The following is a 115,343-nucleotide window of genomic DNA, read 5'->3' on the forward strand; positions in this document are numbered from 1 at the left end:
GTGAATATAGGTCAAAAAATTTTAGAATTACTAAAAAAAGAGATAACTGAAGTTGAATATAATAGATATATAAAACATTTGACATATGATACAAGAAAATCTAGCAGTGATTTAGCTATATTTTATGTTCCTAATACTTTAGTTTTAAATTGGATAAAAAATAAATATACTTCTAAAATTGAGCATCTTTTTGAATTAAATAACAAAGCAAAAGTAACTGTTAAAATAACACTTAAAAATTTTGAAACTAAAACAACAATTAAAAATGAAATTGAAAAAAAACCTACTCAACATTCACTTTTAAACCCTTCTCATACATTTGATAACTTTATGGTTGGTGGTTCTAATCAGTTTGCTTATGCTGCCGTTAAAAGTGTTAGTGAAAAAGCTGGTGAAGTTTATAATCCACTATTTATATATGGTGGTGTAGGTCTTGGCAAAACTCATCTTATGCAAGCTGCTGGAAATGTTTTTCAAAATCAAGGAAAAGTTGTTATCTATACAACAGTTGAACAGTTTTTAAACGATTTTATTAGACATTTAAGAAATAAATCAATGCCTTTATTTCAAGAAAAGTATCGTAACTGTGATGTACTTCTTATTGATGATATTCAATTTTTAAGTAATAAAGACAGTATTCAAGAGGAATTTTTTCACACATTTGAAGCACTTAAAGGTGCTGGAAAACAAATAATTCTTACAGCAGATAAACATCCTAAAAAAATTGGCGGTTTAGAAGAGAGACTTCAAAGTAGGTTTGAATGGGGCCTAGTTGCTGATATACAACCACCTGAATTAGAAACTAAAATAGCCATAATTAAAAGTAAATGTGAAATAAATAAAGTTGTTCTTACTAATGATATTATAAATTATATTGCTACTGTAATAGAGAGTAATGTTCGTGAAATAGAGGGTATTCTCTCAAAGTTACATGCTTATTCACAACTTATACATGTAGATATAAATTTAGAATTTACAAAAAATGTATTAAAAGACCAACTTCAAGAAAATCTTGCAAATTTAACACTAGATACTATTACAAAAAGTGTATCAAAAGATTTAAATATAAAACCAAGTGAAATTCGTTCAAAAGGCAGAAGTAAAAATTTAGTTTATGCTAGAAGAATAGCTATATATCTTTGTCGCGAGCTAACTCAAAATACTATGCCTCAACTAGCTAAGTATTTTGGCATGAAAGATCATACTGCTATTAGTCATACTCTTAAAAAAATAAATGAACTACTTGAAAATGATGAAGATTTTAAAGTAAAAATAGAAGAATTAACTAATAAAATTACTTCATCTTATTAAAAACTAAAAATTAGTAAAAAAAAGATATAATCTTATATGTGAACAGTTGTGAAAAAAGTTATATAGTTTAGCAACTTCTAAACTGCTCTTAAAATAGGGGTTTAATAGTGATATTCACTTATTCACTTACCACTACTACTAATACTATAATTTTATAATATAAATAGGAATTCGTATGAAAATAATAATACAAAAATCTATAATAGAAAATATCTTGGTTCATACACAACCATTTTTAGAAAAAAAAGATACTTCTCAAATAACCTCACATATTTTTATGGATGTATCTAACTCAAAGTTAACTGTTAAAGCAACAGACTATGAGATTGGATTAACAGTATCTACTGATAATATAAATATAATTGGAAATGGCTGCACTACTGCAAACGGAAAAAAATTTTTAGATATTGTCAGAATTTTAAAAGATGGTGAGATTAATCTAGAAGTTAAAAATGACATGTTATATATTTCGCAATCACACTCTAATTTTAAACTTCCAACATTTTCATATAATGAGTTTCCAGAATTTCCTAATTATGAGGGTAAACCTCGTATCTCAATAGATTCACAATCTTTAGTAGAATCTTTAAAAAAAATAACACCATCAATTGACACTAATAATCCTAAGTTTGAATTAAATGGTGCTCTAATAGATATTAAACAAGATACTATAAACTTTGCATCTACAGACACAAGAAGATTAGCAGTTGTTAATATAACAAATAATGGCAGTAGTGAATTATCTATAATTCTTCCTAAAAAAGCAATAATAGAAATTCAAAAACTTTTCTTTGATAATATTGAAATTTATTATGATGAAACTAATTTGATAATTCACTCTAACCAATATACATTCTTTACAAAACTAATAAACGGTAAATTTCCTGAATATTCTAGAATAATTCCTAAAGAAATAGCAAATACTATAATATTGCCAAAAGCTATTATGATAGAGTCTATAAAACAAATAACTACTATATCTTCAGATGTTAAAATAACTTTTTTAAATAATTTAATAACATTTGAATCACTAAGTGACGATAATATAGAAGCAAAAACAGATATAGTTTTTGAGACAGGCTTTACCTCTCCTTTTACAATTGCAATAAATAGTAAATACCTTTTAGATTTTTTAAATACAATTAATAGTTCTGAATTCAGTATAGGTTTAAATGAAGGTAATTTACCTTTTATTTTAAGTGATAATAACTTCAGAACTGTTGTTATGCCAATAGTGATATAATTCTTATATAAATTAAAAATTATTTCATATTAATGAAATAATTTTTTTATCCTTTTGTAAATAATCAGCAAAAAACTTATTTTTAGTAAATATTAGATAAAATATCCTCAATTATACGATATTTTAATAGTAGGAATTATTTTATGGAACAAAATTACGGTGCTAGTAATATTAAAGTCCTTAAGGGCTTAGAAGCTGTTCGTAAAAGACCAGGTATGTATATTGGTGATACGGGACATCGTGGTCTTCATCATTTAGTTTATGAAGTTATTGATAATTCTATTGATGAAGCAATGGCTGGTCACTGTGATACAATAAATGTAGTTTTAACAAAAGAAGGAACTTGTAGAGTTTCTGATAATGGTCGTGGTATTCCAACAGATATGCATCCAACTGAAGGTATGTCTGCAGCTACAGTTGTTTTAACAGTATTACATGCTGGTGGTAAGTTTGATAAAGATACTTATAAAGTTTCTGGTGGTCTTCATGGTGTTGGTGTTTCTGTTGTAAATGCACTTTCTAGTGATTTAAAAATGACAATTTATAGAGATGGAGAGATACACGAACAAGAATTTAAAGAAGGTATACCTCAAAAAGCATTAGAAGTAATTGGTAAGAGCCGTAAGCACGGAACAACTATAGAATTTTCTCCTGATGCTAGTATATTTACAGAAACAACAACTTTTGAATATGAATTTTTATCTCGTAGATTTAAAGAGTTAGCATATTTAAATCCATTTATAACTATTATTTTTTACGATGAAAGAACAAATGTTAAAGAAGAATATCATTTTGAGGGTGGTATAGCCCAATATGTAACTGATATTAATAAAAAAGAGATAGTTGCTCAAGTTTATTCTTTTACTGCAAAAATAGAAGATATTGAGTTTGATATAGCACTTATGTATAATGATTCATATGAAGAAAAACTTTCATCTTTTGTTAATAATATTCGTACTCCAAACGGTGGTACACATGAAGCTGGATTTAGAGCTGGACTTACTCGTGTTATTTCTAATTACAATTCTCAAAATGGTGCTGCAAAAGAGAAAGATACAAAAATTTCAGGTGAAGATGTTAGTGAAGGTCTTATTGCTATTGTTTCTGCTCGTGTTCCAGAACCACAGTTTGAAGGACAGACAAAAGGTAAATTAGGTAATACTTATGTAAGACCATTGGTCCAAAAATCAACATATGAAATTCTTTCTAAATACTTTGAAGAAAATCCTTTAGAAGCAAAAGCAATAGTTTCTAAGTCTCTTATGGCAGCTCGTGGCCGTGAAGCTGCTAAAAAAGCTCGTGAACTTACACGTAGAAAAGATTCTATGAGTGTCGGAACTCTTCCTGGTAAACTTGCTGATTGTCAAAGTAAAGATGCATCTATTTGTGAACTTTATCTGGTGGAAGGGGATTCTGCAGGCGGTTCAGCTAAAATGGGGCGTGATAGAGTTTTTCAAGCTATTTTACCACTTAAGGGTAAAATTTTAAATGTTGAAAAAGCTAGAATTGATAAAGTTTTAAAATCTGAAGAAATTACAAATATGATTACAGCTATGGGTTGTGGTATTGGTGAGGAATATAAAGAAGAAAAACTTCGTTATCATAAAATTATTATTATGACCGATGCGGATGTTGATGGTTCACATATTCAGACATTATTACTTACTTTTTTCTTTAGACATTTCCGTGATGTAGTTGAAAAAGGTTATTTATATTTAGCTCAGCCACCTCTTTATAGATATAAAAAAGGTAAAAAAGAGATTTATTTTAAAGATGATCGTGCAATGAATGATTACCTTATTGAAAATGGAATAGAATCTTTAGAAATTAATGGTGTTGGTAATAATGATTTAATTTCATACTTTAGAATGGTTGATCATTATAGAGGATCACTAGTAGCTTTAGAGAGAAGATATGCTCTAGTTGATTTAATTCGTCATTTTATAGAAAATCCTGATTTAATAGGTCTTGATATAAATATAATGTATGAAAAAGTTGAGAAATTTTTAACAGATAATGATAATAATATTTTAACTAAAAGTATTACAGATAATTCTATTCATATTTTTGTTCAAACTAAAGGTGGTATGGAAGAGTTACTAATAAATGATGATTTATTTGGAGCTCCACACTTTAATGAAGCTAGTTTTGTTTTTAAAAAGATACAAGAGTGGGATATTGATTTTGATAAAGATATTATTGAAGTTTTAGAAGATATTAATGAATATGCTAAAAAAGGTGCATATATCCAACGTTATAAAGGTCTTGGTGAAATGAATCCTGATCAACTTTGGGAAACAACAATGACACCGGAAAACCGTGTTTTACTTCAAGTAAAAATAGAAGATGGTGAATTAGCATCTGATACATTTACTCTATTTATGGGTGATGAAGTTGAACCACGTCGTAATTATATAGAGACTCATGCTAAAGATGTTAAACATTTAGACGTTTAGAAATATAATGTTACTTCCACAAACAAAAGAGAGAGAATACCGTTTTAAGTTAGCACTTAGAATGGTACTTCCTATTTTTACTCTAGTTATTGCTCTTATTTTTCATACATTTATAACAAGTAGTGAAAGTTTAAATAGCTCTTTTTATATTGAATCAATTTTAGTTTTAGTATTTAGTATTTACTTTATTTTTTATCTTATATATAAAGGTTTTGATACTAAAATAACTGATAGTGTATCAAAGGTATTTACAAGAGAATATTTATATAAATATTTAAAAAAAGAACTTAAAGATAATAAAAACTATACGCTTGTACTTATAAGTATAGACAACTTAAATGAGATAAACAGCCGTTATGGTATAAAAAATGGTGATAAAGTACTTTTTGAAGTTGCAAAATGGATAGGCGAATATTTTAAAACTAAAGAGATAATAAATTTTCCACTTGGACATATAAAAGGTGGTGATTTTATAATTGGGCTTAAGGGCAATAAAGCAAACTATAAAACAAGATTAGAGCTTATGTTTTTAAAGGCTGATGAACTTAAGGTAGATGATATTGAAGTTCAAATATCAGGAGCTATAAATGATAATAGTCTATCTAGTGATATTTATTATCTTATAGAAAATCTTTTTGAATTACAAAATCATAATCAAAATTATAAACTTGTAGCAAATTTAGATGATGAGATGAACCCGAGTGAGTTAGAATCACATGTTATAAATGCAATAAAAAAAAGAGATTTTGAACTAATGACTCAAGATGTATTTGAAAAAGATTCTGTAATAATAAATGAGTGCTTTATAAAGTTAAAAACTCAAAACTCAAAACTTATTCATCCAAAAAAATATATGAAAGTTTTGGATAAACTTAGACTTATGGTTGATTATGATTTGATGATTTTAGAAGAAAATATAAAAAATTGTAAAGCATCTAATAGAGATATATTTGCTATACCAATATCACCAACTTCTATTAGAAACCAATTTTTTTTAACTAGAGTAAAAGAGCTTATTAATGGTAATTCTAATGCCAAGAATAGAATAATATTTTTACTTAGTGAAAAAGAATATTATTCTAGAATTGAAAAATATAATATGATTTTACAATCATTAAGAAAAATAGGGATAAAAATAGCAATTGATAGACTTGGATCTATTCACACAAGTTTTTTATATCTTAGAGATTTAGATATTGATATGGTTAGATTTGATAGTTATTATACTAAAGATATAAATGAAAATAAAAATAAAAGTGTAATAAATGGTTTTAATATAATGGCACATCAAAAAGGTGTTAAAACTTGGATTAAAATGGTTGAAAATGAAGATGAATATAACTTGTCAAAAGAGTTAGATATTGATTATATGCAAGGTAAATACATTGCATCTTTAAAAAAATTATAAATTAAGGACTAAAATGAAATATGGCGAAAAAATAGTTAATGAGTTTGATGTAGATAAAGATTTGGAAATTTGGCCAAATGAACACAAGAGGAATTATTTAATAAAAATGACACTTCCAGAGTTTTCTTGCCTTTGCCCAAGAAGTGGATATCCTGATTATGCTACTATTTATCTTGAATATACACCAAATGAGTGGGTTATAGAGTTAAAAGCTATAAAATTATATATTAATTCATTTAGAGATAAACATGTATCGCATGAAAATAGTGCAAATGAAATTTATGAACTGCTTGATAGAAAATTAAAACCAAAATATATGAAAGTTATTGCCGATTATAACCCTCGTGGTAATGTTCATACTGTTATAGAAATTGATAGTTCTAAACTTTAATTTCTTTAGAAAGTTTTAAATACTTTTTTAACCAAACTATAGCTCCATTACGAGTAGTAAACTCACAACTCATTTGAGCTTCATATGCATCATCTAAAATTTTTGAAAATTCTGGAGACGGTTTAATTTTAAAATTCAAAATATCCTTCCCTTTTAAAAGAGGAGGGAGTTTTTCTTTTAATATATTTAACTCTTTAGCCCTTTTATAAATAGCATCACCAGCTTCATATATATTAGAACTATTTTTAGTAAAATATATTGCACTGCTTAAAATCAAAAGCTCTTCAATTTTCACTTCTGTAGCTAATTTATATAGTTTATAATTATCTATATTAGAATTAAATATTTCATTAATTTTATTATGATTTTTTATAAGAGGTAAAACTCTATTAAGTAATTCTTTTTCATTTGTAAGATTTTGTATAAAATATGTCGCTTGTTTATCATTATAATCAAAACACAAAGCGGCTAACATCAATACAGTGTTAGTTGCTGAATTAGTTGTTAGTTGTTTTGATATTTCATCTAATATATAAATATTACTTGTATAAATATTAGTACCGAATTTTTTTAAAAGTTCAAAGCCGATAGAAGGTCTATTAGATTTTAGAACAAGTTTTTTAATTTCCTCAAAAATTCTCTCTTTTGGTAATTCATTTAGAAGTTGATTACTAACCATATCTTTGCAAAGTTCAAATAGTTTTTTATCTATGCTAAGTTCAAATCTTCCGCAAAACTGTGCTGCTCTTAGAACCCTAAGTGGATCTTCGATAAAACTATCTTCATTTACAACCCTTAATATTTTATTTTTTAAATCTACTAAACCATTAAATGGATCAAGCAATATTTTGTTTTTTACATCATAACCAATAGCATTTATTGTAAAATCTCTTCTGCTTGCTGCAGTTTTAAAATCTAAATTTGGGTTAATTTCTATTTGAAATCCGCGATGTCCAATATTATTTTTATTATCAACTCTTGGAAATGAAAAGTCTAAATCATACCCTTCATAATGTAGTTTACATACTCCAAAACTCTTACCAACACTATTAACGCTTCCGAACTCTTCCAATAACTCTTCTAATTTTGAAAATGATGATATGCCATATATCTCTATATCAATATCTTTGGAATTTAAACCTAATATTTTATCTCTAATAAATCCACCAACCAGTATAGGTAAAGCGTTATAATTATAAAGTTTATCAAATATAAAATCTAATTTTTTTGGATAATTTATCATTAATATCTTTTTCATTAGTTTGACAAAAGTATATCATGTATTTTACTTCCTTATAACATTTATTTGGGTATAATCGCGAAAAATTTTCCCATATTTAATAAAGTGTTTATTGCTTATCGATAAAATTTGGGAATTATACATGGAGAAAAATTAATGCAAAAGATTAGAAATATTGCGGTTATCGCTCACGTTGACCACGGTAAAACAACACTAGTTGACGGATTGTTAGAACAATCAGGTACATATGGTGCTCATGAAGCACACGCTGAGAGAGCAATGGATAGTAATGATTTAGAAAAAGAGCGTGGAATCACGATTCTTTCTAAAAATACTGCTATTCGTTACAAAGATTTCAAGATTAACATTATTGACACTCCGGGTCACGCTGACTTCGGTGGAGAAGTTGAACGTGTTCTTAAGATGGTTGATGGTGTTTTAGTTCTTGTTGATGCCTATGAGGGTGTTATGCCTCAAACTAAGTTTGTTGTAAAGAAAATGTTAGCACTTGGTAAAAAACCAATTGTTGTTATTAATAAAATCGATAAGCCTTCTGCTGATCCAGAGCGTGTTGTTGATGAGATGTTTGACCTATTTGCTGCAATGGATGCAACGGATGATCAACAAGATTTTCCAATTATTTATGCTGCTGCCCGTGATGGTATGGCTAAAATTGATATGAGTGATCCAGATGGTGATTTCCAATGTATTTTCGATGCAATTTTAGAGCATGTTCCTGAGCCTATTGGAGACAGAGAGAATCATACTCAAGCACAGGTATTTACACTTGATTATGATAATTATGTTGGTAAGATAGGTATTTCTCGTATCTTCAACGGTGTTGTAAGAAAAGGTGATAACATTATGCTTGCAAAAGCTGATGGTGAGTTAGTTAAAGGTAAGATTTCTAAGCTTATTGGTTTCCTTGGTCTTAATCGTATGGAAATTCAAGAAGCTGAAGCTGGTGATATTGTTGCTTTTGCAGGAATGGAAACTGTTGATGTTGGAGATACTATTTGTGATCCAGCTAACCCAATGCCACTTGACCCAATGCACATCGAAGAGCCGACACTAACGGTTGTTTTTGCAGTAAATGATTCTCCACTTGCTGGTCAAGAGGGAAAACACGTTACTTCAAACAAACTTCGTGAGAGACTTGAATTTGAAATGAATACAAATGTTGCAATGAAGCTTGAAGTTGTAGGAGAAGGTAAATTTAAAGTTTCAGGTCGTGGTGAGCTTCAGATTACTGTACTTGCTGAAAATATGCGTCGTGAAAATTTTGAGTTTAGTATCTCTCGTCCAGAAGTTATCGTTAAAGAGATAGAGGGTGTTAAATGTGAACCATTTGAGCACCTAGTTATCGATGTTCCTGAAGAATTATCTGGTGGGGTTATTGAGCGTCTTGGTAAAAGAAAAGCTGAGATGAAATCAATGCTTCCAATGGGTCAGGGCTTCCAAAGAATTGAGTTTGAAATTCCTGCTCGTGCACTTATCGGTTTCCGTGGTCAATTCTTAACAGATACTAAGGGTGAGGGTATTATGAATCACTCTTTCTTAGAGTTTCGCCCTTATTCTGGAACTGTTGAATCAAGAACTTATGGTGCATTAATCTCTATGACTCCAGGTTCTACTTTAGCATTCTCTCTATTTGGTATTCAAGACCGTGGTGTTCTTTTCATCGGTGTCCAAACTGAAGTTTATGAAGGTATGATTATTGGTGAACACTCACGTTCAAATGATTTAGTTGTTAACCCTATCAAAGGTAAGGCACAATCAAATGTACGTTCATCAGGTGCTGATGAAGCTATTAAGCTTATTCCACCTCGTGACATGTCTCTAGAGCGTGCACTAGAGTGGATTGAAGATGATGAACTTCTTGAAATAACTCCTAAATCTGTTCGTATTCGTAAAAAATTCTTAACTGAAGCAGAGAGAAAAAGACACTCTCGCAAATAATAGTAGTTTTTACGCTCCCTACTCAATAAATTAATATTTTCACATATGCAATATTTAGCATATGTGAAAACTTATCATTTAATAAACTTTCATAAATTTTAATTATTATAAATATGATATACTTTTATAAAATAGTTAAAAGGATGAATAGTGGATGATTTAATATACCCAGCTTCTTTATTTGCAATTGCTATAACTGCCTTTAGTTTCTATCAGAGTGGCAATACTAAATTTGCTTTCTTTATATTAGCCATTGGTGTTTATATTATATACTCTCATGAAACAGGGAATACAGCAACAGATTTCAAAAATGATATGGTTATTTCCATAGATAACAAAGCCGCAGATTTTAGTAAATCTAGCGGCACTGGCAAATACGATGCTAGTGAGGCGGTAAAGTTTTTAGATAAAGAGAAGAAATAATTAATTATTATTTCTTCTTCTAAAACCTTTTTCTATAACCATGGCAATATGGTTTAGTCCCTTTTTTGTTGTAATAATTTTGATGATCTTCTTCAGCCTTATAAAACTCTTGCTTGTCTAATATCTTTGTAGCAATATTAAAACCATTCTTCTCAAGTTGAGAAATAAGCTCTCTTATTGTATTTTTTTCATTTTCATTATTCACAAAAACTGCCGAGAGGTACTGCTCTCCTATATCTGGTCCCTGGCCATTAGCTTGAGTCGGATCGTGAATTTCAAAAAAAGTTTTTGCAATCATTTTATAAGATATTTTAGAACTGTCATATATTACTTCAACAGCCTCAAGATGACCTGTATTAGAGCGAACTACCTCATAATAGCTTGGGTTTTTTACATGTCCACCCATAAAACCAGAATGAACCTCTTTTACACCATCTAGTTTTTCCAAGTAGTATTCAACTCCCCAGAAGCAACCACCAGCAAAATAAGCTTTTGATAGATTGTCTACTTTAGCATCCTGCTTTTTATTAAACTCCAATGAGATTGAATTTACACAGTGCCTAGTGTTTTTATCAGTATAGCCCTCACCTTCAAAAACATGTCCTAAGTGTCCTCCACATTTTGCACAAACTATTTCAACGCGTCTTCCATCAGCATCGGGAACTCTTTTCACAGAGCCGGGAATTGCGTCATCGAAACTTGGCCATCCACAATTGGATTTAAATTTATCATCAGATTTGTAAAGTGGTGTCTCGCATATCTTACATGAATAAACACCACTTTCTGTTATATCAGTATATTTTCCAACAAAAGGTCTTTGCGTCCCTTTATTTAAAAGTACATATTTTTCTTCATCACTAAGCTGTTCTATCTTGCCCTTCCAGGGTTTTAAATCCATTGCATTCATTGTTGTAATTAAAAGTATGAAAGATATAAAAAGTTTCATACGTTATCCTTTATAATAATTTATGGGACAATTATAAGAGAATATTGTTTTATTAAAGTATGGTTTTCAAATTTGTCACAAATATGTAAAGTTAAATTTATATAGAGATGGCTATAATCGTACACTAAAATTTAAGGGTGTGAGATGAATAGAAAAAAAATATATAATCCCGAATCAAAAGAAAATGTAAATGATAGAAAAATATTTGGCGGAGATCCTACAGGGATATTTGAGCTAAATAATATAAAATATCAGTGGGCATATAATCTTTGGGAAGTGATGTTAAACAACACTTGGTTTCCAAAGGAAGTTGATATGACTCGTGATGTAATTGACTATAAAAATATCACACAAGCAGAAAAAGATGCTTATGATAAAGCTCTTTCGCAGCTGATTTTTATGGATTCTCTTCAAACAAATAATATAATGGATAATATAAACCCTTACGTAACATCTCCAGAAGTTAACCTTATACTTGTTAGACAATCATTTGAAGAGGCACTTCATTCACAAAGCTATGCCGTTATGGTTGATAGCATCTCTACAAACTCTGAAGAAATTTATGACCTTTGGCGTCGAGATATGATGCTTAAGACAAAAAATGATGCTATTGCTAGTATTTATGAGGACCTCTCTTCTAACCCGACTGAACATAACTTAGTGAAAGCTTGTTTTGCAAATCAAATTTTAGAGGGAATTTATTTTTATAGTGGTTTTGCTTATATTTACACATTGGCAAGAAGCGGTAAAATGTTGGGTTCTGCACAGATGATTAGATTTATTCAAAGAGATGAAGTTACCCACTTGGTTCTTTTTCAAAACCTTATAAATACACTTAGAAAAGAGAGACCAGACCTTTTTACGGATCAGTTAAAAGAAGAAGTTATAGCAATGTTTAAACAGGCTGTACAACTTGAAACAGATTGGGGCAGATATATAACACAAGGACAAATCTTGGGGTTGACAGATGAAATTATTGAGCAGTATATTCAATACCTAGCTGATGACAGATTAACATCTGTTGGTTTTGAGAAGCTTTATAATGTAACAAATCCTATAAAGTGGGTTGATGACTTTTCAAAATTTAACGACCAAAAAACAAACTTCTTTGAGGGAACAGTTGCAAACTACTCAAAAGGAAGTCTTAGTTTTGATGATGATTTTTAGAAATCTCATCCTTAAGTGCTTTAAATAGTACCTTATAAGTATAACGACTAAAGAGATACTCTTTAGCATTAAAAAGAGTCTCAAACATAATTTTCCATAGTGTTGAAAAGTTTTCATCACTACGAATACTACAAAGCTGAGTTTGCATCTCATATTCTATTTGTGCTAGTGATTTAGCATGATGAACATAGTTTTTTATTAAAGTATAATCTACACCTGTCTCTTTAATATCCTCAATCAACCTAACAATAGAAGCCTCTTTTTCAGTAAAATCATCATCTGTTAGAGGTACTAGTACGCCATCATCTAGTAGTTGTTCTAAAAGTTTAATATCAAAGTCATAATGCTCTATAAACTGCTCTTTGTTGTAATGTTTAGCACCTGCTGGAATAGCACTAAGAGTTTGCATAAGTGGGGCTAACATAGAAAATGAACTTGAAAGAGATTGGTTTTTATGTTGCAGGGCAGTTTTTATCTGCTCATTTGAGCTTCCTAGCTCTTGTTTCATGTATTTTATATACTTTATCAGTTCTACATGTTCTTCGCTATATCTGTGAACATTGGATTTAAATTTTTTTGCTTCAGGTAGTAAACCTTCTCTTATATAGTAAAGAATCGTTGATTTTGGTACATCTGTTTGTGCGACTATCTCTGATATTTTATATTCCATCTATTAGCCTATTAATATTGATATAAGAATTATACCCTATAATTTTAACGTTAAGTACTACTTAACGTTTTTCAAACAAAGGATTAAATAATGCCTCGTTCAATACCTTGGTGGGTTGGTGGTATAGCCATGAGCTTGCTGTTTTTTATTAGTTTTTCAGTTTGGGGTGCAGATAGACCAATCGGCGCTTCTACTGGAATGAGTTATCTTGCAAACTTAATTTTTGGTCTTGATGCCGAGAATCATAAATATGCTGCAATGATACAAGAGAGTGGTGCCTGGGAAGGTGTAATGCTTATCGGTGTATTTTTTGGTGGACTGTTTATGTCTGTCTTTGTTACAAAAACGTTTCACATTAGCTATATACCTACACTTTGGAAGGAGCGTAAAAATAGCTCTGTTAAATCTCGAATGGTTTGGAGTTTTATAGCAGGTTTTATGCTGGTTTTTGGAGCACGCTTGGCTGGTGGATGTAATGCTGGACATATACTCTCAGGTGGTTCACAAATAGCAGTTAGCGGGATTATATTTGCTGTTGTTGCATTAGGTACAGGAATGATAACAGGTAGATTTTTTTATAAGAAAAAGAGGTGTAAAGAATGTTAGATCGTATTTCAAATATGTTTAGCCTTGTAGCAAATCAAGCACATGGTTCTGTATGGCTTGTACTTTTTATAGGTTTTTGTTTTGGTGCTATCATCCTTTACTCTCGTCTTGATAAGTTTGAAAAAATGGCCGGTTTTATGATTTTTGAGGATACTTTAGTTCCAAGAATGGCAATGACTACAGTTGCTTTATCAAGTATAGGTTTTTATTTTTTAGTTGATGCTGGGTATGCTAGTTATAGTATAAAGCCAACTATCTTAACTGGTTTAATTATTGGAGCTATCATTTTTGGAACTGGTTTGGTGATTTTGGGAAAATGTCCATCAGCATTTTTTGTTTCAGTTTCAGAAGGACGAGTAGATGCTCTTGTTGGTGTTGCTGGGGGTATGGTTGGTGGAGCAGTTTTCACGTTACTTTACCCTTGGATAGAACAAATTACGGGGCCTGATTTAGGTAAGATTAGATTAGCCGATGTGTTTGGAGGCTATGAACTTGCGATAGTTTTAGTTTTAAGTATAACGCTTTTGGTTGTTGCTTATTTATTACCGACTATTGAATATTATGATCCTGCAGATGATAGAGATAAGCATTAACTTTTGTATAAGTATTATGCTTTATAATAACAAAACAGTAACTATAACTTAACGTTTTAAAGGAAAAAAATGGCACACATAAAACTACCAGAATTTGAAAATATGAGTCCTGCTATTCAGGATAGAGCTCGTCCAATTTTAGAAAAAACAGGCAAATTAGGTGAAATATTTAAACTAATGGCACTTGACGATAAAATATATTTTGCAACTGACGGGATGATTCAAAAGTATCTGCTTGATGAGACTACACTCTCTTATGATATTAAAGAGTCGATAGCTCTTCTTATATCAGTAGAGAATGGGTGTAAAATGTGTGTAGATGTACACAAAGGTATAGCAAAGATGCTTGGTCTTTCAGATGAGAGAATTGAAGAGGTTCTAAAAGGTGTTGATGCTATCAATACAGATGATAAAGAAAAAGCTCTTTTAAACTTTTGTATCAGAGCCTCTCAAAAAGACAACTATAAAGTACTTAAAAGCGAAATTGATGCGCTTAAAGATATGGGTTATAGTGATGTTCAAATAGTTGAAGCGGTAGCAATAACAGGCTACTTCAATTATATAAACACTTTATCAAATGTTTTTGCTTTAGGTCAGTAAAAGATTATGAAGTATATATTTTTAGCACTTATAATATTCTCGGGTATAGCACAGGCAAAAGAGTACAAAGCAATTTTTGATTGCAGTTCAAAGAATAGTGGATACATAGTTAGTCGTATGTTTTTAGTTGAGAGAACTATGGATATGATAGAAAAAAATGGTGACACTGTGAAGTTTGCTCTTACAATTCACGGTAGCTGTGCACCAATAGTTTCAAAAAATATAGATGAAGTTATAATGGATGAAAACAATCTAGCAAATATGCAAAAAGCAAGAAAACAACTTGAGAGATTAGCGACTAAAAAGGGTATTGATGTAACTGTTTGCGCAATGAGCCTAAATGCCAATACAATAGATAAGGATGATGTCCTTCCTTTTGTTAAAATTTCAGAAAATAGTTTTATAGATACTATTGGCTATCAAAATGATGGCTATGCTCTAATGACGTTTAAATAAGGATTGGCTATATGGTAAGAGAGATTGTAACATACCCAACTACACCGAGTTTAGAGTTTGGTGCAAATGTTAGGTTTTTTAATGAAGAGCTTTTTTCAATTATTGAAGACTTAAAAGATACGCTTGAAGAAAATAAATTAAATGCATTATCAGCATTTCAAGTTGGTTCATCATTATCTGTAGTAGTTATAAAAAAAGATGCTTTTGGCTTAGATGATGACCAGGGTGAATATTTAGAGCTTGTTAATCCAAGGGTTTTAAAAAGAGAAGGAACTGTAACCCCTATCGAGACAACAGCTTACTTTCCTGGAATGAGTGCAAAGACTACAAGATATGAAAAAATCAAACTAATGTATGAGGACAGAGATGGTAATCAGCAGTTTTTAGAAGCTGATGGAGATTTGTCTACAACAATTCAAAGAAAGATTGATTATATGTTTGGCTCAAACTTTAGAGTAAGACTTGAAGAAGATGAGAGAAAACTTTTTGATTCAAAACTAGAGTTTGGTACAGATGCGATTACTCAAAATGACTGTCCGACAGTATTTAAAAGAGATAGAATATTACAAGCATTCAAACTTCTTTTTATTGTAGGAATTTTTGGAGTAATATCAAGTTTTTTTATTGCTGATGAAGCTATAACAACTTTGCAAATGGTAGAAAACTATATTTTATTATCTATGGCTGTGATAACTGTTGTGTATTTCTTTTATGCTCAGTATGAAGGAAAACAGTACAAACATTGTACCTCTTGTCAAATAGGAAATATAATAGGAACCTCGATATTTTTGATGATTAAATTAGTAGCTCTATCTATAGCTAGTTATTTTATAATTTAGAGGATATAATGCTAGTAAAAATTTACTAGAGAGTAATATTATCAAAGAAAATATATCTAACAAAAGTGAGTATAGTTTATGCTCACTTCTTTTTGACACTACAAACAACTATAACACTAACCTGCAAACACTTCTAAAATTAATTGAACAAACCCCTGAAAAATCACTAATAGTAGCACCTGAAGTTTGCCTCACAGGTTTTGACTATCATAACTTTGATGAAGCTATAGAGTTCTCACATGTAGCTAATGAAGCATTGAAAAAGGCTTCAAAAAATAGGATTATTATACTAACAATAATTGAAAAAAAAGATGGTGAAGTTTTTAATTTTGCTAAAGTTTTTCACAATAGCGAGATAGTTCACTCTCAAGCAAAGGCAAGGTTATTTCGTTTTGGTGGCGAACATAATCACTTTGCTCAGGGGGACGATGAAGATGTTAAAATCATTGAAATAGATGGTATAAAAATAGGAATACTAATCTGCTTTGAACTTCGGTTTAAAGCTTTATGGAAGAAGTTAGAAGGTTGTGATGTTATAGCAGTTCCATCTTGGTGGGGAGCCTTAAGAACTGAACATTTTAAAGTATTAACTCAAAGCTTAGCGATTATAAATCAGTGCTATGTTGTGGCCAGTGATTCTCTACATGTAGATTGTTCTAAGATGAGCGGAATTATAAAACCACAGGGACAAGTACAGAGAAATGGGAATAAGCCTTGCTTAGAAGTGTTATATGATAAAAAAGAAATTGCCACAATAAGGCGATATATGGATGTAGGTATTGGATAGAATTACAGCAACAAAGACAGCACGATTGGCAAATGAGTGCCACCAAATATTTTCACTTGACGATGATGTAAGAGAGGCTATTTCTAGTACTAACAGAGAAGAGTTTGTACCGGTCGGTTTTAAACATAATGCTTATAAATTAGATGCTCTCCCTTTGGGCTCAGCACAATGGATAAGTTCACCTCTAACTGTTGCTAAAATGACTCAGTATTTAGATACCAAGGGTGCTGATAGGGTTTTGGAAGTTGGCTGCGGAAGCGGTTATCAGGCTGCTGTTTTGTCACATCTGTTTCGCGGGGTATTTACTATTGAGAGAATAGAGCCTTTGATGATAGAGGCAAAACTGCGCTTTAGAAAACTTGGAATTAACAATATCCATACAAGAACAGACGATGGACAAAACGGTTGGATTCAGTATGCTCCGTATGATAGAATTCTTTTCTCTGCAACAGCAAAAGAGGTTCCGCAAAAACTTTTTGAACAATTGCGTGATGGCGGGATACTAGTAGCTCCAATGCAGGTCGGATTAAAGCAAATTATTACCCGTTTTAGAAAAACAGGAGACTCCGTGGAGAAAGAGGAGTTGGAAGAGTGTGACTTTGTACCTATTTTGGACGGGGTGCAGAAGTAAGATAAATGAAACTACTTTTTGCCGCAATTCTTTTATCTCTCTGCCTTGACGCTTCAACAAGCTTTGAGGATGCCCATGCAGTATATAAAGAGGGTGAGTACAAAAAATCATTTGAAATGTTTAAAAAGCTGGCTAAAGATGATTCAGATGCCGCATATATTCTGGCCTACATGTACGAACATGGTGAAGGGTGTGAAGCGGACAAAGAAGAGGCTTCAAAATGGTATAAAATTTCATCAGAGGGTTACTACAAACAAACTAAATACAACTACAGCAGAGAGATAGAAAAAGAGCAAAAAAAATTATACACCTCCTTAGACAGACTAGATCAAAATGAAACAGAAGATACAATGAGACAATACTCCCAATCTCTTTATAACTTCAAAGCTCATAATGCCAACTATTTTTTACCGATAAGTTACCGATATGAAGGCGACTATGCAAATACGAATGGACATGAAGCAAAAGAGATTGAGACAGAGTTTCAAATTAGCGTTAAGTTTGATATCGCAGCAAATATCCTTGGTCTAAACGAGATATATTCAATTGCTTATACCCAAAAATCATTTTGGCAGTTTTATTCAGACTCGGCTTTTTTTAGAGAAACAAACTATAACCCGGAGGCTTTTGTTATGTTTCCAACCTCTGAGTTAAGCGATGGAAGGCTTATCAAGTCTATACGTCTTGCAATTGCACATGAATCAAACGGAAGAGGCGGAGACGAAGAGCGCTCATGGAACTTTCTCAGCAGCAGTTTCTTGCTTCAGTATAAGACTTTGTTTGCAGAGCTGAAACTTTGGACAAGATTGCCTGACTCTTATGATTACAACCCTGATTTGATAGACTATATGGGGCACGGTCATATAAAGTTTATGGTGCCATACAAAAAGCATCTTATAGATATGAAGTTAAAATACAGCTATAACAACAAGGGTGCGGCAGAGATAAACTACAGTTATCCCGCTTTTGGAAGAGATGATCTTTTTTTGTATGTAAAACTATTCAATGGATACGGTGAGAGTCTTATTGATTATAACAATCGTATAAAAAAGTTTGCAATAGGGTTTAGTATATCTAGATAGTGGCTATTAATAAGCTTTTTATTGTAAAATGGCACTAATTAAAAGAGGATAATCTATGGAAGAGATGTATGGCATAAAATATTCAAAACCTGAAGTGGTCTTAATGCAAGAGACAGGTATTGGTGTGGCAGAAGCGGCAGCTAGAACTTGTTATGACTCATTTGAAAACAGCGAAAATGAAGCTATAAAGTATATTGAAAATCATATGCCTGATGATTCTACATGTAGAGAAATAAATGATATAGAGGATTCAAGTCTTTTAGATGATTTGGCTTGGACTTATTTTCACCACTCAATCTTAGAACACGCTAATCTTAGTTTTTTGATACGTGGAACTTCAAGGGGTGTTCTTCAAGAGCATGCTCGCCACCGCATTCAAGCTATAAGTGTAAGAAGTACTCGTTATACGATGAGTTCTATTATAAACGCATTCACTGCTTCTCAAACTTCTAATGGTAAAGATTTTTTTATAGATAAAGTTTTAAGCTTTGATATGTTTGTAACTAAAGATGAAGAGTACAATAAAATCGAAATAGGTTCTATTTACGATAAGCTAAAGTACCAATCAGCAAAAGTAGAAAATTTTGATGATATAGCAGTAGCAAAAAGCTCATTGCCATTTTTGCAAGAGTTTAAAGGCAATTCAGAGGCACTTTTTTCTGCTTTAGAGGCAGGGAAAAAGAAGCGTAATGTGGGGGATGCTTTTAAACATATTATTGGTGATAATGTAAAAGTTGATATGGTTGTCACATTTAACCTTAGAAGCCTAAAAAACTACCTTACACTTAGAGACAGCGGCGCAGCATTTTTTCAAATAAGATGGCTGGCACAAGAGATGATGCGAAAAACACCATCAAAATATTTAGATTTAATTATTAAAAGGAAGTAGTTTAGATGAAAAAATATATTTTTATATCTGGTTTTTTAATCACTGTTTTATTTGGCGGATGTTCATACTTTAAGTTCAATGCTGCAATGTGTGATCAGATTGCAAAAGAGCCTAACGCTGTTATACCACAAGAGTGCAGAAATTATAGTGAAGCAGATGCTCAAAAAGCATTTGATAAGAAAAAAGTAAAATCTTCTACTAATTTAAAAGATGAGCTAGAGTTTCATAAAGAGGAAAAGTAGATGGGCGTAGAAAAAGAGTTACAAAGTAGAAGTGGTGGCATATGTGAGCTGTGCGGAAGCAGCGAAGGGCTTGTCGCTTTAGAAGTCGCACCGTCTGATGGAAGCAGTGAAACATCTGTTTATATATGTTCTACATGTAACACTCAAATAGAGAACCCAGATAGTATGGATGAGAACCATTTTAACTGCTTAAATGATAGTATGTGGAGTGAAGTACCAGCGGTAAAAGTTTTAACTTTTAGACTTTTAAGCAAACTTACTCGTCAAGATTTAGTAGATATGATGTACCTTGAAGATAGTGAAAGAGCTTGGGCTGAATCAGGTATTAGCAGTTCGCCAGCAGTTGTTCACAAAGACTCTAATGGTGTTATTCTTCAAGCTGGAGACACAGTCGTAATTATAAAAGACTTAGAGGTTAAAGGTGCCGGTTTTACTGCAAAACGTGGTACTGCAGTTAGAAATATTTCATTGGTACATGATGACGCAGAACATATTGAAGGTCGTGTAAATGGTACAAAGATTTTTATTCTCACAAAGTTTCTTAAAAAATCATAATCTGATTTATTGACATTCACCAAGGTATAAATGAACCCTCTAAAATCTATAGCACTAAACATTTCAATTCCAATACTTATATCTTTGGTCTTTGCGTTGATTGTTTTTAATGAAACCAAAATACCAAATGCAATATTTAATCTAGTTCCATATTTATTTTACGCGATGAGCGCACTTATAATATGGGTCTCATGGCATTTTAACCGTAACAGATTTATATTTGTAATCGCACCTCTTATTTTTATACATGTTGGATTTGAGTATTTTAGTGCTGCAAAAGCAACAGATTTGTTTTTGTATGCTTCGCTTCTTTATCCTTTGCATATTCTTGTATTTTTATTACTAAGAGAGAGAGGACTATTCTCAATCTGGGGCATTTTCAAGATTGCTTTTTTTATTGTTGAGATAGCAATTGTTTTATACTTTATTTATTATCCACATGTAGAGTTATTGGAAATGTTGAAGATGAAAATATTTGCAATTTCTTTTTATCCACTGAAAGATTTATCTGTAGCTATTGGCATTTTTGTAGTGTTTATCATGAGTGCATTGGTAATATTTAATAGGCTGTTGATGTATAACAGCTCATTTTTAATTTTGACAATTACATTTTACGGCGGCCTATACTTTATAAAAACACCATATGTACATGAGCTTTCCCTATTGGCTATAAGTGTGATTATCTTTGCTCTGCTTATTAGAGAATCTTACCGTTTAGCTTTTTATGACGAACTTACATCTTTACCTGGTAGAAGAGCCTTGGTAGAAGATATGGCAAAACTTGGGATAAGATATTCACTTGCTATGATAGATATAGACCATTTTAAAAAGTTTAACGATACATACGGACATGATACTGGCGATGAGGTTTTGAAGATGGTTGCTTCAAAGCTGGGAAATGTGACTGGCGGTGGAAAAGCTTACAGATATGGCGGAGAAGAGTTTGTAGTGCTGTTTCCATCAAAAGATTCAGGTGAATCGTACACGCATACAGATATATTGAGAGATATAATTGCCAAGAGCCCGTTTAGAGTTAGAAATAAAGAGAGCTTTAAAGAGATATACATAAACATATCAGCTGGAGTTGTGCAAAAAGCTTCAAAAGATAGCAATCCATTTGCGGTTATGAAGAGAGCTGACAATGCTCTTTATAAGGCCAAAAAAGCTGGAAGAAACAAGGTAATAAAAGCATAAAATAGGCGGTATTGATATGGAAGCATTTAGTAGATTTTACAAAATAAACAAAGATTTTAGAAACCCTTATGCCAGAGATAGGGACAGGATTATTCACTGTGGAAGTTTTAGAAAACTTGAGTATAAGACACAAGTTTTTTTAAATCAAGATGGGGATTTTTTTCGTACACGTCTAACTCACTCTATTGAAGTTTCTCAAATTGCACGCTCAATTGCCTCCCATCTTGGACTTAATGAATCATTGGCAGAAGCAATTGCACTAGCTCACGATTTAGGGCATACCCCTTTTGGTCACATAGGTGGAGATACCCTTGATAAGTGCTTAATAGATGATGGCTTTGAAAATGGTTTTGAGCACAACTTTCAAAGTTTCAGAGTTGTATCATCTATTGAGAAGAGGTATAAAGAGTTTAATGGACTAAACCTCACATTTGCAACACTCGAAGGAATTTTAAAGCACTCATACCCATATAAAAAAAGCTTCCTACCTTCTATTATTGATGATCAGTTTAACTTAGAAACTCACCCATCGATAGAAGCAATGGTTGTTGACCGCGCTGATGAGATAGCGTATATCAGCCACGATATTGATGATGGAATAAACTCAGGGCTAATATGCTTTAATGATTTAAAAGAGAGTGAGCTAATAAGAGAAATTTTAGAAAAAGTAGAAGAAGAAGGGATATCTGAAGATGAAGACGAGATGTTCCGTTATCGTTTTAGCTCACATCTGATTAATCACTTAGTCTTCTCTCTTTTAGAAAATTCTAAAGATAGAGTTGACAATAGTAAGGTGTTTAGTGCTGTTTTGGATACAAAAATAGAGATTCCTATAGGTTTCACATCAGAGTTGGAGACTAAAATAAAAAAGCTTAAAAAGATACTTTTCAACAAACTGTATCAACATAAAAAGATAGTTATAAAAATGTATGCTGGCAAACAAGCTATTAAAGGGCTTTATAGTGGACTTGTGGAAGAGGAAAAAATGCTTCCAACATTTTATCGAGAACAGCTAAAGAGTAGAAAAAAACATAGAGTTATTGCAGACTACATTGCTTCAATGAGCGATAGACATGCGCTAAGTTTTTATAATGAGATGTATGGAAAATATAATTAGATAAGCTTTTGGGTTTTATGTGCCTTGATGGCTGTTGAAGTTGTTTTAAAAGTAAACACAGCCCGAAGGCTTATGTCTATAGGCGTGATTCGTAACGTCTCATCATATAAAGACGCTTAAGCATTTTCTTACGAGATGCTATTAAGAACTTCTTACGTTTTTCAGTTTTCGTTTCATGGAAACGACGAGCACGAGCTTCAGTAACGATTAAGTTACGGTCAGTCTGCTTTTTGAAACGACGATAAGATGCATCAAAATTGTCATCACTACGTAGTACTATACCAGGCATATCACATCACCCACTTTCCTTAAAAATTTTTGGAATGGAATTATATCATAATATTTTAGGTTTTAAATTTATCTTATCAGATATTAAGGCGCTTCCACAAGTTACTTTTTAGCCAAAGCCAAGATAACAGTAGGCAAACTCCCCATCCTATGACTTCTGCAAACCATATATAATTTAAAGATAGATTAGCGATTATAGCTACATAATACGTATAGCTAAGAATAATGAGAGAAACTATAATCTCTATGAATAAATTTATCATAGTATCCCCTGTTCCAGTAACTGCAGAGGCAATTATATTGGCAGGTACAGCGAGCATAGTGGCAAATGAAACTATCATAAGGGTTGTTATGATAGTTTGTGTGATATTTTCACTCTCTGAAAAGATAGCTAGTATATACTCTGGGAAAAAAATTGTAACTATTAAGGCTGGAAGAACTGTTAAGTAGCCTAAAGCAACTGTTTTAAGAACCAGCTGTGTCACCTTCTTTTCATCTTTTTGCCCAAGAAGATTGCTTACCATTGAGCAGATGGTCTCAGAAAATGCATCTATTGGAATCAGCAATATGGCATAACAGCTAAATATAATGGTAGTAGCTGCCAAAGCATCTTCGCCTAGTTGCTCAATGATTAGAAAAAATGTAAACCACCTGAGTGACTCTATTAGTGCTTCCATAGATACTGGAGCAGATAGCATCGTCAAAGTTTTGATAATGGTGAAATTTACTTTTTCAAATATAAACAGTCCATAAGTTTTAATATAGCGATGCCTAATGATGTCTGTTATGAGAAAAAGAGATACGGCTATCTCTGCAACCAAGGATGCTACGGCAGCACCCTCAATTCCCATTTCGCTAAAACCGTAATTTCCAAAGATTAGGAGATAGTCAAGAGAAATATTTGTAACCGCAAGTATTATAGTGGCTTTTATAAATACTCTGGTACGCGATATTCCAACATAAAAAGCACTCATCGCCAAATTAAAAGCATGAAAAAAAAGTCCATAAATTGCTATGGACAGATAGAGTTCAACAGACTCATAAATTTCATTTGACTGAAACAACTCTATAGTTATTAGCGGAATTACATGTAGCACAAGAAGAATCATTAGCGAGCTGATAACTGCAAGCAGATACAAACCCTGATTTAATACCTTACCAATATTTTTGTGCTGCTCTTCACCGGCTCTTCTGCCAATAGTAATCTGTATGCCATCTATAAATCCGAAAATCAAGAATAAAGAGATGACATAAATAGTATCTGCCAATCCCAGAGCTGCTAGTTCAGTCGTCCCATAATAAGATAAAAATATTGTATCTGTAATGCCTATTATAGTTTCACTAATACCGGCAACTATTAGAGGAAAGGACAATAGCCAGATATTTTTATATGTAGGTAAAAATTTTGTTAATCCGCTCATTGGGGTATCCATAATATTTTCAGGTAAGTTTTATATCGTAAGATTTTCGATTTAAATGCATTACCATACAAGAAAGCAAGGCTCCACTTTTTAAAAATTCACTCATATTGAAAAATGCAACTTCAAAGCCAAATCGAACCGCTATATCTTCGAGGGTTCGATTTTTTTGCAGCTCACTATTGTAATACTCATCGCTCCTTTTCATTTCATGTATGTTTGAAGCGTTCATTATTATATTTCCCATTCTAACAGAATTACATATACCAGAAAAAGCATCATCCTGGGATATATCTATAATATTGGTAACCGACTCTATCTGTTTAATCTCCTCTTTTGAATACATCGATGTACACATAAATGTGTTTTCTTTGGTTAGTGGAAAGAGTGTGCAATCTAGGTGGTAAAGGTATGGGTCACTCTCTTTAAGAGTGACTATTTTCATATCAAACTGCTCCTCCATCCACCTGTAGGCACGTTCATCTGATCTTATTCCATATCCGCCTACATATACATTGTCAAAAAGGTGCTTAAGCTCCGCTTCTCCTTCAAAATGAAATGGTGATGTCACTACGTTGTACCCCATATCTTGAAAAAACCTTTCTCCGACATTGCTTTCTGGGATACGGACCTTGGAGCTGAAGTTGGAGAGTATAACGCTGTTATGGTCTGGAATGTGATCTATTACTATTCCTAAGTTTGCTGTATAAACAAGATCTTGCAGTCCTTGAAGTCTTGGTGTTGGCAGAAGGTAAACTACAGATTCAGCAGCCATAAAATTGTAAAGTTGTAAGAACTGCTTGAGAGCTTTGCTTATATCTACATTTCGTTCATCTGGCTTTAGTTCCTGCATCCATATATTATTTGGAGTTTGAGCCTGCAGTGAAAATGGAACATTTAAAAGGTAAGCCGGACGATCCAGAGTTGTGGGGTTTAAATTTGGCAGTGCTACAGACTCCCCTGAAAGAATACTCTTTCTTGTATCATATGCTAACATATTTACTCCCTTTACTTATTTATTATTTTTACTATTGGATCAATACCGGCTTCTACATGTACGCCAGGTTCAAGAAGGATTGTATATTCAAAATTTTCAGAAATAGGGATAATCAAGTCAACTTGCGAACCGTAGCGAATTTGGGAAAATCTCTGATTTTGCGCAAAACTTTGATTCTGCTTTAATCTAAAAGGGGTAATGCAATCCACATCGTAATCTGCTATTTGCAGGATATAGTACTCATGTTTTAGATCCGCACTAAACACCATATTTAAAACACGTTGGTTGCTAAAAAGATACTCCGAATTTGTACTATCTATCTTAAGTGTATCAATAATATTTTTCTCAATATCAAGCATAGGAAGGTTATAACTGCTGATAGTTTCAAGCTCTTTATAGCAAAGGCGTCCACTGTATGGAATCCGATTTATATGGACATCATAAAAAGTCATAAAAATCCCTACAACAAGACTCTCTTTTTTATACTCTTTTTTGCGCATTGCGTCTTGAAGTGAATAAGGCTTCCCTTTTATATCAATAATAGACTCATCAGCTTTTACTACACTAGAGTATAAGATAATACCATCAGCCGGTGCAAAAAAATAGGAACTGTCGGAGTAAATAGCTCTACTTGGATCACGAAAAAAATACTCTTCACTCAGCCATCTCATTGGCTTATCATATACTTTAGCTACATCAGTATCAATCCATTCACGAAGTGTTTTAGCCATATATAACTCCCTGTTCTAAAATGTTTGTAAAAAATATATTAACACATTTTTTATTAATAGCTTCCATTCTATTTTAAAGCACTTAAGTGTATAATTATAACTATGATTACCCAAGACTCTATAGAAGCCTTAAAGGCACGCCTTGATGTTGTTGATGTTGTAGGCTCTTATGTAGAGCTGAAAAAGTCAGGTGCAAACTATAAAGCACCATGCCCTTTTCATGATGAAAAATCTGCCTCTTTTGTTGTAAGCCCGACAAAGCAGATATATCACTGTTTCGGCTGTGGGGCAGGCGGTGACAGTATTAAGTTTACTATGGAGTATGAAAAACTAAACTACCCTGAAGCCTTGGAAAAACTAGCATCAAATTATAACTTTTCACTTGGCTATACAGACAACAAGCAAAATAAGCCTCGCTCACAGCTGATGGACAAGTTAAGTGAGTGGTATCAAAGTTTGTTGACATCTAAACCGACAGCAACTGAATATATAAAAGAGCGTGGAATTTATGAGAGCAGTGTCGAAAAATTTGGTATCGGTTATGCGCCAGATAGTGATGGAACGATAAACTACATAAAATCTCATCATTTTCTTATGAGCGAAGCTGTAGAGATGGGAGTTGTCGGCTTTGATGGTGGAAGAAATTTTGCAAGATTTATAGAGAGAATCACTTTTCCTATCCACTCTGCTAATGGCTCTATAGTCGGTTTTGGTGGAAGAACTATAACTGGACATCAGGCTAAATATGTAAACTCTCCAGAGACTCCATTTTTTAATAAGTCTCGCCTTTTATATGCTTACCATCATGCAAAACAAGAGGTTCACAAAACAAAAGAGATAGTGATAACAGAAGGGTATCTTGATGTTGTTATGCTGCACCAAGCAGGGTTTACAAATGCAGTTGCTACTCTAGGAACAGCTCTAACTGCCGAGCATTTGCCACTATTGAGAAAGGGCGAGCCAAAGGTTATAATGGCTTATGATGGGGATAAACCAGGACGAGCAGCAGCACTTAAAGCATCAAGAATTCTAAGTGCTGGCGGTTTCAGCGGAGGTGTTGTTATTTTTTCAGATGGTCTTGATCCTGCAGATATGGTGAAAAATGGAGCTGTTGAAGAGTTAGCAACAATGTTTAGAACACCAAAACCATTTATAGAGTTTGTTTTACAAGAAATAATCTCAGGCTATAATCTACGTGATCCAAAAGCGAAAGAGGCTTGTATGCAAGATGGAATAGGGTATCTTAAAACTCTCTCTCCAATGCTTCAAGAGGAGTATAAATCTTATTTGGCATCTCGCCTAGGAGTAAGTCCATCTTTTGTTAGGCTAACAAATCAAACAAACACTAACAAAAATACAAATGTTATACAAACAAATAGCCATAGAGATATGTGGGAACTCAGTCTTATAAAAACTGTTTTGGAAAAGCCAGAGTTAATAAACCAAATTTTAGATGTTTTGGACCCCTCACTTTTACAGTTTCACTCTTTTGAATTAGCATTGGCTCTTAGCGGAAAGTTTGATGAGCCAAATCTTATGGCAATATTGGTAGATGACAAAATAAAATCACTCAAAGATGAAGAGGCATTAAAGGCTGAACTGATAGCTTTTTTAACAAAACATTATGAGAGAGAGTTAAAAAAAGTAAATATGCAGAGCGCTGTCTCTTTTGAAGAGAAAGCTTTTTATATTCGTAAATTTCGCGGAAAGATTGCAACACTAAAAAAAGGTGAACTTGTAGCTTTTAAAAGCTAAATATACTCTCTAATCTTCTGGCGTTTCTTTAGGTTTGAGAGCTTTTATATTTATTTTTCTTCCAACTTTTTTAGGTGCATCATACTTGTCTCTTTGAGTACCATCATGACGGTGGTTTCTGTCGCCACTTTTTCCTGAAAATATTGCTTTTCCATTTTCATCTTTACCTAAAAATTTATTTGGTTCTCTATCTTTCTTTTCCCATTTTTTAGCCTTATCATTTGAGCCATCTTCTCTTTTTGGTTTATCCCATTTTGGTTTGTCAAATGGCTTTTTGTCTGATTTAAAACCATCTCTTTTTGACTTATCGTATGTTGGTTTTTCTTCAGTTTCTGTTTTAAACGCATACTCTCTTTTTGGTTTATCAGGTGTCTTGTATGCTACTACCATCTTTTGGTCTTCTAGATATTCAAAACCTTCAATCATTTCTTGTTTAATTACTCTTTTTAAAACAGTTTCAATCGGGTATAGCTTTTTTTGCTCTTTAGCATCAAGTAAAATTAGTGCCATTTCTGTTGCACAAAATAGCCTATTAATATATAGAGTGGGAGTTGCTGGAAGATCATAACTAATTAAAAGTTCATAAGTCTTTGTTGAATTTTTTAACTCAGTATCATTTAAAATAGTTACGTTGTCTGCTGTAACAGCTTCTTTTATAACATCAAGAGAATTTGCTCTAACAACTAGAATTTCCATATTACTATTTTGATTTATAAGCAAATTAAGTAGTTCTATTTTTTTATCATCAGGACACGGATGAACGCGGTGTTTGTTGTGTTTTACAGTGATTGTGTTAGCTGACATAGTGAGTCCTAGTGAGGTTTTTATGAGTATTGCCATGATTATATCTCATATTACCATAAATTATGCTATTATGGATCAATATTAAGACTAGGAATTTTATGTCATTTACTACACTTGGTTTATCAGCTCCATTATTAAAAGCTATTAAAGAGCAAGGCTACACAGAGCCTACTCCTATTCAAAAGCAGGCTATTCCTGTTATATTAGAGAGAAAAGATATATTAGCGGGTGCTCAAACCGGAACTGGTAAAACAGCAGGTTTTACACTGCCGTTATTAGAGTTACTAATCAGAGCAAAACCTACAAAAGCAAAACACACTGTTAGAGCACTTATACTAACACCAACTAGAGAGTTAGCAGCGCAAGTTGGCGAGAGCGTTGAGCTTTATGGAAAACATCTTCCATTTAAATCAACTGTAATTTTTGGCGGGGTTAAAATCAATCCTCAAATTACAAAACTTCGTAAAGGTGTAGATATAATCATCGCAACACCAGGACGACTGCTAGATCACATGTCGCAAAGAACTGTAGATTTAAGACATATTGAGTTCCTTATACTTGATGAAGCTGACAGAATGTTAGATATGGGCTTCATAAACGATATTAGAAAAATATTGGAAGTGCTCCCTAAGCAAAAGCAGACACTTCTGTTTTCTGCTACTTACTCAGATGAGATTAAAAAACTGTCAGACCGTTTGTTAAACTCTCCGGCTCTTATAGAGGTTGCTCGTCGCAATACTGCTTCAGAGACTGTAAAACAAGCAGTTTATCATGTTGACCAAGTTCGCAAGAGAGAGTTGTTGACACACTTGATTAACGAGGGAAAATGGAAGCAGGTTCTTGTATTTACTAGAACAAAACACGGAGCAAACCGTCTTACAGGACAACTTGAAAAAGATGGCATCACGGCTGTAGCTATCCATGGAAACAAGAGCCAAAATGCAAGAACAAAAGCACTGGCAGATTTTAAAAAAGGTGAGGTTCGAGTTTTGGTTGCAACAGATATTGCCGCTCGCGGGATAGATATTGACCAGCTTCCACATGTAGTGAACTATGAACTTCCAAATGTCAGCGAAGATTATGTACACCGTATTGGAAGAACAGGACGTGCTGGAAATGAAGGTGAAGCAATCTCACTAGTGTGTGTTGATGAGCATGAATATCTAGAAAATATAGAAAAGTTGATTAAAAAAGATATCCCAAAAGTATGGCTAAAAGGTTTTAAGCCTGATCCATCAATTAAAGCAGAGCCTATAAAGCAAGGTGGCGGTAGAGGTGCTAGAGGCTCAAACTCTAGAACTAGACCTCAAAATAAGCCAAGTCAGCGTTCTCCAAGAAACTCTTCTGGCGCTAGAGGCAATAAATAGTATATAATTCTATAATTTAAATTATCAATTTAGTAAGGAAAAAGATGAAAGCAATCGCACTGTTTAGTGGTGGGTTAGACTCAACTTTAGCTATAAAGCTTATTATAGACCAAGGCATAGAGGTTTTGGCTGTAAATATTAATACAGGTTTTGGAAGCACAAAAGACAGACTTGAGCATATGCAAAATATGTGTGAGCAGGTTGGTGCAGAGTTGAAAATTATAGATATTCAGAGTGAGTATCTCCAAGATGTCCTATTTGATCCAAAACATGGTTACGGTAAAAACTTTAACCCTTGCATTGATTGTCATGCGAAGATGTTTACAGTTGCAAAACGGATTATGGAGGTGGAGGGTGCTTCATTTCTTATAAGTGGTGAGGTTATGGGTCAGCGTCCTATGAGCCAAAATAAAGATGCACTTCAGATAGTTCTAAATGAGAGTAATTGTGACGGATTACTTCTTCGTCCTATGTCTGCAAAAATGTTAGCCCCTACTATTGCTGAGACAAATGGCTGGGTAGATAGAGAAAAACTAGAGGGAATAACTGGCAGAAGTCGTGATAGACAAATGGAGATGGTAAGAGAGATAGGACTTGACAACTTTGAGAGCCCAGGCGGAGGGTGTCTTTTAACTGATGAGAATTTTGCTAAAAAAATGTTTGACTTTATTAAGTATGACAAGTTTGAAGTACGTGATATTCCACTTATGAAATATGGTCGCCATTTTCGTCTAAGTGATGGCGCCAAACTAGTAGTTGGAAGAAACAAAGATGAGAATGCTTACCTGCAGGATATAGACAATGCTAAGTACTACCATGTGAAAACAATCGGAATTCCTGGTCCACATGCTATGGTTAGTAAAAACGCAAGTGAGGCTGACAAAGAGTTAGCAACAAAAATAATTTTAACTTACTGCAAAACAAAAGAGAACAACAGCTATACGGTCTCATATGATGATATAGAAGCGTATGGCTCACCGTTCGCTTCTAGGGACGAAATAAAACCTTTTACAATAATGTAAAACTTTACACTTAAGTATTTTTTTCGATATACTTTGTGCAACTTAAAACAAGAGGTGTGATATGGCCGGTGTTCATTTCGGATTTGACAATTTTAAACAACTTTTAGAGTTAAACATAGGTATATCTGAGAGACTTGATGAGAGTCGTTCTGAGAGTTTTACTCTTTTATATTGTGACTTCTCTACTGTCTCACAAGAAGTAATAAAAAGTTCTCTAGAGAGTGTTCTTAGAACTTCTGATTCTATTGTAAACAGCGAGTCAGACTATTTTTTTGTTCTTCCCTATACAGATAAATATGGAGCAGAAATTGTTAAAAATATGTTTAGGGACTTTTTTGCCAGAGAGTTAGACTCATACATGGTTAGTTATCCAAAAGATGGAGAAAAACCGCGACAACTTCTTGAGGAGTTAAGAGATACAGTAAGCACAACTTATCAAAATGATTTAAGATGTTTGGATAAGTTTATTCAATACCGATAAAAGTGTAGTCTCTATTTTTTTTATAAAACAAAACAGCATCTGATATTTTCTGCTCTTTATATATTCTTTTGTCACACACATATCTACACCTGATTTGTGTGTTTTTAGATGTCCCCGCACCACCCATACTTCTTTTTGTATTATATACGGACGTATCAAAACTGTTTGGCTTTGGCGACTCAAATGGACTTAAGCCAAACAGCAATAAAGGCGCTAGTAAAATCAATATCTTAATCATGTGAGCTATATCGGTAGTTTTTCAATATTTTTTACTTTTTTGATATTGGAACTATTTATGCTTTATTATTAAAAACTATACTAAAGTTTAGGAATTAAAAAATTTCTAGCCAGCAGGCGAAGCTTTAGTGACCGAGTAATAATAGGAGCAAAAAATGATTTCACTAGATATGAAAAATGAAGCTAAAACTGCATCTTCACCTCTAAGTTTGTCAACTCCAAAGGATGAGCCAAAACAATCATTCTCAGAACTTTTAAAAGGTCAGAGCGAGAAAAAAGATGGTAAGCTTATTCAAAATGGCGCTTTGATACTATCCTTAGGTGAACAGGTAAAAGAGACAAATGGCTCAAAAGATGTATCAAAAGTAGATACGCTTATATCTCTCTTGAAAAATGAAGAGGGTTTAGATGAGAAGCTAGAAGAGTTAATGGAGCTAAATCCAAAACTAGTATCTTCTTTGAGTGAAAAAGATATTAAAACTTTAGTTTTAGGGGCAAAAGATTATCTTAAAACAATAATAGAGGGCAGTGATGACTATAAGAAGTCTCTGATAAAAGAGCTTCCACATACCCTCAAAGGGTTAACTGAAGTTGCTAAAAAATTTGGTATAGATATTAGTAAAATAACACTCGAAGATGTTAAAGTAAAAACTGACTCTAAAGTTAAAACTCCAGAAATAAAAGTTGATACTTCCCACATTAAAGATACAGAACAAAACAAAGAAGTAAAATCTAAGCCGTCACATATTAAAGAACTACTGCAAGAAAAAGAGGTAAAAGTTCAACCCTTACATGTAAAAGGTATATCGCAAGAGAAAGAGGCAAAAGTTCAACCCTTACATGTAAAAGAGATATCACAAGAAAAAGAGGTAAAAGTTCAACCATTACATGTAAAAGAGATATCGCAAGAAAAAGAGGCAAAAGTTCAACCCTTACATGTAAAAGATATATCAGAAGATAAAGATATAAAAGTAATCACTCCACATGTTAAAAAAACTGCAAAAACTGTAGATACCGCTGCGAATGAACTTCCAAAAGAGCAGCAATACAAAGAACAATTAACTGATGAAAAGCTTTCACAAATTTCAAAAGAGGTAAAAACAACTCCACTTTTTAAAGCACAAATGGTTGTTGAGCATACGACTACTGAGCAGATTGCTCAGGTTAAAGCGAACAGTTCATTAAGCGTAGAGCAAAAAACACCAAAAGAGAGAGCAGACGAGACACTTAAGCTTCTTTTACGTGGAGAGAAACCAGCTATGAATAATTCAGTATTGACAGCAGACTTTTCAGTTGCAACTGCAAAAGTCATAGCCCCTAGCGCAGCTTCAGATGCAACAAAATCGCTAGAGAAACTTTTACATGGTGAATCTTCACCATCTGAACAAACAACTGTAAAGACAGATGGATTAACGGCACACAAGGCTGATAGTTTTGAAGTTAAACTTAACGAAGCAAAGCAGATGATTAAATATCTTTCAACGGATATGAAAACTGCTATCGAAGATTATAAATCTCCATTTACAAGAGTAAAGGTTCAGCTAAATCCACAAAGATTGGGTGAGGTTGATTTGACAATAGTGCAAAGAGGCAAAAACCTACATGTAAATATAAGCTCAAATAACACTGCCGTAAACACATTGGCGATGAATGCTAATGAGTTAAGAGTACAGTTGAGCAATAGTGGAATAAATAATGCTACATTAAACTTTAGTAACAACTCACAAAATAGTGACTCAAATGCCGGTGGACAGCATCAGCAAAGACAAAATGAGCAACAAGCTCATGAAGAGTATAACTATTTTGATAGTGATGAGTCGGTAAATGAAGAGGTTTTAAGCTCTTTAGAGATTATCGTTCCTCACTATGGCTAAGTAGTTAAGTTATTCTAAGAATCTGCCTTTTATAAAAGGGACTTGTTCTTTTTATGAACTAACAATAAAGGATATATTATGGCTATCAATTCATTAGGGCAAAATGCAGCACTATATGCTGAACCAAAGGTCTCTACAGAGGTTAAAGACAAAACTGCTTTAGGAAAAGATGATTTTATGACTCTTCTTTTAGTTGAACTTCAACATCAAGATCCAACTGAACCTATGGACAGTGAGAAAATTTTAACTCAGACTTCGCAACTGGCAGGTTTAGAATCATCAGAAAACACTAATAAAGCTTTAGAAGAATTAGCTGCAACTCTTGGTGGTACGCAGCAGTTTTCAACCATAGCAGCAATAGGTAAAACAGCAGATTTGGGAAGCAATGCTATTACATATGATGAAGGTTCTTCCAGCTCATTCGAAGTCTACTTTCCATCAGATATTCAGCAGGGGTCTATTCAAGTGGTTGATAGCTCTGGTAGTTTAATTAAAACCTTAGATGTTGGAACGAATAAGTCTGGTGTATATCAGTTTGATTGGGACGGAAAAGATAACAATGGAAATGAAGCAGATAGCGGAATTTATTATGTTAATGCAAGCTACACAGACCCTGATGGAAATAATTTAGAGACAAGACTTGGAGCTTACCCGATAGAATCAGTTAGATTTGACGGTGGACAAACACTTGTAAAAGTTGGTTCAAATTATGTTCCATTAGAGAATATAAAAGAAGTATATTAAAAAGACACTTGTGTCTTAAAAAATTAAGGAGCATGTCATGATGACTCAAGCTTTTTATACAGGACTTAGCGGACTGAGATCACAACAGCAGGCTATAGATGTTGTTTCAAATAATTTGGCGAATACTAGTACTATTGGATTTCGTGGGTACTCTACAGAATTTTCATCTATGTTTGAAGATATGATTAATACTTCTGCATCTGCATCAAGTGTAAACAGCAGTGTCGGCGTAGGGACAAATGTAAATGCTACTGTAATGGACGAGGCACTAGGAGTATTTCAGTTGACTGGCAATAGCACTGATTTAGCTATCTTAGGCGATGGATGGTTTGGTGTTCAAGGTGAAGACAAACCACTTTATACTCGTGATGGAAGTTTTACTTTTGATGCAAACCGAGACTTGGTAACACATGATGGTTACTACGTCTTAGGAACTCTTGGCAATAATATTAATGGTGAGGTATTAACACAACAGTTAGCACAAATTCCACTAAGCGATGTATCTTCTCAAGAAAAGCTTCGCTTGCCGAAAGATTTATCTTTTCCGGCGCAAGCAACAACTAACGCAACATTTGATGGAAATTTAAGCTTAGATGACACGGTAGCTACCATAAGTGCTGGGGTTATTAACTCACAAGGGGTAAGAAATGATCTAAGATTAGAGTTTACAAAAGCTATTCCGCAAGTACTGCCTGGTAGTCAGTGGGATGTCGTTGCCACAACTGGAAGTTTAGATGGCCAAACTATCTATTCAACACAGAATGGTACTGTAAGTTTTGATGAAAGAGGTGCCTTGGTATCAAACACCCTCTCATCAATAGACAATGAAGGGACATCTGTTAATATAGATTTAGGCACAAATTATGATGGGGTTATTGTTACAGCTAACGCTTCTCTGTTCTCAAGCTCTTCAGATGGAATAGTAGCTGGAGACCTTCTAGGTTATGATATAAATAAAAATGCAGAGGTAATAGCTACTTTTTCTAACGGTCAGCAAAGTAATATTGCAACAATAGCTGTTTTTCATTTTGCCAATGATAGAGGACTAGAGGGAGTTAATGGAGCTAGATTCAGTGAGAGTTCAAATAGTGGGGCACCAATATTTTTTCAAGATGCTGCTGGCAACAATATTGCAGGTACTGATATAACAAATTTTAAACTAGAAGGCTCAAACGTAAGGTTAGAAGCTGGATTAACTGACCTTATAATTATGCAAAGGTCATATGATGCAAATTCAAAGTCTATAACAACAGCTGACGAGATGCTTAAAAAAGCGCTTGATATGGGTGCTTAATAAGGCATCCTCCCCACCCATTTTATAAACTACTAACAAACCAATAACTCTTACTCTCAACACTCTTTTTTAGTAATCTGGAACACTAAATGCTACATATCTAATACAGAAAAATATTTAGCTTTAAAAAGGAACTAATTCCTTTAGAGAATAAATATTATAAAAAGGATTTAAGATGTTGAAATCACTATATGCCGGTGTATCCGGACTGCAATCGCATCAAATTGCGATGGATGTTGAATCAAATAATATTGCGAATGTTAACACGACTGGTTTTAAATACTCTCGTGCTAACTTCTCTGACCTTTTAGCTCAAACAAGATCAATAGCAACCGCTCCACAAGGTGATCTTGGTGGTAAAAATGCTGTTCAAGTTGGTCTTGGATCAACAGTAAGCTCTATGACAACAATCTTTTCTCAGGGCTCAATTCAAAACTCTGACAAAAATACAGATGTTGCTATACAAGGAGATGGGTTTTTTATTGTCTCTCCTGATAACGGCAGTAATTATAAATATACTCGTGCGGGAGACTTTAAGTTTGACGCAGAAGGAAACTTTGTTGATAATAATGGTTTTATTGTTCAGGGTTGGGTAAGAGACGCTGTGACCGGCAAAGTTGATTCAACTGCACCAATTGAGAGTATACAAATTCCACCAGGGCTTACAACACCAGCTAGTCCTACATCGGATGTTGTACTAAAAGCAAATCTTAATGCTGGAATATTAGTGGAGAGTTTTTCCCCAGCTTATACAGTTCCTAGTGGACTTCCACCAGCTGCTCCTACAGAGCCTGCTCTAGACTCAGCAGGAAATCCTATAGCTTCTGGGGATTTAGGTGTACTTTTTAATGACACTGGAGAAGGGTTCGCTCTTCAATCAGGTCAGGGTATATGGGCATCATTCTTAACTTCAGCACAGTCAGGTGCAGGTGCAGTTCTTGCTGGAGCTGGTGAATTGGATATAACATTTACGCTAGATGATGGTGTTACTACACAGCAGGTAATTACAACTGGCGGATTGCCAGGAAACACAGCTGCTGAAAATGGAGCAAGATACGTTTCTGCGATAAATGCACAAACGCCTACAACGGGAATATCTGCAACATACAACACAGTTTCAGGGGCAATAGACTTAGTTAATACTAATTCGAGTAGTTCTGCATCACATAACATCCGTTTAACAGCTATTGGTAATGTAAATAGTGGATTAGGAGTGGCAACTACGACTACAGCATATAGATACCAGTATAATCCAACAGGTGCCAATGGTGGTGCTGGTGGTAATGGTAACGATAAAACATTTAGGAGCATATCTGACCTTCGTAATCAATTGGAAATTCAGGGAAATGATCATGATGGAGATGCAGCTTTAAGTGGACTTACTGTTATTATTAATAGTCAGGGAAAAATAGAGATATCAAATCCAGGTGGTGGAGCAGATGAGTATGATGTAAATCTTGCGATTACTGGTTTTAGTGCTGTTGGAATAACAGAAAATACTCGTTTTACAAGAAACCTTGAAGCTCTTAATGCTGTTTTACCATCTGGAAGCACAGGTAAAGCCTTTTCTCAAAGTTTTAATGCGGCTACCCACTCAAGCTCTATAGATATCTTTGATTCACTTGGTTCTAAGCATACAGTTAGAATGGAGTTTAGAAAAACGTCAGTTAACGCATCAACTGGTAGTACTTGGAGTATGAAAATCAGTGTTCCTCTGCCTGCGACAATTGATAATACTTCACCATTTGAAGAAAAAACAGGTTCTATCCGTTTTAATAGTGATGGTTCACTGGCAACATTTAATCCACCAAATGTTTCATTTACTGCAAATAATGGTTCATCACCAGATCAGCAAGTAAGTTTTAGTTTTGGTACTTCAAATCTTTTTGATGGTATGACAAGTTTTGATAGTAGAAGTTCTACATCAGGTATATCTCAAGATGGGTTTACCGGTGGAGATTTAGTTGGTATTAGAATTGATCAAAGTGGTACTATAGTTGGATCGTTCTCAAATGGTCGTTCTTTTGGATTGGCTCAGGTTGGTATGGCTAAGTTTACAAATAACGAAGGTCTTTCAACTGAAGGTGGAAGTGTTTATATACAAACTGCCAACTCTGGAGATCCTATTATTGGTTCAGCAGCAACTTCAGGACGTGGGTTTATTCAAAGTTCAGCACTTGAAGCTTCTAATGTTGATTTATCTCGTTCATTGACTCAGCTTATTATTATTCAAAGAGGTTATCAGGCAAATGGTAAAACAATTACCACTTCAGATACACTACTAGAAACACTTATCGGGCTTAAACGATAAGTAAGTACCACGCATTAGCGTGGTGGCTCAAAATAACTTCTCCTTTTGTAAACCTCATTTTATTCACATTTCGATATAATCCTTTCAATATTAAAGAAGGATTTCTATGCAATTTTCTGCTCCATTAAAATCAAATTCTAAAAAAGTTATGTTGCTTGGTTCAGGTGAACTTGGTAAAGAAGTAGCTATCGAGGCTCAAAGACTAGGTCTTGAAGTTATCGCAGTTGACAGATACCAAAATGCTCCAGCTCATCATGTGGCTCACCGCTCATACGTTGTAAATATGCAAGATAAAGATGCTCTTTTAGAGATTATTTACCGTGAAAAACCTGACTATATTTTGCCAGAGATAGAAGCTATCTCTATAGATGCTCTTTTTGCGGCAGAAGATAAAGGGTATAACGTTATACCAAACGCTAATGCAGTTAGTAAAACAATGAATAGAAAAAATATTCGCTCTTTTGCAGCTGAGGTTCTGGGACTTAAAACAGGTCCATACGAGTTTGTTACAACAGAAGATGGACTTAAATCAGCAGCTGAACGCATGGGCTTTCCATGTGTTATTAAACCTGTTATGAGTTCATCTGGTCATGGTCAAAGTATCGCAAAAACAGCAGATGATATTCAAAAGTCTTGGGAAATTGCAAAAGAGGCTCGTGGAGATGCTAGTGAGTTAATCGTCGAAGCCTTTGTGGATTTTGATTATGAGATAACAATGCTAACTGCTAGAAACGGTAAAGAGACTGTTTTTTGTGAGCCGATAGGTCATGAGCAAAGAGATGGTGACTATGTATTCTCATGGCAGCCAATGCAGATGAGTGAAGTAGCAAAGAAAAAGGCACAAGAGATGGCTAAAACTATCACAGATGGTCTTGGTGGTCGTGGTCTTTTTGGTGTTGAGCTTTTTATAAAAGGTGATGAGGTTTATTTTTCTGAAGTTTCTCCTCGTCCTCATGACACTGGAATGGTAACTTTGATTACTCAAAGTCAAAGCGAATTCGCGCTTCATTTAAGAGCTGTTCTTGGTCTTCCTTTAGGGTTTACATTTTACGGTCCGGGTGCATCTGCAGCCTTTAAATCAGAAGTTCACAATAATGCCCCTATAATCAAAGTGGATGAGAGCCTATTTAGTGATAACAGCTTTGTTAGAGTTTTCTCCAAACCAGAGACTCACAAAGGTAGACGTCTGGCAGTTGCTCTTGTATTTGATGAGGTTGAATCAGCGCTGGAGCAATCAAGAGAACTAATTACAAAAATAAAAGACTACTAAGATGAAAATAGTTTTACTAGACGCTTTGACTTTTGGAGAGACAGATTTAAGTGGTTTTTTTAAACTTGGAGATGTTGAAGTTTTTCAAACTACTTCTGTAGATGAGGTTCAAAATAGAATAACCAACGCACATGTTATAGTCACTAACAAAGTTGTCATAACTGATACTCACATGTCAAACACTCCAACTTTAAAGCTTATATGCGTTGCCGCGACAGGTATGAACAATGTTGACTTAGAATCAGCAAAGGGTAGAAATATTGAAGTAAAAAATGTGGCTGGTTACTCAACAGACTCTGTTATTCAGCATACATTTTCAATGCTTTTTTACCTTATGGGACACTCAAGATATTATGATGAATATGTAAAAGACGGTTCATACTCAAGAAGCAAAATCTTTACGGATGTTTCACGTCCATTTTTTGAGATTAAAGGTAAAAAGTGGGGGATTATTGGGCTAGGCTCTATTGGTCGCGGAGTTGCAAACATCGCTACTGCATTTGGAGCAGAGGTAAGTTATCACTCAACAAGCGGTAAAAACTCTACTAAAGATTTTCTACATGTAGAGCTATCTGAGCTTCTGAAAAGTTGCGATATTATCTCAATTCATGCACCTCTAAATGAGAAAACAAACAACCTTTTAGACTATGAACAGTTGTTAACATGTAAAGATGGAGCTACTATTTTAAACCTTGGGCGTGGTGGTATCATCAATGAAGATGCAGTTTCAAGGATAGTAGATGAAAAAAATATCTATTTTGGTTTAGATGTTTTAACTGCAGAACCAATGAGAGAAAACCATCCACTTTTGGGTGTGAAAAACAAATTAAATATCTATATAACTCCACATATTGCTTGGGCATCAGTTGAGGCTAGAGAGACACTTATATCTAGTGTAATTGAGAATATCTCATCGCTGAACTAGGACTTTTCTTTGCTGCTTTTTTTGCAGCAACCATTCTCCCATTTAGTTCTGAAGTTGCATTTGTCGCAGCTTTGGCTAATGATATGCCACTTTTAACTGCTCTTATTTTTGCTTCTACAGGAAATATACTCGCCATAATTGTAAACTATTTTTTAGGATATTTTCTTTACGAAAAAACGCATACAAAACTATATAGTTCCAAAATCGGAGCTAAAGCTTTGCTTTATGGGCATAAGTATGGTTACTATGCACTACTGTTATCATGGCTTCCAATTATAGGTGATCCACTAACATTGGTTGCTGGTTTGGTTAGACTTAAGTTTGTTTGGTTTGTTTTAATATCAGGTTCTTTAAGAGTTCTGAGATATTACTTTTTAACTCTTATGGTATAATCTAAAACAATTAAACTAATGGTTATATTATGAAGTATATTTTTATTCTACTATCTCTTATTTTATCTCTTGGCACATCAGTTCATGCACTAGATAAAGTATCATTGCAGCTTCAGTGGTTCGATCAGTTTCAATTCGCCGGATACTATATAGCAAAAGAGAAAGGGTTTTACAAAGAGGTCGGACTAGATGTTCAGATTAACAAAATGACACCTTCGACGGATACGCTTGATGAAGTTCTAAGTGGTAGATCAACCTTCGGTATTGGCAGTTCTAGTCTTATATGGGAATACTCTAACAAAAAACAAATTAGTTTACTCTCTGCCACATTTCAGTCATCCCCTTATGTTCTTATCGCTCTAAAGTCATCAGATATAAACAGCATAAAAGATTTTAAAGACCAAACAGTTATGCTTAGAGATCAAGATTTAGATACAGCGTCTGTTCATGCCATGTTGCACTCTGGATATACAGATGAGAACAGTATAAAGACAAAAGACCATACATATGATATTGAAGAGCTAATCGATGGAAGAGTTGACTTATACGCTGGGTACATCTCCAACGAGCCATATTTGCTCAAAAAAAGAGGAATCCCTTATAAAATTTTTTCCCCAAAAGAGAAAGGGTTTGATTTTTACAGTGACATTCTTTATACAACTAAAAAAGAGGTATTAAATAATCCAAAAAGAGTACAAAAATTTAAAGATGCATCTCTAAAAGGATGGAAGTATGCATTTACTAATATTACTGAAACTGTAGATATTATTTACAATAAATACAACTCACAAAATAAAACAAAAGATGCACTAATGTTTGAGGCTTTAGAACTAAAAAAATTGGCTTACGCAAACGATAAAGCTCTTGGTGATATAAATAAAGCAAAAGTAGAAAGAATTTTAGATGTCTATAAGGTGCTAGGTTTTACGAATGGTAATGCCAACATAGACAACCTGTTATTTACTGATGGAGATGTTTATTTATCAGTAGATGAACAAAAATATCTAAAAGAAAAAAAAGTTATTCGTATTTGTGTAGCACCATCATCTTTGCCATACAGCGCTATAGAAGATGGAGAGTTTATTGGGATAGGTGCAGATATTTTAAGATTATCACAAAATATTACAAATATACAGCACAAGCTTATTGAAACTAAGACTTGTAAGGAAACTTTTGAAAGTGTGAAAAATAAAGAGTGTGATTTAGTGCCTATAATGAGTAAGTCAAAATCTAGAGAGAAACACCTTCATTTTACATCCCCATACTACACTGAAAAATTGGCCATTATTACCAAAGAATCAACAAATTATATTTTAGATTTTACCTCCATTAAAAATAAAGAATTTTCTGTTGTAAAAGGAAGATCATGTGCAGAAACATTGAGACAAAAGTATCCACATATAAAATTTGTAATGGTTGATTCTGTTGAGCATGGATTATCTGGTGTTAATAGAGGAGATTACTACGGACATATAGATATTATGACGCGTTCTGCCTATTATTTACAAAAAATGAACAAACCAAATTTGAAGATAAATACTCAACTTGAGGATAACGTAGAAATTGGTTTTGCCCTAAGAAATGATGATAAAGTGCTTTTTAGCATATATGATAAAGTCTCCAAAAATTTAAGAAAATCTGACTTACAAAAATCTGTAAGTAGCTGGGTACAACTAAGCTATACAAACAAGATAGAATTTAAATATTTAACAGAGATTATAATTTTTATCATTCTATCTGTCTTGATATTTTACCACAGGCACCATACTTTAAGCAAAAGAAATAAAGAGCTTAAACTATTGCAAGATGAGTTGTTAGAGTTAAACAAAACACTAGAATCAAAAGTAAGTGACGCAGTAAGTGAGATACAAAAAAAAGATACTTATATGCTTCATAGGTCTCGTTTAACTCAAATGGGTGAGATTATAAGTATGATAGCTCACCAGTGGAAACAGCCGCTTGGTTCAATATCTGCACTTAATATATCAATGCTAATGGCAATTGAATTAGAAAAGTATGATTTAAAAGATGAGAAACAAAGAGAAGAATTTTTAGAGTTTTTTAGTGAAAAATTAAAAAAGATAGACTCTCATGCTCTAAATCTAAGTAATATTATTTCAGATTTCAGAGACTTTTACAAACCCAGTGCAAAAGTAAGATTGATGCATATGGAAGCTGCAGTAATAAAAGCACATGAATTTTTAAAAGAAAATTTAGCCTCTTGTGGCATAGCAGTTATGATGGATTTAAATTCAAAAAAAGAGGTAGAGTTACATGAAAATGAGTTTATACAAGTTGTTTTAAATATTTTAGGAAATGCGAAGGAGCAGCTTGTACAAAAAGAAATAGATAATCCTGAGATTTTTATAAAAACTTACGATGATAAAACAAAAGTTATTTTGGAGATTAGTGATAATGCAGGCGGGATTAGCGAGGATATAATTGAGAATATATTTGAACCTTATTTTTCTACAAAGCTTGATAAAAATGGGACAGGACTTGGTCTTTATATGTCTAAAAGTATTATAAAAGAACATCATAATGGAAAAATATATGCTAAAAACAGTGAAGTTGGTGCAGTTTTTATTATTGAGATGCAAGCAAAAGAAAGAATAATGACGGAGGATGAGTTATGAGGAGTGATGTAGTTATAATAGGAGCAGGCGGTGCTGGTTTAGTCTCAGCTATAAACGCTCATGAAAGTGGAGCTAAAGTAATAGTTTTAACTAAAGAGTACCCAACAAGAAGTCAAACATGTATGGCTCAGGGTGGTATAAATGCAGCTTTGTCAAATGCAGGTGAAGACAGTGTTGAAGCGCATATAAAAAATACACTAAAAGCAGCTCATGGATTAGCACAAGAGAGCGCCGTAAAGTTTTTATGCGAAGAGGCTATAGGAGCTGTAGAGTGGCTAGATAGTATTGGTGTACCGTTTAGCAGAACAAAAGATAGCAAAATAGCTCAAAGAACTCTAGGGGGTGCATCTGCAGCGCGCGCATGCTACGCACAAGACTATACAGGATTGAAAATCCTTCATACACTCTACGATAGATGTCTATCTCTTGGTATCGAGATTTTAGATGAGAGGTATCTTTTAGAGTTTATAACAAACAAAAGTGAAAACAAAGTTTCTGTTTGCGGTGTTAGTGTTTTAAATAAACGAAGTGGTGAAGTTGAGATTTATGAAGCTCCTAGTGTTATAGTTGCAACCGGTGGTTATAGTAAGATTTTTCATAAGCATACAACAAACTCATCAAGCTCAACTGGAGATGGAATAGCCTCAGCACTACGAGCAGGAGCAAGACTTAGTGATATGGAGTTTATTCAGTTCCATCCAACAGCACTTAAAAACTCATCTATACTTATTTCTGAGAGTGCTAGAGGTGCAGGTGGTTATCTTTTAAACTCTATTGGTGAGAGATTTACAAATGAGTTACTGCCTCGCGATGAAGTAGCCCGTGCAATATATGATGAGATGCAAAAAGGTGAGGATGTATTTTTAGATATTCGCCATCTTGGTGAAGCGTTTATAGACGAGGAACTTCCACAAGAGAGAAAGCTTGCAATACTTTATGAAAATATTGATCCGGTTAGTGATTTAATTCCCATTAAGCCTGTTGCTCATTACACAATGGGCGGAATAGAAGTAGACTCAGAATCAATGACAAATGTGATGGGTCTTTTTGCAGTGGGCGAGTGTGCAAACCATAAGGTTCATGGAGCAAATAGGCTTGGCGGAAACTCACTTTTAGAGTTGATAGTATTTGGAAGGCAAGCTGGGAATAATGCATCAAAGTATGCGAAAAATGTCAAAAAAGATGAGAACATATCTTTACATGTAGAGGTTGAGAGTGAAGTTTTGGATAAGATAAGAAACTGTACATGTAGAGTTAGTTTTTATGAAAAACATAAACTTATCGGAGATATTTTTTATAAAAATGTAGGGATAAAAAGAGATAAAAAAGAGTTGATTTTCGCTTTGGATGAAATATATAAAATCAAAGATGACTTGCCGTTAATGGGAGTTGATGACAAATCAAAAATATACAACAATAATTTAGTAGAGTTTTTAGAATTCAAAAATATGCTTGAGCTTTGTGAAACGGTACTGCTCAGTGCAATTGCAAGAGGTGAGAGCCGTGGTGCTCACTTTAGAGTAGATGCACCAAGTGAGAATGATGCAATATTTAAGGCACATAGTATAGTAGATGAAAGCGGAAGGGTTAGTTATGAAAATTAATATTCAAAGAGAGAAGCTTACTCAGTATGAGTTTGATTTAGAAGATGCAACTTTGCTCGAGGCTTTGAATGAGATTAAAATAAATCAAGACGCATCGTTAGTATATGCAAGCGGCTGTAGAAGCAGTGTATGTGGAAGTTGTGCTATGAGAGTTAATGGCAAAGAGGTCTTAGCTTGTGCCTATAAAGTTCAAGATGGTGATTTGGTAGAACCACTAAAGAATGTTCCTATTATTCGTGACCTTGTAGTGGATATGAGCAAGGCTTATAAGTTTAATGCAAAAGCGAAGGCTTGGCAGAGTTCGCCTGCTAAAAATATTTCAGTTACTCAAGAAGACGAGAAGATAAATGAAGTCCAGAGTGATTGTATTTTATGTGGTGCATGTTACAGCGCTTGTCCTGTTTATACCGTTAATAGTGAATTTTTAGGACCATTTTCCCTAACAAGAGTCTGGAGATATGTTAGTGACAAGAGAGAAGATAACACTAAAGATAAAATAGATACTATTCAAACTAACGGCGTTTGGGACTGCACTTTGTGCAATGAGTGCACAATTGTGTGCCCACAGGATATTTCAAGCAAGGCAGATATAGAGAAGCTTCGAGCTAAAAGTGCAATATCAGGGCATATGGACCCAAATTTTGGAAGTTTTGGTGGATTTGGTGGCTCGTTTGATGGAAGTCCAACTTTTTAGAACAACTAACAAACTTCAAATATGTTATAATTTACTAAATTGTTATAAAACAGGTGTCCCTTGAGGGTGTGAAATAAAATTAAGGAATAAAAATGGCAAAAGAATATTCGTTTGATATAAGTGCAAAGATAGATATGCAAAATTTTAAGAATGCTATAAATATGGTTGATAAAGAGGTTGCGAATCGTTATGATTTTAAGGGAACTGCTTATGAAGTAAACTATAACGAACAAGCTAAGACATTAGTTTTAATAGCATCTAGTGACAATAAGCTAGATGCTCTAAAAGATATTGTAATAGCAAAGTTTTTAAAGCAGGGGCTAAGCTCTAAGGTCTTAGAAGAACTTAAAGTGGAAGATTCTAGCGGTAATAATAGAAAAGTTACATTTAAAGTTGTTGATTACATAGAGTCTAAAGAAGCTAAAAAAATAACTGCTGAGATAAAAAAAATGAAACTCAAAGTAAACGCTCAGATAGAGGGTGATTCAATACGTGTAAAAGGTGCAAAACTAGATGATTTACAAAAAGTTATAGCAGAGATTCGGTCACAAGAGTGGGAAGCTCCACTAGTTTTTGAAAATATGAGATAAGAAAGGTATTATATGTCAAAGTTAACTATCGCGGATGCTGCTGAAAAACTTGGTGTGTCAAAAGAGGCTATTCATAACCGAATAAGAAGAGGTTCTCTTCAAAGTGAAGTTGAAAACGGGGTGAAGCTTGTTTTAATGGACGGTGATGACAGCGTTAAGACACCAACAAGAAGAATGAACAATCAAAAGGTAGCACCTAAAGTAGATGACAGGTATTATAAACTTTTAGAAGATCAAAATGCCAAGCTACAACAAAAAATAGAGACTCTTGAGGGTGAAACAAAAAACTTAAGAGATCAAAAAGAGCAAATGCTCATCGCTGAGAGAGAAAAAATTGAGCAGATTTACAAAGATAAAGATGAACAGCTTAAAAACATACTAAATGCAATTTCATCAAAGTTTATGCTTGGTGCACCTGATGAAGCTCTAGAAGAGCTAGTTGAGGCTGAAATAGAAGAGTTTGATGAGCCTGCAACTGAAAGTGTAAATAGACTTGTATCTCTTGGTAAATATTTAAAAAGTAAAGATTTTTCAAAGAAGAAAGTTTCAAAGATAAAAGAGAAGTTTAAAAAACAAGCAGAAGTTGACACAAGGATTATTACTATAGGGAAAAAATACTATGTTGACTTAGAAAAGTATGACTATAGCGATTTATCGCTATAAATCACTCATCTTCAGAGTTAAACCTTTTAGATGAGTTATTGGATATGAGTAGGCTATCCCTTCTCCTCCCCCTGTAATATCTAAATCCTTTATAACTTTTTTAATGATTTGAGCAACATTTTTGGTTGGTGTTATGAACATTAGATTTGAATCAGAGACTTCACTATTGAGTCTGTTATAGAAGTTATCCATTTCCTCAAGACCCATTCCATGAGCTTTCATTATTGTTACACCTCTAGCACCTGCATCTCTAGCAGATATTAAAGCTTTATCTTCTAATTCTCTGGGAACAACTATATGTACTGCAGAAAATTGAATTTTATATGAGTGTCTTTTACCTGTTCCATGCACACTGACAGTTGATAGCCCCATATCTTCTGCATGTTCTAGAGCATGTTGAAGTTCATCAAGGTGCATCTCTTCGAGCTCGTGTTGACCTTTAACACCCATTTTCTCGGTAATAATACCATATGCCATTACGGTAATCATAGGAAATAGCGATGCAAAAGCTATAAGACCAAAACCATCAATAAGAGGGTCGCGACCTGGAATATTTGTAGCAAGACCAAGCCCCAGTGCTGCAACCAAAGGAACAGTTACTGTTGATGTTGTAACTCCACCGCTGTCATAAGCAATAGGAACAATATATTTAGGTGCCATAAAAGTAAGAGCGATAACAAAGATATATCCAGACATAATATAGTAAACAATTTCTCCGCCAACTACTATACGATAAGACCCTAAAGAGATACCGATTCCAACACCAAGAGCAACAAAAAGGCGAAGAACAAAGTCATTTATTTTACCATCACTTATCTCTTTAGCTTTTCTTGCAATTGCTGTTAGAGATGGCTCAGCCATGGTTGTAGAAAAACCAATAGCAAAGGCAAAAACATAAATGATAGCAGTGCTGTCATTTTGAGTAAGTTGCATAGCCATAGTCTCACCAAGGCTAAATAATCCCATTTCTAAACCAATAATAAAAGCATCAAGGCCAATAATAACAAGCCCAAATCCAATCATAACTTCTTTAAAATTATCAATAGGTTTTTTAATAATAAGATATTGAAAAAATAAAATTACTGCCAATATAGGTATAACATCAAAAGCAACACTAAGAATACCTTTTAACAGTGTTATTAGATTAAAATCAAAAGCAGCAGCAGTTTCTGCAGTATGCACTACTATTGGTGATATTGTTGTTGTAACATCTACAAACTCATATACATAAATCCCATAAAATTGAACAAATATCATAGGGGTAAGTGAGGCAAAAGCGATAAGACCAAAACCATCAAGAACAGGATTTCTCCCTTTAATAGTAGATGCAAGTCCAATACCTAGAGCTGCGACAAGAGGAACCGTTACAGTTGAAGTTGTAACTCCACCAAGGTCAAATGCAAGACCAACTATCTCTTTTGGAGAAAAGCCTGTTGCTGCTATAACCATAATGTAACCAGCAATTATATAGTAGTGTATTGGATGACCCTTTATAATCCTCCAAACGCCAATCACTATAGCAAAACCAACAGAAAAAGCAACAACAAGCCTAAGTACAGTAGCATCAATTCTGCCACTACTTATAGATGCTGCTTTATCAGCAATAACAAGAAGAGCAGGCTCTGCGATAGTTGTACCAAAACCAACCATAAATGCAAATAGTACTATCCAAAATGTGGAACCCTTATGAGCAAATTCTGTTGCTAAACCTTCTCCAACGGGAAATATCCCAATCTCAAGACCAAGAAGAAACACAGCAAGACCAACACCAACAATCGCTAAACCGATTGTTGTACTAAGCCAGTTTTCTGGAACAGTTTGTATAATTGCTAGTTGAAAAAATATAATTACCATTATTATTGGTAATAAATCTCTAAATGATTCTTTTAAAAGCTTTAAAAATGAACCTATGTTAAGCATGTACACCCTTTTTTATTTATGTGATTTTATCATTTAAAACCATAAATTAAGATTTTTAAAGGTAAAATTCCATACACAAAATGGATAGCTGGCCGAGTGGTCGAAGGCGCTCGCCTGGAACGCGGGTATAGGGCAACCTATCTAGGGTTCGAATCCCTAGCTGTCCACCATTCTTATTAAAATCTTTTAGCAAAACTTCAGAGTAATAATTTTTTTATAGATAGTCAGATATAATAGATGAAAAGTAATAATAAAAAGTAGCATTAATGGAAACAGAATTAATTATAGAGTCTATAATGGGATTAGTAGCGATTCTGGCATTTTTAGTATTCTTACTGTTTTTTATCCCAAATGAAGAGAAAAAGAAAAAAGAAGAAGAGAGAGTTGAGTCTTCTTCAGAGCCTTTAAAGCAAGAATTAATGCCTACAGACTTAAAGTCTTTAATGGCAATCATAAAAGACAAAAAATCTTCTACTCAAACTCTAGGGCAGGCACTTGATATTGTTATAAAATATCATGGAACAGTACATACTAAGTTAGGTATAAGAGCACATCCTGATTTTGACGCCTATTTTGATATTTTATTTACGCTTTGTAGACATAGAAATGCAGATAAAGATATTATCCTTAAATTTGAAAAAGCACTTGTAAGTCTAAATCCTGACTATAAAGAGGATATAAATGAAGCTATGACAAAAGGTTTAAACTCCAGAAGAGTTTAAACCTCAATCAGCTCCGTTGCTAACCCTTGTATTATATGTATACCTTTCTTCTCTAGCGCATCTACAGTTTCTATATCTACAACACCAACAGCTATGAGGGATATGCTTATGCTGTCGGTAATAAGTCTAAGAGCTGAGAGTGATTGAGCACTTTGGGACATAAAATAACTACTTTCAGCTTTTATATACGCAGGTCTTAACTCTTGCAAATATTGATAATCATCACTCTCGCCAATAAATTCAAATATACCAATCTCAATATCATATTTTTGAAACAAATCTTTATACAACTTTATATGTTGAGAGTCTTTACGAACCAGCTTATCTGGCATTTCAATTATTAATTTAAATGGTAGTGCTTTATTCTTAAGAAGTTCTCGTATCTCTTCATATGTTTCTTTCATGTCTAGATATTCGTACGGCAGTCTAAGTGAATAAGTAGAAGAACTTGAAATCATAGTTGGAGTTTTAAAGAGCATACTTACAACATTAGTATATATATTACTACTCAGTCCAGCTTGTATTGCTGGTGCCATAAATTGAGCATAGCTATAAGATGTGCTTTTATCTAATGTAAGGTTTATGCTAAGAACGTGATGTTCAAGTTTTTTAGCTTTAGTGTTTATTACAGACCAAGATACAAAGCTGAACCTATTTTTAAATAGTGCTTGATTAATAATCTTCTTCCATGCTTCTTTACCCATGACTTCATTTGTGTTTTCTGTTTTCACTAAATGAATATTGTTTTTGTTAAATTTTGCCTGGGCAAGTGCATTATCAGAGTTTGAAAATAGTTGAGCAATAGTATCTGTATGGATATATGCATATAGCCCAAGAGAGATAAATGTCTCATCTTTGTTTAATCCGCAATCTTTAATTATTTTTGTAACATAGTCATATATATTCTTTGCTAGCTCTAAACCTTCCTCATTCGTGCAATCAGGTAAGAGTAGAGAAAATTCTGTTCCATTAATTCTAGCAACAATAGAATTTTTAAATATTTTTGAGCTACTTCTTAATATATTTGCAATCTCTATAAAAAGTTTATCTACGTCTTGATGACCAAGTTTCTCATTTGCCTCTATCATCCCGCTTAAAGCTACTATAATATTTATGCCACCTTTTGAACTTGCGTCGATTTTCAGATATTCTGGGAGTCTATCTATAAGATATTGACGATTTTTAAGAGCAGTGTTTTGATCTATATATTCTAGCTCTTTATGCATTTTCAGCTCTTCATTACCTTTGTCAAACATAGCTTTTACTTTTGATACCATGTTATTCATACCAAGAACAACATCTTTAAACTCTTTTGTGTATGGGATTTCGCCTTGTATGATAAATTCATTGCGCATAATGGCAGAGGCTTGCTTTTGCACCTCTTTTAAAGGCTTTAAAATTGCATGTATCAGTAAATTTATGATAATTAGACCAAGCAAGGCAATTACACCAAAAGATATAAGAAGGTCTATTAAAATTGCATAAAGTTGCTTGTAGGCGTATGTCGCATCGCTCTGAACTTTTAGTATTCCAACCTGACTCCAGCCAGCTGAAACATTGGCAGATGCAATAGGTGCTTCAATTTTTGTGGCTTTGAAAAACCATTTGGGAATTGCTGTTATATCACCTTCGATTGTTCTATCATAGAGGGTAATATTGTCAACGTCAATAAGGGTTATATTACGATAGTTTCCGCTATCAAAGTTTGCATTAATCATAGTTGACATCATAGACAAATCGCCATTTGCGCTTCCAAGTGAAAGACTAAGCGAGGTAGCTGTATTTTTAGCATCCTCGTAAAGCCTATCTTGAACACCTTTATTGGCACTTTGAAAGTTTAATATTAAAACTGTTGTTAAAATAATGAGTAAAAAGAGCGATAGTATTAAGGCTATCTGTTTAAAGAGTGTCATATTTTTTTCCTTTGCATATTGAGCTTTAGTTGATCCCATTTTTTATGAGATTTTTTACTATCTTTACCTATTTGATTAAGTACATCACCATTGAAGTTGTAGATTGGAGTTAAATCCTTTCTCTTTGATGCCGAAAATATTTTATGGTTGTTATTATCTAAAATAAGTGGTTCACTTCTGGGTGTTTCAAAGTAGGTTAAAACCATATGAGGTTCTTTAAATTTTGTAGAACGAACATACGTAAAAAAAAGTTTTTTATAGTCAATGCCTAAATATTTAAGAGCGAAGTATTTACTGATTACGTAGTCTTCACAATCTCCCATGTCTTTACCTAAAAATTCCCAAGGGGTAGCCCAATAATCTCTCATTTTGTAGATTTTAATATCAGATGAATATCTGACATCATTGAAAAATGTGTTAACCGCTTCTAACTTTTCCAAATCACTTTTATCTTTTACAGAATTAAGAGTTTCCTGAAGAAAGTGAAATCTTTTTTTTGCAAATATTTTATACTTTTGTGTTATCTCATCTAGAAGAGGTTTGTTCACATAATCTTCATCTGAAAAGCTGGTATTTACAAGTAATAGTGACAATAATATAAGCACTCTTAGTTTAAACATAAGTGATTATATCTAAAAATTTCTAAGACTATTGCTGTCTTTTATTGAAACCTGATGTTCCATCTTTTGATTGTGTTGCAAAGTTATTAGAGTATGCTTTTAGATAACTTGGAATTGCTCTACCTTTTAGTTTCATCATATCACTAAGCATTATATGGGCAATATGCTCTTGCTCTAGTTTTTTCACCTCACATAGATATATAAAGAGGAGTTCTCCCAGCCTAGTTAGTGAGATTTTGTATGTGGAATCAGTCTGCTTGTATATCCACATATTAAAGTTGTAAAAATTCTCATAAACACTTTTATCTTGCCAGATTAGTTTAACACTCTCTTTAAAATTCCCACTATTATATGTCAAATCCCAAAATCTTGAAAATCTTTTCATAACCTGGATATCATTAAAACTTAGTTCACTGTTTTTCAAAATGTCATATGGTGGGATATCGCTGTATACCATTCCATGCTCAATGTCGTGTCTGTTTATGTAGGTTCCGGAAAGTTTTTTAAGTATCCCTATTTGTATTTCGCAACTACTTAAACTTACTAACTCATCTAGATTCTTACCAAAGCTCTCTAGTGATTCTCCAGGAAGCCCAACTATGAGGTCTAGATGGATATGCGCATCTGTTTCATCCTCTAAAAATTTTATATTGGTTTTAATTTTATCTAGTTTCAGGGGTCTTGAGATATTCTTTGCTATATCAAGATTAAGTGTTTGTATACCTATCTCCAGTTGCAGTGCAGCATGTGGGAATTGTGTTATTTTTTCTTTTATAGAGTCCGGAAAATGATCAGGAATAACCTCGAAGTGAGCAAAGTAAGGAGACTCTTTTAGTAAAAAAAAGTCCAAAAATCTATTTGCGGTTTTCATATTTAAATTAAAAGTCCTGTCTATGAACTTAAAATTGCGTGCTCCTCTTTGCCAAAGCAGTTCAAACTCCTTTAAAAGTTCATCTAAATTAAAAGCTCTTACTTTTTCATCCATAGATGAGAGGCAAAATTCACACTCAAAAGGGCAACCTCTTGAAGCTTCTACATAAATATAGCGATTTTTAATATCATCGTCAGTGTAAAATTCATATGGAAGTGCTAAGTTTTTAAGAGATGGCATTACAGCTTTTATAACTCTATTTGAAGATGGTTTGTCTTTTAAGATATCTCTGCAAAGCTCATAAAATGCTAAGTCACCTTCTCCTTGAATGATAAAGTCTGCTAAATCCATATTTACACGAAAAGGCTCATGTGAAACTTCAGGACCACCTAAAACTATTTTTGTACCAGGAGATACTTTTTTTACTACATGTATAAGTTCATTGACTTGCGCGACATTCCAGATATAAACACCTATTCCTATAATATCTGGATTGTGGATAAGTAATTTTTCAGCGACAGTTTGTATAGCGTCATTAATGCTAAACTCAATTATAGCAGTGCTCTCTTGTAGCTCTTGAAGGTTTGCATATAAGTATCTTAAAGCTATTGATGTATGGGTGAATCTTGAGTTTAATGTTGTAAGAATGATTTTTTTCATGATTTCCTCTGCAGTGGAGGTTTTTAGGTAGTGTTTGTCTAAGCCAAAAAAGGGGAGGAAAAGGCTTAGACAGTTCTAACAAATTTATAAATTTTTTAAATCCAATTATGAAAAGGGGAGAAACATAATTGAGATTCCTAATTGTATTGGCTATAAGTTAATAATGGGTAAATGCCTGCACATTTTCTAACATTCTGTTATAATTTCATCCTAACCAAAGAGGATAACTATGTCAACACTTCTAGCAACTTTTTATTTCTTCTATTTTTCCATCATTGGTGTTTATATAATCTTTATGCCAAAAGTATTAGCTATGGCTGGATACTCTGCCAGCGAGATAGGTATAATTTTCGCGGCAGGACCATTAGTTCGTTTTTTAGTTCCTTTTGCTTTTATAAAAGGTTTGAAATTAACTATAAATATTTTTAAAATGGCCCTTATTATAATGTTTTTAAGTTCACTCTCATTTTACTTTTCATTAGATAGCTTCTATAAATTGCTATTTTCAAATATAGGATTGGGAATAGGACTTAGTTTAGTGCTTCCATATATAGAACTGATATCACTAAAGCATATAGGTAAAGAGAGATATGGAAAAATCAGACTGTTTGGTTCAGTCGGTTTTGTTTTAGTGGCGTTAGTGTTAGTAAAGTTTTTAAGTTCCGGAGAAGTAGCACTTAACTATCTCTTAGCTTTGACTTTTATAACTGCTATCATAGCTTTTATTATTGCAAAAAATGCGCAAGGAATACTTGATAAAACAGAAGTTGTACAAAACGATATAGATATCCTCGCAGATTGGAAGCTCTGGGCGGGTTTAACTCTTATGCAGGTTAGCTTTGGCTCTTTTTACAACTTTTTTACTATATATGAGACAGACTACGGAGTCAGCTTAGATATGACCATATATCTTTGGAGTTTTGGTGTTGTAGCCGAGATATTTATGCTATTTTTTCAAGGGAAACTTCTGCGAAATAATTTGCTCCTAATACTTCAAATCACCACTTTCGCAACTGCTATCAGATGGTTATTACTATTTTTGTTTCCTCAAAATTTAATAGTTCTTTTCTTTGCGCAGGCAATGCATGCTCTTAGTTTTGCACTGTTTCACTCAGCAGCAATCAGTTACCTCTACTATCTCTATAAACATAAGTCTTTGGCACAACAGTTTTTCTCAGGAATCACTTATGGAGCTGGGGCTTTTATGGGGGCTTTGATTGCTGGATATGTGTACGAGTTATATCCGAAGTATCTATTTTTAAGTGCGACTTTCATCGCACTAATGGCAACTTTATTTTTATATCTATGGGGAGTGAGTATAAAAAAATTATCTTCTACTAGTAGTCCGCAATTAGATTAAAAGTAATAGTTCTATCTGTGCTAGTTTTACCTACTGCCGGCTTATTTACATAATCTGCCTGCAGACTTACACCAGCAGAAAATATATCTGATACTTTACTAGAAAATGAAGTTTTTGAGTAGGCAAAATAGTTTTGTGAATCAGAGAACTCTGATCTATAGCTAAGCTCTTGATTAAATTTCAGGTTTTCCAGAGCCTGCCAATTATATATAGCTTTAGCTCTATATGATGCATAAGAGTTATTAACTCCATCATTTTGGTTAATGCTTCCAGCAGGGAATGGGTAACTAACGACATTACCCAGACCATCTTTATATGTATCTTGAATACTATCAAGAGCATAAAGAATATTCCCCTCTAAGCTAAGCTTCTGAGTAGCTGTTTTTATAGCTTTATACTTAGCACCAGGACCAGTATATAATTGATAGTCAAAACCAGAAAATTTATCATCTTTATAACCAACTAAGTAGCCAAAAGATAATCTATCTGTAATATCATAATCGTATTCAAGCTCCACTACAACTCTATTTTTATTTTCAATCTCGCTCTCAGTCCCGTATTGCATAAGAGCAGATAAAGTTACTACATGTGAGCCCCAGTTCTTTTTAACTTTTGCATCAAGGTTAAACGTCTCTGTATTTGTATTCCCAGAAGTGGTAATATACCCAAGTTCAGTATGTGTCATGAATTCGCTGTCTTTTTTTGGCAACTGAGCTTTTAGTTGCTTTAGATTAGCGTTTAGCTCTTTTATTTTTGCCTTTGTATCTGTAATATCTAGTTTTATCTGTGCTTCATCCATTGCCATAGCTAATGAGCTTATAGCTAGTGTGCTTAATATGATTTTTTTCATGTTTTTCCTTATGGTTGAGTTTTATCTGTGTGAATATCCATTTGAGGATAAGGGATAGAGATGCCTTTTTCATCGAATGTTAGTTTTACTTTTTCTAACATGTCAAAATAAACATTCCAATAATCATCTGTTTTAACCCATACACGAAATGTAAAATTTATACTGCTCTCACCCAACTCGCTTACAGCAACAAGTGGTGCAGGCTCTTTTAAAGATCTCTCGTCTGCATTTATAATCTCCATTAGAGTCTCTTTTGCAAGTTTTAAATCATCACCGTAGCCGATTCCAAAAACGTGATCAACCCGACGTTGTTCTCTTTGTGAGAAGTTTGTAATATTTCCACTAATAATAGATGAGTTAGGAACTATTACAATACTTTTATCTATTGGCTCGATGATTGTTGAAAATAGGTTTATATCCTTTACTGTACCAATTGCTCCGCCGGCTTGTATTGTATCTCCAACTTTAAATGGACGGAATATTATAATTAATACAGCAGCTCCTATATTTGAGAGTGAGTCTTTTAGAGCTAAGCCTACAGCTAGACCGGCTGCACCAAATATAGCAAGGAAAGATGTTGTATTAATGCCTACAGCGTTTAGGGATGAAAAAATTACAATAAGCAATAAAATGAAATATATAACAGACTCTAAAAACTCTACAAGTGTTTTATCTATTTTTGCGTTTATCATAAGGTGTTTTAGTAGAGCAGTTAACTTTTTAATTATAATCTTACCTATGAAAAAGATAAGTAGTGCTGCTACTATTTTCAGCGAGTATTCGCTTACATATTGTGTAATTATATCTGTGTATTTAGAAAAATCCATCTGAGTTTTCTCCTTTTTATTTCAATAAGAATATCAAGTGATTATATAAAATTAAATTAATTTTTTTTATATAGTTAAAAATTTAATACGAAAGAGGTTGTTTGAGTAAAATCAGACTTCTTTACGCTTACAGGAGGGTTAGTATCTACATCCCATATTACATTGAATTTTAAAAATAGCTCTTTATATATATTTACTTTTAACTCAAGTTTGTTAGTTTGTATATAGTCGCTAAAGTCATTGACTTTAGGTTGATAGTATATTGAACATGAAAAGGTTGAGTTAGTAGAAAAGTCAACACTGTAAGCAAGGTATGAATTTAATCTTGTATTGTTTTCTGATGGATCAATTAGTGGGTTGGTATATTTTATATCTTCGTTGAAGAGACCAAGCCCAAAAAAACCTTTACCGTTTTGAATGCTATTAAATACTCTGTATCTTAGTCCCGCACCACCTAGAACCCTGCTGTTTATTCGCCTGAAATCATCATTTTCAAATTGAGCAAATAGCTCATATCTTAAATTTTCATCGGTTGTTAATGAGTGTATATATCTAATATGGGTAAAAGCTTTGTTTGTGTCTTTAACATCATTTGATTTTCCGTACTCTCCAGACACCTCTGCCCACACTACACAGCTAGTGTTGTTGTCATAAGAGAGCCTTGCAGAGGCTTTATAGTTGTCCTTTTCTGTATTACCACGTTTTGTTTCAAGACCTATCTCAACATTTGTGGAAAAACCAGATTTGTTACCTATTTCAACAGGAGCAATTGAGACTATTGCAAATAGATATTGTGTTGTAATAATAGTAATTAATAAGAGTAGTTTCATTGTTTTAGCGCCTATTTAAATATTTTTTGGAATTATACAATAAGGTTATTTAGATGTAACTTGCTTTTATCTTTTCTACATATAGAACAATAGTGTTATACTCTTTTGTATATTCAGAGTCGAGGGTATGCAATAGAGGTTTATACTTCAAGTAATTTTTCCAAACCTTTTCACTTGAAGCTTTTCTACCTTTTTTTATAAGCTCAAAACAAACTGCAGCATTTATAAAACCTTTTAAAAGTTTTACTTCGTCGCTCCCTTCAAATCTTCGGGGAAACCATATTTCTTCTAAGCTTTCATGGGCATCGTAAAATTTATTTTCATCAAGTTGGTGTATAAATTTTTCTAAAAGTTCTTTATGTTTTATAGTTGTCATATTATCTACTCATTGTCTGGTAAAACCATCATATTTTTTCGCCAGTAACCTCTACCGCCTTTTAGCGATATACAGTGGTGCAGAGGAAACTTCTCCTTATACTCTTGAAGTCTATTTAGTGTAGCTTTACCGCTATCACAGTAAAATACAAAGACAGTTCCCTCAGCCTCTTGACTTAATAAAAATGGATTGTATACAAAGGTGTCAGCTTTTTCAATAGGAGAGAGGATAGTGTCAACAAGGATAACCTTAACCCCATCAGCTTCAAGCCTTTCTTTGTTTTGTAAAAACTCTTTTTGAGTCCATTCATTCGGATATTTCATAATGTAAATTATATATGAAAATATTTAGTTTTGTATTAAAAGATATCCTTTGTTGTAATATCTCAAAAATATCATAATTTAATTCTCTTGAATTGCTCTTTTTGAAATAGATTAAATCGGAAAATTTATACTAAACTTAGCACCCTTGCAGTCAACATCTTCATACTTATACTCTTCGTTTGAAACAGATATCTCCCCATTTAGATGATTATTAATTATAGACTCTGTCATATGTAAACCTATCCCTGTCCCGTGTGACTTAGCTTTAGTTGTAAAATATGAGTCAAACACTTTATCTATTATATTATCCTTAATTCCACCACCGTTATCTTTTATCTCTATGAAAGCTCTGTTGTTCTCTTTGTAAATATCTATAAAAATTAGTTTTCTAGTTCCTTGTAGCCGTGAAACTAGTACATCTTTCGCATTTTTTAAAATATTGAGTATGGCTTGAGTTAGTTCATTCTCTAAAGCGGTTATCTCTATCTCTTCTATATTCTCTATTAGTTCTATATTGTGTGTTTTAAATAAATCCTTTAGGAGAGACATTGTCTTGTCTACACTGCTTCTTAGTGTAAAAGTAGACTTATTTTTATTTGGAATAAAAAAGTTTCTAAAATCATCTATTGTATGAGATAGATATTGCGTTTGTTCGTTGATATTCTCAGCATATACTCTTAATTCATCACTCTTAACATTTTCCATGTCGATATCTACTATTATATTATTTGCCCACATGGATATAATTGATATAGGTTGTCTCCACTGGTGTGTAATGTTTCCTATCATCTCACCCATTGATGCCATCTTTGATTGTTGGAAAAGCAAAATATCTTTTTGCTCATTCGCCTCTTGTAACTCTTTTGTGCGCTCTAAAACTTTTTTCTCTAAGGACATATTTAATCGTACTAACTTTCTGTTTCTATCAGAAACCTGGTTAAACAAAGTATTTAATGAAAATAGTAGCGCTTCTCTAGCATTATTCCCCTCTGCAATATCCTCTTCAAAAGCTTCTTCTGGAGTTTCTCCGGCTTCAATTTTTTTAATTTGCCTTGCCATATTTTGATCTTTTCCAAGAATATGATAGGCGAGCCAATGAACCAAAAAATCTAATAACTCATCTGATATGCTAGTACTATCCGTCAATAGACTCTCATGCATTCTGGTGATTTCATCCAAAAAATATTCATGATTTTTGATATGACTGTAAATGTGACGTTCATCAACATTCATAGTTTTCATTAACTGCTCTTCTTCTTCAAAATGGTAGAGAGTGTAGTCAAACAAATCTTTAAAGACTTTCTCAATGCTTACTGTATTTAACTTGTCCTCAGAGAGCAAACTTCCATATTCATTAATAATATCTACAAGCTTTTTGTGTTGCTCGTCAACTGTTTCTAAGTCAGTTAAATAGTACTTATCCCAGTGAAATGACTCCATAGCAAAACTCCCTTTTGGTAAATAAAACGATAAACTGCCCGTCACCCTGAACTTGATTCCGGGTCTAATTCGATAATTGTTCGGAAGCTTCAATACTTTATAATAATTATCATCTTATTTTAATATATAATAATACAATAAAATATCTAGTTTTGTTCTAAGTTTTTCTTGGAACTAAATAAAACTATAGATGAGCTGAGAAGAGCACCCAAAAAAACTATGGTGTATCCAGTCGGTAAATCAAAATAGTACGAAACTATAATGGCAACAGTGCTAAAAAACCATCCAAAGTAAAAACTAAAAAGAAGTGGTTTTTTAAGTTCAAGAGACAGAGCAACAAACGCAGGGGCAATTAAAAGGACAAACACGACTAACACGCCGGCTAACTGCACTGACGATGTTACTGTTAGAGCCAACAGGGAAAAAAACAGTAATTCTCTAACGAAACCGTTTGTTTTGGGTAATATTTTCCAAATTGCCAATGCGATTAAGGCATATATGACACCACTTTTTAAAACATCTATAGGAGCAGTAAAGAGAATATCACTGGCAAGTAAAGACTTGAAGTGCTCCATCCCCTCTGCCGAGTGTGAGAGAACCATTAATATTCCACTCGCGCCCAATACATATAATAGACCAATAAAAGCCTCTAGTTTTATCTCTCTTTGAGAAGCGATAGCAATTAAAAAAGCACTCAAAAGTGCAAAGGATAAGGTAAGAATGTAAAAATATTCTTCATGAAAATAGCCCAAACTTATAGCAGAACCAAGTGCTGCAAATTGCGCTATTGCCAAGTCTGTAAATATAATACCTCTTTTTAAAATTCCAATTCCAAACCAGGAGTGCATCATTACCAAGATGATAACAAGTGCAATAGGAGTTAGTAGTATATCTATCATTTTATAGCACATGTCAGATAATCAAACAGGGATGTTAAATCCTCTATAGTCTCTAGTGCCCCAATATCATGAGGCATTAATATCACTTTTGTGCCACTCTTTTCACTTATAAAATCAGCAGTTTTTGTTGTATGATAAACATCATGAAAGATAGCATAAGGTTTTTCTTTTTTTATCAGTTCTATTATCTTTATGGTGTGTCTAGAAGATGGAGGAATTCCAGGTAATGGCTCGATAGTGCCAATATTTACAAGTCCGTACGCTTTATTGAAATATGCTAGATTATCGTGAAACTGCACAACTTTTATACCCTTTTTTTCAGCCATTTTTTGACTCCAAAGTTTTATTTTCTGGTTCCACATCTTGTAAAAGTCGTCATAATTCTTCTCGTAAGCTTCTTTATGTTGTGTGTCTATATCTACTAAAAACTTTTTTATAGTATCTGCCAAGATAAGAGTATTGTTCGGGTCAAGATGAAAGTGCGGATTTCCATCAGGATGGATATCGCCATTTTTTCTGTCAACCTCATTTGGTTTATTTATGAGCTCTACATGGTGAGAAAGATTTAAAAAAGTTGGAGTACCCGGCTGTGTCTTTTGGTTTCCGGCACGATTCAAAAGAGGTGGCAACCAGCCAATCTCTAGCTGCCCTCCATTCATTATAAGAGCATCGGCGTTTCTCACTTTTGTTATAAGAGAAGGGCGAGGTATGATAAAGTGCGGATCCCAGTTTCCTCTTGAAAGAACAACCGTACTTACGTGCTCCCCGCCAACGATTTTTGTCAAAGCACCAATAAATGGATAAGTAACAGCTATGTTTAGGTTGGCAAAGAGTGATAGCGGTAAAACAAGTAGCAATAAAAGTTTATTCATAAAATCTTCTTTTCATTTAAAATAGTAACGATTTATGACACTTTGAGTGCCATAAATTTATTAGAAAGAGTGAGCCGAGTGGGCACCAATAGCTATATTTGCCTGAAGCATTATTGTATTAATGCTTTGTTTGTTTCCATCTTCATTATACATTGCATCATTTTTATTGTACTGAAGTCTAAAGCGACTAAACTCACTAGGATGGTATTCTACCATGGCAGAGTATTTATGAAAGTTGTTTACTTCATTTATATCTGCACCGTCTTCTTTGATATCGTTTTGATAGATTGTATCATATCTGATACCAAATTTCCAATTTCTGTCGTGAGTATAAACTAGCTGGCTGTATAGTCCGCTTTGTCTTTTTTCTATGTTTAAAGTTCCGGTTATGCTTGTAGAATTTACATCGTATTGAACACCATCCATCTCTCTGCTTAACCATTCGCTTTGCCACTTGATAGAGCTGTATGAATCAAAAGAGTGCAGAACTACCAAGTCTGCTCCATAAAGCCTACTCTCTCCGCTAAATACATTAGGAACATCGTCATCGCTGTGGTTTAATAATGAATCACCTTGTGCATAAGATACTCCGGCAAAAACAGTTGTATAGTCAAAATCAAAAGATGTTTTTAAATATCCGACGTATAAAGATGGTGCGGAAGCTCCTTGTATAATTGCTTCACCATCTGCATCTTTGTATGATTCGTTCCCGAACATTTTTTCATTTTCACCTTGAAGCACCTCTAAACCTGCCATAAGATAAAAAGGTGTTGGAGCAGTCCATTGAAGCTGAGCACCGAGCTCATTTATGCCGTGTGTACCTAAAAATGATTCAAAAACTAGCGGCATATCCCCAAAATCCCAATAGTGATGGTGTTGTGCGTTTTGGTATCCGAAATTTGATAGAAGTTTTCCGCCTCTGGCTCTGAGCCCATTACCAAGAGCTGTACTCGTAAAGTAGGCTTCTTCTATATCTACGCCGTATTGGCTAAAATGCAAAACAGCGTCTACACTAAAGAAAGGGTCGGCATTGCTAGAGAGAATCAACTCAACGTAATTTAGGTTGAATCCCTCTTTTGCATTGTAAGTAGAGTCGGTTTTATCCCCGTCTTTGTGTTCGCCTAAAAGTCCATGGGCAATTCCCGGAAGTCCTAAATGCCCGATTTCATCATTATTTACACTGTTGTCTACGTAAGAGAAATCAACCACGGCTGAAATATCTGGAATATACTTTGATTGGTTAAAAGTTCTTTTTTCTTCTGGCAGTAAAACTGCTACATCTGCGTACATAAATGTTGCACAAAGTGCACTCAATAGTAATATTTTTTTCATAATTATCCTAACTAAGATTGTATTTTTGTAAAGTTTTTTATTTTATTTTTGGGTAGTTAAGAAGTGAGAGGAGGTGCGCGGCTTTGGTTATGGTTTGTTCTTACATGTAGAGTTGAAACTAGATTGTTTTGTGAAATCTTTTCAAAGTGGAAAATCTCTGTATATTGAGTTTTACTGATAATATCTGCTGAAACTGAATGGTTATCAACTATGCACACTTCACATGTATAACCATCAGCATGCATAATGTGCTCAATCTCGTGTATTACACTAAATGTTGTTGCAATAACAAAAAGTATTGATAAAATAACTCTAATTTTCATAAGTTTATTATAGTGGGTGGATGTTTAAATGATAATTACATAATTTTTCTAGTTTTATAATACTTTGGTTAAATTTTACTTTCCAGCTACCAGTAGAGCCTCTTCATAGTGGAATGATATACGTAAAATATGCCAACTTACCCGCTTAAGCCATCGAACACCTTCTAGGTAATCTGTGCCCTCTTGTACATCTATCTCTCCTCGTGCTATTTTTGCTACAATCATTCTCCTGTATGGCTTTAGCTGTTTGTAAAGTGCTGACTTACTCATTTGTGCCTGTTTACTCATTTTATGCCACTGCTGCGACATCATAGTTTCTATGATTGATTTAATTGCCAATGTTATGATCTCACGCTCTTTAGTAAAGTGCTTGTTATATCTAAGTGTTTTTGCTCGATTCTCTTCCTCTTCACATCTCTCATGTAGTCTTTGCATATGATCTAGAGTATGTATCATCGCCACCAGCCTTTCCCACTGTACCCCAGACTCACTTTCTAGCGAGATTTTATCAATATAGGTATGTGTTTTATCAAGAGCTTTTTGGAGTTGTACTAAATCAGCTCTTTTACTCTGTGTATCACCCAATATTGCATTTATATGGCTTAAGAGTGCTATTATTTCTGTATAAACAGTGTTTTGGACAGCGGTTAATGCCATGCTTGGTTGTTCAAGTAGCTGAGTGTCTAAAGTATTTGTGTATAGTGATTTTTTTTCTGGAATAAGTTTAGTCATAAGAGAAGCAAAATTGTTGGTAAATGGTAAAATAATCATTAGTCCTAATATATTAAAAGTAGTATGAAAAGCAACAAGTGAGATTTCTGCATTTTCGCTGATTGCAGTTGGAAAAAAGTTCCCAATTACCATTGTAAAAGGTGTAATTAAAAATACAGCACCAACAGCCGTTAAAATATTATAAATGACATGTGAAAACCCGGTACGGCGAGCCTCTATAGATTGTCCAATTGTAGCAAGAGCTGCTGTCACCGTAGTCCCAACATCCATCCCTATTACTAGTGCTGCAGCTTGTTCAAAGTTGATTGTTCCAGCAAAAAGAGCACTTAGCGCTACTGCTACACCGGCGCTTGAAGCTTGAGTTATAATTGTGAAAATTATTCCAATACTAATAAGTTGCAGTCGTCCAATAAATGTGTCCGATGGGAGTTGTTCAGGAGTAATAAGGTTTGTAAAACCACTCATACCTTGCTGCATCGTTGCTATACCAATAAAAATTAGTGAGAAGCCAGCTAGTGCATATCCAAAAGTTGCCAGACGTTTTTTTGCAAAAAGACGTAGCAGTACTCCAATGAAGACAAATAACATCATTATGCTGCTTAGATTTAGTTTAAAACCCAGTAGCACAACAATCCATCCTGTAACTGTTGAACCGATATTTGCACCAAAAATTATACCAAGTGATTCAGAATAAGTAATCAGACCGGCTCCAACAAAGCCAACGGCAGCAGCAGTTGTAGCGCTTGAAGATTGCAGAATTGTAGTTGTAATTGAACCAGTAAGCGCACCGCTAAGAGGAGAGTGTGTAAAACGCATCAGTGCTGAACGCATCGCAGCACCAGCCAAAATTCTCAGACTATCAGTCATAACAACTATACCCAATAGTAAGAGTCCCAACCCTCCTATAGCTTGAAGAACAGATTCATAATTTTCTATCAAGAAGTTTATACTCATAGTTTAAATCTCTTTATACACTTATATTTTGCACCGTCTGAAGAGAGATTGCTATCCATGAGTTGCATAGTAGTCTCAATCGTTCCAATACTCTTCCCTTCATACTTACTAAGCATATCATTGAAAGCTTTTTTATCTTTCATCTCTTTTATTCGCATCAATGTTACATGTAAAATATATGGTTTTATTTGAGGCAGTGAAAAGGAAGAGCAAATGCAAGAGTTAAGTTTCTCAAGTTTAGGGCTTGTAGTTGTGGCATAAAGAATGTTGTTGTGAGAAAAGTATCCTAAAGATGTAAGCTCTAAAGGTTCAATCTCTTCAATAACTTCTGGCAATCTTTTAAGCAGTTCATTTACACCATATGTATTGCCAAAAAAACACACCGTTACATGTAGGTTTTCACTATCCACCCAACGTCCTTTTATAATTTCCGAAAAATCAGATTTAAGTGCGTCATAGTCATTAAGTTGCGCTTTTAGAGCTAAAAATATACGGTTCATAGCATTGAGTATATCATAGTGGAGTTTAAAATTATTTATAAATTGCAAAATAAAATATTAAATAACATAGTTTACTTTAAGCTATAGTGAACTATCATAATGAAATTATATTTAAAGGATATACAATGTTAGATAAGAAACAAGTCAAGAAAATCGTAAAAAAAGAGTTGAAAGCTATGTTAAAAAAAGAGCTAAAACAAGATGTTAAAAAAGATGTTAAGGGGTTCAAGAAAAAAGATAGGTTAGAGAAAGAGTCTAAGAAAAAGAAGTAACATATTTTAATATTTGGTATGGAAATAGAGAGTTGAGTTACAACTCTAGAATGACGATTTCTCGCCATTCTAAGTATACTACTTAGCTAGTTCTTCCAAGGCTTTTTTTATAGCCAACGGAAGAGGTAACTCTACCTTATCACAATCATCTTCAAGGCAACATCCGCACGTGGTTCCTGCGTCAGTCTCTTCCATAATAGCATCTAAGTTATCACCATGTTTTTTAACAGCCTCTTTAATAGCATCATATTCAATTTCATTACATTCGCATACTAACATAATCTTTCTCCTTATATTTGAGTAAAAGTAGAGCCTGGAACTCCACATACTGGACATTTTTCAGGTAGTTCACCCAACTCTATATAACCACATGTAGGGCATAGATAGATATTTACTTCGTCTAAATCTTTTCCATCTCTTACAGCCTGAAGTGCTTTTTGGTAAAGCTCTGCATGTACTTTTTCAGCCTCAAGCGCATAGCCAAACATCTTTTTTGCTTTATGGTTGTCTTTAACTGCTTGTTCATGCATTGGAGGGTACATGTCTTCAAATTCATAAGTCTCTCCGCCAATAGCAGCTTCGAGATTTTCTATGGTTGAACCAACTTTGTCCATCGCTTTTAAGTGACCCTCGGCATGTATCTTCTCGGCCTCCGCTGTTGTACGAAATAGCTTTGCAATATTTGCAAAACCATCTTTTTGTGCTTTTTTAGCAAAAGCACTATATTTTTGATACGCTTGGCTCTCTCCGCAAAATGCGGTATCTAAGTTCTCTTCTGTAGTTGGCATAACACTTCCTTAAAATAATTTATAAAAAAAAAGAATACTCTTTGAGTTATTGTATCTCTGTTGAACTTAAATGAAAATAATTATTTTTTATTTTAATGTGTCATCTTTTTCTTGAGTAAATTAGCTTGCTCTTGCTATAGCTTTTTCAAAAGCATCCAAGTGGCTCAAACTTCCATTTTTTAAGTTTTCGTAAGTATTTACAACATCAGACGGCATTCCCTCTGCTGCTTTGTCAAGGTCTTCAATATCTGTAACCTCAATAAGACGACCAACTTTTAGTGCTTCAAGTAAAGAGACTTGGCCAAGCTCAATACACTGATTATACAACTCTTGCATACTGTGAAGTTCAAACTGCCCAACATAATTCTCATCAAGTGATAGGTTTACACTAGATGTGTCAATTCCATAACGCTCACAAAGTACCTGTGCAGATAAGATATGCTCTTGTTCTGAAATCTGGATGTTTGCAAAAGTAGTCTCCTGCGTATATATTTTACCTAAAGTCATATAAACATCTCTCGCCACTTTTTCTTCTTGAAAAATAAAGAAAAGTGTATCTTTTTGCTCATCAGTCAACTCAATAGTAGTACCACCACCCCGTTTTCTACCACCTGCCGCAAATGCAGAAGACGCAACAACTACGACACCTACACCTAAACTTCTCATAAATTTTCTACGTGTGAAATCTGTAATTTTAGTTTTCATAATACATCCCTTTTATTTACTGTCATAGTAAGTATAATATAAGAGAGTTAGTTAAGTATAAGCAAGGCGTGAAAGATAATTAATATTGTTTAATTTTATTTTATTTTAATATTTATTACCTTATACTTCCTGACGTAGAATTTAAGTGTTGGTATTTTATTGTTTACCTTTACCTTTACCTTTACCTTTACCTTTACCTTTACTTTCTACTAAATTTCTAGTGAGGAGTTAGCTATGCTAATTACAAAATATGACCCGTTCCAAGATTTGAAAGAGATTAATAAAAGATTTTACAATCTTAGCAGTGCGTTTCCAAAGTTGGATTTAGATTTTGAGTCGTCAATTTCAGGTTTTGTCCCTGTAGTGAATACACGTGAGGGTGAGTTTGCATACCATGTTGACGTGGATCTTCCCGGTGTAGAAAAAGATGACATAAAAGTGGATGTTGAAGATAATGTATTAAAAATTTCCGGAGAGAGAAATTTTAAAAAAGAGGTAAAAGAGGAAGATTATTACAAGGTAGAGACATCATTTGGGAAGTTTCAAAGAAATTTCACTTTGCCAAACAATGTAGATGCTGAAAATATCAGTGCATCATCAAAAGACGGGGTTCTTGAGGTGATTGTTCCTAAAGTTGATGTCAAAAAAAGTAAAAAAGATATTAAGAAAATAAAAGTAAAATAGGTTTTCATAATGAACTCTATTAATGATACTTTAAAAATTATAGGTTCTATACTTATTGTTGTGCTGTTGTGGCAGGGGTACATGATATATGAGCTCAAAAACACTATTGATGGCTCCAGCCACAGCAAAAGTTCAGTCGCAGTAGAGTTGTTGCAAAGTCCAGGTATTGTCAGGCTCGATCCTTTTAGGGAATTTCAAACAATGCAACAGGAGTTTGACAGGGCTTTTGGTAGATTCAACTCTTTTTTTGCTAACGATAACTCTTTTAAATTGGCTTTTGAGAACTTCTCATATAAGCCCTTGCTTGACATGTTCTCAAGCGGTGAAGAGTATGTTATTAAAACTGATATTCCAGGCGTTAAGAAAAGCAATATAGATATAAAAGTGGAAAATAACTTATTGACAATAAAAGCAGAGGTGAGTGAGTCTAAAGATAGCAACTCTACAAGTTTCATAAGTAAAGAGCGGTATGTGAAAAAGTTTGCGAGAACTATCTCTCTTGCAGATGATGCCGATGTTTCAAAGATGAAAAGTGACTACATTGATGGTGTGCTAACTGTTACAATTCCAAAAAAGTAGGGCACTATTTAAATTAGACCCTGAATCGAGTTCAGGGTGACAAAAGGCTTAAGCAGGGTGACGAATAGACCGACATCACTGCAAACATAAGCCACCGTCATTCCAAACTTGATTTGGAATCTAATGCATTATAATATATGGCTCTGCCGTAAAACTATCTAAGACCTAGTCTCCAAATCTGTAACCACTTTATGCATTTTGTAGAGTGAGTCAGGGTTTAGGGATATTGAGTCGATAGAGTTTTCTACTAAAAACTCTGTAATCTCCGGGTAGTCTGATGGCGCTTGACCACAGATGCCAATGTACTTACCCTCTTTTTTGCAAGCATCAATAGCCATCTTTAGCATTCTCTTGACAGCCTCATTCCTCTCATCAAATATATGGTCTATCTTTGAACTCTCACGGTCAATCCCGAGCGTTAGCTGCGTTAAGTCGTTTGAGCCAATGGAGTAGCCGTTAAATATTTTTAAAAACTCATCTGCCAAGATAACATTAGCCGGTATTTCGCACATTGCATATATCTCAAGTCCATTTACCCCTTGAATAAGCCCTTTTGAGTTCATGATATCTATAACTTTTTTACCCTCATCCGGTGTGCGAACAAAAGGAATCATAATTTTAATATTTTTAAGACCCATATCGTCACGTACCCGTTTTAATGCTTCACACTCCCACTCAAAAGCCTCTTTATAGCTTTTATCATAGTATCTGCTAGCCCCACGAAACCCTATCATAGGGTTCTCTTCAACTGCCTCATAAGCAAGACCTCCAAGCATGTTGCGGTACTCATTACTCTTAAAATCGCTGCATCTTATAATTACCGGTTTCGGGTAAAAAGCGGCCGCAATTGTGCCGACACCTTCGCTTAATTTTTGCAAGAAGAACTCCTTTGAATCTCTAAATGGAGTCATAAAAGTGCGGATTTTGGCATCATCCTTAACCGGTTTTCCTTTGTGCATATCTACAAGCACCATTGGATGGGCGTTTATGGAATTAGTCATAATAAACTCCATGCGGGCAAGTCCGACACCATCATTAGGCATTTTGGCAAGGTTAAAAGCTTCTGCGGGATTGCCAACATTCATATAAAGTTTAGTTTTAGTGGGGGTAAGATTGCTGATATCAATTTTATTTACCGAGTATGGGAGTTCACCCTCATATATGTAACCCTCATCTCCCTGAGAACAGCTAACAGTAACGCTAACACCACTCTCTAACACATCTGTTGCGTTAGTACATCCAACAACGGCAGGTACTCCAATTTCACGAGCAACTATTGCAGCATGACATGTACGGCTTCCGCGGTTGGTTACAACTGCTGATGCTTTTTTCATGATAGGTTCCCAATCAGGGTTTGTAGTGTCGGCAACTAAAACTTCACCCTCATTAAAATAGGCAAATTCAGATGTATCATTTATGATTCTTATTTTCCCTCTGCCGATTTTATCGCCAACAGCACGTCCGGATGCAAGTATCTTGGCATCTTCCGTCAGAGCAAGAGAATATTTCTCAATGCTTATGTCATTTTTTTGTTTGCTTTTTACGGTTTCAGGTCTTGCTTGAACAATATATAGTTTGCTATCGTTTGCATCTTTCGCCCACTCGATATCCATAGGACAATTGTAGTGATCTTCGATAATTATCGCCTGTTTGGCCAAGCTAATAACTTCACTATCATTAATTGAAAAACTGTTTTGCTCCTCTTTGCTTGTTTGGACGTTGTACGTTCTATCTCCATTATCAGCATAAAGCATCTTCTCTTTTTTGCTCCCAAGAGAGTGTTTTAAGATAGTCTCTATGCCATTTTTCAGAGTAGGTTTAAAGATGAAAAATTCATCTGCATTTACCCGTCCGCTGACTACATTTTCACCAAGTCCCCATATAGAGTTAATGAGCACTAAACTATCGCTGCCACTCTCTGTGTCAATTGTAAACATAATACCACTTGATGATTTATCACTACGAACCATCTTTTGCACACCTACTGAGAGGGCAACTTTAAGGTGGTTAAAACCACGACTTGTCCTGTAGCTTATAGCACGGTCTGTAAACAAAGATGCAAAGCACCTTTTAACACTCTCAAGTAACATATCAGTTGTGTTAACATTTAAAAAGGTCTCTTGCTGTCCTGCAAAACTTGCATCTGGCAAATCTTCTGCAGTGCCTGATGAACGTACAGCAACATCAATACTGTCTAGACCATACTCTTGGGAGAGAGTTTTATATGCCTCTTGAAGTTCATCAATTAATTGTTTTGGAAGATGTGAATCAAGAATTAGTCTGCGAACAGCCAGACCTCTTTTTTGAAGGTTCTCAGTGTCAGAGATATCAAGGTCGCTCAATATCTCTGTAATTGAGTTTTTTATATTGTTTTCTTCTAATAGTAACCAGTAGGCCTCACTTGTTGTAGCAAAACCATTAGGAATGTTTATTCCCTTAACAGTTAGATTCTTATACATTTCCCCAAGTGATGCATTTTTGCCGCCAACCGTTGGAATATCATCTATTGTAAGTTCTTTAAAGAAGCGAATATATTGCATAATATAACCTTTAAAAATATTTAATACTATTTTATCATAATCAATGGTTACTATAAAGGCTAAAACAAAAATATAATAAAAAAAGTTAAGCACAGCTTGTCATAAAACTTATGACTTTTGGCTACAATTTTACATGTCTAAAAAAAATAAAAAAAATAGTAAAATAAATCAGAAAATCAGAAAATACTTTGATGATGACCCTTTTGATGTTGGAATCGAGAGGGTAAGTTCTGAGACCTTAAGTGAGCTTTTTCACACTCTTGGCATCTATGATATTGAGCATAATAGAGATTTATTAATAAAAACAGCTAGAATGATATGGAGTGAAGCAGATGTTGAGTTCCGCGCTGATGTTTTAAACTTTTTTGCCTCAAATGGTACTGTCTACAGATCAAATGCTCCTAAAGAACCAAATCTCGATAGAGAAGAGAAAATAGATTTAATCCTGCAAGAGCTGAATGTATCTAATGATGAGGCAGCTCTGCTTCATGAGCTATATGCTGAAGTTAGAAGTAAGAAGATTACTACAAGCAAGGTGGAGTCAAAACTTCGTCACATTCGATTTAGCATCAAAAAGGAGAGACTTCAAAAAGCTCTTGATGGCGTTTTTGATATAGATGACTCTTTGGAGTTTAATGCCTCTTTGCACTATGTTCTTTATGCTCAAAGTTTTCATAAAATACTTACGTTAAACACTAAGCAATATGATTACGAGTATCTTCAAGATACAGATGAGTCGGTGCTCATTAGTGAGATTAGCGAAGAGAAAGAGAGAGTTGTATCCCTTAAGCAAGATGAGATAAACAACTTTATAAAAAATTTACCAGACCCTCATAAGCATTTAACGCAAAAAGAGATAGCAAGTGCCCTGCGTGCTTCACCTCCAAAAACGAAGCTATCTTACCCTATGATTAAAAACAGTGTACTTGAAGATATAATGAAAAAATCACTTGGAGTTGTTGAAATAGAAGTTCATGATGAAGAGCTTTTAGTCGGGCTAAAACAGATTTTTAAACTTCCACATTCAGATAAAGAACATGAGTATAATTTAGAGTTACATGTAGCCCTGAATTCACTTTTAGAAGATATTTGGAAATCTGAAGAGCTGGACTTTAGTGAGGTTATTCAAGAATCAAAAAATGAATATGAAAATCAGTTTTTAAATGACTTAGAGAGCATAGTAGATGAGTGCAGAAAATATGCGACACTTCTGCACCTTAGTGAGCTGGAACTGCATTCAAGAGTTTATAGCCTTTTGCTTGACTTACTTCCACAATCTTTAAATATAACACCAAAAGTAATACGAAAAACAGTAAGAAGGTTTGTCCACAGCACTCATGACCAGATAATTAAAAAACAGAGACATGCTCTGCTTGCAAGAACGATTAGAGATTTTAAAAACCTCTTTCCTCAGGCTAGAAGTATGAGAAGAAAGCTCACACTTCACATAGGACCTACAAATAGCGGTAAAACTTACGAGGCGATGAAGAAGCTGGAGTATGCTGATACAGGCTACTATCTTGCTCCTCTTAGGCTTCTTGCACTTGAAGGGTATGAGTCTCTCAAAGAGCGAGGCATATCAGCATCTCTTATAACAGGTGAAGAGCAGATTTTAGATGTAGATGCAACACATATAAGCTCAACCATAGAGATGATAAATTTTGATGTTGATGTCGATGTTTGTGTGATTGATGAGGTTCAAATGCTAGATGACCGTGACCGTGGATGGGCATGGGCAAATGCAATTATCGGAGCACCTGCCAAAGAGGTGATAATGACAGGCTCTGTAAATTCAAAAGATGCGATTATTGCACTTGCGGAGTACCTTGGAGAAGAGCTTGAGATAGTTGAATTTGAGAGAAAAAATCCCCTTACACTTCTAGAGACTCCAACAAATGTAAAAGATGTTGAAGAGGGGACAGCAATTATTGCCTTTAGTAGAAAAGATGTTTTAAGACTAAAGCAAAGTTTCGTGGCTTATTTTAGAGTAAGTGTTGTGTATGGAAACCTCTCTCCTGAAGTGAGACGTGAAGAGGCTAGAAGATTTAGGGCAGGGGAGACAGAGATACTAATAGCTACAGACGCGATTGCCATGGGGATGAATCTACCTATAAGAACTATACTTTTTTCTAAGGCTGAAAAGTTTGATGGAGTGACTCAAAGAAATCTATTGCCATCAGAAGTTCATCAAATTTCAGGTCGTGCGGGAAGGTTCGGATTGCATGAAGAAGGGTATGTTGGAGCTTTAACTTCAGACGTCTTGGGTATAGTTAAAAAGAACTTTGTTAAAGAGGCAAAAACTATCACTATACCTTTTAAAGTTATGGCAAATCTAGAACACATAAAGCTTGTAGGAAGCATTTTAGAAGAAAATTCATTAAGTGAAATATTGCAGTTCTTTGCTAAAAACATGGAGTTTAACGGTCCATTTATAGCAGGTAATTTAGATGATATGTTAGAAGCTGCTTTAATAGTTGATACTTACGATTTAGATATAGCTACGAAATACCATCTTGCATGTGCTCCTCTTACTTTAAAGTCTCCATATATTGTAGGAGCTTTTGAGAGATACTTAACAGCACTGGAAAAGAATATGCCTGTTTCATATGTAGAACCACACCTTGCTGGAAGTTTTGCTCAAACATCAGATGAACTTTTACGTGCAGAGGACATGGTAAAAGAGATTTCACTCTATCTTTGGCTTAGCTATAGATTTCAAGATTATTTCTTGGATGCACATAAAGCTCGTATATCTAGAGGTGTTATAAATAGGTACATAGAAGAATCCCTGCAACAAAGTCATTTAGCTTCAAGATGCAGAATGTGTCAGGTGCCTTTGCCTCTTAATACAAAGTACAGTATCTGCCAGTCGTGCTTTAAAAGACACTACACTACAATGGGAACCAGAGGTCGAAAGAGAAGCTAAAGTAAGTTTGAATAATTTATGACTTGGTTACGACCATTATTTTTTGCTCTGTAGAGTGCTTTATCGGCATTATCTAAAATAGTTTTCGCATCAATCCCTTTTGTGCTGCTAGCAACTCCAAAGCTGGCAGTTTTGTGCCCTACGGTTGTGAAATCAAACTTTTCTATAGACGTTCTTAACTTTTCAGCTACTGACATTGCACCATTAGCATCTGTCTCAATACAAATTATAATAAACTCTTCTCCACCCCATCTTCCAACATAATCTGTAGCTCTTGCATTGTTCTTTAAAATTAATGCAAACTCTTCTAAAACAGTGTCCCCTACCAAGTGTCCATGAGTGTCATTAATGGATTTAAAGTGATCTATATCAATGATAATTATAGAAAAGACACTATTATTTATATATCTGTTAATTCTTTGTATTTCAATGTCGATAATTTCATCAATTTTAACTCTATTGTAAAGTTTAGTTAGTGAGTCAAGAACGTATAAGCTCTTCAATTCCTCCTTTGTGGCAACCAACTCTTCATGCTCTTGATGAAGTTTATTTATAAATAGGTTGATAGATTTTGTGACATCTCCTAGTTCATCATAGGATACAATGCAGAGTCTTTTATTAAAATCTGCATCACCAGATGCTATTTGTCTTGTCTCTTCTACAATTTGGTTTATCCTAAACTTGAAATCTTGAGAGATGTAAACTGTAACAATAATGGAAACTGAAAGCCAAAGTATAAATATATAACTTCCGTTTGATATGACAGAATTAGAATTTTCATATATTGAATTCATATTTTGTTCAATTTTATCTTTGAGCTTTAATTTTAAATTATTAAATAGCTCATAAATGTTATTATATTTTTTTACAAGTAACGCAGTATCACTGTTGATATTCTCATAGTTATAGTTACTGTTTATTAATTTGGTGGATACTTTTTTAGCAGTTATATAATAGTCCTGAAATGAATTCAAAACCCTTTTAATATCATCCCCATAATCAGTAGCAAAATGTTTTTCTAGATTGGTTTTAATTTCATTTGCGTAAATATCTGAATTAGCAATCCAATCTAACTCTTTTGCAACTACGGCACTGTTTAGCTCATTGAGTATTTGTTCTAAAAGTGATATATTATTAAAAGTACACTCATGCAGATGTATTAGTTCAGCATTGATCTCTTGCATATCAGAGTTCATTTTGAGTGTGTTTGAGAGAATAAAAAAATAAAAAGGTAAGATAGATATAATCCCTATTAAAGGGACTAGAAGATTTTTTTTCAATAGCGATAATGAATTATAATATACAATTAGTTTTTTCATAATTTAGCTAATCTGCCTCATATATTACTTTCCAGTTCTCTTTTAAATCTTTTTTTTCAATAAATGCTATAGTATTTAAATTATTAAGTTTTTTCACAATTTCATCGTTATTAAATTTTCGAGAGATTGCTTTTTTACCTTTAAAAACCAATCTAGTCCAGTAACTATTATATTGAGACATTGACTTGTTTAAGATTTTATTTACAAATTTTTCACATAATTTTTCATTTTTGCATAGTAAAGGTTCAATGGTTATATTATTTATCTTATTGATTTTAGCTAAGTATATAGACTTTATTGACTCTTTGGATAAACTATTTATATTGGAGTCTTTATTGGTAACTATAACAATGTTTGCATGAAGAAGATAAGTAGTTATAAATAAAAGTAAAATGTATCTCATAATCATCCTTGCCTATATAATGTAATTAAAAGAAACTATTGTACCATAATTAATAAAAAATCACATTATATACCTATGTTATTTTGCAATTTGTGATTACTGAGTGTATAAAATATACTCAATTGCTTCTAAAAGTTCTTCATTTGTGGTTTTATTTGCACAAGCGTAGCCAAGTGATGCTCCAGCTCCTACACCCTCTTTTGCTTCACCATCATCATATTTTTTTAGTATTGGTATGGCAGCTTTTTCAAATGAAAAGCTTGTATAAACGGCGTGAGGCTTATAACTTAGAAGAGAGAGGATATGAGCTATGTCTGAGTGCTCGTCATTTGCCACCCAAGAGGTAGTTGCTAGAGTGATATTGTCACTTTTTACCCGCATTAAAACATCTTCTCTAAGGGCATCTGCTACAAGCAGACAGGCTGCCATTTGAGTTCCTCCTGCTAGAACTATATGGAATCTTCTTGAAGCTTCAAGCAAAAAACCGGCACAAAAGATAAGCATATTATCACTTACATGTGAGAGTTTCTCAAATTTGTCCATATCTTCATTTATAAGTGAGAGGGCTTTTTGGATAGTTTCATCTTTGATGGAGTTTGGTACATTTAAAAAACTAGAAGAGAAGTCATTCTTGCATTCATATCCCAAAGCCAAGGCAGTTGCAGTGGCTGTGGTAGTTCCGCTTGGAGTACTCTCTGCAAGTATTAGGTAGCTACCCTTTAGTTCATAACTTTTTCCAGCTTTCATACCTTTGTGAAAAATATCTCTTGCATCTATATTTGCACCAGTGACGATGGAGTCTGATGGTGAAATGCCAAAACTTTGACATGTAGTATTTTGAGGAGATATATTAAGACCTAGATTTAAAATCTCTATGGAGCTAAAAGGTGTCAGGTTATGAACCGCTCTTGTAATAATAGCCGGAGTTGGAACACCTGTCGGAGTCTCCGCAAGCTCCCCTAAAGAGAAAACTTTTTGGCTTGTTATAAACTCTGCATCTAGTGTCGGCGTAAGAGGAATCATACCGGGGATTCCAGCCTGAGTTATCCCCTCTATCTCACATGTCCTTGTAACTGAGGCAGCTAAAAGAAAGTCTGCTTTGCCAACTGGCAGAGAATCCTCTTCATTTGTAAAAATATTATATGTTTTCAATTATCAAATCTCCGTAATCTATTTTAATGCTAAATGCTTCTTCTAGTGTTATGTTTTTTATTATACTCAGAAGAACTCGTATAACGCCTGCGTGAGTTACAACCAATATATGCTCTTTGTTTAGAGTTGGAAGATACTCTAAAAAAAACTTTCTCACCCTTTTGATATACTCTTCGTATGGCTCCCCGTCAAGGGCGTCAATCCACTGCAAAAAATCTATATACTTTATCTCTTTTTGGGCAATAATATCATCAAACTTCATCCCCTCATGTTTTCCCCAAAACTTCTCTCTTAGTTTGTCGGTGTATATAATATTTTCTTTATGCACAGAGTATTTGATACTCTCTTTGGCACGGAACAGGTCTGAACAAAACATAGCATCAAAGTTTATAGAGTCTAAGCTTTTTGCTAACTCTTTTGCCTGCTTATGACCTCTTACAGATAAACCTATGTTGTTATGTCCGTTATAGCAACTATGATATGCCTCATCCACCTCTGCATGTCGAACTAAGGTTATTTGCATTAAGACAATATTCCAAAGAGTACAATGTTAAGCAGAACCAACTCTGTCACTTCGATTGTAAAACCATATGTGTCGCCTGTAAAACCACCGTATCTCTTTATGAAAAATCTTTTTATAACAAACAAAACTAACAATGAGCCGAGAAGAAGTATAAAGCCCTTCCACATAAGGACTAAAACTAAAGAGTAAAACAGTGCTATAAACATTTGTGTTTTACTAAGTTCCTCTTTTGCCAATGTGCTCATACCGCTTGGAGTTACATAAGGGTAGTTGTAAATTGCTAAAACAGCATTAAGTCTTGAGAGCATTAAAATTGCCGGTAAAAGATAGAGCAGCTCCTCATAGTCTGTAAGAAACAAAGAGAGAGATGAGGCTTTTAGTATAAGAAAAGTTACTGTTAAAATCATCCCCATACCGCCTACATGTGGCTCTTTCATAACTTCTAAAGCCTTGCTTTTGTCTACATAAAGCCCATCTATCGTATCACTAAAACCATCAAGATGAAGAGCTCCCGTGAGAACTACCCATAGAGCAAAAATGAGAATTCCCAAGTGGGTTGATGATATGTATGGAGACAAAAGTAAATAAGCCGCCCACAAGATTGAACCTAGTAAAACCCCAATAAGAGGGTAAAACATAGCCGCATGACCGTTTATACCTTTGTGGAAATTGTGAACTTTGAAAAAAGGGAGAGTAGTTAACATTGAGAGTGCGAGTGCGAAACCTCTGAAAATATTTTTCATTTAATCCTCGTTGATATGCCGGCGATGGTGTGGTAGACTTCATCACAATCAGAAGCTATCAGTTGAGATAGTTTCCCGCTGATGTCTACAAACTCACGTGCTAGTTTATTGTCAGGTATTATGCCACAACCAACATCATTTAAAACAAAAACTATCGTTTTATCAAGCTTTAAAACAGACTCTAACTCTCTAACCATATCTTCAAAACTTCTTTTATGATGTAGCATATTATTAATCCACATGCTGACACACTCAACTAAAACAGAACTCTTACATGTAGAGACAATTTTTAGTATTTCTAGCGGCTCTTCAATGGTCTCAAACTCATCTGCTCTACTTAGTTTATGAGCTTCTACCCTTGTTCGCATCTCTTCATCTATAAACTCAGTTGTTGCCAAATAGACGGGCTTAGGAAAATGGCTGTTTTGCAATATGTATTTTTGCGCATTAAGTGATTTTCCGCTTTTTATACCACCTATAAAAAGAGTTTTTTTCACTCTAGCACTCCTCGGATACAAGTTGATTCCGTCCGGCCTTTTTTGCAATGTAGAGAAGTTCATCAACACGTTTTAAAATTGCGCTCTCATCCATTTTGCAATCTGGTGTTACATTTAAAAGTCCCAAAGATATGGTGAGAACATCGTCGGTTAGGCTCGAAGTGTGCTCTATATTAAGGTTTTTTACCGACATCAGTATCTCTGAAGAAAATATTTTTGCCTCATCAAAGCTTTGCTCATCGGAATAGATGACAATAAACTCCTCTCCCCCGATTCTAAAAAGGTAGTCACTTGGGCGTTGCAGTTTAAGAGAGACCTGAGCAACCACTTTTTGCAATGCTTCATCCCCTTTTATATGTCCGTAGGTGTCATTATATTTTTTAAAATAGTCTATATCAAACATTGCCACACAAAACATTTTGCCGTTACGTCTTGCACGTCTGAGCTCTTTGTGGAACATCTGGTTAAAGAAACGGCGATTATAAGCTTGTGTCAGTTCATCTTTTATAGAGATCTCTTCGATGAGTTTTTGACTGGTTATATTTTCTATAATTGAGGTAAAGCCGGTTATTTTTTCATTCTCGATTATCGGGGTAATATTGTTTCTTATCCAATACTCATCTCCGTTTTTGCGTATATTTTTTAAAATGCCCGTCCAATTTTTGCCATGCAAAATAGTACGCCACATATTTTGATGAAATGATACAGGAGTCTCTTCACTCTTTAAAATACGGTGGTTTTTTCCAATAAGCTCATCTCTGCTGTAGCCTGTTAGCTTTGCAAAGGCTGTGCTGACTTCAATGATATTTCCGTCAATATCGGTTCTAGACATGCATACAAACTTGTCTATAATATCTATTTTATTCACTAAATTGTTTTTAAACTTCTCCAGCTTTTCATGAAGCCTTAGCGGATATCGCGATAGTATTATGGCAATTGGAAAAGATATGCCGAAAACTATTATACTCATAACTAAAATATAATCTATTATATCTTTTGTGTGCTCAATAAGCTTTTGAGTTTTCTCTTCTAGTACGATTTTTAACCCTTCACCATTCTCAATTATGTCAGATATTTCAATATAAGACTCTTTTGTCTGAAAAAACAAATTTAAAAAAAAGTTATTCTTGTATTCTTTTATTGAACAACTGATGCCTTTATCGTTATAAAGGTATCTTGTCCATTTTCTTTTGCTTTCATCGCATCCATTATGGTTGTTGTACAGGGTATAAGAGTCTTTGTCAATTATAGCCATATTGAAAAGTTCTGACGCAGTAGCTTCTTCTAAAATCTTTTTCATGAAAATATTAATGATTAAAATACCTTTGAACTCATTGTTGACATAGTATGCTTTAGCTACTCGCAGTGTTGGAACAATTGGCTGCACAATTTTGCCATGTTCAATATTTAGGTCTACATTTGAAAACCAAACTCTATCTTTTTCAATATTTTTTGTCTCTTTAAAGTAATAGCGCTCTGCTTTATTTTGAAGATTTTTTTTATCTATTTCATAAGGCACACTACCAGATGAGTCTCTCTCAATTCTGATTGACTCATATCCATTATTGTCAATAAATCTAAACTGCATTATTATTGGGTTTGAGTGGGTAATAGCCATCATAATACTGGTAATATGCTCTTTTGTCTGGTTTATATCTTGTAAATCATTACGTATAAAAGCTTCAAACTCTGAAGTTTGTTCCACCGCAGTAAGATAGTTTTTAAAGTTATTAGTCTGTGAGCGTATAAACTCTTTCTTATAAAAAAGAGTATTTTTTGCAGAAGTTTCAAACTCTTTATGAATTGCGTTTAGTTGGTAATAACCACTTACAAATATAGAGACAGCTGAGATAATAAAACCAACAAAAACAAATAGTAAGATAAGAATAAAACGGTAGTGGTATTTACTTGTTTTAGGAATAAGTTTTGATATCAAAATTGCTCCTTATTAACTAATATTATTAAAAAATGTTTCTTTATATAATATCATAATATTATTTATATAACTCTTTTTGAATAAAATCCAAATCTACATGTAGCTCTATATGCTCTGAAAACTCCTTAATGGCTCGTTCTTTGTACTCTATAAAGTTGTAGCCCTTGTAGTTTTGATTTATATTAAAAAATAGTTTATGGCGAAACTCATCACTATCAAAAAGCCCGTGCACAAAAGTTCCATAGAGGCTCTTTCTCTTTTTTGCTCTTTTTTTTGCAACCCCGTTGTGTATCTCGTACCCGTCAACCATACACCCAAAAAGATGGTAGCAACCCTTTTTAACTATTTTCTCTTTGGCAAATATTACTTCACCTTTTATACGTCCAAAACCTGAGACCTCTTGTTGCTCTGACTCTATCGCGAGCGGATCTAAAATCTTTTCAAACATCATTTCGTAACCGCCGCAAATGGCAACCACTTTTTGTTCTTTTGAGCTTAGAAGTGTAGAAAACCCTCGCTCTCTTAGCCACTCTAAATCATCCACAACTCTTTTGCTCCCAGGGAGAACCACAACGTCACATGTAAGTATATCGCCAGGCTTTGAGATAAAAACTAACTCCACCTCTTTGTCTGATACTAGAGGCTCAAAATCTGTAAAATTGCTGATGTGTGGAAGTTTTATAACACCAACTTTTATAATCGCTTTTGTAGTATCTTGAACATAGTTCATAATAGATTCACTGTCTTCAAAACCGAGGTTAAAAGGCTTAAACGGGACAACACCTAAAACTTTGATACCAAACTTTTTTTCTATGATAATTCTGCCCTCATCAAAAAGAGACATATCTCCTTGAAACTTGTTTACGATTACACCTATAACATTCTTTCTTAATTTTTTAGGCAGTAGTTTATAGACGCCATAGATGGAAGCAAAAACTCCGCCTTTTTGAATGTCAGCCACTATAATTATTTTTGTGTTAAATGTGTTTGCAATATAGATGTTAGATAAATCTTTATCCATTAAGTTTAGCTCAACAGGACTTCCAGCTCCCTCTGCTACTATACACTCATACTCATCTTGGAGTTTTAAAAATGCTTTTTTCACATGTGGCTTTAATATGTTGATGTCCCTATAATACTCAAGCACATCTTTGTTTGCGACACTTTTACCGTTAACTATTACATGTGCTCTAGATTTTCCGCCTGACTTTAGCAAAATAGGGTTCATGTTCGTAGTTGTCTTAAGTCCAATAGCCTCCGCCGCAAAAAACTGAGGAATTGCTATCTCTCCGCCATCATCAGTAACCTGAGAGTTATTTGAAACATTTTGAGCCTTAAACGGTGCAACTTTTATGCCTCTATGATTAAGTAGGTAAGTTATAGCAAAGCTAAGTGTAGACTTCCCAGCGTTAGAGCTTGTGCCAAATATACTAAGTGAGTTTAATTTAGTATTTTGTTTAATCAATTTCTACATCATCCCAAAATTCATCATAGTCTAGATTTGTCATTGCATTATCATCTTCTATACTTTTTTCTAGTAACTTTTTTTGTGCATTTATAAAGTACTCTTCAAGTGCTTCGTTCATAATGGTGCTAGTGTCTTTGTTTAGAATACTGCTAAAGTTTTCGAGATTCTCAATGTTGTCACTGCTTAGTTTAAAGTTTAGTTTTTCCATTCACACTCTTTCATTGTTTTTTTCCAATCAAGGTCGAAGTTTTTTTCAACATAGCTTTTGTGATGTGGTACTGTGCATTTTGAGCAGTCTTGATGGATTTTGTCGCCGTAGATACCTTGATTCCCATCCTTTGAGTCGATTGAACAGAAACTATATTGAGTTTTATCTTCTTGTTTTTCTATTCCATCATCCTTAAAGCGGAAATTAGGACATGCGCAGAGGTAGCAGTTTAGTTTTGACATATCATGGCACTTTTTATTATCTTCATAGAGCGGACAAAAATCACTCTCATGTTGAACCATATTGTCAAAATCAAAGTACTCTATAATCTGCTCTTTACTAAATCCTTTTGCAACAAGTTTATCTACAATCTTTTTATGTTTGTCAGCGTGAGCGTCAAACCAAGATTTGTAACTCATAAAACCATTCCTTGTTTTTTGCTCTCAAGTCTGTCGTACATCGCTAACATGTTATTGTAATCGTTATGAAGTGTTATATCTATTAGAGCTTCATCCTCTTCCAATATGTGCTGAGCTTTTTGAACTCTCTTTTTTGTGAAAACATTAAAAAGAGCCTCTTTGTAGTCCACGTAATCAAGCCCCTCTTCATCCATTCTAATCAGCTCGGCAACTACATGTCCAAGTTTGTTTGTCCCAAATTCTAAGAGTTCAAGAGCGCTCTCTTTGCTTCCTAGCTGTAGGTACATCTGCGCTTTGAACTCTCCCATTGTGAAGTTGTTTTTAAATATAACACCGATATATTTTTCAATGTTTAGAGTATCTTCAAGCTGTTCAATCTCATCTAAAATATCTTCGGCGTCATACTCAGCAAAATTTAGAACCATATCACGAAGCAGTTTGCCTCTGTTTTTATTGTTATAAACCAAGTCCTCTATCGGGTAGACTTCTGACATGCCGGGAATTATCATCTGACATGAGTAAAAACCAAGGTAGTCATACTCTCTTAGGTAAATCTCTTTGCCGGTTTTATCTAAAATATTTAGTAGAAAGTTGTACTCATCCTCACTTGAATTGCCTTTGTAACTCCAAGGTGTGTACTCAAAACTTTTTTTAGAGCTTAAAAAATTAAACCCCAGTTTGCCGTTTGAATCTAGAAAATGAGACTCAAGGTTGAAGCTGTCGGCTACTAAACTCATGTCAAAGGTTGGAACTTCAAAAGCATCAAGATTATCAAGTCCGCGACCTTGCATAAGCTCTGTCATTGTTCGCTCTAAGCAAACCTCTAAAATCGGGTGGGCTCCAAAGGAGACAAAAAGGGTAGAGTTTTTTGGGTTTATAAGAGAGATTGCAGTAACTGGAAACTCACCGCCGAGTGATGCGTCAAGAACTTCTACAATGTATCCAGCCTCACGAAGTGCTGTAACATCTCTGTGAACTCTCTCGAATGTTTGTACTACTTCTTCCGGAAATGCTGGAAGTGAATACCCATTTTTAATAATCTCTATTTTTGCATAACGCTCATAAATCTCACTAAGGGCTTGTACTTGAGCCTCCAGCGGCGTGTTCCCTGTTGCCAAACCGTTACTCACATAGAGGTTGTTTAAAATATTGAGAGGAATGTAGACCCTCTCTTTGTTAGAGTGTTTTATAAATGGCAGGGTTACTATCTTGTCTGTGTAGTCGCTGTTAAAATCAACTAAATCTTCATCACTTAGTTCGCCATCGGGGTTGTAAATATCATTTAGCTCGTCACTTAGATACTCTCCTCCAAATTCAAATGCCACTTCATCCGGGTAATATTTTCTCTTTGGAAGATAAAAGTCTGTAAAGAAGTTATTTGTCTGCAGTCTCTCGATATACTCACCAAAAGCACTTGCCATGGAAGCATCCGAGAGTATCCCTTTTCCATTTGAGTAGATATGGTTAGGTGCTTCAACCGAAGTTAGATTAACAGAGAAGCAGTACTCAAGCGGATGTTTCTCTTGTGAAAATGTGGTCTCACACCCGACATCTGCTAAGACAGCTCTCATTTTTTTGATTGACTCTTCAAGTGGAGCGTTTTTGGATAATAAGTTCATGGAGTTTCTCTCTTTACTTTTTACTTTTACTAATAATCAAATATATAAAAAACGGACCGCCGATAAGTGCTGTAACTATGCCGATTGGTAGCTCACTTTGAGTCTGTAAACTTCTTGTTATGGTATCGCAAAAAACTAAAAAAAGTCCACCAAAAATAGCCGTTTTTAATATGCGTCTGTTTATTGTGCTTGGGTACATTTTTGAGATAATATGAGGAACTATAAGCCCCACAAAACCAATAGGTCCGCTAATACTAACAAGCGTGCCAATTCCAAAAGAGGAGATTATTAGAAGTATAAGGGTAGTCTTTTTTGTATTGACACCCTTAAGAGAGGCAGACTCGTCTGATATTGCTAAAAGCTGAAGCTCAAAGCGGTACATGTAGATAATTGCTGTGAGTAAAAAGGCGATAACTCCAAGAGTAATAGGATGACTCCAGCCTATAACAGAGAGCGAACCCATGGTATAACGAATAAGCATATCGTTTTGCATAGCGTCACCAAGATAAAAAACAATCATCAGAGCTGAGGTGTAAAAAAGAGAAAGGGCAATACCTAAAAGAAGGAGCGACTCTTGATGAGAACTCTTTAAAAATTGTGAGAGATAGATAAGCAGAAGAAGTGTAAATATAGCCCCTAAAAATCCAAACAAACTAATGGCTGTTATACCAAACAACAAGCTTCCAAGCCCTAGTTTTATGGCAATTCCAGCGCCTAACACCGCACCACTTGAAATACCTAAAGTGTAAGGAGTCATAAGAGCATTACGAAAAATAGTTTGAAACAAAAGTCCGCTGAGAGAGAGGATAACTCCAGCAAAAAATGCAAACAAAACTCTCGGCACTCGTAAGTCAAAAAATATAGTAGAACTTAGATGATTAGGATCAAATATATTCTCTACATGTAGAGATACTGCGCCTATAAAAGGGGAGAGGATTAAGATGCCAAAAAGCAGAAGCCAGAGAATAAACTTAGTCATACTTAACCGCCAAAGACTCAAACTCAACTCCGTATAACTCTTCTAAAGTGGAGTTGTTGAAAAACCCATCTTCATATAGCTTCGCCTCTGCATCTTTTATAAAAAGAACAGGACTCTCTACGTAAGAAGCAAGGTTTAAATCGTGTGTAATAAGTATGACTTGATGGTAATCTTTTAGCCCCTTAATATGTTCGGCAATAACTTTAGAGTTATGCGGGTCAAGGTTTGCGGTCGGCTCATCAAAGATGATAATCTTACTCTGTTGCGCAAGCGCCTGAGCCACTAAGACGAGTTGCTGTTCTCCTGAGCTGAGCGAGCTGACGGTGTGCTCTTTTAGATGCTCTATTTTTAAAAACTCAAAAGTCTCTTTTGTAATATTTTTGTCTTTAGCAGAATACTCAAAAAAGCTTTTTTTATAAGCAAATCGCCCAAGCAGAACAAACTCCTCTACGGTTATAAACATGTCATAAACTTCAAGTTTTGCAGGAATGTAAGAGATGGTTTTAGCTTTGTCTAAAAGTGAGAACTCTTTTATGCTTGTAGACTCTACCTCTACTAAACCATCAAAATCTATGAGATTGCATATTGCTTTTGCAAGAGTGCTTTTGCCAGAGCCATTCGCTCCTAGAATACTCAGATGATTAGTGATTTTTATATTTATGTCATCTAAAATTAGTTTAGAGTCATAGCTACATGTAAGGTTTTTTAACTCAATCATTCATCTCCTTGCAAAGCCTTGATATAGTCAAAGCAACCCTGTGCGAAGGGATATGTGTATAGCTCTCATCAACTATAGATATTCGTTTGTTTTTTGAAGCATTTGTTGGAAGTAAGTGCCAAGCTTGTAGAGCTTTTTGCACATCTACATGTAGATCTGTAGCTTTAGAATAAAGTATTATTATCTGCTCGGGATTAAGTGCAATTAAATTTTCATAATTTAAAACAGGCTGGGAAGTTGTGTCGCTTGTGTATGCGTTTGTATTTCTACATGTAGAAATTATATCGTCAAAAAATATGTCGTGACCAGCGATATAAATTCCCGTTCTTAAGTCTTCATGAAGTCCGTAAACTATCATCACGCTGTGAGGGTTTTTATTTTTAGGTGCATTTTTTATGGCGTCATCTATATCTGCAATTAGTTTTGTATCATAGTTAGATGCAATCTCTTTAGAGAGAATTTTTATAGATTTTTTTATAGACTCTATAGTTTTTAGGTTTAATTTTAGTGTTTTAATTTTAAAGTATTTAAGCTTTTGCATCGTAGCTTCATTATGCTCTTGACCAACAACAAGAGTAGGTGAAAAAGAAAGAATCTTTTCTATATTTGGATTGCTGTAACCACCAATAATCGGAAGTTTTTTTGCCTCCTCCGGGTAGAGAGAGTAGTCACTCGTAGCAACAAGTTTGTCACCTTTTTCAAGAGCATAAACTATCTCAGTTATTGATGGACTAAGAGAGACTATCCTCTCATTAGCACCAAGAGAGAGTACAAAAAGCAGTGTAATAAATATTGTTTTTATACTCACGTTATTCCTTAGAATTTTAGTTTAAACCCTGCGATTGCAGTTGTTGTGAAGTTTACAGGATAGATAGCATCATCTTGTACCCATAAACCATTCTTTTGATTAAACAAGTTGTTTATTTTAGCGAAAACTTCCCAAGTATCTTTGGTATAAGATGCTGATATATTTGTAGAGTTGTAAGCATCTTGTTTTTGAGAAAAGTTGTTGTTAAAATCATCTGCTGAGTAAGCTTGTGAACGGTAAACTTGAGTTATTGCAAGAGTTGTATTTTTGTTTGGCAGAAACTCAAGCGTTGCTTTTATATTGTGGTCTGAAACACCAGGTAAATCGTTGTTAGCGTAGTTATCAGTATTTTCTATCTCTTCATCAATTACAGCTTGAACATAGTTATAGTTTATAACCACATCAAACTTATCTGTTATCAGCCACTTGTTATACAAATCAAGACCATACTTGTGTGATTTATCTATATTTGTATTTCTTGAATTCATAAAAGTTGGATCAGAGTAGTAGTATATTTCATTCTGTAAATCTATATAGTAGGCAGTTGCTTTAAACTTATTTGACTTAGTTATATAATTAAACCCAATATTGAAATTATCTGCCTCAGATGGTTTTACATAGCCGGTAAATGCACCAGTTGAGTAACTAAAAAGTCTATCTAAATCGGCAGATTGATAAGTGTGAGCATAGTTTACAAACAGAGATATATCATTAGTGATAGTTTTGTTGTATCCGAGTTCAGCACCCCAAAGTGTATCGCTCTGATTATCTCCGCCTCTGCTTTTAAATGCTATAGCCTCATACCTAAGACCAGCTTTAATGGAGTCGCTACCAAGTTTGTACTCTCCTATAATATACCCTGCATTGCTATCTTTTGTAACTTCATTACTTGAAGTAGTCCTTTTGCTGTTGCAGTAGTCATAACCTGCCTTTAACCTTAGGTTTTGAGTATCATAGGTTATATTTGTCTTAGCCGATTGGTAGTCATAGTCGGCAGCTGATAAAAAGCTCCATGTGACATAATTATATAAAGACTCTTTTTTCTCAGTGTAAGTATCTATATTAATAGAAGTTTCATCATTCACGTAGTAGCTAAGACCTAAGTCAATAGAGTGAGTGTTATACTCTTGGATAGTTGTTGAGCCTCCCTCTTGTTTAGGGTTATCCTCATATTGAGCTTTAGAGAGATAACCAGAGTAAACAACATCAGTATTAGTAGCAGAGAAGCCAAGTCTTAGTTCTAACTGCTCAGTTGCTAAGTAGCTTAGATTAAATGTACCAGTTGAGAGTTTATTTTCATCTTTTGGGCTACTGTTATCTATGTCTCTAATAACATCGCTTTTTTGAAGTTCTGCACTAAGTGCGAGTGATAACTTCTCATCGTTGTGCCCAAGATAGATAGAAGCATCTACTAAGCCATTGGTTCCAGCATAAAGTGAAATCTCTTTGTCGCTATTTTTTTTCGTAGTGATATTGATAACACCAGCATTTGCACCGTCTCCTTCAACGACTATGCCAGAAGATTTTATAATCTCAATTTTCTCAATTGAAGATGGAGATATAGAGCCTAAAAGTTGTGGAACCATATCTACATTATTCATTCTTCTGCCATTTATTGTTATTACAATATTTTGGTATCCATTGCCAATGCCATAACCACGCATATCTATTTTTTGCATAAATTGATTTCCGTAGCCAGGAGTTGCAATAACAGATGTTTGTTGATTTAAAAACTCATAAACATTTTGTACATTCGCTTTTTCAATATCCTCTGCTGTATAGACCTCGACCGCCTCAGTTGCTCTCAACTCATCTGTTTTGATTGCAGTTGATGTAATAGTAAGAGGCTTTAGCTCTATAATGTTTTCTTGTGCTTGAAGCGAACTAACTAACGCAATAACCATTAGTGATAATTTGATTGTTTTATTCATGTAATTTTCCTGTATAAGTCGTAATCTTGTAATAAATTTAGCTCTTAAGAGCTAGACTTTAGTGACCATAGCGGTCCAAGCGAAGTGAAAGGGACTTTGTTCCTTTCACGAACTAATTAACAGGAGGAGAGTTGTTTTTTACTTTAAGTGGTTTTCCATCAAGAGTGCAAACTGACACACTTAAGGCAGAGATTTTTAGTAATGATATATAGGCTTGAATGGCAGCTAGACAGAAGTATTTTCTACCAAACCCTTTAGGAATCATTTTGTTCAAACCTTTTTTATTTTTTCGCAATTATAACTGAAAACTAGGATAAAATCTTTTTATGAAACTATCACATTTAAAACAGATAATTACCTATTTGCAAAAATTCCAAAAAATATCCGCAATCTTCAGAGTAAGCGACAGTGTCATTAAGGTTGCTTTTGACAGGGACGATGAAATCTACTTTGATATGCAGCGCTCAAACTCCAAAATGTTCAGATGCTCTTCTTATGCACGTTCAAAAGTTTACAATGCCCCGTTTGACGTACTTTTGGCAAAGCGATTTAACCGCTCAAATATTCTACATGTAGAGCTTTTAAACGGCGATAAAATAGTGAGGTTTAAAACCTCTGTGGCATCTGCATACAAAGAGGAGATTACCTATTTGCAGTTTGAGTTTACTGGAAAATATACTAATGTTATTATCTTGGATGAAAATGATGTTGTTCTTGAAGCACTTCGACATGTAGATTTGTTTTCATCTTTTCGAGAGGTTAGGGTAGGACAGAAACTTTTAGATGTCCCTGTTGCCCCTTTTATTGCAAAAGAGTATCCACTTGATGATGTAGAGCAGTTTTTATATGATGAGTATGCCCAAGATATTGAGGAGAAACTCTCCTCTCTCAAAAAGCAGAAAGTCTCATTTTTAAATAAAAAACTCAAAAAACTAGAGAAACTATATGCCTCGTTGGATGATGAAGCGAAACTTCAGGCAGAGGTTGAAAATTGCCAGCATTATGGAAATTTGGTTTTGGCAAATATGCATAATATTAATCCATATCAGAGAGTTCTACATGTAGATGATTATGACGGCAAAAGTGTTGAGATAGAGTTGCACAAAGAGTTCTCTTCAGTCTCTCAAATGGCAAACTCACTCTTTACAAGAAGTAAAAAAGCAAAACAGAAAGTTTTACATCTTTACATTGAAAAAGAGTCGCTCAGCTCAAAAATAGAGCATATAAAACTTTTTATTCACACAGTTCAAGAGGCAAAAGATATAGCAAAAATTCAGCTTCTGTTTCCAAAAAATGTACAAGCCAAAAAAGTAAAAGTAAACGAAAGTATTGAAGTTTTCTGGATAGAGGGGTATAAAGTCCAGCTTGGAAAAAATGAAAAAGGAAATGTAGAACTGCTACAAAATGCAAGAGCAAAAGATATTTGGATTCATCTCAAAGATAGACCATCTGCACATGTGATTATCACAACTGATAAGCAAAACCTCCCAATGCACATTATTGAGAGTGCCGCAAGACTCTGTGTTGATTTTACAACAATTCAAAAAGATAGATTTTTGGTCGATTATACTCCTAGAAGAGAAGTGACTATTCAAAACGGTGCTAACGTGCTTTACAATAAGTACAAAACCATAGAGATAGACACTAGAAGTGAATTGTAATCTAATCTGACACTTAAAAAGTGTCTAACTTCAGTCGCTACAGCGGCGCCAGCGAAGCAAACGGGACTTGTTCCTTTTGCGGACAAACAAATGAAGGCATCCTTCATTTTAGAATAAAATTAAGGAGTTAGTTGTGGCTATTGGTCCTATCGGAAATGCAATCTATGTCAACCAGCAGATGGCCAGCGTTGCTTCTGTGGCTAATGCCCATAGTAACCGTGTTGATTTTCAAAATATGGCAGCTCAAGTAGCAATTCAAGAAAAAGAGGCAAAAGTTTTGGAAGTTCGTCCAGCAGAGGCGAACCACGAAGTTGACCCTGACCGTGAACACCAACAAAATGAAGCCGACCAAGAGAGTGCAAGAAATAAAAAACAAGAAAAATCAGAAAAAGATGAAGAAGAGGAGAAGGAGTTTCATCCTTATCACTTAGATATTAAAGTCTGACTTGCTATAATTGTACCAATATTATATTTAGGATTTTTCTGATGAGTATATTTTCAAGTTCAAAAGAGAGAATTGTCACTGGTCTGGCACTTGTAGCAGCTGTTTTAGTTATTGGTTTTATAGATAACTTTTTTCTTATGTGGTTAGTTCTTGGTGCAATCTATATCTTGGCCTTTAAAGAGGCGATGAGACTTTTTGAAGTTGAGAGCGGCTCTTTGCTTACATATGCTGCGGGTATCTGGGCTATAGCCGGAATCTACCCATACGGTGATGATTTGTTTGTTCTTGCTGGTATTATTTATGCAAGTGCTGCAGCATACAACAGAGATATAACTTGGAAAAACTTTCTCCCTTTCATCTATCCAACAGCTGGAATGCTGTTTATCTTCACAATGTATCAAGAGTATGGAGTAGTATCGCTTCTATGGCTTTTAGTTGTTGTTGCTATGACAGATATTGGAGCGTATGCAGTCGGCAAAAGCATTGGTAAAACACCTTTTAGCGAAACTTCTCCAAACAAAACTATGGAAGGTGTTGTCGGCGGAATTGTTGTCGCAACTCTTGGCGGTATGTTTGTGGGACTAAGTATAGTTGATTTGGGCATCTCATTTATTATCTCATTTATGGTTGCAACAAGCTCTATCTTCGGCGATTTGTTTGAGAGCTCCTTAAAGAGAAGTGCGGGCGTAAAAGACAGTGGAGATTTACTTCCAGGTCATGGCGGTGTTCTTGACAGAATTGACGGCTATCTATTTGGAGCTATAGTAATGTTAGTTCTATTGAGAGGTTTAGTGTAATTTGATAGTACTTGGCTCAACTGGTTCTATAGGTGTAAATACACTTGAAATTGCCAAGAAATTTTCTCTACATGTAGAAGTTTTAGTGTGCGGAAAAAACATAGAACTTCTCAACAAGCAGATTGCCTTACATAATCCGAAAGTAGTTGTTGTTGCGTATAAAGAAGATATGACAAAAGTAAACCATAAGAGTGTTTTTTATGGACAAGAGTCTATTTTAAAAGTTATAGAAGATTCACAAAGTGAGATAGTCGTAAATGCCCTTGTTGGTTTCTTGGGGCTTCGTCCAACTCTGACTGCCCTTTCATGTGGAAAAAAAGTTGCTCTTGCAAACAAAGAATCACTAGTTGCATGTGGAGCTTTTATAGACGTAAGTAAAATCCAGCCGATAGATAGTGAACACTTCGGTCTTTGGTACCTAATGCAAGATAGACCTGTGAGTAAAATGATTATCACAGCGAGTGGTGGAGCATTTAGAGACTGGGATTTAAACAAACTTCAAAACGCCACATTAGCAGATACTCAAAAACATCCAAACTGGTCAATGGGGCAAAAGATAACCATAGATAGTGCGACCATGGTAAATAAGATGTTTGAGCTCCTTGAGGCTAGATGGCTTTTTGGAGAGGGTGAATATGACGCAATAATTGAGACAAAATCACTTATACACGCACTTATAGATTTCAAAGACGGTTCAACCACTGCTCACTTCGCTCATGCAAGTATGCAGCTCCCTATAGCTTTTGCCCTAAACCAAAATATGCAGGAGAATATACTCACACATGTAGATTTACTAAAAGTAGGCTCATTGGTGTTTAGAGAGATTACAACCGATAGATACCCTGTTTGGCAGATAAGAGAAGAATTACTAAAAAATCCTGCTCGTGGTGCTGTTGTAAACGCTGCAAATGAAGTAGCAATAAAGAAATTTATAAACAAAGATATAGGTTTTATGGACATTAGCAAGACTATAATAAATGCTTTTGAAAAATTTACCGAGTTACCAAAAAGTATTGATGATGTTTTTGCTATTGACGCGGAAGTTAGAAAATATTCGAGTGGATTATTATAAAAAGAGTGCAGCGTATAACTATTTTGGAGAGAGTATAAATGACTGAAAGTATTGATAAAGCAACTAGTGGTGGAGACTTTTTTATTTGGAGCGTAACTTTTTGTTTGCTTTTACTTGCAGTAGGTTTTTTAGCTTACTGGGATATGAAAAGTCGCAAGGAGAAGTAGAGAATGATACTAAGTATAGAAAGCTCATGTGATGACAGCGCTATTGCAATTACAGAGATAGCAACAAAAAAACTTCTTTTTCATAAAAAAATATCCCAAGAGTTAGAGCACTCTGTATACGGTGGTGTTGTTCCAGAACTAGCAGCACGTCTTCATGCAGAAGCACTCCCAAAGATTTTAGAGGAGTGTAAACCTTACTTTAAAGATTTAAAAGCTGTAGCGGTTACTTCAACTCCAGGTCTTGCTGTAACTTTAGTCGAGGGTGTGACAATGGCAAAAGCAATCTCTGTTGCACTTGGCATACCTCTTATAGGTGTAAATCATCTTGTGGGGCATATATACTCACTTTTTATAGAGAAAGAAGCACACTTTCCGCTAACAGTTCTTTTAGTCTCTGGTGGACATACACAGGTGATGGAAGTTAAAAGTCTTGAGCAAATAGAGACAGTTGCAAAAAGTATGGATGACAGTTTTGGTGAGAGTTTTGACAAGTGTGCGAAAATGATGGGACTTGGTTACCCGGGTGGCCCACTTATTCAGGAGTTGGCAAAGGACGGGGATAGAAAAAAGTATAACTTTACTATTCCCCTCTCTCAGTCAAAACTAATAGCATTTTCATACTCAGGATTGAAAAACGCTGTAAGACTTGCAATTGAAAAAGAAGATGAGAGTGAATATAAAAATATAGCCGCTAGCTTTGAGCACATAGCAGCTGCACATCTTACTCAGAAGTTAAAGAAGTACTTTAAAGAGGTAAAACCTGAAATATTTGCAATAGTAGGAGGGGCGAGCGCTAACCTTTACTTGCGTTCACAGATAGAGGAGTTGTTAAAACCTCATAAAGCCACTCTGCTTTTAAGTGAACTGAAATATTGCTCAGACAATGCGGCGATGATAGGAAGAGTTGCTATAGAGATGTATGAAAAAGGTATGTTTAGTTCGATGGATGAACTAGACATATCTCCTAGAAGTAAATTATAACCTTAAGTTAAACTTATTATAAATTACTCAAAAGTTTAAATAAGAGCATTATTAACCGATTTAACATATACTTCTATTAACAAAACAAGTTAGAAACTTTTAAATACAATTGAAGGTTTATTTTGTTAACATAAATTAAATTTAAACATAAGGAGCTGGAATGGCAACTACAAAATTTAAAGGTACAGACGTAGAATTATTAGGAAACGAGGTAAATGTTGGCGATAAAGCACCAGAGATTACAGTTGTAAACTCAGATGGTTTAGGCGATGTAGTAGTTGGTGGTGCACAAGGTCATAAACAACTTATTATTGTTGTTCCATCACTAGATACAGGTGTATGTGCTACTGAGACTCGTAATTTTAATGCAAAAGCTTCTTCTTTAGCAGGCGTTAAACCAACAATAGTTTCTTTAGACTTACCATTTGCAGCTGGTCGTTTTTGTTCAACAGAAGGTATCACAAACTTAACTGTGACTTCAGATTTCAGAAACAAAGATTTTGCTAATGCTTACGGTGTATTACTTGGTGGTTCTGTTCTTGCTGGTGTAACTTGTAGAGCAATCTTCGCAATAAACGAAGATGGTATTGTAACTTATAAAGAAATCGTTCCAGAAATCACTGAAGAGCCAAACTACGACGCTGCAATCGCTGCTGTTAGTTAATATATAAATTTAAGATAACCAAAAGATAATTTCGCGAAGCTATTTAATTCCTTTTTTAGCTTCACTGGGGCATTATTGATGCCCCTTTTCCCTTTTTTAGAGTTTATATCTCTAAATATTTTCATAATCACTTTTTAAAATTAAGACGGCTGAACAAACCAATTTGCTATAATTCATCAAAATATATTAAGGATTTTAAATGAAAAAAATATTAACAGCATTGACATGCGCAGCAATAGTAACAACAACTGCAATGGCTGATATAACAAGAGTTGAGCTAGGTGCTGGAGCTTGGATGCAAACTCCTGAAGGCACTGCAACCTACACTGACGGTGGTGCAGACGGTAGTTATCTCTCTAGTAAGAACGATAATACAGAAAGTTATGTTTGGGCACTAATAAAACACCCAATTCCTGTTCTTCCTAACCTTAGATTAGAGTATACATCTCTTACTGATGAGGGAGTTGTGAGTGGTAAGTTTAAAGACTTTGATGTTGCTATAGGCAGTACGACAATGTCTTATGATATGAAGCAGTATGATATTATCCCATATTATAACATTCTAGATAACACGGCTTGGATTACATTAGATTTAGGTCTCGATATTAAAGTGATTGATATATCTTATGATGTTACCCCTATTGCTGGTATTACAGGTGATTTAATTGGTAGCGAAACGATAGCAATTCCACTTTTATATGCTAGAGCAAGAGTAGAAATTCCAGCAACTGATATCGGTATTGAGGCAGATGTAAAATATATTTCATTTGATTCTAATACTATGTATGATGTAAGAGTAAAAGCAGATTATACGTTAGATTTTGTTCCAATAATTCAACCTGCTTTAGAAGTTGGATACAGAGTGCAAAAAATTGAAACAGATGATTCAGTAGATTCAAATTTAAACATTGAGTTTTCAGGAGTTTACGCAGGTCTTATTTTTCGTTTCTAAGAGCTCTTTTTATTAGTAATATCTCGATGGAAACCTGCAATTCTTATAGGTGTTTTGTCGTCATTAAAAAAAATATCTCCAATATCTTCAATTAAAAGCTCTTCTCCACTTTTGGTTGTAAGAGGATATTGGATAGTGAAGTGAACATATTCAAGTTCTCCAGTGTGTTTTTCTAGCACATCATGCATTGCGTTATGATGGTCAAATCTATTCTCATCTGGGATAAGTCCTAAATAATCAAAATACCCCAACTTCTCTTCTTGAGCAAACCCTAGCCTTTTTTTCCACTCTTTACTAAGATTAAACTCTTGTTTAAGAATATCATAGCTCCAGATTCCATCTCTTGAAGAGTTTGCAGAAAATTCAAAATGATTATCCTGTTCCATTTATAGCCTTTAAAATACACTGTTTATTTTAGATTGAAGTATTTTACAAGATAATTAATATAATATAGCTTAGTGAAATCTTACATTAACAGTTGTTCCTACATTCTCTGTAGATGTTACATCAATACCAAAGTTGTACTCTTTGACAATAGAGTCAACAATATTAAGACCTACACCAAAGCCGCCGGCATAGCTATTTGCCCTTGTAAATCTTTTGAAGATTGTATCAAGTTTATCTTTGGCAATGCCAATGCCTTCATCTTGTATGGCAAAGCTGTTCTCAAGTACACTTATATATATTTTTTTGTTTGGAGGAGAGTATTTTATTGCATTACTTAGCAGGTTATTAATAAGCATTTTTGCTTTAGTTGGGGCAATAGTGAGAGTACAAGTGGTTTTTTTAAACTCTACAATTATATTTTTTTTCTCCAAGAGCTCATTAAAATATTTAATACTTTCATTTACAACAGAAGCAAAATTTAATTCTACTGCTTCTTCACTTTTTGCATCAAAACTTAAAAAACTTAATGATGAGTATATGTCATAGAGCTGTTTTGTACTAATTGATATATTTTGTATAATTTTTTCATCATAAATTTTTTTATTTTTTGCTCTTGAAGTACTCATCATAAGGGCAGTGATTGGTGTGTTTAGCTCATGTGTTGTATCTTTTACAAACTCCTCTATCTCTTGCATTTTATCTTTTATGGGGCGCAAAAATATATATGAGAGTATTACAGAAATAATTATAATGATAATACCGACAAAAATGGAAGTGATAATAACTTTATTTCTTAATTTTGTGACACTTTGTGTGAACTCATTGCTCTGTACAGCAACATAATCAATGCCAAGGTGTCCTGCTGTCCTTTTTGATACTAAAGTAAATGTATCACCTTCCATGTAGTACTCTTTTGACAAATCTACTTTTTGTATGTTTTGCCCATCAATCAATTTATATTTATTATCATATAGAGCTACTGTTGCATTCTCAAAGCTATCAAGAACAAACTTATTATCCATCATATGGGCTTTAATAATAGATGAGCTTACTCTATCGGAAATGTGGTTCATCTTGTAGTAGTTGTTTTGCATCTCTATTGTTTTTTGTGAAGTGTAGAACCAGTAGCTTGCAAAAAGTAAAAATATAAATGAAGAGAGAAGGTAGAGGGTTAAAAAAGAGTAAAATGATTTTTTTGTTATATTATTCATAAGTGTACCCAACCCCTCTTACTGTTTGTATTTTATCTTTTCCTATCATTTCGCGCAGAGTTCTTATGTGAGAGCGTATAGTTGCATCACTTGGTATATGGTCAAAATCCCAAATATTTTGAATTAACTCATCATTGGTAATTACTCGTTTTTGATTTTTTAAAAAGTAAAACAACATCTCACCGTCTTTTTGACCCAAGGAGAAGATATTTGAGTTTTTATTTACTTGTCGTAGCTCTGGCAAATAGAAGGTGCTCTCAGAGATGAAAATTTGAGTTTTATTGTCAATGTTAAAAAGTTTTTTTGTGTTTAGTATGCGGGCATTTAGCTCTTCAAGCTCAAAAGGCTTTTTTATGTAGTCGTGAGCTCCAAGCTCAAAGGCCTTTTTCAAGTAAGCAGTATCTGTGTATGCAGTTATAAATATAGTTGGGGTTGTGTCATTGAACTCTCTTAGTTCGGCTAAAAGCTCAAGTCCATTTTTTCCAGCCACATTAATATCAAATATAAAAAGATCATACTTTATGGAGTCTAATTTTTTATATACCTCTTCGGAATTATAAGCATAATCCACATCCCATGACTCAGATAAATAATCTAGTAAAATATCAGATAAAACAGCATCATCTTCCATCAAAAGTATTTTCATATTTAGTCCATCCATTTCCTAGGGTCATAGCCGTCACTAGGTCGTTTTACTGACTCTTTAGATATTTGTTTTATCATAGTTATGACTTCAGATCCATCAGTTGGACTTTTAGCGCGTGACTCTTCTATCTTGCAAAAACCAAATTTTTCAAAGTAACTAACTGTTTTGTTATTGTTCAAAACACTTACGCTTATATTTTCATATAGTGAGCCTGCTTCCAAGATGAGTTGCTCAAGCATTGAAGAACCTATCCCTTCTCCTCTAAACTCTGGCTTAACTCCGATGGTCAATATGGGGGTATTATCATTTATATATCCGTTAGAATTATCATCTTTGTTCAGCAGACGCAGCCAGATTGCCCCGGCAATTTTATTCTCTTTGAGGGCATATAGTCCCAAGTCCCTGTTTGTTAGTCCATAGTTTTGGGTATATTTTTCAAGTTCACAAAAATCATCTACAGTTTTTGCAACTTCATCTAAGCGATAAGCAAAGTGGAGCATATCCTCTGCAATTTTTTGTTCTGTTGAACGGAGAAAATATAGTGCTATGCTCAAAACTACTCAGTTCTTGTAGTTATATCAATACCTACTTCTTTAAGCTTATACCCAATCTCCACTATGACATCTCTATATTTTTCAGTCTCCATGAAACCTTCATACGCATCCATCTTTTTATCAGCAACCTTTTCAGCAATGTTCTCTATACTTAGTAATGCTCTCTCAAGTCTTGATTCTAACTCTTCTACGGGCTCTCTCATAATTGTCCTTAATGATTATTGTTGATGTTATTATACTACAAAACTATTTGCTCTTTACACAAACACTACACACTTATAATATATAATTTTTATACCAAAATATAAGGAAAAATAATGAAGACTCTAAAACTATCGGCACTATTGCTAGGTGCAGTTCTATTTACAGGCGTTGGCGTTACAACCCTAAGTGCTAAGTGTGGTGGAGCAGAAAAACAAGCTCCTAAGGAATCAATGAAATGTGGTGCGGGCAAGTGTGGCGACTCAATGAAAGCTGCAAATAAGTGTGCTGATAAGAACTGTGACATTAAAGACTGTGATGGAACTAAGTGCGAAGATGGTAAAAAAGGGACAATGAAATGCGGCGGTGAAAAAGGCGCAATGAAATGCGGCACAGGTAAGTGCGGTTGAGTCAATAAATTTAGTTATATATGGTTAGTAATATAATGTAATGTTTGCTTTATAATAAATCTTTGATATAATTCCCCTTGTATAATATTAAAATTACAAGGGGAAAGTATGAAAAAGAAAATAGCACTTTCGATGAGTGCCGCACTTCTGTCTACATCAGCTTACGCAGTTGATGTTTCAGTAAGTGGTTTCGGTACAATCGCAGCTGGAAAAAGTAGCAGAAAAGATACAAATGTTGCCGGATACAAAAACACTAAAAAAAATGCTGAAAGTAACGGTGACAAAATAAAATTTCAGCCAGATTCAGTTTTTGGTGTTCAGTTTAATTCTAAAATAGATAGTAAAATGACTGCTGCAGTTCAAATTATAAGTCGTTTTAACGATGTTGATGACCAAGTAGTTAATTTAGAGTGGGCATATATCAACTATAGCCTAAGTGATCATCTAACAGTTCAAGCTGGACGTTTTAGACCAGCAATCTACCTCTATTCAAACACTCAAGATATTGGTTACAGTTATGTTTGGACAAGACCACCATTAGAAATCTACAGTATGATTCCAATTAACTACATAGACGGTGTAAATGTTGATTACCAATATGAAATCACAGATGAGATTACACTTGGAGCAAATATCTACTACGGTAACTTAACAACTGATATTTTTACTAAAGCTGGCTTTACATTGGATTTTCAATTTGACAACCGTTATGGTATAGATGTTTCTCTTGGAAGTGATGACTTTAAAATCCGTGCAGGGTACTTAAGAAGTAATCAAAGTGTTGTTGATAGCACTAATGGAAATCCAAAATTTTTAATAAGTAATGCAATTAATACATTTATTAGTGCTGGTGTCTTTGTTGATTACAATAACTATCTATTTGTTGCTGAATTTGCAAATAGAGATATTGGTGCAGATCAAACTGGCAAACAATCTCCATTCGCTGATAATGTAGATGGTTGGTATGCAACTGCCGGTTATAGATTTGGTGATTACACCCCAACTATTACTTATGCTGCTCAAGAAGCTACTTCTGATAAAACTGGAAACAATTATATTCCAACTTTTGAGCGTGATTTAACAAGTACATCTGTTGGACTTCGTTATGAGATTAATGATCATTCAGCACTTAAGGGTGAGTGGTTAAGACAAGACGAAAAAGCAAAAACAAGTGCTGATGGATATGGTGTAACAAATCTTTACACTGTTGCATGGAATATTATATTTTAAGGAAATAAAAAATGTTTATAAAAAGTATTATTACAACAGCAGTTTTAGCTTCTTCAGTTTTAGCTTCAACTGTTGTTATCGTTAACCCTGGCTCAGGTGTTGATAGTTTAGATGTAAGTCAAGTGAAAAAAATCTTCTTAGCAAAGACAAAAAGCTTTCCAAATGGAGAGAGTGCTGTTCCAGTTGATCAAGATTCAAAGAATCCAGCTTACGAAGCATTTTATAAAGCAGTTGCTGGTAAAAGTGCTGTTAAGATGAATAAGTACTGGGTAAAACTTACTTTTACAGGTAAAGCAGAAGCTCCTAAAAAAGTTGGTTCAAGCTCAGATGTAGTAGGTCTAATCAAAAACAATAAAAATATGATTGGCTATGCTGATAGTGCTGATGTTACAGCTGACGTTAAAGTTGTTTACACAGTTAAATAATTAAATACTAACACATCATTAGTTTGGTGTGTTAGTTCTCTTTCTCTTCTCAATCCTTCAACTAAAATTACAAAATATAGCTTATTCTAGATAGAAAATAAAGAGTATTTCTACCAACATATCAGAGATGATGTATTAGTCAGTTTTAAATGCAGAAAGTTTATCTTTCAAGTCTTGGCTTAGTTTATCTAGTGTATCCGCTGCATTTGAAACTTCTGATATATTATGTGAGGTTTGCGAAACAGACTCGTTAGCTTGTGTTATTTCTGTTACAACACTACCGGTATCTTCTTTCATTTGTACAATATCTTTTAGAGATGATTCCGCTGTTACAATCGCATTTTGCATAATATGTGAAGTTTCATTAATCATCTGCTCAACATTAATTGAGACATTGCTAAGTTCATCTACCTGTTTTGAATTTAGACTAATAGTTGCACTTGTATCTGTGATTGACTGCACTATAACATTAATTGTAGAGTGAATATCAACTAAACTTTTTTGAGTTCTCTCTGCTAGTTTTCTAACTTCATCTGCAACAACTGCAAATCCACGTCCATGTTCACCTGCTCTTGCTGCTTCAATGGCTGCATTAAGTGCCAAAAGATTTGTTTGGTCTGCAATATCAGAAATCACTGATAGAACCTCCTTAACCTGAGTTGCTTCTGAGCTAAGTTCTTGTAGACGCCCAACCATCTCTGTTTCTACTTCTGCTGAGTGCTGTACTCGTGTAATCATGTCCAGTACTCCGCCTCTGGCTTCTTCAAGTTTTTTTCCAACTTCTATAGCCTCATCTCTAGCTTCTTGAGACGCTAAAACGGAGTCTTGAAGTTTAGATTGAATAATTGACCCATTAGTTGCAGCAGTTTCAACTAAAGTAGCAGATTTAAGAGTCAGTTTTTTCATAATATCAGATGTATTTGAAAGGTTTGATGAAACAGAGTTGTTCTCATCACTTAGAGATTTAGCATCGTTTACCATAGTGCTAAGATTATGCATAGCAGTATTGAAATAGTCAGATAATTGTGCAAACTCATCATTGCCTTTTATATTACTTTGAGTTGCAAGATCTCCTTCTGAAATAAGCTTAACTCTCTCAAGAATAATATTTAATGGATTTGAAATTGTATGGCGTATGATGTAAATTAACACAGCTACATTAATTATAAGTAGAATTGAGATAAGTATTACAGCACTAAGGATAGTAGAGCGCACACTTCCTCCACGACTGTCTGTCTTATAGGCAATAAAACTTGTACCTAAAAATTCTTTATCGTACTCCATACGAGAACGTTTTATAATTACCCCATTTATCTCAGCAATAGCATTGTCTTTAAGTTCTAGAAGTTTTTTTTCGTCTATCCCTTCAGGTAAATCATTGATTTTTGTGAAAAATTCATTTTCTTCGTCAAGAATATAGATAAAAGCCAACTCTTCATCTTCTTTATAGTAGTCTGTTGTTCGTTTTGCTCCAAGCATATTGCCTGTTCCCAGTGATAAGCTTAATCCTAGGTTTAGGTAAGCAGAACTTTTCTCAACTCGCTCTACGAACGTTTTATCTATCTGCTCAATCTGTTTGGATGAGAAATAGTATATATTTACTATGGCTGCTAATATACTGATAAATATAAAAGGTGCTAGTATTTTTGAACGAACAGTTATAATCTTTTTCATGATTGTCCTTATATATAACATAAATAATATGCATAATTATATTATATTCTTACTTAAGTAGTATTGCAATCTAGATATATTTTGGTGTATTTATTATAAGTATTTAAAATATGTTAATTTTATTTATATTCAGTTTATTATAGTTATTATTTTTTAAACTTAGCTCAGTAAAAGTTTAATTATAAAGTTCTTTTGAATTTACAATGATACAGTTAATATATAAGTTTAAATTTATATAATTCTTGTTCATTGGTAAATCTTCGCCAATGAATAAAATATGATAGAAATTGAAATTAAGTTTTAAATTGAGATAGTTTTTGAGTTAATGCTTTTGCATTATTATCAAGAACTTTCATCTCATCAGAGATTACCTTAGTTGTATTAACATTATTGTTAACCTCCACACTGATTTCACCAATTTTATTGATAATATAATTCGTACTGTCCCCAGTTTTAGTAAGAGCATCAAGCGATGTATTCATTGCAACTGTTGTTTCATTCATGGTCGTAACAGTATTTTCTATTTGATCTTTCGCAGTTGATGAGATATCTGTTATATTTTGGATGTTTTCACTGTTTGAGCTCATTTTCTCACTTGCTTCATTAATAGCTTGAACTATAACGCTAACAGTAGAGTTAATCTCTACTAAACTTTTTTGTGTTCTTTCTGCTAGTTTTCTAACTTCATCAGCAACAACAGCAAAGCCACGTCCATGCTCACCAGCACGTGCAGCTTCTATAGCTGCATTTAAAGCAAGAAGGTTAGTTTGATCAGCAATATCACTTATAATGCTAAGTACTTCGGTGATTTGCTGTGCATCATTACTTAAGGCTGAGAGGTCATCTACTAAGCTCATTTCAATTTCTGCACTTTTATGTACTTCTTCTATCATCTTTACAATATTTTTACTCGCATCGCTTAAAATTCGGCTTACTTTAGCAATATCATCTCTTACAGCATCCGCATCATCCGTTGCCTCTTTAATCATTACAACAGTTTGTTCACCAAATTGAGTTGTTTCTTTTATTATGCTTGCCGTGTTGTCCATGCTTGTAGTCATTTCAACAAAATGAGCATCAATTCCATCAACAACTCTTCTGTTGTCATCAGCACTACCTTTAGAATCGTTTATCGCTTCTTGAGTAGATGAAATCAGGCTATTTAATTTTGAATAAACATTTGAAATTTCATTGTTATTTAGTAAATCTTTAATAAATGTAAAATCTTTATCTCTCTCTATGCCTTCTACATCTACTTGCAAGCCATCCAGTGATTTTTGAATTAGTAGACCAAATACCGTACTAATAGAGATATGTAATATAAAGGCTATTAATGCAATAAGAAGAATTTCTGTTTGAGTGCTACTTAAGTATTCTCCAAACATTTTTATCTGCCCATTTAAGGAATCATTTGAAAATCTAATAAGATGGCATAACTCTTCTTTTGTTTTTAGAGCAACAGAGTTATAAGAACTAATAGCATCAACTCTATCCTCAGAATCTGCCTCTGGATCTGTAAATTCTTCAACCATCCCTATACCTATAGTGCCTAGTGCCTTTGTTCTAAGCTCTATATTCTTGATTATCTTTTTTAACTCAGAAAATTCATTTTCTGCTGAAAGCTCTTTAAGTAGTGAAATAGAGTTTGTTATATCTTTTTGAGTTTTATCATTTTTAGTTCTGTAGTCACTTTGAAGTGCCAGCTGTGATGAAGCAGCTGTTAAAAAGATATTTTGCAATGATGCGATAGAATCACTTACATTGTTAGTTATACTAATAAGACGTAGTTGCTTTGATTTCAAGTGTTCAAAATTCTCTTTAGTAGTGCTAAAAGCATTATAGCTCACAGCAGTAGTAACAGCAAGAAAAAATAAGCCCCAAAAAACTATATTTTGAATTCTAAATTTAATAGTTAGCCTATTTATTAATTCCATCAACATCTTTTGCTCCTATTGCGTTTTATTAATAAGCTACATTAAATAATAAGTAGTAATTATTTAATTTATCTGTAGCCATAGCACCCATACTAGAAACTTCCATTGGAGCCCCTATTTGGTAACCAGTTCCAGTGTATTCATAATCAATCATCTCCGCACCTAGACGAATATGTGCATAACGGTTGATAGGTTGAATATAGTAAACTTCAACAGCACTACCGCGAGTTGCAAGCTTGTTTGTTACAGAGTTTGAACCTTGAGTAAAGCTAAACCAGTTTTTACTCCCTTGATTATATTCAAGACCAATACGAGGGTTGTTCATAGACTCTATAGGCATAGTGTATCTAGTACCTAACCAAAAAGCGTTACCGGTTTTTTTATCAGTACCAATTACGCCATGACTTAAAAGTCCCATCGGTACATTCGTGTCAGGAATACCATTATTGTCCGTATCTGTAGCCATTAAGCCAGAGTCGCCATTTGGTTTACTTTGTGAAATAGCATAGTGGGCAAAAATATCAAAACCGCTTTTAGCGATATCTGTTAACTCTACCATTGCTGTGTAGAGTGCAACATCACCGATATTAGTATTAGTATCTTCACCTGCTATATTGGTAGTGTTAGATACAACATCAGTAGCTTGTACGGCACTAAGTTGCAGAAGTGAACCCTCTATACCTAAGCCTGTATCTAAGAAAATACCAAGAACGTTAGTATCGTTAGTTCCTCCAGGATTTCCTACATAACTCATCTCCGAGCTATCTTGATAACCTTTTCCGTAACCGACTCTAAGTGCCATTCCGTCAATGCCACTTACTTTTTGCAGATTAACAGTTGCAACAATTCCATCTGCTGCTCCATCAAAACTAAGTGCTGAGTATGTTGACTTACGAACAGTATTGTCTTTAAACTGATGAGAAGGTCCATCTGAACTTGGCTGACGACCTATTGTTAAAGTTACAGGAACTGCACCTTCTGCAACAGTCCAGTCAATATATGCTCTCTCAACAAAAACACCACTGTCTGAAGGTCTTCTCCCCTGCATTGGATCCATTCCGGAGAATAGATTAATATTTGAATCAGACCAGTTTTTATACATACTAAGACGGCCTGTAAACTTCATATCATCTGTAATATCAGAACCCATATTCAGTCTTAAACGGTTTGACCATATGTTGCTATCTGATGAACTAGTACCTGCAGCATCTTCTATGTCAAAATTATTTACTTGTGTACGAAATTCAATACCAAACTTTATCTTATCAGTTAATGTGGCAGTTTCAACCTCATCAATACGCTCTTCAAGTGCATCACTAGTGTCAAGTTGAGAGTTTTTTAGTTCATTTATCTGCTTTTGAAGACTATCTATTTTTGAATTTATATCGTCTGAAGCATTTGCATTCATTGCTAAAGCTAACATAGATGCTGCTAAACTTAATTTTATTACTTTTTTCATTTTATACTCCATGATTACATTCCCGCCGCTTCTGGATGATCAGAATCTGCCGCATGACTTGTTAAATACTTTTTTAAAGCATTTTTATCTGCATCAGACAATTTGTCTATGCCTAGTTTTTTCATCTTTCTATCTTTTGTAAAGATTTTTTCCCACTGTTTTATTGCCTTTGAACTAGGGTTTAAACCAAGTTGAACTGCAAGTTCTTTGCCACCTGCAAAAGCTAAAGAAGCAATAACAGATAGGGCTAATAATAAACGAAAAATTTTCATTCGCACTCCCTTTGTAATTATATTATTACATTATATATAGAATAACTAAAAAGAACCTTACTTTTAAGGCATTAAGGTATATTTCAGGTACACTCAACTTAAAGTATTATATTCAGTTGTTTAATATAAATAAAACTTATCACACTAACTACACAGAGAGTACACACGCTAGTAGTATAATTTTACAGATATTAAAAATAGGAGTTTATTATGAAACTCAAAGAATTATATATGAATTTTTCACATGTTGGCGATTTATTTAAACCACTTTCTTTGCTTATAGCAAGGCTAATAGTTGCTTACGGATTTTATGAGCCGGCTATGATGAAATGGGGAAGTATTGAAAAAATTGCTGAGTGGTTTGGTTCAATGGGGATTCCTCTTCCTCTTTTAAATGCTTACATGGCAGCTACAACAGAGATTGTCGGGGTAGTGTTACTTACTTTAGGCCTCTTTACTAGAGCCATTTCTTTACCACTTATCGTTGTTATGATTGTAGCAATAGTAACAGTACATCTACCGCATGGATTTGCAGCAGGAGAGAATGGATTTGAGATACCACTCTACTATATGATATTTTTATTTATCTTTGTTTCCAATGGAGCGGGGAAATATAGTTTAGATAGATTGATATTTGGTGAGAAAAATTAGTATAATAAACAATGATTTTTAATTCACGCAGACTATTTTTAAAAAATAGCTTTCTTAGCTCAATTGTATTTGTTACTTATGGGAGTGAACTCTTTGGCGTGGTTACTCCCATGCAAACCATTTCTTTGGTACAGCGTGACTTATTTCCGTCAACTCCATTGTTCCCACATGTAAAAGATATAAACGCAACGTATTGCTTAACTAAGATACTATCTCACTCCCGTGTAACAGACGAAGATAAAGCTTTTATAAAAGATGGAGTTAAGTGGCTCAATGAAGAGGCAGTTACTAAATATAAAAAACTATACTCAGCACTCTCATGGCAACAACGGCAAGAGACACTTCAAGATATAGCAGATACAGATTGGGGAGAGAGTTGGATTAAAACAATTATGGGTTATATCTTTGAAGCTATGCTTGGCGATCCAATTTATGGCGGCAACAAAGGTGAGATAGGCTGGAAATGGCTAAATCACAAATCTGGATTACCAAGACCAAAAAAGGAACTTTTGTGAAGTTTGACATATGTATAGTAGGTAGTGGCGCTGGTGGTTCACCAATAGCATATGAGCTGTCTAATGCCGGTTATAAAGTAATAGTTTTGGAAAAAGGTTCTAATTATAAAGAAGAAGATTTCTCTAAAGATGAGATAGCTGTTAGTAGAAGGTCTCTCTTCACTCCACTTTTAAAAGATGAACAACATGTAATAAACGACAGAGAAAAAGATGGCTCTGTTACGAGATATGTGGGGAGTGAATATAACTGGAATTTTTGGAACGGATCAATGGTTGGCGGTTCCTCAAATCTGATGAGCGGTTATTTCCATAGGATGAAACCAAATGATTTTCGTCTAAGAAGCAAGTTTGGTGAGATAGATGGAGCAAATGTTGTTGATTGGCCTATAAGCTATGAAGATTTAGAACCATACTATACAAAGGTTGAAGAGATTATTGGAGTATCTGGAGATGCTAAAAAACATAAATTTCTTGAGCCTCGCTCAACAAAAAATTTTCCATATCCAATGCTGGAGGTCAATGGTGCTACTAAATGGTTTGATCATACATGTAGAAGGTTGGGATATGAAAGTATACCAACGCCAAGAGCTGTTTTACCACATAATGCACTAGGTAGAAATGGTTGTTCATATTCTAACTTTTGCGGAAGTTATGGTTGTGCAACTGGAGCTAAGGGGAGTGCTAGGGCTGCACTACTTCAAAAATGCAGTGCAAAAATAGTTACAGATGCGTTTGTGTATAAACTTGATAGCAATAAAAGTAAAATAACTAAAGCACACTATTATGACAAAAATCTTAAGAGTCACACCGTTGAGGCGAAAATATTTGTAGTTGCTGCGCAGGCAATAGAGACATCAAGACTTCTTTTAAACTCTAAAAATGTCTACTTTCCAAAAGGATTGGCAAACAACAGTGGAGAGGTTGGAAAAAATCTTATTTTTTCTGCAGGTGGAAGCGGAACAGGTAGAATAAGATTCGAATCACTTACAGCTGAACAACGCAAAGAGTTAATGGAACCAGGACTCTTTTTTAACCGTTCTTTGCAGGATTGGTACGAGTACGAACACAGAGAGAAAAAGTACAAAGGCGGGACTATAGACTTTTTATTTGAACATGCAAATATTATAAGTCGTGCCAGCAGAGAGATGTATGGTGACAACGGACATCTTTTATGGGGCAGGGAACTTCAAGAAAAGATACACAAAAATCTTACAACTTCAAGAGTTTTGACGTTTGAAGTTTTTAACGATTGGTTGCCAACTGATTACTGCAATGTAACCATAGATGATAAAGTAAAAGACAAGTATGGTGTAAAAGTTGGAGCTATAAATCTCTACTCACATCCTAGGGATATCGAGGTAGGTGAGTATTTAGCAAAAAAAGCAAAAATTGTTTTACAGATGATGGGGGCAGAAGATATATCCGTAAATATTTCAGCATCTCCCCCTCCAAATCTGGTGGCTGGCGGATGCAGGTTTGGAATAAATCCTAAAACATCAGTTTTGGATTTAAACTGTAAGGCTCATGAGCTGAATAATCTTTATGTGACAGATGCTAGTTTTATGCCAACAGGTGGGAGTGTCCCATATACATGGACTATTTATGCAAACTCTTTTAGAGTTGCAGATGCTATACTTGGCTCTCTGGAAGGCTAAGAGGGCTACTCCTCTTCTGCCATTTTGCTTACATGTGCAGGTAACTCTTTGCTTGCAGCAGCTCCAAGTTTTTCCAGCTTTTGAAATTGGCTTGTAATGCTTCCTGCACCTAGATGCATTTTTGAGTAAGCCTCATCATAAGTTTTTTGCACAGTCATTATCTGTTTTCCAAGCCTCTCAATGCTCTCCACAAACCCTGCAAACTTATCAAATAAAAGACCGGCTCTCTTTGCTATCTCTTGGGCATTTCTCTGCTGATGCTCATACTTCCAACTATTTTCAACTGCACGAAGGGAGACCATAAGTGTAGTTGGACCAACTAAGATGATATTTTTTTTAAAGGCGTGGTCAAAAAGTGTGCTGTCATACTCCATAGCCATCAGCAAAGCAGACTCAATTGGGACAAACATAAAGATAAAGTCTAGTGTTTCAACACCTTTAAGAGAGGTGTAATCTTTGTCGCTTAACTCCTTGATATGCTTTTTCATAGATGCTACATGTAGATTGGAAAAAGTCTCTTTATCCTTGTCATTATCACATGACGTATACTGCTCATATGCAGTTAGTGAAGTTTTTGCGTCAATTATAATATCTCTAGTGTCTGGCAGGTGAACTATTACGTCAGGTCTATAACGACTTCCATCACTCTCATGTTCTAAGCTTACTTCACGCTTATACTCTTTTCCAAGCCTTAAGCCGGAGTTTTCAAGAACACTCTCTAGAATCATCTCACCCCATACACCTTGAGTCTTACTCTCTCCTTTTAATGCTTTGGTGAGGTTTTTAGCATCTTGACTCATTTGATGGTTAATCTCTTTGATACTTTTTATCTCTGCTTGAAGCATAGAGCGGTCTTTCGCCTCTTTTATATAAACATCATCAATCTGCTTTTTAAACTCGTTGAACTGCTCTCTCATCGGGTTTATCATCTTATTTATATTTTCTTGGTTTTGTGTAGAGAACTTTTGTGAATTAGACTCGAGTATTTTGTCTGCTAAATCTTTGAACTCTAGTTTCATCTGCTCTTTATTTCTCTCAAGTAAATCTATTTTCTCTTGACTCATCTGGTTTATTCCACTTATTCGCTCGTGTAAAACAGCATTTTCACTTGAGAGTGCTGCAACTTTTTTAGTCTCTTCATTAAGAGAGTTTTTTATACTTTTTACTGCTACAAGCCAAGTAGCAAGTGTTCCAAAAATCATTCCAATAAGTAAGTAAAGTGTTTCTATCATATATATATCCTAATTTAAAATCTTATTATACATATTTGTTGTTGTAGAAACTATTTCCATGTCATGTAGCTTAACTATTCTAAGGAGAAGTTGTTCTGTTTGTGGAACTTCTATATAGATAGAAGTTGCTTTGTTTAAATCTTTAGAGAGGTGATATATAAGAGCAAGTGCTTCATTTATTTCATTTGAGGATAAAACAATCTGATACCCATCTTTGTAGGGCAGTAAAATTGCATAGGATGAAAGGGAGTCTTCATTATAGACCCCTTTGCATAGAGTGCTTTTTTTAAATAAACAAGATGTATAAGACTGTTTTTTTAAATAGTTTAGTTTTAGATTGTGCTCTAAAAAAGAGCTTTCACTAACATTGCTAACGGTTATATTTGATTTAGGTGCTTGTGTTTGTCCTGAATTAAAAGAGAAAAGAGATGTTTCAAAGTAGGCTTTAAAACCAACAGCTTCATAGATTTGTTCTTTGCCTTGAATGCAGTCAATAGCAATCTGGCATCCATCTAAATGTTTTTTTGCAAAATTTAGAAGCTCCTTGCCAAACCCTTGTGAGCGAAATTTTTTTAGAATAAGGAGATTACTCAGTCTTCCAAATTTTTCACTCTCTTTTATAGCTAAGACAAAACCAACCAATTCTTTATCTTTGTAAGCTATAAAAAAATCATTTGGATAAGATTTGTTAAGACACTTTATGTGACTAACATTATTAGTAAATCCTTCAAGTTTAAAAGAGTTGAAAAAAGATACAAGTTCACTCTGCCTTAGCTCTCTTATGTTTAGCAAACTACATTGCACCACACTTGCCAACAGCGCATTTCATGGCAGGTTCTTTCGGAGCCTCTTTTGGAACTTCTTTTGGAACTTCTTTTTTAGATTTAGGTTCATTCATAGAAGCACCGCATTTGCCAACAGCACATTTCATTGCAGCCTCTTTTGGAGCTTCCTTCTTAGGTTTAGGCTCATTCATTGAAGCACCGCATTTACCAGCAGCGCATTTCATGGCAGCTTCTTTTGGAGCCTCTTTTTTAGGCTTAGGCTCGTTCATAGAAGCACCACACTTGCCAGCAGCACATTTCATGACAGGGGCTGCTCCACATTTGCCTGTGCCACATTTTAAAATAAGCTTCTTACCGTTAGGATCTCGGACACAATCGTATGCTTCTTTTGTTGTTTTTGCTTTCATTACACAATCTTTTCGTGAATCTTTTTCACGCATTTGAGAGAGTATATTATTTTTCTTTTTAGCTAAAGCGGAGTTTCCATCAAACATATTTGCGCCACATTTTCCAGCACCACATTTCATGCCAGGAGCAGCTTTGCTCTCTTCTTTTTTCTCACCACACCCGCTTAATACAAGCAGTGTTAGTGTAATCAATAAAAGTATTTTAATTTTTATCATTCTTACTCCTCGATATTTTCAAGTTCATTTTTTTTATTTGAGAGTTCTTTTCTTGCATATAGCTCATATAAAATAGGGATAATTATCAAGCTCAGTATAGCAGAAGAGATGGCTCCGCCTAACATTGGTGCAGCTATTCTCTGCATAACTTCACTCCCTACTCCATGTGAGTACATGATTGGGGCAAGTCCGGCAAGAAGTGAAAATACTGTCATCAGTTTAGGTCTGACTCTTTGTACCGCCCCCTCGTATATCGCTTTGTTTAGGTGTATAAGATTAAATTCAATGCCATACTTCTCTTTAGACTCATGGACGCTCTCTTGCAGGTAAACAATCATAACAATAGCAGTTTCAGCCGCCACACCAAGGAGTGCTAAAAAGCCGACAATTACGGCTATACTCATGGCAAAGTTCAACATGTCTATATATATTAAGCCACCTAAAAGAGCAAAAGGAAGGGTTAAAAATACAATAAGTGTCGGAACCATCTCTTTAAGCGCGAAATATATAAGAACTAAAATACTAAGTAAAACAGCAGGTATAATCCAAACTATTTTAGCCATAGCTGACTCTAGATACTCAGACTGCCCAGCCCACTCTACATAATAGCCAGAATCAAAATTAATCTCATCGATTAGTTTTTGAGCTTCTGCTTTGTACTCTGATGCGGTAATACCATCATTTGGTGTGATATACACAAATGTAACAGGGGTTGCCATCTCAGACTTAATAACAGAAGCACTTTGCCTGTATCCAATCTCTGCAAAAGTTGATAGTGGAACAAAGCCCAGTTTAGTTTTAATCTGAATATCTTTAATGCTATCAACCCCTCGTCTCTCACTCTCATCCAAACGAAGAGTAATAGGGTAACGTTCTAGACCTTTATACATGGTGGAAATTTTCATACCGCCAATAGCTAGAGATGTGTATTCAAGTAGTGCATCTTTTGCTAAACCATAACGTTGAAGAGCCTCTTCGTCTATCTCTATATCTACATAGTATCCAGCACTTGCCTGATCAGCAAAAACCGATAGAGTTTTATTGAAACCGCGAAGCTTTTCCTCAATTATTTTTCCATATTTTTGAAGTCCGTCTGGAGTTTGACCGTATAGTTTAATCCCAAGAGGTGTACGAATGCCACTTAAAAGCATATCTATACGCCCACGAATAGGGTAAGTCCACGAGTTGATAAGTCCCGGAATTTGGAGAGCCGCTTCCATCTCTTCTCTTAATTTTGTATAGGTCATTCCCTCTCGCCACTCACTCTGTGGTTTAAGAGTTATAATAGTCTCCAGCATTCCTAAAGGTGCTGGATCAGTTGCCGTACTCGCACGTCCACCTTTACCAAAAACAGTCTCAACTTCTGGAAAAGACTTGATTATTTTATCTGTTTTTTGTGTTAAAGCTTTAGACTGGTCTATAGAGATTCCATAGGGAGTTACAGGCATATACATAAAGCTTTGCTCATTAAGCATAGGCATAAATTCCCATTTTAAATTTTTGTAAAGCGGGTACATGTAACCAAGTGAAGCGACAACAAGAATAATAACAAGATATTTGAGCTTCAGTCCATAAACAATTATAGGGTGGTATAGCCAGATAAAAAATCTATTTAAAGGGTTTTTGTTTTCTGGTAAGATTTTCCCCTTTACAAAATAGATCATAAGCACAGGCACAAGAGTGATGCTTAAAATTGCTCCTGCCCCCATTGTAAAAGTTTTTGTAAATGCAAGAGGAGTAAAAAGTAGACCCTCTTGACCTGAGAGAGCAAAGATGGGAAAAAATGAGACAACAATAAGTGCCAAAGCAAAAAATATTGGGCGACCAACAAGTTGAGAAGACTTTAAGATGATGTCAATTCTCTCCTGATTTGTTGGCAATCTGCCCTGTTTTGTCTCAAACTTATGTAACATTTTATGAGCATTTTCTATCATAACAATAGAGGCATCTACCATCGCTCCTATGGCAATAGCAATTCCGCCTAAAGACATAATATTTGAGCCAATATTAAATAAGTACATCAGTAAGAAAGTTGCACCGACAGTTAGAGGGAGTATTATTAAAACAATTAGAGATGAGCGAAAGTGCATCAAAAATAGTCCAATAATAACTACAACAATAATAGACTCTTCGATAAGTGTTGTTGTAAGTGTATCTACTGCTTTTTCTATTAAAGATGAACGGTCATAAGTTGTTATAACATCAACATCATCAATCTTTAGCTCTTTCATCTTTTTATCTATACGCTTTATGGCAGAGTAAACATCTTCACCATAGCGGAGCAGTACAATACCTCCAACAACTTCACCATCACCGTTTAAGTCTGCTACACCACGCCTAGCTGCAGGTGTTAGTTCAACTCGTGCAATATCTCCAATAGTAATGGCAACGCCACCTTTTTGAGTTACAACAAGCTTTCTAATATCATCTAAATCTTGAACGTAACCCTTTGCTTGAACCATCCACTCAAAACCATTTTCAATAACTATCCGTCCACCAGTATCGTTATTATTTGACTTCAGAACCCTTGCAACATCGTTTATGCTTAAGTTATATCTGACAAGGTTGTCATTGTTTACACTTACTTGATATGTAGGTACAAAACCACCAATCGAAGCAACTTCAGAGACTCCGTCTACCCCCATAAGTGCATATTTGTAATAGTAATCTTGCAGGCTTCTAAGCTCGGCTAAATTTTTTGTTTTTGAAGTTAGTGCATACTCGTAGGCCCAGCCAACGCCTGAAGCATCAGGACCAAGTGAAACGGCCATTGAAGCAGGTAGTTGGGACTGTATGGAAGATAGTTGTTCAAGCACACGGCTTCTTGCCCAGTACAGATCTGTCCCCTCTTTAAAAATAATATATATAAGACCATTTTCATAAGTAGAGTATCCACGTACTGTGTCAATATCAGCAATTGCCAAAAATTGAGAGACCAACGGGTATGTTCCCTGATCTTCAATAATCTCAGGAGATTGACCTGGCCAATTTATCTGCACAATTGCTTGCGGAGGAGATAAGTCAGGGAGTGCGTCAAGCGGAGTGTTTTTTAAAGAATAGTATGACCCCATCGAAAGGAACAGTGTCATCATTAGTATTAAAAATTTATTTCTAATACTAAATTCTATTAATTTTTCAATCATCTTTTTTTCTCTTTTCTACTCCGTTAGGAGTTAGCTTTAGTGCCTCAGCGGCTAGCGTAGTAAAATGGACTTTGTTCATTTTGCGTACTAATATAACGAGTTTATCTGTGCATCTGAATCCATCATAAACAGAGCATTGTTGACAACTTCATCACCCTCATTAAGACCACTTATAATTGCGTATGTATTCGCATCAATGATCTTTGCAGTAACTTCAAGAGGCTCATATTCTCCCTCGTACTCGCCAACCATAAAGACATAGTGAGTTCCGCTTTTACGAATAACTGCTGTTGTTGGTAAGACAAGCTGTGATTTTTCATCTTTGAGTGAAATAACGTTGGCGTACATTCCAGGAAATAGGTTGTGATCTTGGTTGTCTACTCTCAAGCGTAGAGTCAGCGTAGCTACTTTTGGGTCAAGTTGCGGATAGAGAAGTTTATTATTAGTTTTGTAAACCTTATCTAACCCTTTAAAAGTAAGCTCATAGCTAGAAGTTGTTGAAAGCCTTGCTCTTTCTTCTTCAAATAGCTTTGTCTCCACCCAAACTTCATCAAGGTTAACTATCTGAAAAAGTTTTTGCTTTGCATTAAAAGCAGCCCCTTTGTCAACACTTTTAACAAATACATAACCATCTATAGGGGAATAGATAGTAGTATTTGGTGAGACTTTTGTCCCGTCAATAACCTCGTTTATCTCTTCATTGCTTATTCCAAGGAGTTGTAGTTTGAGTTTTGCACTCTCTAACATCCCTTTATTTGGACGTTGTTTTATATACTTAAATGTATTTAGATATTCATCCTTTGCCTTGAATACTTCAGGAGAATATACAGTGGCTAGTGCCTCGCCTTTTTTCACTTTTTTATATATTTTATCTGCATGTAATTCAACAATATAGCCACCAAAACGTGGAGAGATATCGTATTTGCGGCTCTCATCCGTCATTACATAACCATAGTTTTTAATACGTTGGCTTTTAGTCTCTTTTTTCACTTTTATTGTTTGTACGCTGAAAAGTTGTTTTACGGTTGCTTCTTTTGCAACAAGTATCAATGGTAATACCAGTAAAAACAGTTTTATTTTTGTCTTCATTTTAACTCTCCTGAAAGTGATGAAATATTTGCAATATAACGGTTGTAAGAGGCTATAGCAGCTAT

Annotated in this window: 116 protein-coding genes, 1 tRNA gene and 1 pseudogene (1 of these 118 running past the window's edge); 58 read left to right on the plus strand and 60 right to left on the minus strand. The window is 34.4% G+C overall.

The annotated features are described in order from the left end of the window. From dnaA to queF, 5 genes are all read left to right on the plus strand, one after another. Positions 1-1,311, plus strand: a complete 1,311-nt coding sequence (gene dnaA / locus HUE87_RS00005) for a chromosomal replication initiator protein DnaA (RefSeq protein ID WP_194366716.1) — start codon at positions 1-3, stop codon at positions 1,309-1,311. 175 nt (positions 1,312-1,486) lie between these two features. Next, positions 1,487-2,554 carry a DNA polymerase III subunit beta gene (gene dnaN / locus HUE87_RS00010; protein WP_194366717.1) on the plus strand — a complete coding sequence of 356 codons (1,068 nt, stop codon included), beginning with the start codon at positions 1,487-1,489 and terminating at the stop codon, positions 2,552-2,554. Positions 2,555-2,697: 143 nt separating this feature from the next. After that, complete coding sequence (gyrB, locus tag HUE87_RS00015; protein WP_194366718.1) at positions 2,698-5,010, plus strand: DNA topoisomerase (ATP-hydrolyzing) subunit B; 2,313 nt, start codon at positions 2,698-2,700, stop codon at positions 5,008-5,010. Between the two features lie 7 nt (positions 5,011-5,017). Continuing rightward, on the plus strand, positions 5,018-6,418 hold the full coding sequence (locus tag HUE87_RS00020) for a bifunctional diguanylate cyclase/phosphodiesterase (protein ID WP_229855171.1): 1,401 nt from the start codon (positions 5,018-5,020) through the stop codon (positions 6,416-6,418). A 13-nt stretch (positions 6,419-6,431) separates the two neighbouring features. After that, positions 6,432-6,809 (plus strand): preQ(1) synthase, encoded by a 378-nt coding sequence (gene queF / locus HUE87_RS00025; RefSeq protein WP_194366719.1) that lies wholly within the window; start codon positions 6,432-6,434, stop codon positions 6,807-6,809. Here the strand turns inward: queF and HUE87_RS00030 are convergent. Next, positions 6,799-8,067, minus strand: coding sequence for a CCA tRNA nucleotidyltransferase (locus tag HUE87_RS00030; protein ID WP_229855172.1), 1,269 nt, complete (start codon positions 8,065-8,067; stop codon positions 6,799-6,801). The genes queF and HUE87_RS00030 overlap by 11 nt on opposite strands. A 138-nt stretch (positions 8,068-8,205) precedes the next feature. Between HUE87_RS00030 and typA the strand changes: the two genes are divergently transcribed. Both typA and HUE87_RS00040 read left to right on the plus strand, forming a co-directional pair. Further along, positions 8,206-10,008, plus strand: a complete 1,803-nt coding sequence (gene typA, locus HUE87_RS00035; RefSeq protein ID WP_194366720.1) for a translational GTPase TypA — start codon at positions 8,206-8,208, stop codon at positions 10,006-10,008. Between the two features lie 150 nt (positions 10,009-10,158). Further along, a complete protein-coding gene (locus tag HUE87_RS00040) occupies positions 10,159-10,431 on the plus strand; it encodes a hypothetical protein (protein WP_194366721.1) in 273 nt (90 codons plus the stop codon). Positions 10,432-10,450: 19 nt separating this feature from the next. Here the strand turns inward: HUE87_RS00040 and HUE87_RS00045 are convergent, their stop codons facing one another. Beyond that, a complete protein-coding gene (locus HUE87_RS00045) occupies positions 10,451-11,377 on the minus strand; it encodes a bifunctional methionine sulfoxide reductase B/A protein (protein WP_194366722.1) in 927 nt (308 codons plus the stop codon). Positions 11,378-11,521: 144 nt separating this feature from the next. On the opposite strand from HUE87_RS00045, the gene HUE87_RS00050 reads away from it, so the two are divergent. Then, positions 11,522-12,544, plus strand: coding sequence for a ribonucleotide-diphosphate reductase subunit beta (locus HUE87_RS00050; protein ID WP_194366723.1), 1,023 nt, complete (start codon positions 11,522-11,524; stop codon positions 12,542-12,544). Here HUE87_RS00050 and HUE87_RS00055 read toward each other — a convergent pair. Continuing rightward, positions 12,522-13,214 (minus strand): MerR family transcriptional regulator, encoded by a 693-nt coding sequence (locus tag HUE87_RS00055; protein ID WP_194366724.1) that lies wholly within the window; start codon positions 13,212-13,214, stop codon positions 12,522-12,524. The genes HUE87_RS00050 and HUE87_RS00055 overlap by 23 nt on opposite strands. A 90-nt stretch (positions 13,215-13,304) precedes the next feature. On the opposite strand from HUE87_RS00055, the gene HUE87_RS00060 reads away from it, so the two are divergent. The 13 genes from HUE87_RS00060 (at position 13,305) to HUE87_RS00120 (ending at position 22,805) form a co-directional block, all read left to right on the plus strand. Then, entirely contained in the window at positions 13,305-13,820 is a 516-nt protein-coding gene (locus tag HUE87_RS00060) for a YeeE/YedE thiosulfate transporter family protein (protein WP_194366725.1), read from the plus strand. Continuing rightward, positions 13,814-14,413, plus strand: coding sequence for a YeeE/YedE thiosulfate transporter family protein (locus tag HUE87_RS00065; RefSeq protein WP_194366726.1), 600 nt, complete (start codon positions 13,814-13,816; stop codon positions 14,411-14,413). Before HUE87_RS00060 ends, HUE87_RS00065 begins: the two co-directional genes overlap by 7 nt. Before the next feature lie 69 nt (positions 14,414-14,482). Beyond that, positions 14,483-15,013, plus strand: coding sequence for a carboxymuconolactone decarboxylase family protein (locus HUE87_RS00070; RefSeq protein WP_194366727.1), 531 nt, complete (start codon positions 14,483-14,485; stop codon positions 15,011-15,013). 6 nt (positions 15,014-15,019) lie between these two features. Continuing rightward, the gene (locus HUE87_RS00075; RefSeq protein ID WP_194366728.1) at positions 15,020-15,469 is read left to right on the plus strand and encodes a DsrE family protein; all 450 of its coding nucleotides are present in this window, start codon (positions 15,020-15,022) and stop codon (positions 15,467-15,469) included. Between the two features lie 11 nt (positions 15,470-15,480). Further along, a complete protein-coding gene (locus HUE87_RS00080) occupies positions 15,481-16,308 on the plus strand; it encodes a peptide deformylase (protein ID WP_194366729.1) in 828 nt (275 codons plus the stop codon). 121 nt (positions 16,309-16,429) lie between these two features. Continuing rightward, positions 16,430-17,095 (plus strand): carbon-nitrogen hydrolase family protein, encoded by a 666-nt coding sequence (locus HUE87_RS00085; RefSeq protein WP_194367863.1) that lies wholly within the window; start codon positions 16,430-16,432, stop codon positions 17,093-17,095. Beyond that, a complete protein-coding gene (locus HUE87_RS00090) occupies positions 17,088-17,726 on the plus strand; it encodes a protein-L-isoaspartate(D-aspartate) O-methyltransferase (RefSeq protein ID WP_194366730.1) in 639 nt (212 codons plus the stop codon). The genes HUE87_RS00085 and HUE87_RS00090 overlap by 8 nt, the downstream gene beginning before the upstream one ends. A 5-nt stretch (positions 17,727-17,731) precedes the next feature. Then, positions 17,732-18,808 (plus strand): phospholipase A, encoded by a 1,077-nt coding sequence (locus HUE87_RS00095; RefSeq protein ID WP_194366731.1) that lies wholly within the window; start codon positions 17,732-17,734, stop codon positions 18,806-18,808. Between the two features lie 55 nt (positions 18,809-18,863). Continuing rightward, positions 18,864-19,697 carry an FAD-dependent thymidylate synthase gene (locus HUE87_RS00100; protein ID WP_194366732.1) on the plus strand — a complete coding sequence of 278 codons (834 nt, stop codon included), beginning with the start codon at positions 18,864-18,866 and terminating at the stop codon, positions 19,695-19,697. Between the two features lie 5 nt (positions 19,698-19,702). Continuing rightward, the gene (locus tag HUE87_RS00105) at positions 19,703-19,939 is read left to right on the plus strand and encodes a hypothetical protein (protein ID WP_194366733.1); all 237 of its coding nucleotides are present in this window, start codon (positions 19,703-19,705) and stop codon (positions 19,937-19,939) included. Beyond that, positions 19,940-20,494 carry a PhnA domain-containing protein gene (locus tag HUE87_RS00110; protein WP_194366734.1) on the plus strand — a complete coding sequence of 185 codons (555 nt, stop codon included), beginning with the start codon at positions 19,940-19,942 and terminating at the stop codon, positions 20,492-20,494. A gap of 30 nt (positions 20,495-20,524) precedes the next feature. Beyond that, a complete protein-coding gene (locus HUE87_RS00115) occupies positions 20,525-21,688 on the plus strand; it encodes a GGDEF domain-containing protein (protein ID WP_194366735.1) in 1,164 nt (387 codons plus the stop codon). A gap of 16 nt (positions 21,689-21,704) precedes the next feature. Next, positions 21,705-22,805, plus strand: coding sequence for a deoxyguanosinetriphosphate triphosphohydrolase family protein (locus HUE87_RS00120; RefSeq protein ID WP_194366736.1), 1,101 nt, complete (start codon positions 21,705-21,707; stop codon positions 22,803-22,805). A gap of 76 nt (positions 22,806-22,881) precedes the next feature. Here the strand turns inward: HUE87_RS00120 and rpsU are convergent, their stop codons facing one another. The 4 genes from rpsU to HUE87_RS00140 all read right to left on the minus strand — a co-directional run bounded on the left by rpsU (position 22,882) and on the right by HUE87_RS00140 (position 26,239). After that, complete coding sequence (gene rpsU / locus HUE87_RS00125) at positions 22,882-23,094, minus strand: 30S ribosomal protein S21 (protein WP_011371658.1); 213 nt, start codon at positions 23,092-23,094, stop codon at positions 22,882-22,884. Between the two features lie 76 nt (positions 23,095-23,170). Then, complete coding sequence (locus HUE87_RS00130) at positions 23,171-24,514, minus strand: MATE family efflux transporter (protein WP_194366737.1); 1,344 nt, start codon at positions 24,512-24,514, stop codon at positions 23,171-23,173. 19 nt (positions 24,515-24,533) lie between these two features. After that, on the minus strand, positions 24,534-25,508 hold the full coding sequence (locus HUE87_RS00135) for a dimethylarginine dimethylaminohydrolase family protein (protein WP_194366738.1): 975 nt from the start codon (positions 25,506-25,508) through the stop codon (positions 24,534-24,536). 11 nt (positions 25,509-25,519) lie between these two features. Continuing rightward, positions 25,520-26,239, minus strand: coding sequence for a phosphatidylserine decarboxylase (locus HUE87_RS00140; protein ID WP_194366739.1), 720 nt, complete (start codon positions 26,237-26,239; stop codon positions 25,520-25,522). Between the two features lie 102 nt (positions 26,240-26,341). On the opposite strand from HUE87_RS00140, the gene dnaG reads away from it, so the two are divergent. After that, complete coding sequence (dnaG, locus tag HUE87_RS00145) at positions 26,342-27,994, plus strand: DNA primase (RefSeq protein ID WP_194366740.1); 1,653 nt, start codon at positions 26,342-26,344, stop codon at positions 27,992-27,994. A 9-nt stretch (positions 27,995-28,003) separates the two neighbouring features. Here the strand turns inward: dnaG and HUE87_RS00150 are convergent, their stop codons facing one another. After that, a complete protein-coding gene (locus tag HUE87_RS00150; RefSeq protein ID WP_194366741.1) occupies positions 28,004-28,798 on the minus strand; it encodes a hypothetical protein in 795 nt (264 codons plus the stop codon). 98 nt (positions 28,799-28,896) lie between these two features. On the opposite strand from HUE87_RS00150, the gene HUE87_RS00155 reads away from it, so the two are divergent. From HUE87_RS00155 to HUE87_RS00165, 3 genes are all read left to right on the plus strand, one after another. Next, positions 28,897-30,165, plus strand: a complete 1,269-nt coding sequence (locus HUE87_RS00155; protein WP_194366742.1) for a DEAD/DEAH box helicase — start codon at positions 28,897-28,899, stop codon at positions 30,163-30,165. 44 nt (positions 30,166-30,209) lie between these two features. Further along, on the plus strand, positions 30,210-31,187 hold the full coding sequence (locus HUE87_RS00160) for an argininosuccinate synthase domain-containing protein (RefSeq protein ID WP_194366743.1): 978 nt from the start codon (positions 30,210-30,212) through the stop codon (positions 31,185-31,187). A gap of 61 nt (positions 31,188-31,248) precedes the next feature. After that, entirely contained in the window at positions 31,249-31,668 is a 420-nt protein-coding gene (locus HUE87_RS00165; protein WP_194366744.1) for a hypothetical protein, read from the plus strand. Here the strand turns inward: HUE87_RS00165 and HUE87_RS00170 are convergent. Continuing rightward, a complete protein-coding gene (locus HUE87_RS00170; protein ID WP_194366745.1) occupies positions 31,652-31,906 on the minus strand; it encodes a hypothetical protein in 255 nt (84 codons plus the stop codon). The genes HUE87_RS00165 and HUE87_RS00170 overlap by 17 nt on opposite strands. Before the next feature lie 154 nt (positions 31,907-32,060). Between HUE87_RS00170 and fliK the strand changes: the two genes are divergently transcribed. The 12 genes from fliK (at position 32,061) to HUE87_RS00230 (ending at position 46,902) form a co-directional block, all read left to right on the plus strand. Next, positions 32,061-33,779 carry a flagellar hook-length control protein FliK gene (gene fliK / locus HUE87_RS00175; protein WP_194366746.1) on the plus strand — a complete coding sequence of 573 codons (1,719 nt, stop codon included), beginning with the start codon at positions 32,061-32,063 and terminating at the stop codon, positions 33,777-33,779. Positions 33,780-33,857: 78 nt separating this feature from the next. Then, on the plus strand, positions 33,858-34,523 hold the full coding sequence (locus tag HUE87_RS00180) for a FlgD immunoglobulin-like domain containing protein (protein ID WP_194366747.1): 666 nt from the start codon (positions 33,858-33,860) through the stop codon (positions 34,521-34,523). A gap of 37 nt (positions 34,524-34,560) precedes the next feature. Continuing rightward, positions 34,561-35,817, plus strand: coding sequence for a flagellar hook protein FlgE (locus HUE87_RS00185; protein WP_194366748.1), 1,257 nt, complete (start codon positions 34,561-34,563; stop codon positions 35,815-35,817). 175 nt (positions 35,818-35,992) lie between these two features. Continuing rightward, complete coding sequence (gene flgE, locus HUE87_RS00190; protein ID WP_194366749.1) at positions 35,993-38,128, plus strand: flagellar hook protein FlgE; 2,136 nt, start codon at positions 35,993-35,995, stop codon at positions 38,126-38,128. A gap of 106 nt (positions 38,129-38,234) precedes the next feature. Then, the gene (gene purT, locus HUE87_RS00195; protein ID WP_194366750.1) at positions 38,235-39,398 is read left to right on the plus strand and encodes a formate-dependent phosphoribosylglycinamide formyltransferase; all 1,164 of its coding nucleotides are present in this window, start codon (positions 38,235-38,237) and stop codon (positions 39,396-39,398) included. 1 nt (position 39,399) lies between these two features. After that, positions 39,400-40,323 (plus strand): D-2-hydroxyacid dehydrogenase, encoded by a 924-nt coding sequence (locus HUE87_RS00200; RefSeq protein ID WP_194366751.1) that lies wholly within the window; start codon positions 39,400-39,402, stop codon positions 40,321-40,323. An 83-nt stretch (positions 40,324-40,406) separates the two neighbouring features. Then, entirely contained in the window at positions 40,407-40,715 is a 309-nt protein-coding gene (locus HUE87_RS00205) for a YqaA family protein (RefSeq protein WP_194366752.1), read from the plus strand. A 29-nt stretch (positions 40,716-40,744) separates the two neighbouring features. Continuing rightward, the gene (locus HUE87_RS00210) at positions 40,745-43,351 is read left to right on the plus strand and encodes an ABC transporter substrate-binding protein (protein WP_194366753.1); all 2,607 of its coding nucleotides are present in this window, start codon (positions 40,745-40,747) and stop codon (positions 43,349-43,351) included. Then, positions 43,348-44,955, plus strand: a complete 1,608-nt coding sequence (locus tag HUE87_RS00215) for an FAD-dependent oxidoreductase (protein ID WP_194366754.1) — start codon at positions 43,348-43,350, stop codon at positions 44,953-44,955. The genes HUE87_RS00210 and HUE87_RS00215 overlap by 4 nt, the downstream gene beginning before the upstream one ends. Then, on the plus strand, positions 44,945-45,649 hold the full coding sequence (locus tag HUE87_RS00220; protein ID WP_194366755.1) for a succinate dehydrogenase/fumarate reductase iron-sulfur subunit: 705 nt from the start codon (positions 44,945-44,947) through the stop codon (positions 45,647-45,649). Before HUE87_RS00215 ends, HUE87_RS00220 begins: the two co-directional genes overlap by 11 nt. 92 nt (positions 45,650-45,741) lie before the next feature. Further along, on the plus strand, positions 45,742-46,239 hold the full coding sequence (locus HUE87_RS00225; RefSeq protein WP_194366756.1) for a YajQ family cyclic di-GMP-binding protein: 498 nt from the start codon (positions 45,742-45,744) through the stop codon (positions 46,237-46,239). 12 nt (positions 46,240-46,251) lie between these two features. Then, a complete protein-coding gene (locus tag HUE87_RS00230) occupies positions 46,252-46,902 on the plus strand; it encodes a MerR family transcriptional regulator (protein WP_194366757.1) in 651 nt (216 codons plus the stop codon). Here HUE87_RS00230 and HUE87_RS00235 read toward each other — a convergent pair. Further along, positions 46,897-48,822 carry a DUF1538 domain-containing protein gene (locus HUE87_RS00235; protein ID WP_194366758.1) on the minus strand — a complete coding sequence of 642 codons (1,926 nt, stop codon included), beginning with the start codon at positions 48,820-48,822 and terminating at the stop codon, positions 46,897-46,899. The two genes, HUE87_RS00230 and HUE87_RS00235, sit on opposite strands and share 6 nt — an antisense overlap. 82 nt (positions 48,823-48,904) lie before the next feature. On the opposite strand from HUE87_RS00235, the gene HUE87_RS00240 reads away from it, so the two are divergent. Both HUE87_RS00240 and HUE87_RS00245 read left to right on the plus strand, forming a co-directional pair. Then, a tRNA-Ser gene (locus HUE87_RS00240) sits at positions 48,905-48,992 on the plus strand. Between the two features lie 96 nt (positions 48,993-49,088). Further along, a complete protein-coding gene (locus tag HUE87_RS00245; RefSeq protein ID WP_194366759.1) occupies positions 49,089-49,544 on the plus strand; it encodes a hypothetical protein in 456 nt (151 codons plus the stop codon). Here the strand turns inward: HUE87_RS00245 and HUE87_RS00250 are convergent. Genes HUE87_RS00250 through HUE87_RS00260 form a run of 3 tightly spaced genes read right to left on the minus strand, consistent with a single transcriptional unit; the run spans position 49,541 to position 53,608 of the window. Beyond that, positions 49,541-51,457 carry a LapD/MoxY N-terminal periplasmic domain-containing protein gene (locus HUE87_RS00250; RefSeq protein WP_194366760.1) on the minus strand — a complete coding sequence of 639 codons (1,917 nt, stop codon included), beginning with the start codon at positions 51,455-51,457 and terminating at the stop codon, positions 49,541-49,543. The two genes, HUE87_RS00245 and HUE87_RS00250, sit on opposite strands and share 4 nt — an antisense overlap. Then, positions 51,454-52,050 (minus strand): transglutaminase-like cysteine peptidase, encoded by a 597-nt coding sequence (locus HUE87_RS00255; protein WP_229855173.1) that lies wholly within the window; start codon positions 52,048-52,050, stop codon positions 51,454-51,456. Before HUE87_RS00255 ends, HUE87_RS00250 begins: the two co-directional genes overlap by 4 nt. 55 nt (positions 52,051-52,105) lie before the next feature. Then, positions 52,106-53,608, minus strand: a complete 1,503-nt coding sequence (locus HUE87_RS00260) for a B12-binding domain-containing radical SAM protein (RefSeq protein WP_194366762.1) — start codon at positions 53,606-53,608, stop codon at positions 52,106-52,108. Between the two features lie 229 nt (positions 53,609-53,837). Between HUE87_RS00260 and HUE87_RS00265 the strand changes: the two genes are divergently transcribed. Then, positions 53,838-54,968 carry an MFS transporter gene (locus tag HUE87_RS00265; protein WP_194366763.1) on the plus strand — a complete coding sequence of 377 codons (1,131 nt, stop codon included), beginning with the start codon at positions 53,838-53,840 and terminating at the stop codon, positions 54,966-54,968. Here HUE87_RS00265 and HUE87_RS00270 read toward each other — a convergent pair. The 12 genes from HUE87_RS00270 to HUE87_RS00325 all read right to left on the minus strand — a co-directional run bounded on the left by HUE87_RS00270 (position 54,946) and on the right by HUE87_RS00325 (position 65,226). Further along, on the minus strand, positions 54,946-55,818 hold the full coding sequence (locus HUE87_RS00270) for a DUF481 domain-containing protein (RefSeq protein WP_194366764.1): 873 nt from the start codon (positions 55,816-55,818) through the stop codon (positions 54,946-54,948). The genes HUE87_RS00265 and HUE87_RS00270 overlap by 23 nt on opposite strands. Positions 55,819-55,826: 8 nt before the next feature. Further along, positions 55,827-56,645, minus strand: coding sequence for a mechanosensitive ion channel family protein (locus HUE87_RS00275; RefSeq protein ID WP_194366765.1), 819 nt, complete (start codon positions 56,643-56,645; stop codon positions 55,827-55,829). Between the two features lie 74 nt (positions 56,646-56,719). Next, entirely contained in the window at positions 56,720-57,475 is a 756-nt protein-coding gene (locus HUE87_RS00280) for a DUF481 domain-containing protein (RefSeq protein ID WP_194366766.1), read from the minus strand. Positions 57,476-57,524: 49 nt separating this feature from the next. Further along, positions 57,525-57,851: a DUF309 domain-containing protein gene (locus HUE87_RS00285; RefSeq protein WP_194366767.1), complete on the minus strand. Its 327-nt coding sequence runs from the start codon at positions 57,849-57,851 to the stop codon at positions 57,525-57,527. A gap of 5 nt (positions 57,852-57,856) precedes the next feature. Next, entirely contained in the window at positions 57,857-58,174 is a 318-nt protein-coding gene (locus HUE87_RS00290) for a hypothetical protein (RefSeq protein ID WP_194366768.1), read from the minus strand. 111 nt (positions 58,175-58,285) lie between these two features. Then, the gene (locus tag HUE87_RS00295) at positions 58,286-59,614 is read right to left on the minus strand and encodes a bacteriohemerythrin (protein ID WP_194366769.1); all 1,329 of its coding nucleotides are present in this window, start codon (positions 59,612-59,614) and stop codon (positions 58,286-58,288) included. 146 nt (positions 59,615-59,760) lie between these two features. Continuing rightward, the gene (locus HUE87_RS00300) at positions 59,761-60,513 is read right to left on the minus strand and encodes a metal ABC transporter permease (protein WP_194366770.1); all 753 of its coding nucleotides are present in this window, start codon (positions 60,511-60,513) and stop codon (positions 59,761-59,763) included. Then, positions 60,510-61,385, minus strand: coding sequence for a metal ABC transporter substrate-binding protein (locus HUE87_RS00305; RefSeq protein WP_194366771.1), 876 nt, complete (start codon positions 61,383-61,385; stop codon positions 60,510-60,512). The genes HUE87_RS00300 and HUE87_RS00305 overlap by 4 nt, the downstream gene beginning before the upstream one ends. 60 nt (positions 61,386-61,445) lie before the next feature. Next, entirely contained in the window at positions 61,446-62,717 is a 1,272-nt protein-coding gene (locus HUE87_RS00310) for a TonB-dependent receptor (protein WP_194366772.1), read from the minus strand. Positions 62,718-62,773: 56 nt separating this feature from the next. Next, on the minus strand, positions 62,774-63,040 hold the full coding sequence (locus tag HUE87_RS00315) for a hypothetical protein (protein ID WP_194366773.1): 267 nt from the start codon (positions 63,038-63,040) through the stop codon (positions 62,774-62,776). 75 nt (positions 63,041-63,115) lie between these two features. Then, on the minus strand, positions 63,116-64,726 hold the full coding sequence (locus tag HUE87_RS00320; RefSeq protein WP_194366774.1) for a Na/Pi cotransporter family protein: 1,611 nt from the start codon (positions 64,724-64,726) through the stop codon (positions 63,116-63,118). After that, positions 64,723-65,226 carry a 2'-5' RNA ligase family protein gene (locus HUE87_RS00325; protein ID WP_194366775.1) on the minus strand — a complete coding sequence of 168 codons (504 nt, stop codon included), beginning with the start codon at positions 65,224-65,226 and terminating at the stop codon, positions 64,723-64,725. Before HUE87_RS00325 ends, HUE87_RS00320 begins: the two co-directional genes overlap by 4 nt. Before the next feature lie 125 nt (positions 65,227-65,351). Here HUE87_RS00325 and HUE87_RS00330 point away from each other — a divergent pair, with 125 nt between their 5' ends. After that, entirely contained in the window at positions 65,352-65,498 is a 147-nt protein-coding gene (locus HUE87_RS00330; RefSeq protein ID WP_194366776.1) for a hypothetical protein, read from the plus strand. A 78-nt stretch (positions 65,499-65,576) separates the two neighbouring features. On the opposite strand, the gene HUE87_RS00335 is transcribed toward HUE87_RS00330, so the two are convergent. The 3 genes from HUE87_RS00335 to HUE87_RS00345 all read right to left on the minus strand — a co-directional run bounded on the left by HUE87_RS00335 (position 65,577) and on the right by HUE87_RS00345 (position 66,991). Next, a complete protein-coding gene (locus HUE87_RS00335) occupies positions 65,577-65,777 on the minus strand; it encodes a (2Fe-2S)-binding protein (RefSeq protein ID WP_194366777.1) in 201 nt (66 codons plus the stop codon). 11 nt (positions 65,778-65,788) lie between these two features. Beyond that, positions 65,789-66,286: a rubrerythrin family protein gene (locus HUE87_RS00340; RefSeq protein WP_194366778.1), complete on the minus strand. Its 498-nt coding sequence runs from the start codon at positions 66,284-66,286 to the stop codon at positions 65,789-65,791. Between the two features lie 120 nt (positions 66,287-66,406). After that, a complete protein-coding gene (locus tag HUE87_RS00345; protein WP_194366779.1) occupies positions 66,407-66,991 on the minus strand; it encodes a ferritin-like domain-containing protein in 585 nt (194 codons plus the stop codon). Positions 66,992-67,225: 234 nt separating this feature from the next. On the opposite strand from HUE87_RS00345, the gene HUE87_RS00350 reads away from it, so the two are divergent. Together HUE87_RS00350 and HUE87_RS00355 are read left to right on the plus strand one after the other, a co-directional pair. After that, positions 67,226-67,675 (plus strand): Hsp20/alpha crystallin family protein, encoded by a 450-nt coding sequence (locus HUE87_RS00350; protein ID WP_194366780.1) that lies wholly within the window; start codon positions 67,226-67,228, stop codon positions 67,673-67,675. 9 nt (positions 67,676-67,684) lie between these two features. Next, complete coding sequence (locus tag HUE87_RS00355; RefSeq protein WP_194366781.1) at positions 67,685-68,254, plus strand: Hsp20/alpha crystallin family protein; 570 nt, start codon at positions 67,685-67,687, stop codon at positions 68,252-68,254. 158 nt (positions 68,255-68,412) lie between these two features. Here the strand turns inward: HUE87_RS00355 and ppsA are convergent, their stop codons facing one another. After that, a complete protein-coding gene (ppsA, locus tag HUE87_RS00360; RefSeq protein ID WP_194366782.1) occupies positions 68,413-70,794 on the minus strand; it encodes a phosphoenolpyruvate synthase in 2,382 nt (793 codons plus the stop codon). Positions 70,795-70,927: 133 nt separating this feature from the next. Between ppsA and HUE87_RS00365 the strand changes: the two genes are divergently transcribed. Beyond that, positions 70,928-73,720, plus strand: coding sequence for an SUV3 domain-containing protein (locus HUE87_RS00365; RefSeq protein ID WP_194366783.1), 2,793 nt, complete (start codon positions 70,928-70,930; stop codon positions 73,718-73,720). Here HUE87_RS00365 and HUE87_RS00370 read toward each other — a convergent pair. From HUE87_RS00370 to HUE87_RS00445, 16 genes are all read right to left on the minus strand, one after another. Then, complete coding sequence (locus tag HUE87_RS00370; RefSeq protein WP_194366784.1) at positions 73,717-74,904, minus strand: diguanylate cyclase; 1,188 nt, start codon at positions 74,902-74,904, stop codon at positions 73,717-73,719. The two genes, HUE87_RS00365 and HUE87_RS00370, sit on opposite strands and share 4 nt — an antisense overlap. Before the next feature lie 142 nt (positions 74,905-75,046). Next, positions 75,047-75,442: a hypothetical protein gene (locus HUE87_RS00375; protein WP_194366785.1), complete on the minus strand. Its 396-nt coding sequence runs from the start codon at positions 75,440-75,442 to the stop codon at positions 75,047-75,049. A 96-nt stretch (positions 75,443-75,538) separates the two neighbouring features. After that, positions 75,539-76,594 (minus strand): nicotinate-nucleotide--dimethylbenzimidazole phosphoribosyltransferase, encoded by a 1,056-nt coding sequence (locus HUE87_RS00380; RefSeq protein WP_194366786.1) that lies wholly within the window; start codon positions 76,592-76,594, stop codon positions 75,539-75,541. After that, positions 76,581-77,117 (minus strand): histidine phosphatase family protein, encoded by a 537-nt coding sequence (locus HUE87_RS00385; protein WP_194366787.1) that lies wholly within the window; start codon positions 77,115-77,117, stop codon positions 76,581-76,583. Before HUE87_RS00385 ends, HUE87_RS00380 begins: the two co-directional genes overlap by 14 nt. After that, on the minus strand, positions 77,117-77,860 hold the full coding sequence (locus tag HUE87_RS00390; RefSeq protein ID WP_194366788.1) for an adenosylcobinamide-GDP ribazoletransferase: 744 nt from the start codon (positions 77,858-77,860) through the stop codon (positions 77,117-77,119). Before HUE87_RS00390 ends, HUE87_RS00385 begins: the two co-directional genes overlap by 1 nt. Next, positions 77,857-78,357: a bifunctional adenosylcobinamide kinase/adenosylcobinamide-phosphate guanylyltransferase gene (locus HUE87_RS00395; protein ID WP_229855174.1), complete on the minus strand. Its 501-nt coding sequence runs from the start codon at positions 78,355-78,357 to the stop codon at positions 77,857-77,859. Before HUE87_RS00395 ends, HUE87_RS00390 begins: the two co-directional genes overlap by 4 nt. Before the next feature lies 1 nt (position 78,358). Then, the gene (locus HUE87_RS00400; protein ID WP_194366790.1) at positions 78,359-80,293 is read right to left on the minus strand and encodes a sensor domain-containing diguanylate cyclase; all 1,935 of its coding nucleotides are present in this window, start codon (positions 80,291-80,293) and stop codon (positions 78,359-78,361) included. A gap of 58 nt (positions 80,294-80,351) precedes the next feature. Then, a complete protein-coding gene (locus tag HUE87_RS00405; protein ID WP_229855175.1) occupies positions 80,352-81,758 on the minus strand; it encodes a cobyric acid synthase in 1,407 nt (468 codons plus the stop codon). Beyond that, positions 81,751-81,969, minus strand: coding sequence for a hypothetical protein (locus HUE87_RS00410; RefSeq protein WP_194366791.1), 219 nt, complete (start codon positions 81,967-81,969; stop codon positions 81,751-81,753). Before HUE87_RS00410 ends, HUE87_RS00405 begins: the two co-directional genes overlap by 8 nt. Beyond that, positions 81,957-82,388, minus strand: a complete 432-nt coding sequence (locus tag HUE87_RS00415) for a hypothetical protein (protein ID WP_194366792.1) — start codon at positions 82,386-82,388, stop codon at positions 81,957-81,959. The genes HUE87_RS00410 and HUE87_RS00415 overlap by 13 nt, the downstream gene beginning before the upstream one ends. Then, positions 82,385-84,007: a YcaO-like family protein gene (locus tag HUE87_RS00420; protein ID WP_194366793.1), complete on the minus strand. Its 1,623-nt coding sequence runs from the start codon at positions 84,005-84,007 to the stop codon at positions 82,385-82,387. The genes HUE87_RS00415 and HUE87_RS00420 overlap by 4 nt, the downstream gene beginning before the upstream one ends. Before the next feature lie 13 nt (positions 84,008-84,020). Beyond that, entirely contained in the window at positions 84,021-84,986 is a 966-nt protein-coding gene (locus HUE87_RS00425; protein WP_194366794.1) for a FecCD family ABC transporter permease, read from the minus strand. Beyond that, positions 84,979-85,704: an ABC transporter ATP-binding protein gene (locus tag HUE87_RS00430; protein WP_194366795.1), complete on the minus strand. Its 726-nt coding sequence runs from the start codon at positions 85,702-85,704 to the stop codon at positions 84,979-84,981. Before HUE87_RS00430 ends, HUE87_RS00425 begins: the two co-directional genes overlap by 8 nt. Then, entirely contained in the window at positions 85,697-86,512 is an 816-nt protein-coding gene (locus HUE87_RS00435; protein WP_194366796.1) for an ABC transporter substrate-binding protein, read from the minus strand. The genes HUE87_RS00430 and HUE87_RS00435 overlap by 8 nt, the downstream gene beginning before the upstream one ends. An 8-nt stretch (positions 86,513-86,520) precedes the next feature. Next, positions 86,521-88,443: a TonB-dependent receptor gene (locus HUE87_RS00440; RefSeq protein WP_194366797.1), complete on the minus strand. Its 1,923-nt coding sequence runs from the start codon at positions 88,441-88,443 to the stop codon at positions 86,521-86,523. Positions 88,444-88,555: 112 nt separating this feature from the next. Then, on the minus strand, positions 88,556-88,717 hold the full coding sequence (locus HUE87_RS00445) for a hypothetical protein (RefSeq protein WP_194367979.1): 162 nt from the start codon (positions 88,715-88,717) through the stop codon (positions 88,556-88,558). Between the two features lie 52 nt (positions 88,718-88,769). Here HUE87_RS00445 and HUE87_RS00450 point away from each other — a divergent pair, with 52 nt between their 5' ends. The 8 genes from HUE87_RS00450 to HUE87_RS00480 all read left to right on the plus strand — a co-directional run bounded on the left by HUE87_RS00450 (position 88,770) and on the right by HUE87_RS00480 (position 95,182). Further along, entirely contained in the window at positions 88,770-90,104 is a 1,335-nt protein-coding gene (locus HUE87_RS00450; protein ID WP_194366798.1) for an NFACT family protein, read from the plus strand. 133 nt (positions 90,105-90,237) lie between these two features. Beyond that, positions 90,238-90,549, plus strand: a complete 312-nt coding sequence (locus HUE87_RS00455; protein WP_194366799.1) for a hypothetical protein — start codon at positions 90,238-90,240, stop codon at positions 90,547-90,549. 41 nt (positions 90,550-90,590) lie between these two features. Next, positions 90,591-91,346, plus strand: coding sequence for a phosphatidate cytidylyltransferase (locus HUE87_RS00460; RefSeq protein ID WP_194366800.1), 756 nt, complete (start codon positions 90,591-90,593; stop codon positions 91,344-91,346). Position 91,347: 1 nt separating this feature from the next. Next, on the plus strand, positions 91,348-92,418 hold the full coding sequence (gene dxr, locus HUE87_RS00465) for a 1-deoxy-D-xylulose-5-phosphate reductoisomerase (protein WP_194366801.1): 1,071 nt from the start codon (positions 91,348-91,350) through the stop codon (positions 92,416-92,418). Between the two features lie 38 nt (positions 92,419-92,456). Further along, positions 92,457-92,585, plus strand: a complete 129-nt coding sequence (locus tag HUE87_RS12770) for a hypothetical protein (RefSeq protein WP_268246174.1) — start codon at positions 92,457-92,459, stop codon at positions 92,583-92,585. A gap of 3 nt (positions 92,586-92,588) precedes the next feature. Beyond that, a complete protein-coding gene (gene tsaD, locus HUE87_RS00470; protein ID WP_194366802.1) occupies positions 92,589-93,566 on the plus strand; it encodes a tRNA (adenosine(37)-N6)-threonylcarbamoyltransferase complex transferase subunit TsaD in 978 nt (325 codons plus the stop codon). Positions 93,567-93,726: 160 nt separating this feature from the next. Next, positions 93,727-94,230 carry a thiol peroxidase gene (gene tpx / locus HUE87_RS00475; protein ID WP_194366803.1) on the plus strand — a complete coding sequence of 168 codons (504 nt, stop codon included), beginning with the start codon at positions 93,727-93,729 and terminating at the stop codon, positions 94,228-94,230. A 199-nt stretch (positions 94,231-94,429) separates the two neighbouring features. Continuing rightward, entirely contained in the window at positions 94,430-95,182 is a 753-nt protein-coding gene (locus HUE87_RS00480; RefSeq protein ID WP_194366804.1) for a TIGR04219 family outer membrane beta-barrel protein, read from the plus strand. Here HUE87_RS00480 and HUE87_RS00485 read toward each other — a convergent pair. From HUE87_RS00485 to HUE87_RS00505, 5 genes are all read right to left on the minus strand, one after another. Next, positions 95,179-95,568, minus strand: a complete 390-nt coding sequence (locus tag HUE87_RS00485; protein WP_194366805.1) for a PAS domain S-box protein — start codon at positions 95,566-95,568, stop codon at positions 95,179-95,181. The genes HUE87_RS00480 and HUE87_RS00485 overlap by 4 nt on opposite strands. A 69-nt stretch (positions 95,569-95,637) precedes the next feature. After that, a complete protein-coding gene (locus tag HUE87_RS00490) occupies positions 95,638-96,780 on the minus strand; it encodes a sensor histidine kinase (protein ID WP_194366806.1) in 1,143 nt (380 codons plus the stop codon). After that, positions 96,773-97,426 carry a response regulator transcription factor gene (locus HUE87_RS00495; protein WP_194366807.1) on the minus strand — a complete coding sequence of 218 codons (654 nt, stop codon included), beginning with the start codon at positions 97,424-97,426 and terminating at the stop codon, positions 96,773-96,775. Before HUE87_RS00495 ends, HUE87_RS00490 begins: the two co-directional genes overlap by 8 nt. Positions 97,427-97,428: 2 nt before the next feature. Then, entirely contained in the window at positions 97,429-97,980 is a 552-nt protein-coding gene (locus tag HUE87_RS00500) for a GNAT family N-acetyltransferase (protein WP_229855176.1), read from the minus strand. Positions 97,981-97,982: 2 nt separating this feature from the next. Further along, a complete protein-coding gene (locus tag HUE87_RS00505) occupies positions 97,983-98,183 on the minus strand; it encodes a hypothetical protein (RefSeq protein ID WP_194366808.1) in 201 nt (66 codons plus the stop codon). Positions 98,184-98,297: 114 nt separating this feature from the next. Between HUE87_RS00505 and HUE87_RS00510 the strand changes: the two genes are divergently transcribed. From HUE87_RS00510 to HUE87_RS00520, 3 genes are all read left to right on the plus strand, one after another. Next, positions 98,298-98,591 (plus strand): hypothetical protein, encoded by a 294-nt coding sequence (locus tag HUE87_RS00510; RefSeq protein WP_194366809.1) that lies wholly within the window; start codon positions 98,298-98,300, stop codon positions 98,589-98,591. A gap of 108 nt (positions 98,592-98,699) precedes the next feature. Continuing rightward, positions 98,700-99,821 (plus strand): hypothetical protein, encoded by a 1,122-nt coding sequence (locus HUE87_RS00515; RefSeq protein WP_194366810.1) that lies wholly within the window; start codon positions 98,700-98,702, stop codon positions 99,819-99,821. An 11-nt stretch (positions 99,822-99,832) separates the two neighbouring features. Continuing rightward, positions 99,833-100,246, plus strand: a complete 414-nt coding sequence (locus HUE87_RS00520) for a type 2 periplasmic-binding domain-containing protein (protein ID WP_194366811.1) — start codon at positions 99,833-99,835, stop codon at positions 100,244-100,246. A gap of 135 nt (positions 100,247-100,381) precedes the next feature. On the opposite strand, the gene HUE87_RS00525 is transcribed toward HUE87_RS00520, so the two are convergent. The 4 genes and pseudogenes from HUE87_RS00525 to HUE87_RS00540 form a co-directional block, all read right to left on the minus strand. Further along, a complete protein-coding gene (locus HUE87_RS00525; RefSeq protein WP_194366812.1) occupies positions 100,382-101,920 on the minus strand; it encodes a methyl-accepting chemotaxis protein in 1,539 nt (512 codons plus the stop codon). A 539-nt stretch (positions 101,921-102,459) separates the two neighbouring features. After that, positions 102,460-103,860 (minus strand): annotated as a pseudogene (locus HUE87_RS12850) (methyl-accepting chemotaxis protein); the annotation flags it as partial. A 22-nt stretch (positions 103,861-103,882) separates the two neighbouring features. Further along, complete coding sequence (locus HUE87_RS00535; protein WP_194366813.1) at positions 103,883-105,313, minus strand: DUF3373 family protein; 1,431 nt, start codon at positions 105,311-105,313, stop codon at positions 103,883-103,885. Between the two features lie 14 nt (positions 105,314-105,327). Beyond that, complete coding sequence (locus HUE87_RS00540; protein WP_194366814.1) at positions 105,328-105,585, minus strand: hypothetical protein; 258 nt, start codon at positions 105,583-105,585, stop codon at positions 105,328-105,330. Positions 105,586-105,795: 210 nt separating this feature from the next. Here HUE87_RS00540 and HUE87_RS00545 point away from each other — a divergent pair, with 210 nt between their 5' ends. The 3 genes from HUE87_RS00545 to HUE87_RS00555 are packed head-to-tail and all read left to right on the plus strand — an operon-like array spanning position 105,796 to position 108,406. Next, on the plus strand, positions 105,796-106,236 hold the full coding sequence (locus HUE87_RS00545) for an HvfX family Cu-binding RiPP maturation protein (protein ID WP_194366815.1): 441 nt from the start codon (positions 105,796-105,798) through the stop codon (positions 106,234-106,236). A gap of 11 nt (positions 106,237-106,247) precedes the next feature. Next, positions 106,248-106,751: a gluconate 2-dehydrogenase subunit 3 family protein gene (locus tag HUE87_RS00550; protein ID WP_194366816.1), complete on the plus strand. Its 504-nt coding sequence runs from the start codon at positions 106,248-106,250 to the stop codon at positions 106,749-106,751. Further along, complete coding sequence (locus HUE87_RS00555) at positions 106,748-108,406, plus strand: GMC family oxidoreductase (RefSeq protein ID WP_194366817.1); 1,659 nt, start codon at positions 106,748-106,750, stop codon at positions 108,404-108,406. Before HUE87_RS00550 ends, HUE87_RS00555 begins: the two co-directional genes overlap by 4 nt. A 5-nt stretch (positions 108,407-108,411) precedes the next feature. On the opposite strand, the gene HUE87_RS00560 is transcribed toward HUE87_RS00555, so the two are convergent. The 6 genes from HUE87_RS00560 to HUE87_RS00585 form a co-directional block, all read right to left on the minus strand. Next, entirely contained in the window at positions 108,412-109,638 is a 1,227-nt protein-coding gene (locus HUE87_RS00560; protein ID WP_194366818.1) for a DNA recombination protein RmuC, read from the minus strand. Positions 109,639-109,647: 9 nt separating this feature from the next. After that, complete coding sequence (locus HUE87_RS00565; protein WP_194366819.1) at positions 109,648-110,430, minus strand: GNAT family N-acetyltransferase; 783 nt, start codon at positions 110,428-110,430, stop codon at positions 109,648-109,650. A 1-nt stretch (position 110,431) separates the two neighbouring features. Beyond that, the gene (locus HUE87_RS00570; protein WP_194366820.1) at positions 110,432-111,046 is read right to left on the minus strand and encodes a hypothetical protein; all 615 of its coding nucleotides are present in this window, start codon (positions 111,044-111,046) and stop codon (positions 110,432-110,434) included. Between the two features lie 2 nt (positions 111,047-111,048). Further along, positions 111,049-114,189, minus strand: coding sequence for an efflux RND transporter permease subunit (locus HUE87_RS00575; RefSeq protein ID WP_194366821.1), 3,141 nt, complete (start codon positions 114,187-114,189; stop codon positions 111,049-111,051). An 87-nt stretch (positions 114,190-114,276) separates the two neighbouring features. After that, positions 114,277-115,278 (minus strand): permuted SH3 domain-containing protein, encoded by a 1,002-nt coding sequence (locus tag HUE87_RS00580; protein WP_194366822.1) that lies wholly within the window; start codon positions 115,276-115,278, stop codon positions 114,277-114,279. Then, positions 115,275-115,343: the end of a TolC family protein gene (locus tag HUE87_RS00585; protein WP_194366823.1), read on the minus strand. Its footprint extends 1,110 nt past the window's final position; the window shows 69 of its 1,179 coding nt (coding positions 1,111-1,179); the start codon falls outside the window, past its right edge — the gene reads right to left on this strand; it ends in the stop codon at positions 115,275-115,277. The genes HUE87_RS00580 and HUE87_RS00585 overlap by 4 nt, the downstream gene beginning before the upstream one ends.

It is taken from the genome of Candidatus Sulfurimonas marisnigri (assembly GCF_015265475.1).
Lineage (GTDB): Bacteria > Campylobacterota > Campylobacteria > Campylobacterales > Sulfurimonadaceae > Sulfurimonas > Sulfurimonas marisnigri.

Bases quoted from the DNA above. Each gene is read 5' to 3' on its own strand.
- dnaN (WP_194366717.1), top strand. From the start codon at position 1,487: ATGAAAATAATAATACAAAAATCTATAATAGAAAATATCTTGGTTCAT.
- gyrB (WP_194366718.1), top strand. From the start codon at position 2,698: ATGGAACAAAATTACGGTGCTAGTAATATTAAAGTCCTTAAGGGCTTA.
- HUE87_RS00020 (WP_229855171.1), top strand. From the start codon at position 5,018: ATGTTACTTCCACAAACAAAAGAGAGAGAATACCGTTTTAAGTTAGCA.
- queF (WP_194366719.1), top strand. From the start codon at position 6,432: ATGAAATATGGCGAAAAAATAGTTAATGAGTTTGATGTAGATAAAGAT.
- HUE87_RS00030 (WP_229855172.1), bottom strand. From the start codon at position 8,067: ATGAAAAAGATATTAATGATAAATTATCCAAAAAAATTAGATTTTATA.
- typA (WP_194366720.1), top strand. From the start codon at position 8,206: ATGCAAAAGATTAGAAATATTGCGGTTATCGCTCACGTTGACCACGGT.
- HUE87_RS00045 (WP_194366722.1), bottom strand. From the start codon at position 11,377: ATGAAACTTTTTATATCTTTCATACTTTTAATTACAACAATGAATGCA.
- HUE87_RS00050 (WP_194366723.1), top strand. From the start codon at position 11,522: ATGAATAGAAAAAAAATATATAATCCCGAATCAAAAGAAAATGTAAAT.
- HUE87_RS00055 (WP_194366724.1), bottom strand. From the start codon at position 13,214: ATGGAATATAAAATATCAGAGATAGTCGCACAAACAGATGTACCAAAA.
- HUE87_RS00060 (WP_194366725.1), top strand. From the start codon at position 13,305: ATGCCTCGTTCAATACCTTGGTGGGTTGGTGGTATAGCCATGAGCTTG.
- HUE87_RS00065 (WP_194366726.1), top strand. From the start codon at position 13,814: ATGTTAGATCGTATTTCAAATATGTTTAGCCTTGTAGCAAATCAAGCA.
- HUE87_RS00070 (WP_194366727.1), top strand. From the start codon at position 14,483: ATGGCACACATAAAACTACCAGAATTTGAAAATATGAGTCCTGCTATT.
- HUE87_RS00075 (WP_194366728.1), top strand. From the start codon at position 15,020: ATGAAGTATATATTTTTAGCACTTATAATATTCTCGGGTATAGCACAG.
- HUE87_RS00080 (WP_194366729.1), top strand. From the start codon at position 15,481: ATGGTAAGAGAGATTGTAACATACCCAACTACACCGAGTTTAGAGTTT.
- HUE87_RS00095 (WP_194366731.1), top strand. From the start codon at position 17,732: ATGAAACTACTTTTTGCCGCAATTCTTTTATCTCTCTGCCTTGACGCT.
- HUE87_RS00100 (WP_194366732.1), top strand. From the start codon at position 18,864: ATGGAAGAGATGTATGGCATAAAATATTCAAAACCTGAAGTGGTCTTA.
- HUE87_RS00105 (WP_194366733.1), top strand. From the start codon at position 19,703: ATGAAAAAATATATTTTTATATCTGGTTTTTTAATCACTGTTTTATTT.
- HUE87_RS00110 (WP_194366734.1), top strand. From the start codon at position 19,940: ATGGGCGTAGAAAAAGAGTTACAAAGTAGAAGTGGTGGCATATGTGAG.
- HUE87_RS00115 (WP_194366735.1), top strand. From the start codon at position 20,525: ATGAACCCTCTAAAATCTATAGCACTAAACATTTCAATTCCAATACTT.
- HUE87_RS00120 (WP_194366736.1), top strand. From the start codon at position 21,705: ATGGAAGCATTTAGTAGATTTTACAAAATAAACAAAGATTTTAGAAAC.
- rpsU (WP_011371658.1), bottom strand. From the start codon at position 23,094: ATGCCTGGTATAGTACTACGTAGTGATGACAATTTTGATGCATCTTAT.
- HUE87_RS00130 (WP_194366737.1), bottom strand. From the start codon at position 24,514: ATGAGCGGATTAACAAAATTTTTACCTACATATAAAAATATCTGGCTA.
- HUE87_RS00135 (WP_194366738.1), bottom strand. From the start codon at position 25,508: ATGTTAGCATATGATACAAGAAAGAGTATTCTTTCAGGGGAGTCTGTA.
- HUE87_RS00140 (WP_194366739.1), bottom strand. From the start codon at position 26,239: ATGGCTAAAACACTTCGTGAATGGATTGATACTGATGTAGCTAAAGTA.
- dnaG (WP_194366740.1), top strand. From the start codon at position 26,342: ATGATTACCCAAGACTCTATAGAAGCCTTAAAGGCACGCCTTGATGTT.
- HUE87_RS00150 (WP_194366741.1), bottom strand. From the start codon at position 28,798: ATGTCAGCTAACACAATCACTGTAAAACACAACAAACACCGCGTTCAT.
- HUE87_RS00155 (WP_194366742.1), top strand. From the start codon at position 28,897: ATGTCATTTACTACACTTGGTTTATCAGCTCCATTATTAAAAGCTATT.
- HUE87_RS00160 (WP_194366743.1), top strand. From the start codon at position 30,210: ATGAAAGCAATCGCACTGTTTAGTGGTGGGTTAGACTCAACTTTAGCT.
- HUE87_RS00165 (WP_194366744.1), top strand. From the start codon at position 31,249: ATGGCCGGTGTTCATTTCGGATTTGACAATTTTAAACAACTTTTAGAG.
- HUE87_RS00170 (WP_194366745.1), bottom strand. From the start codon at position 31,906: ATGATTAAGATATTGATTTTACTAGCGCCTTTATTGCTGTTTGGCTTA.
- fliK (WP_194366746.1), top strand. From the start codon at position 32,061: ATGATTTCACTAGATATGAAAAATGAAGCTAAAACTGCATCTTCACCT.
- HUE87_RS00180 (WP_194366747.1), top strand. From the start codon at position 33,858: ATGGCTATCAATTCATTAGGGCAAAATGCAGCACTATATGCTGAACCA.
- HUE87_RS00185 (WP_194366748.1), top strand. From the start codon at position 34,561: ATGATGACTCAAGCTTTTTATACAGGACTTAGCGGACTGAGATCACAA.
- flgE (WP_194366749.1), top strand. From the start codon at position 35,993: ATGTTGAAATCACTATATGCCGGTGTATCCGGACTGCAATCGCATCAA.
- purT (WP_194366750.1), top strand. From the start codon at position 38,235: ATGCAATTTTCTGCTCCATTAAAATCAAATTCTAAAAAAGTTATGTTG.
- HUE87_RS00200 (WP_194366751.1), top strand. From the start codon at position 39,400: ATGAAAATAGTTTTACTAGACGCTTTGACTTTTGGAGAGACAGATTTA.
- HUE87_RS00205 (WP_194366752.1), top strand. From the start codon at position 40,407: ATGCCACTTTTAACTGCTCTTATTTTTGCTTCTACAGGAAATATACTC.
- HUE87_RS00210 (WP_194366753.1), top strand. From the start codon at position 40,745: ATGAAGTATATTTTTATTCTACTATCTCTTATTTTATCTCTTGGCACA.
- HUE87_RS00215 (WP_194366754.1), top strand. From the start codon at position 43,348: ATGAGGAGTGATGTAGTTATAATAGGAGCAGGCGGTGCTGGTTTAGTC.
- HUE87_RS00220 (WP_194366755.1), top strand. From the start codon at position 44,945: ATGAAAATTAATATTCAAAGAGAGAAGCTTACTCAGTATGAGTTTGAT.
- HUE87_RS00225 (WP_194366756.1), top strand. From the start codon at position 45,742: ATGGCAAAAGAATATTCGTTTGATATAAGTGCAAAGATAGATATGCAA.
- HUE87_RS00230 (WP_194366757.1), top strand. From the start codon at position 46,252: ATGTCAAAGTTAACTATCGCGGATGCTGCTGAAAAACTTGGTGTGTCA.
- HUE87_RS00235 (WP_194366758.1), bottom strand. From the start codon at position 48,822: ATGCTTAACATAGGTTCATTTTTAAAGCTTTTAAAAGAATCATTTAGA.
- HUE87_RS00245 (WP_194366759.1), top strand. From the start codon at position 49,089: ATGGAAACAGAATTAATTATAGAGTCTATAATGGGATTAGTAGCGATT.
- HUE87_RS00250 (WP_194366760.1), bottom strand. From the start codon at position 51,457: ATGACACTCTTTAAACAGATAGCCTTAATACTATCGCTCTTTTTACTC.
- HUE87_RS00260 (WP_194366762.1), bottom strand. From the start codon at position 53,608: ATGAAAAAAATCATTCTTACAACATTAAACTCAAGATTCACCCATACA.
- HUE87_RS00265 (WP_194366763.1), top strand. From the start codon at position 53,838: ATGTCAACACTTCTAGCAACTTTTTATTTCTTCTATTTTTCCATCATT.
- HUE87_RS00270 (WP_194366764.1), bottom strand. From the start codon at position 55,818: ATGAAAAAAATCATATTAAGCACACTAGCTATAAGCTCATTAGCTATG.
- HUE87_RS00275 (WP_194366765.1), bottom strand. From the start codon at position 56,645: ATGGATTTTTCTAAATACACAGATATAATTACACAATATGTAAGCGAA.
- HUE87_RS00280 (WP_194366766.1), bottom strand. From the start codon at position 57,475: ATGAAACTACTCTTATTAATTACTATTATTACAACACAATATCTATTT.
- HUE87_RS00285 (WP_194366767.1), bottom strand. From the start codon at position 57,851: ATGACAACTATAAAACATAAAGAACTTTTAGAAAAATTTATACACCAA.
- HUE87_RS00290 (WP_194366768.1), bottom strand. From the start codon at position 58,174: ATGAAATATCCGAATGAATGGACTCAAAAAGAGTTTTTACAAAACAAA.
- HUE87_RS00295 (WP_194366769.1), bottom strand. From the start codon at position 59,614: ATGGAGTCATTTCACTGGGATAAGTACTATTTAACTGACTTAGAAACA.
- HUE87_RS00300 (WP_194366770.1), bottom strand. From the start codon at position 60,513: ATGATAGATATACTACTAACTCCTATTGCACTTGTTATCATCTTGGTA.
- HUE87_RS00305 (WP_194366771.1), bottom strand. From the start codon at position 61,385: ATGAATAAACTTTTATTGCTACTTGTTTTACCGCTATCACTCTTTGCC.
- HUE87_RS00310 (WP_194366772.1), bottom strand. From the start codon at position 62,717: ATGAAAAAAATATTACTATTGAGTGCACTTTGTGCAACATTTATGTAC.
- HUE87_RS00315 (WP_194366773.1), bottom strand. From the start codon at position 63,040: ATGAAAATTAGAGTTATTTTATCAATACTTTTTGTTATTGCAACAACA.
- HUE87_RS00320 (WP_194366774.1), bottom strand. From the start codon at position 64,726: ATGAGTATAAACTTCTTGATAGAAAATTATGAATCTGTTCTTCAAGCT.
- HUE87_RS00325 (WP_194366775.1), bottom strand. From the start codon at position 65,226: ATGAACCGTATATTTTTAGCTCTAAAAGCGCAACTTAATGACTATGAC.
- HUE87_RS00330 (WP_194366776.1), top strand. From the start codon at position 65,352: ATGTTAGATAAGAAACAAGTCAAGAAAATCGTAAAAAAAGAGTTGAAA.
- HUE87_RS00335 (WP_194366777.1), bottom strand. From the start codon at position 65,777: ATGTTAGTATGCGAATGTAATGAAATTGAATATGATGCTATTAAAGAG.
- HUE87_RS00340 (WP_194366778.1), bottom strand. From the start codon at position 66,286: ATGCCAACTACAGAAGAGAACTTAGATACCGCATTTTGCGGAGAGAGC.
- HUE87_RS00345 (WP_194366779.1), bottom strand. From the start codon at position 66,991: ATGAAAACTAAAATTACAGATTTCACACGTAGAAAATTTATGAGAAGT.
- HUE87_RS00350 (WP_194366780.1), top strand. From the start codon at position 67,226: ATGCTAATTACAAAATATGACCCGTTCCAAGATTTGAAAGAGATTAAT.
- HUE87_RS00355 (WP_194366781.1), top strand. From the start codon at position 67,685: ATGAACTCTATTAATGATACTTTAAAAATTATAGGTTCTATACTTATT.
- ppsA (WP_194366782.1), bottom strand. From the start codon at position 70,794: ATGCAATATATTCGCTTCTTTAAAGAACTTACAATAGATGATATTCCA.
- HUE87_RS00365 (WP_194366783.1), top strand. From the start codon at position 70,928: ATGTCTAAAAAAAATAAAAAAAATAGTAAAATAAATCAGAAAATCAGA.
- HUE87_RS00370 (WP_194366784.1), bottom strand. From the start codon at position 74,904: ATGCAAGAGATCAATGCTGAACTAATACATCTGCATGAGTGTACTTTT.
- HUE87_RS00375 (WP_194366785.1), bottom strand. From the start codon at position 75,442: ATGAGATACATTTTACTTTTATTTATAACTACTTATCTTCTTCATGCA.
- HUE87_RS00385 (WP_194366787.1), bottom strand. From the start codon at position 77,117: ATGCAAATAACCTTAGTTCGACATGCAGAGGTGGATGAGGCATATCAT.
- HUE87_RS00390 (WP_194366788.1), bottom strand. From the start codon at position 77,860: ATGAAAAATATTTTCAGAGGTTTCGCACTCGCACTCTCAATGTTAACT.
- HUE87_RS00410 (WP_194366791.1), bottom strand. From the start codon at position 81,969: ATGGAAAAACTAAACTTTAAACTAAGCAGTGACAACATTGAGAATCTC.
- HUE87_RS00415 (WP_194366792.1), bottom strand. From the start codon at position 82,388: ATGAGTTACAAATCTTGGTTTGACGCTCACGCTGACAAACATAAAAAG.
- HUE87_RS00420 (WP_194366793.1), bottom strand. From the start codon at position 84,007: ATGAACTTATTATCCAAAAACGCTCCACTTGAAGAGTCAATCAAAAAA.
- HUE87_RS00425 (WP_194366794.1), bottom strand. From the start codon at position 84,986: ATGACTAAGTTTATTCTCTGGCTTCTGCTTTTTGGCATCTTAATCCTC.
- HUE87_RS00430 (WP_194366795.1), bottom strand. From the start codon at position 85,704: ATGATTGAGTTAAAAAACCTTACATGTAGCTATGACTCTAAACTAATT.
- HUE87_RS00440 (WP_194366797.1), bottom strand. From the start codon at position 88,443: ATGAATAAAACAATCAAATTATCACTAATGGTTATTGCGTTAGTTAGT.
- HUE87_RS00450 (WP_194366798.1), top strand. From the start codon at position 88,770: ATGAAACTATCACATTTAAAACAGATAATTACCTATTTGCAAAAATTC.
- HUE87_RS00460 (WP_194366800.1), top strand. From the start codon at position 90,591: ATGAGTATATTTTCAAGTTCAAAAGAGAGAATTGTCACTGGTCTGGCA.
- HUE87_RS12770 (WP_268246174.1), top strand. From the start codon at position 92,457: ATGACTGAAAGTATTGATAAAGCAACTAGTGGTGGAGACTTTTTTATT.
- tsaD (WP_194366802.1), top strand. From the start codon at position 92,589: ATGATACTAAGTATAGAAAGCTCATGTGATGACAGCGCTATTGCAATT.
- tpx (WP_194366803.1), top strand. From the start codon at position 93,727: ATGGCAACTACAAAATTTAAAGGTACAGACGTAGAATTATTAGGAAAC.
- HUE87_RS00480 (WP_194366804.1), top strand. From the start codon at position 94,430: ATGAAAAAAATATTAACAGCATTGACATGCGCAGCAATAGTAACAACA.
- HUE87_RS00485 (WP_194366805.1), bottom strand. From the start codon at position 95,568: ATGGAACAGGATAATCATTTTGAATTTTCTGCAAACTCTTCAAGAGAT.
- HUE87_RS00490 (WP_194366806.1), bottom strand. From the start codon at position 96,780: ATGAATAATATAACAAAAAAATCATTTTACTCTTTTTTAACCCTCTAC.
- HUE87_RS00495 (WP_194366807.1), bottom strand. From the start codon at position 97,426: ATGAAAATACTTTTGATGGAAGATGATGCTGTTTTATCTGATATTTTA.
- HUE87_RS00505 (WP_194366808.1), bottom strand. From the start codon at position 98,183: ATGAGAGAGCCCGTAGAAGAGTTAGAATCAAGACTTGAGAGAGCATTA.
- HUE87_RS00510 (WP_194366809.1), top strand. From the start codon at position 98,298: ATGAAGACTCTAAAACTATCGGCACTATTGCTAGGTGCAGTTCTATTT.
- HUE87_RS00515 (WP_194366810.1), top strand. From the start codon at position 98,700: ATGAAAAAGAAAATAGCACTTTCGATGAGTGCCGCACTTCTGTCTACA.
- HUE87_RS00520 (WP_194366811.1), top strand. From the start codon at position 99,833: ATGTTTATAAAAAGTATTATTACAACAGCAGTTTTAGCTTCTTCAGTT.
- HUE87_RS00525 (WP_194366812.1), bottom strand. From the start codon at position 101,920: ATGAAAAAGATTATAACTGTTCGTTCAAAAATACTAGCACCTTTTATA.
- HUE87_RS00535 (WP_194366813.1), bottom strand. From the start codon at position 105,313: ATGAAAAAAGTAATAAAATTAAGTTTAGCAGCATCTATGTTAGCTTTA.
- HUE87_RS00540 (WP_194366814.1), bottom strand. From the start codon at position 105,585: ATGAAAATTTTTCGTTTATTATTAGCCCTATCTGTTATTGCTTCTTTA.
- HUE87_RS00545 (WP_194366815.1), top strand. From the start codon at position 105,796: ATGAAACTCAAAGAATTATATATGAATTTTTCACATGTTGGCGATTTA.
- HUE87_RS00550 (WP_194366816.1), top strand. From the start codon at position 106,248: ATGATTTTTAATTCACGCAGACTATTTTTAAAAAATAGCTTTCTTAGC.
- HUE87_RS00560 (WP_194366818.1), bottom strand. From the start codon at position 109,638: ATGATAGAAACACTTTACTTACTTATTGGAATGATTTTTGGAACACTT.
- HUE87_RS00570 (WP_194366820.1), bottom strand. From the start codon at position 111,046: ATGATAAAAATTAAAATACTTTTATTGATTACACTAACACTGCTTGTA.
- HUE87_RS00575 (WP_194366821.1), bottom strand. From the start codon at position 114,189: ATGATTGAAAAATTAATAGAATTTAGTATTAGAAATAAATTTTTAATA.
- HUE87_RS00580 (WP_194366822.1), bottom strand. From the start codon at position 115,278: ATGAAGACAAAAATAAAACTGTTTTTACTGGTATTACCATTGATACTT.